Below are 109497 nucleotides of genomic sequence, written 5' to 3' on the forward strand. Positions count from 1 at the left end.
CCCGACCCAGCCACTCGCGGACGGACTGATGCCAGGCGATCGAAATATTCAGAGAGAAACCATTATCATACAGCGGTTTGAACGGTGAAGTAATGAACGGTCCCGAGGCGAGCCACCGAGTCACGGTCGCGGCGGGTGATGAGTAGATGGCTGGGAAACGGAAGGCCAACCGCAAAGGTCGCTCGAAGGACGACGCCGACGCCGAGCGGGAGCGGGCCGACGGTGCCACTCGCACCGTCCAGCGCAGCGAGTCGGCCACGCGGCAGGCGACCGGCCGGGATCCGCTGCTGGCCGACGCCACACTCTCGCCCGAGCAGGGCGATATCGTCCCGACCAAGACCCCCAGAGAGCAGGCCAACCAGCAACGCCAGAGCAACATCCAGCGGGCGATGCAAGGCACTGGCACCAGCCAGGACGAGGTCCCGGACCAAGTCCTGGATGTCGTGGGCTCGGGCGGGATGCCACTCGAACGCTCCGTCCAGGACTCACTCGAAGATCGCATGGACGCCGATTTCTCCGACGTTCGCATCCACACTGGCGCCAAGGCCGCCGAAGCCGCCGACGCCATCGACGCCAAAGCCTTCACCTGCGGCAATTCCATCGTCTTCAACTCCGGCGAGTACGATCCCTCCTCGCCGGAAGGCCAGTTTCTCTTAGCGCACGAACTCGCGCACGTCAAGCAGCAAAACGGCGGCGCGCCGCTGTCGATGATGCCCCAAGAGAATGCGGATCTCGAAATCGATCCGGATCCGCAACTCGAGCGGGATGCAGATCGGGCAGCCGAAGAGGCGCTGTCTGGTGAGGAGCCGCTGACCGTCAATCGACTGGGGACCGACGTGCACGTCCAGCGGGCACCCAAATTCACGGACTACGTGGCATCGACGGACGCTCAGGAGCGATTCCTCGACAATGGGGGAGAGATAGACGCGTTAGATACTGACCCGGAGAAAATCGAGGAATTACAGAGCAAGGTCGAAGAATTGGAAGACCTTGCCCAGCAAATCAGTGAGTTAGGTGACGAGATGGGCGTGTCGGTGACGTCGACGGGTGATGGAACGACGATAACTGAGCAAACACAGACACCTATCGACGACGGGATGTCTCTCACGGTCTCAGACGACGCAGACATAGACTCCCTCGATCTCTCGCAGCAACAAACAGAAGTCGTCCAGAAACACAGACAGCTCATCGAAGAGTTTGGCAACACAGTTGAAGAGCTTATTTCCGATCTTCAGGGCGACATCCCCGAAGAAAGTACGCTAAAGGAAATCCTCACAGATGGCGGGATTGACCTGGGTGTGGCCGGTCTCCTGTACAAAGCTGTCGAGTCCGGAACCGATTATCATACCCTCGCAGAGATGTTAGCCACTGAAACAGATACAATCGGAGCACAAGGCGGTGCACTGATCGAAAACATCGTTATTTACTTCGGGGCCCTCCTGACCGCTGTCGCCGTCAGACAGGGCTACGACAAACTCACCAGCGACGATACTGGCGAGGGCGACGACCCGTATCAGGGTGGTGATTCATAATGGAGGCAACTATTGACGGCGAAGACGGAGAATATTTGAAGATATATGTGACTGATAACAATAACAACGAACATAACATTACCATTGAGATCGCCAGTGGTGAAATAGCGTATCACGAACAGGACGGCTACCCGGACAAAGCAGCAGAACGGACTCCGGTCGAAGACGAACACGTGAACCAGGCACGACGGTACGCTAAGTATCACGTTGCCCAGAAAACCAAACATGACGTGCTGCCATTTGAGCACGACCAAGCAGCGATGGACCGGGTGAAACAAGCCATCGAGACCCTCTCTGCAGAGGACTTCCAAGACCACTTCGGCACGTACTTTAACCAGATCAACGGTCGGTTGCCGGGCGTGGAGCCACCAGTTCCAGAGCCAGATGCTATCGAGGACGACGACTTCCGCCTGTACTTGCTCGACGTCTATCTCGATGACCGAGACCAGATCGAGGCGGTATCGGGCATTCACTTCCTCTATCTTGCCGACGATCGCGAGCGTCAGTACCAGTTCGGTGACAAGCCCTTCAACCGTGACCCGGACGCTCAACTCCAACTCCCGCCGAACTATCTCCCGTCACTGGAGGCCGCACAAGACTTTTTCGCCTACCACCTCGACTGCCAGATCCGAGATTGTCACTTGCTTCGCGGCGAGGAGCCGCCCGAAGCGTATCGCGTCCTGGGTCCCGGCCTGTACGACGGAACGACTCGCTATCTCCGCGAGGAACGTCCATATCACTCATACCACGCCTTCCATGCGGACGTCCCCGACTACACACTCGACTACGACTACGGATTTGGCGAAAAAGGCAAAGAGATGGCCAAAATTGCAACTGCAGTGGCCGAACGAAAATAATACCCGTCTCCGCCGCGCATTCACTCTCCGACCACAGTGACTCTCTCGCTACTGTCGAACTGTCGACTGTTCTCGCCAACAATGCTAGATCGTCCTCAATCGCACCAGCGGTCTCTAAACACTCCCAGCGTCACACAGCATAATCAAAACATCCAGCGCGCGATGCAAGACACCGGCACCTCACAGGACGAGGTCCCAGACCAGGTCCTGGATGTCGTCGGCTCCGGCGGCATGCCACTCGAACGCTCCGTCCAGGACTCACTTGAGGACCGCATGGATGCCGACTTCTCCGACGTTCGCATCCACACCGGCGCCAAGGCCGCCGAGGCCGCCGACGCCATCGACGCCAAAGCCTTCACCTGCGGCAATTCGATCGTCTTCAACAGCGGCGAGTACGATCCCGAGAGTACTGAAGGCCAGTTCCTGCTCGCCCACGAGACTCGCGCACGTCAAACAGCAAAACGGCGGCGCGCCACTCTCCATGATGCCCCAGCAAGGGGCGGATTTGGAGATCGATCCAGACCGCAACTGGAGCGAACGCCGATCAGGCTGCCAAAGAAGCGTTGAGGGCGCGACGAGCCACTGACGGTCAGCCGAATGGGTACCGACGTGCACGTTCAGCGCCTGGCCGAAGACGAGGTGTTCGAGGCGATGGCGCTATTCGAGGCCGAACTGGGGCGTCGGCGGCTCGTTCCAGCAGTCACAGAACCAGAACCGCATCGACTTTATCGAAGACGAACTCGAGGGGCCATCGACAACATCGGCACCCACCAGGAGGCGCTGGCCCACCAGGAGGAGGCGATCCTGGACGCGCGTGCCGCCGGTGACCAAGAACGCGCCTCTGCACTCGAAGACGCCAAAGAGTCGATCGGCGACCGCATCGCCGAACTGTACGAGCATCTCCAGGAGGGCGCCCAACAGATCGCCCTCACCGACGAGCAACGCGAGAAACTCGACGACTTCGACGGCGGCGAGTTCCTCACCGAACTCGGCTGGACGGCCGCGAAAGGGCTGGTCTCGCTGATTCCAGGAATGGGTGCGCTCATCGCCACCTTCGAGATCGGTGAGACCGCACTCCGCCAGTTCTGGGAGCAGACCGACGGCCCACTACCGAACCGGCTCGCGCAAGTCAAAGAGCAGGTCCTCGCCGAATTTGGTACTGGCGAGGGCAACCGTCCTGAGCGAGTCAAAAGTCGGGAGGAATAATTCATGGATGCAATGATCACCGGAGAAGATGAAGGTGGTGTTGGCCCTCAGCATTATTGATAACAATGATGTTGAGAATTTGATCTCTGTTGATTTTGACGGCGAGATCACGTACCACGAACAAGACGGCTACCCAGACAATGTATCCAAGCGGACTGACGCCGGCAACGAGCACGTAAGCCAGGCCCGTCGGTTTGCCAAGTGGCACGTCTACCGCGAGCGAGGCTACGACACGCTCGACGCCGGCAACAACCCCGATCGAATCCTCGCCAGCCTCCTCGCTCTCGCCACGACTGTCAGAAGCAGAATTCGACGAGCACTTCGGCGACCTCCAGCGCCAGATCGAGAGTCACTACGACGGCTCGACCGTCGACCTGCCGTTCCCCGACGCCGATCCCGACGACGTCATCGTCTACCGGAAAGATGTCTACGTGCAGCCGGATCCGACCGGCTACGAGCCACCATTGCTCGAACAGTATCTGGGCCACTTCGACGGTGAGTCGGACTCCCCGGTGATGCCAGCGAAGGACACCCTCGACACCAGCGAATTCGACGACCTCGAAGCCGAGATCGAGGCAGTGTCGCCGATGCACTATCTCCACACCGACGGGCTGGGCACCGAACAGACACACCGTGGCGAGGATCCACTAGACAGAAAACCCGACGCTACGATCGAACTCGTGCCGTTCGATCCCGCCGAGATCGGCTCGTTCCACCACTACGTCGTCTCTCACCTTGCCTACCAGATCAGAGATTGCTTCCTGCGGATGGGCGTGAAACCGCCGGTGGCGTTTAGAAAAGCAGGCTGGGGGAAATATCGCTCGTTCCACGAACAGAAGTTCTGCCCGCAGTACGAGAACTACTGGGACGCGACCGCGACGATCGAGTCGTGGGAACCGAAAGTTCCGTGAACCATTGGCTGGTGTGTGAAAACAAGTGACCGTGCACGTTCGACCGACGGAGACCGAGTTCCCAGGGATGGAAATAAGCCCCATCGCCGCCGCCACAGCCGTCAGCCACCGCCAGCGCAACATCCAGCGGGCGATGCAAGAGACCGGCACCAGCCAGGACGAGGTCCCAGACCAGGTCCTGGACGTCGTGGGCTCCGGCGGGATGCCACTCGAACGCTCCGTCCAGGACTTACTTGAGGACCGCATGGACGCAGACTTCTCCGACGTTCGCATCCACACTGGCGCGAAAGCCGCCGAGGCCGCCGACGCCATCGACGCCAAAGCCTTCACCTGCGGCAATTCGATCGTCTTCAACTCCGGCGAGTACGATCCCGAGAGTACTGAAGGCCAGTTCCTGCTCGCCCACGAACTCGCCCACGTCGAGCAACAGAACGGCGGCGCGCCACTCTCCATGATGCCCCAGCAGGGGGCGGATTTGGAGATCGATCCAGATCCGCAACTCGAACGCGACGCCGATCAGGCTGCCAAAGAAGCGTTGAGTGGCGACGAGCCACTGACGGTCAGCCGAATGGGTACCGACGTGCACGTTCAGCGCCTGGCCGAAGACGAGGTGTTCGAGGCGATGGCGCTATTCGAGGCCGAACTGCAAGACGATACCGGCCTGAGCGAGCATCGAGAAAACCACAATCAGCTTCAGTTGAGCTATCTCACCGAAGTCGCCACCGACGTCATCGCCAAGCAAGACGCAGAGACGAGCTTAGACACCAAGCGGGAACTCCAGGACGGGAGCCGCGGGATGCAGGAACTCGCCAATCGATACCCCTCAGAGGCCGATCTCAAGGCCGAAATCGAGGAGCTGACCCAGAGCATCGATGCAGACTTGGAGGACGTGGCCCTCACCGACGACCAGCGCCAGGCACTCGACGGCAACGTCGATACCAACAAGTGGGACGACGTCGCCTGGAACACGGTCAAAGGACTGCTGTCAGTGACATCGCTGGGCGCCTTCATCGCCGCCTCTGAAACCGCCGCGGCCGCCAAGGACGTCGATACTGATGAGATTGGTACCCAGGCTGTCGCGCGCGTCCGCCAAGGAGAGATCTCTAGCTGGGAGGACATCAAGCAGATCTGGCAACAGACTACTGGCAGCCTCGCAGACCGTGCCGAGCAGACCGAGCGGGAAATCCGTCAAAGTACCTGGGAGGGTGGCGAGAAGACCGAGGAGGTCGATTACTGATGAAAGCGGAGATCGAGAAAGAAACCGATAACGGGTTTGGAGTAACTGTATACGATAATAACAGAACTAAACATAAGATCGGGGTCTTGTATGATGGCGAAATAAACGGACATCTTCAGGAGGATTATGCAGACAAACCATCTGGCCGAACACGCGAAGAGACGGAATACGGAAGTCAGGCTCGCCAGTACGCGAAGTGGCACGTCTACCGCGAACGTGGCTACGACACCCTCCCACGGGCCGAAAATCCGGACAGCATCCTCGCGGGATTGCTCGCACTCGCCCAGTTGTCCGAAGCGATGTTCGAGCAACACTTCAGAGACGTAGCGGCGCAACTCCGGTGCCACTACGACGGCTCGCCGATCAAGCTTCCGTTCCCGAACGCCGACCCGGACGACGCGATCATCTACCAGAAAGACCTCTACCTCCAGCCAGACCCGACGGAATTCGACCCGCCGGTGCTCGACCAGTTCCGCGCGCGCTTCGAGGGCCAGTCTGATTCGGCGGAAATCGCCGACCCAACGACGCTATCGGCCTCGGAAATGGACACCCTGAATTTCGACATCGAGGCAGTCTCTGGCATGCACGTCATCCACAACGACGGACTCGGAAACGAACAGGTGTCTCGTGGTGAGGACCCACTTGACCGCGACCCCGACGCGCGGGTCGAACTGATGGCGTTCGATCCCACCGAGATCGACTCTTTCCAGCACTACGTCGTCTCGAACATGGCCTACCAGATCCGCGATCGATTCCTGTTGATGGGCCTGACACCACCCGCTGCGTTCCAGGCGCAGGGCTGGGGCAGCTACGACGGCTTCCAGGCCCAGAAGTTCTGTGACCTCTACGACGATTACTGGTCCAGCGAGGCCACCATCCAGTCCTGGGAGCCCGCCTGATACGGAGGGTTGTAGGAATTTACCGATGAGTGTCTACCCCGTGACGACGCTCACCGGTACGCAGCTACAACTTTCCGTATGAGGCGTCACCCAACTGTGTGAGGAGAAAGACCGCCACCAGCCAGGACGAGGTGCCAGACCAGGTCCTGGATGTGGTCAGCAGCGGTGACCTGTCGCTGCATCCAGACGGACAGTCTTCCCGAGAAGCCGTCGTCGAAACGAGCACCTGACAAACGGCACTCGGGAGACATCTGTAATCGAATTGCTTATTGTCCAGGGATAATTTAATCGTAGTATCCGAGAGAGCATGAGCCGGAAAAACACAGACGTTCCGAGAGAGAGTCAAGGGCTCTCTCAATTTACCAAAAACCGGTTTTTCAAAGGGAAGCTGATGACTCCCCGGATCATGGAGAGTACGCGGGAGTATCAGAACGAACGCTTCCAGACACTGAACCAATACACCGAGGGAATGGGTATCGTTCACGGACTGGAGGTCGAATCCGTCGCAACGACGAGCGACGGACTGGAAGTGACGGTCGATTCGGGGCTGGCACTCGACGGGCGTGGCCGGCCAATCGTCGTCGAGAAGGCCACGACGCGGACACTACCTGCCGCCTCTGCTGACGAACTCTATCTGTTCATCCAGTACGACGAAGTGCCAATCGAGATGGTTCCAGTCCCGGACACGGATGGCGCGGTCGAGGAGGACGCAGTGCCGAACCGTCTCGCCGAAACGTTCGAGCTCACGCATCGTGAGACAGCCCCAGAGCGAAACAGGTCGGGAGGTGCCTTCGATTACTCGGAACTCGATCTGGACACGAACGACCCACAGGAGTTGATGGGGGAACTAGCAGACCAGTACCACAAAAAGCGTCGGACAGGAGCGACGGGAGAGCGAGACTCAGCAGTGTACCTCGGAGGGTACGAGCGGAGTCACGACGGGAGTTGGATCGAGGCATCTGACGCCCCCAGGCGCCAGTACGTCTACGACCACCAGATGCTGTACGACCTGGTCGTCCACCACCTCGCTGACACGGACAACCCCCACGAGACGCCGATCCACGAGCCAGTAGATCCCCAGCCAGACGACATCGAGACGTTGAACCAACGAATGGACGCTATCGAAGGGACCATCTCGGAACTGCGAGCCGAACGAGACACATTCGTCCAATACACGCTGCGCAAGACGGTCAAGGATCGAGCACGGTTCTTCGCAGAACTGAGTGATCGCGTCGAAAAATTCAGCGGGGACGCGAGCCGGATCGCACGTGAGACAGCGCAGATGTCGAGCGACGAAATCATCGAGGAATCGGACATGGAAGCAGCCTACCGGCGCCAACTCATCGAAATACTCGAGCACCTGATCAGAATCGGCGATCTCCTCGAGGGGTACGTCACCGACGAGTCACTGGAGCGATACCTGTTCGCGGTGTCCAAGCTCCAGTCGGCCGTCGAGTCAGACATCGAGCTACTTGACCTGATCGAAGCGGACAATCAAATGTGCGAAACCGCAGACTCGCTCGACCCACTGGTCGGTGTGACGCCCGACGCGTAACGATCGGGTGGCATCGTCTGACGAGCGGGAGTGAGAGGGATGCTCACTGATTGTAGCGTCCTTTATCAGTATACTTACCCACGTCAAATAATGTAGAATAGACCGGAATTTATTTTTATGTGTTGTGCAAAGATGCATACCGTAGCGGATCAGAAGGAGGAGATGAATGCCAGAGTATCAAGCACCAGGCGTCTATGTCGAAGAAGAAAGCACTGGAAGCAAGTCTGTAGAGGGGGTCGGAACCAGTACAGCCGGCTTCCTCGGAGAGACTGTTCGTGGTCCAGTTGAACCGCAACTGGTAACGAGCTACAACCAGTTCGAACGAACCTACGGGTCGAGTCCGAAAGGATCAGATTTGGATGTCGCTGTCAACGGCTTCTTCAAGAACGGCGGAAGCCGTTGTTTCGTCGCGCGAGTGACGGCAGCGGACCCGAACGATGTCGCCACCCGAACCCTCATCGACGAAGACAAAAACGAGGTTCTGGAAATCGAGGCGAACGGACCAGGTGAATGGGGATCGAACGTTGCGGTGCTCGTCAGCGACGGGCAACAGCCGGGCCAGTTCGATATCGTCGTTCGGTATTGGTCCTGTGACCGCAACGAGATTATGAAACCCGCTTCCGACCGGCCCGAGCCGAGCCCGGAAGTCGAAGAGGTGTTCGACGGTGTGACGGCCGACCCACAGTCGAGCCAGTTCTACGAGAAACAACTGGCAAGCTCGGTGCTGATCAACGTCGAATTCCTGGCAGAGGGACGACCGAAAGATGGGCTCGTTTGGCTCAGTAACGACGACGCCGAATTGATGACGGACGGTGGCGTCGTTGAAGCCGAAGAAGACGTCGTGCACATTCCAGAGGAACTCGATTCCCTGGACGAAGACGAGCTCGAAGCGCTCGCCGAGCCGATCAATATTGAGGCAGATCCCTCCTCCGAAGAGTTCGTAGAAGAACTGAAGGAGATCCGCGAGGGTGACAAAGATGTCGATGTTGAAATCGTTGCCGAGCTACCGTCTGAAACTGGTGAGGAAAGCGAATCCGACGAAGTCACCCTGAGCGATTACGAAGGCGTGGACAAGCCCGGCCTCCGTACCGGACTCGCAGCCTTCGAAGCCATCGACGAGATATCGATTGTCTGTGCACCGGACGAAAAGAATGTCCAGGGACTGACAGATTCACTCGTCGCGCACTGCGAGAACAAAGGAGATCGGTTCGCGATCCTCCAGTCCGAACAAACCCCTAGTCCGGTCCAGGATATGGAAACGCCGGTCGATTCCTCGTACGCGGCGTACTACTATCCGTGGATCAAGGTCCTCGACCCGGTGACAAATCGCGAGAAGCTCGCCCCTCCAGGTGGCCACATTGCTGGCATCTATTCCCGGAGTGACATCGAGCACGGTGTCCACAAAGCGCCGGCCAACGAGCCCATGCGCGGGATTGTCGGGCTCCAACACGACATCACGAAAGGCGAGCAGGACATTCTCAATCCCAAAGGAATCAACTGCATCCGAAGTTTCCAGGGACGTGGGATCCGCGTCTGGGGCGCACGAACGTGTTCGAGCGACCCAGAGTGGAAGTATCTCAACGTCCGGCGACTCTTCCTGTACATCGAGCAGTCTCTCGAGCAGGGAACCCAGTGGGCGGTCTTCGAACCGAACGACAAGGATCTGTGGGCACGGATCCGACAGTCCACAGAGAACTTCTTGAAGACTGTCTGGCGCGAGGGCGGCCTCCAGGGAGCCACACAGGACGAAGCCTTCTTCGTCCGCTGTGGCGAGGATACCATGACGCAGGAAGATATCGACAACGGTCGACTGATCGTCGAAGTCGGTATCGCGCCGGTCAAACCGGCGGAGTTCGTCGTCTTCCGGATTGCCCAAGACACTGGTGAAGCCTGATAGTATCGCACGCCAACTGAACACACGACAAACCACCACATACACATGCCAGAACACGGACCTCTCCCGAGCACTGAATTCAAAGTAGAACTCGACGGCGTCGACATCCCTGGCTTCCTTGAAGTCAAACTGCCGACCCAGGAAACCGATACGAAAGCGTACCGCGAAGGAGCGGACGACAAGCACGCGCGAAAGCTGTTCGGTGACACCCAGTACTCCCCACTCGTCCTCGCTCGCGGAGCGGACGAGGACAACGACAGAATCGACGACTGGATCCAGGCCGTCGAGGACGGAAAAGCAAACGACGCACGCAAGAACATCGCGGTCGTCCTGCAGAAGCAGGACGGTGAGTCGGTCCTCCGGTACGAATTCACGAACGCGTGGGTCAAAAAGTACGAGCCGCCCACGCTCAACGCGCAGGCCGGCAGTGGTGCAGAAGCAGTCGCCGTGGAGACGTTCACTGTCGAGTTCGAGGAGATGGAACGGAAAACGCTATGAGCAATACGGACCTGAGCCCATCGCTCGTCTACACCCTGGAACGGTCGCCGGACGGCGACCAATATCACCGCGACAGTGAAGGGTATCTGCACACTCACAGCGGATCAGGTCACGTCGATACGATCACGATCGAATATCGAGAGGCGGATCAGAAATGACAGACCAAGCACTCCAAACAGAGTTCGAGTTCACGCTCCCACAGGGTTACGTCGGTGACGACGGGACGCTCCACAAGGAGGGGCGGATGCGGTTGGCAACGGCAGCAGACGAGATCCAACCGCTGCAGGACCCGAAGGTGCAATCGAACCAGTCGTACCTGACGATCGCGTTGTTGTCACGCGTTGTGACGGAGCTGGGAACACTCGAGACGGTCGATAAGAGCGTCATCGAAGACCTCTTCGTCAACGATCTCGAGTACCTGCAGGCGATGTACGAGCGGGTCAACAATCACGGCACGAACACTGTCGAAAGTGGCTGTCCCGACTGTGGGAACGCCTTCGAGGTCGACGTCGAGTCGGGGATGACAGTGCCAGCCGACACGGAACAGCCCCCGACGGCGATCGCAGGACAGGACAACGAGGAATCAGAGACCATGGGTATCGAGCCAGATGATACGGATTCAGGTGAGATGCCGACGGGAAATCTGACCGAGTGATTCAGCTGTACGACCGCGATACTCTCTTCGAGGAGGTCGCGTTCGTCGCCTATCACTTCGGCTGGAGCCACAACGAAGTCCTCGAACTCCCACACTGGGAACGACACAAGTGGTGCGAGGAGATCAGCGCGATCAACGACCGAATGAACGACGGTGAAGCGCCGTCACGAAACGAGCCCAACCAGGGCAGTATCCTCGACGACAGCGAGGGGACGGTCCTCTCGAACTCGCTCGAGGACCTGTAGCCCTCGTTTCAGGAGCAGACAAGCATGACACAGTATACAGACGACAATACGCCCTACTCGCAGTACACCTTCGAAGTGCAAATCGATGGCGAAGCTGTCGCCGGCTTTTCGGAGGTGTCGGGGCTGAATATGCAACTCGATACGACACAGTATCAGGAGGGTGGCGTGAACGACCACGTTCACACGCTCCCAGGCACGATGGCACACGCGAATCTCGTATTACAGCGAGGGATGACCGAAGACACGACGCTGTGGAAGTGGGTACAAGACGTCATGAGCGGGAAGATATCTCGGCGTGACGTCGTCATCAAACTACAGGAGAGCTACCAAGGCGACAGTGTCTGGGGCTGGGAGTTCACCGACGCGTACCCGACGAAGTGGCAGGGCCCGGACCTCGTGGGCGGAAACAATCAGATAACGATCGAGTCGATCGAGTTGACATACCAGGGCTTCGAGACCATCTCCGGCTTACCGGAGTAACGTCGACCGCCAGGCGCCACCTTCTTCGGTCGAATGCAACATGCACGTGTGGGTAGTCTCCGAGAAGCAGACCGCTCTACAGGCGAGGACGGCTGTTAGCAGTATGCCCAGTGTAGACGGTCGAATCTGTTGGAAGCGACGCCGACCATTCCCAGTATACAGTCATTTGCTGCAATATCGGAAGATAAAAATATTTCAATTAGATAGTATATAATATGTCGATGTACGAGAGACATATCCCAAAAATGTACCCGAGAGCCACCGGCCGACGGGAGCACATGGAGAGATAGCAGTGGTCACATCGTCCGCGTCGATACGGTTGACGACGACGCTATTGCTCCGGTTGCTCAGAATCCGGCTCGCACAACCCGACGACGAGTCCAAACTGAACGACGACCAGATCCAGGCTATCCCGCCGACAGCTATCGACGAAGAATCCGATGTCCAGCTGATCGTCTACCTCTACAACGTCACGAGTTCAGGAGCACTCAATACAGACCGAACGCAGTACTCCGGGACAACGCGTGAGAAGGCTGACCTGTCGGTCGAGCTTCGATATCTGGTAATAGCGTTCCCCGACGCCAAGGCCGAAAACGAGACAGAAGGTATCATGTTCCAGCACGAGTTGCTGGGCAAGGCGATGCAAACCTTCTACGATGCCGAAACGATCAGTTCGGAAGAACTCCCCGGTGAATTCCAGGACGAAGGAATAACGATCACACTCGAAGAGCGTGATCCGTTAGAATTGACCGAGCTGTGGGGGTCGTTCTCCGATCCGCCGCTGCACCCCTGTGCATCGTACGTCGTGCGTCCGGTGAAAATACCGTCGACACAGGAAACGCTGTTGACGGAAGTCGAAGAGCGCGATCTCGGCGTCGAAAAAGGATCTGGTGGTAGCGACGGGGACGCAAGCGATGACCGCCTGGACATGGGCTAGCCGACTCGCGGACAGGCAGTCCGGTCAGCGATCTGTGTCGGTCTCGTCGTGACCGTCCCCAGGTGAGTCCGTCTCAATCTCGGCAGTCGTACTCGCATTCGCTCGTCTGAGTTCGGTTCGCCAGTCTCGATCCGTCGTGTCTGTCCCATACTGTCGGCGTTTGTCGCTGTAGGCTCCGAACTCGACCTGAAAGCCAGCGCCGCCGGCTTCCCGGGCGTACTGCAGTGCGCGGACGACGTGGTCGAAGGTGATCGTCACGTTCGAGAGCTCCGTTCGTTCTGCCTCGAGCGGGCGTCCGTCGTGTGCTTCCGTTGCCGCGATGTACGCAGCGTACTTCGCAACTTTCCGGATGAGTGCCGGCGTGGTCGTGATTTCGCTGAGGAACTCGTAGTCGAAGCCATCAGTCGCGACGTTCGCATCCGGGGGGAAAGCGTCCCGCCAGAGCGTTTGGCGCACACGTTCTTGCGGTTTCTCGAAGGCGATAGAGTGCTGGATCCGCCGTTTGAACGCCGAGTCGATGCCCGAGCGTTTGTTCGTCGTCAACAGGAGGATGCCGTCGAACGACTCCAGGCGTTGCAGCAAGAAGTTGATCTCCATATTAGCGTACCGATCAGTGGCGTCGTTGACGTCCGCTCGCTCTCCAAAGATGGCGTCTGCCTCGTCGAACAGCAAGATCGCGTTGGATCGTTCTGCTTCGTCCAGAATAGTCGCCAGCCGGCTCTCGGTCTCACCGACGTACTTGTTGATGATCTGTGAGAGGTCGACCCGGTAGAGGTCGAGTCCCGTCTCGTTGGCGATGACCTCCGCGGCCATCGTCTTCCCGGTGCCTGGCTGACCGTAGAACAGCGCGACGACGCCGTCACCGCGACTCCCGGGTTCGCCGAAGCCCCACTCGCTCGTGACCGCCCCGCGGTACTGGAGGTGGCCACAGAGTTGTCGTAAGTGAGACGCTTGCCGATCGGCGAGCGCGAGGTCCTCCCAGGCGTAGCCTGGGTCGATCGGTTCGGCCAGCGTCCCCAGAGTACTCGCCGAGTAGCGCTTGCAGGCCTCGTAGAGGTGCCCGCTGGTCAGTCCGCTCTCGATGGGGGCGAACGCGTCGGGTGCATCGGCCGACGTGTGCTTTGCTGTGGCCTCCTCGGGCGTATGCCCCTCTACCCCCCGTCGGGAGAAGTACCGTGCAAGTCGGGCGGCACGTCTGATGTCGCGCTGGGGGAGACGGAAGTTCGTCGCAACGTGGGAGACGAGCTGTTCGTCGACGAACTCGTCAGCGTACTCGTCCCAGACCCGTTCGCGAACCGCGTCGTCCGGGAACGGACACAGGCAGGTCTCGACGTGATGGGTTTCGAGGGCGACGTCCGGTGTCCACGCGGTGCTAGATCCGACGAAAACGTGTGACGGGGCGTCGTCGAGTCGCTGGACGATGTCGTCGACAGAACGGACGTCCGCAGACTCCGCCGCTTGCTCGTCGTCGGCTGTCGATGCGGTCGGCTCGTCGATGTCAGTGACGGCCTCGATACCGTCGATGTGGACCGGCACGTCGCGAAGCCTGGCTTCGCGGAGGAGGCGAGTCAGTAGCTCGTCCGAGCGAACGACCTCCGCCGCTGGGGCGGTGAGGAGCGGTCCGTCGGTGAGTGCACCTGGGAGTCGGTCTTTTCCGGTGCCGTCCTCGCCTGCGAGGAAGACGAGCGACGGGTCAGTTCGGTCCGTGAGTCGGTCGCGAATGGCCTCGAGCGTCGCCGTCGTCTGTTCGTCGAAGACCATATCCGAGAGTGTGCGGTCGTGACGTTCGAGCGTCACGAGATCACGGAGTGCGGAGCCGAGCGCGTCGCACCCCCGGAGAAAGTCGACGATCCGGTCGTCGACAGACAGCACGTCGTAGCTCGCTGGCTGGCTGGATTTCCGAGCTGCTCGTGTGAGGATGTCGTATTCGAACAGCGGACCGGTCGGTGCGAGCGCCCGGGACGATGCACTGTTCGTCTCCGTCGCTCCGTGCCCGGCGACAGCGAGGACAGTCTCGACGAGTTCGACCGACGGCAGCATCGCGGTGTCCGCGCCACAGATCTCACCGTACACCTTCGTTATCGAGCGATCGATCTCCGGTCCGAGAACGACCAGGAGCGCATCTCGCTCCGCGCGCGAAAGATCGAAGGCTCGAGATAACGTGTCGAACGACAACGAGACGTCTTCCTCATGGCTGGCCTCGACTGCTGTCGCGATCTCTTCGGCGCGGGCATCGATGTCGACCGACTCGTCGGCCTCGTCGATCGAGGTCGCTTCGCCGGCGAAGGCGTTCAATCGCGTCGGCGACACCACCTCCTCCTCGCTGGCACCCTCGATAGCGCGTGCACGCTCGAGCACGGCGCGGATCCGGTCGAACTCGGCACGGAGGTGCTCGCCACCGTGATCGTACATAGTTCCGATGGCCCTCGATTCGATAATAAATTGTCGTTTTCGCCACGGCCGAGTCATTACAAGAGGGCAAGCATTATAATTGAGTGAGAAGATGTGCAAATATGGACGGTAGTGACACCACAGTCGTCGACGACCGAACCAGCGAGGGCGACGCATGAGCGAGAAGAAACAGGCCAATCGGACGACCTACGTGACGGAGTCGGAGGAAAAAGCCGACGAGCGGCGGCAGTCACACGAAGCGGAGCAGGCGGAGGAGACGGAACACGAGGAGGAAGCGTCGGAGTCGGCGGACCAGACCGACGCACTGACCGGTGGCGCGGCGGCCGTGCCTGTGATGAACGAGGCCGAGGCCAGCGAGTCCGAGGAGACGAATGCACTCCTGGGTGACGCGGGACTGGAAGAAATCGACACCGACGAGACGGACACCGATCGGAGCAGTCCCAGCGAGTAGTCTCTGGTCGGACTGTCCCCGTCCGATCGAACGCGCAGTGACGGTCCGTTACGCTTGCGTCCGGTGTCGTGAGGACAGTGCGAGATCGGCGACTGTGGGGCCGATCAGTTTCGCGCCAGAAATGTCTGACAGAAACAAATAAGAACCTGCTAGCGGAAGGGTACAATACAAAGATGTTCACGGCACGTTCGCTCGACCGCGGAGTGGAGGGGCGGTAGATGGGACGGAAACGGCGTGAGGACCGCTCGAAGCAGTCCGACGAGACCGACGCCGAGCGGTCCCAGCGGACCGTCGCTGACGTCCAGCGGACCGCCAAGCAGTCCAACCCGCTGAACGCGGGCACCTTCTCCGAGCCGACCATCGACCACGTCCCCAGGGCCGAACAGAACAGGCGCCGACGCCAGCGCAACATCCAGCGCGCGATGCAAGACACCGGCACCACCCAGGACGAGGTCCCCGACCAGGTGCTCGACGTCATCGGCAGCGGCGGCATGCCACTCGAGTTGCCCATCCAGCGCTCACTCGAAGACCGCATGGACGCCGACTTCGGCAACGTCCGGATCCACACCGGCGGCAAGGCCGCCCAGGCCGCCGACGCCATCGACGACAAAGCCTTCACCTGCGGCAACTCGATCGTCTTCAACTCAGGCGAGTACGACCCCCAGTCGGCGGAGGGCCAGCACCTGCTCGCCCACGAACTCGCCCACGTCACACAACAGAACGGCGGCGCCCCACTCTCGATGAAGCCCAAGGCCAACGCCGACCTCAAAATCGATCCCGATCCCAAACTCGAGCAAGAGGCCGATGAAGCCGCCAAAGAGGCCATGCAAGACGGGCCAGTGACCATCAACCGCATGGGTACCGACGTCCACGTCCAGCGGCTGCCAGAGGCCGACAAACTCGATCAGGCCCGCCAGCAAGCCGCCGAGCGATTTGGCACCGACAGCGACGGCGGAGTTGCGGCCGACCCCGAAGCACTCGCTAAGGAGGTCGAACAGCTCAAGCAAAACCAGGAACACGTCATGGAGACGTTGACCGAAGCCAAACCCGGGGCACCAGCAGACGGAGACTGGACCGAAGCAGCAACAAAGGGGATCTATGGCTCGCTTGCCGGTGCCGGTGCTGGGGCCGCACTCGGCGCTCTCGGTGGCTCAGTCCTTCCTGGTGCAGGCACCGCCGTCGGTGCTGCGGTCGGCGCTGCAGTGTCAGGTGCTGCCAGTGACCTGACCAAAGAAGGCATCGGCGTCCTCGCCGACAACGCTCCCGACGGCACGCCGGCCAAGCTCCAACAGATGTACCAGGAGATGTCTCAGATGTACAAGGAAATGAAAGAGCGAAAGGACACCGGACAGAACTCATTGCGAGACTTATAGAAATGAATGTCGAAATATACGGTGAAGACGACGTTGTAACCGGAGTGACCGTTGTTGACAACAACGGTGTTGAACACGAAATACAGATTGAGAGGGACGGCGGTGTGTATGCCCATCATCAAGAAGGATATCCAGATAACGCATCGAAACGTACTGAAGACGAGAACGAATGCGTGAATCAGGCCCGACGGTTCGCCAAATTCCACGTGTATCGCAAGCACGGGTACGACACCGTCGAGCACATCGAGAACCCCGATTACGTCGATGCAGTCCGCCGCGCAATCCACACGCTGTCCGACGAGGAGTTCGAGGATCTCTTCGGACCACTCCACACCCAATTGCGCAGCCACCACGAGAACATCGATCGCCCCGTCGACCTTCCGGCAGGCGTCCAGAAACCCGACGCAGTCGTCTACAAACTCGATATCTGTCTCGGTGTCGATATCGACGACAGTGGCCTCACCGAACAGGCCCGATCACTCGCTCAGGCACACAGCCTGAACTACGACGACGGCTCGACCACGAAAACGGCTGCAGCGGTCGATGACGACCAACTCGACCAGTGGGCGGAATTCGGCGACCACCTGACGGACCTCGCCGACGAGGACGATCTCGAACTGGACATCAGTGCTGTCTCTGGGATTCACGTCGGTTTCCCGAACGCCCGTGGCGAACACGAAGTCGTGTGGGCCGAGCGGCCACTCGACAGAGAGCCTGACGCACGGCTGGAACTGATGCCAGCTGAACCGGGCTCGTTCGAAGCGTTCCGCCAGTATCTCGACCACCATCTGCGCTGTCAGGTGCGCGATTGCTTCGCTGGCATGGGCCTCATGCCCCCCGAACCGTACAAAGTCGTCGGCTTCGGGAAGTTCATCTACGCTCGTCGGTACGATCACTACGATCTGTATCCACAGTTCCACCTCCGAGATGGCGACCACGGCGCCGTTATCCAGTAACAGTACAGTATTTCGCGGCCATAGACACTGAAAGGGACGAAATGAGTTTTTCATCGACAGACTGAATGCCTGTGGAATTAAACCTAGTTCGCATGCAGTCCGAGTGTGTGACGAGCACCAGTATACCCTCGGATACAGCAGTGGGCCTCACTGACGACCCGCCCCAGCGCGCGATGCAAGACACCGGCACCACCCAGGACGAGGTCCCCGACCAGGTGCTCGACGTCATCGGCAGCGGCGGCATGCCACTCGAGTTGCCCATCCAGCGCTCACTCGAAGACCGCATGGACGCCGACTTCGGCAACGTCCGGATCCACACCGGCGGCAAGGCCGCCCAGGCCGCCGACGCCATCGACGCCAAAGCCTTCACCTGCGGCAACTCCATCGTCTTCAACAGCGGCGAGTACGACCCCCAGTCAGCGGAGGGCCAACACCTGCTGGCCCACGAACTCGCCCACGTCACACAACAGAACGGCGGCGCCCCACTCTCGATGAAACCCAAGCCGAATGCAGATTTGGAGATCGACCCAGATCCCAAACTGGAGCAAGAGGCCGACGAGGCCGCCAGAGAGGCCATGCAAGACGGGCCAGTGACCATCAACCGCATGGGCACCGACGTCCACGTCCAGCGGTTCGGTGGAATCATGCCGGTGATGCCAGGCGGTGGACTCTTCGGCAGCGAGGAAGACGGCGCCGAGTACAATGTACCCGCCGAGCCCGAGGCACTCGCCAAGGAGGTCGAACAGCTCAAGCAAAACCAGGAACACGTCATGGAGACGTTGACCGAAGCCCAGCCAGGAGCGCCCGGGACACCCGGCATGCGTGACTTGGCTACGACCGCAACCAAAGGCGCTGGCGGTGCCCTCGTCGGTGCAGCCGTCGGTACCGCCTTCGGTGGGCCGGCCGGGACGCTCGTCGGCGCCGGTATCGGTGCCCTCAGTGGCATGGCCACCGACCTCACCAAACAGGGCGTCGAATACGCCTCGGACCACCTTCCTGGCAGTCAGGCCCAGGACATGGCCAAAATGTACCGGGAAATGTCCCAGATGTACAAGGAACTCAAAGAGGGCAGGAATACTGGCCAGGGCAGTGCTGAGTACAAATGAGGTGAAAAATATGCAAGCATCTATAGAAGGAGAAGACGACGAAGGTTGTGGGTTAGAAGTAGTCGATAATAACAACATCGAACACTGGATCGAAATCAAATATAATAGTAAGGACATCTCGTACCACGAACAAGAGGGCTACTCGGACAAGGCGGCAAGACGGACGGAAGACGAAAACGAGCACGTCAACCAGGCCAGGCGATTCGCCAAATTCTATGTCTACCGCGAGCGGGGATATGATACGATCGACCACACAAAAAACCCCGACTACGTGAACGCGGTCCGGGAGGCTATTGCCGCCCTCTCCGATGACGAATTCCAGCAGTACTTCGGTGCGCTCTATCAGCAACTCCAGAGCCACCATAACTCCAGCACGGACCGCCTCGTCGACATTCCCGCCGGCGCTCGCGCAGACGACGCCATCGTCTACGAACTCGATGTGTATCTCGGCGTCGACGTCGAAGACGAGTCGATCGTCGATCAAGTCAAAGCACTCGCCGAGGCCCATGGCCTCGACTTCGAGGACGGCATGCAGACAGTCACCGACGCCACCGAAAGCGACCTCGCAGACTGGGATGCCGTCGGCGACCACCTCCTCGACATCACCGACGGCGACGTACCCCTGGCGATCAACTCCGTGTCGGGTATTCACGTTGGCTATCCCAGCGCCGCTGGCGAACACGAAGTCCAAGAGGCCGAGGACCCGCTCGACCGCGAGGCCGACGCCAGGATCGAACTGCTGCCGGCAGATCCTGGCTCTCTCGACGAATTCCGGGCGTGGCTCGATCACCATCTCCGGAGTCAGGTTCGAGATTGCTTCGCCGGAATGGGTCTCATGCCACCCGAACCCTTCCAGACGGTCGGCTTCGGGAAGTTCATCTACGCCCGCCGCTACGACCACTACGATCTGTATCCGCGGTTCCACATGGCCGACGACGACTCCAATCTGCTATTCGGGTGATCACGAATGGGTGGGTGTCGACATGGTACTGTTCGGACGACCACCCAGGCCGCCGACGCCATCAACCGCATGGGCACCGACGTCCACGTCCAGCGCCTCTCCGTCGGCGATGACGGCACGTATCTGGGCTACGACGTCGACCCACTCAACCTCGATGTCCTGGACAGCGACGAGCAGAACGAAGGCGTGCCAGCAGACCCCGAGGCACTCGCCCAAGAGATCGAGCAACTCAGCGAGCGCGTCGGGGCCCTCGAAGCAGCCACCGCCGAGCCGTCGATGGCCAACAAAGCCAGCAAAGCTGCCACCAAAGGGACCGTCGGTGCCGTCGGTGGCCTCCTCGGAGCCGCTGCCGGCACGGCCATCATGCCCGGCGTCGGTACCATCGGCGGTGCCGCCGTCGGCCAGGAAATCGCCAAAGGTGTCGCCGGTGACGTCACCAAGATGGCCACCGACCAAGCCTACGAGAAAGGCCCCGAAGCTATCAGCAGTATGGCCGGCAGCGCAAAGCAGGGTCTCGAACAATTCGTCGAAAACAACATCGAGGAGATGCTCGGTGGAGCAGACCACGGTGCAAGCAGCAAAACAGACTTCTAACCATGCAGGCAGAAATCAAGAAAGAAACCGACGATGGGTTCGGTGTCTTGGTCATCGATAATACTGAGGCTGAGCATAAAATTGGAGTGCGTTTCGATGGCGAAATAGATGGTCACGAGTGCGACGCCTACCACGACAAGGCAGCCAAACGCACGCCAGAGGAAAACGAGTACAGCGAGCAAGCCCGCAAGTTCGCCCGATACTACGTCTACCTGGAACGCGGCTACGATACCGTACCACCCGTCGATCACCCCGAACGCATCGATGCCGTTCGGCTAGCTCTTCAGGAGCTCTCCGACGACGAGTTCGAGGCGCTGTTCGGTGATCTTCACCAGCAGATGCAGAGTTACCACGACACCACCACCGACCGCGTGATCCCCGAGCCCGCAGCCGCCACCGAGGACATCCTCTACCGCCAGCGCGTCTATCTCGGTGTCAACCCACTCGACACCGACCTCGCACAGCAGGCGGAGGGGCTCGCTCACGCCCACGGACTCGACCTCTCCGAGGACTCGCTTCTCGAAACGATCGTCGACGAACTCACTGGCGACCAACGCGACGACTGGGAAGCCTTCGGCGAAGATCTCGCTGACCTCGCAGACGACGAGGATGTGAGTCTCGACGACAGCGTCTACATCGACGGAGCCTCCTCCCTGTACGCGACGTATCTCGACGAGAGCGGTGTCCAACACGACACCGAGCCCGACCAGGACCCACACGACCGCGAGCCAGACACCCTCATCGAACTGCCGCCGATCGATCCCCACTCGCTCGACCAGTTCCGCGCCTATCTGGATCATCACCTCAAATGCCAGATCCGAGATTGCTTCATCAGAATGGGCGTCCACCCACCTGAGGAGTTCCGCGTGCTCGGCAACGGTCGTCTGGAGTCCGTCGCCGCCTACAAACTCCTCGAAATGTATCCCGACTACCACGATCCCGACGCCGACGACATCCTCACCATCTGATCGATGCACACCACTGCCACTCCCACCACGTTCGCTTCATCCGCCGACTCACCATGTGAGTGCTCCAGCGTGGCTTGCTCGTCGAGATCTGAGCGCAGAATCGTTCGATGATCGAACGAACTGTAGCTCGATATCACCAGTCGGTTTATAAACAACCCACCGCTGTCTGTCGGATTCGAATCGTTCGAAAAGGGAACGAGCGCTGAGGGATTTGAACCCCCGGCAACGTGGTCCGAAGCCACGTACTCTGTCCAGGCTGAGCTAAGCGCCCTGTACTGATTGCTATGAGGGCGTCCCGGTTTAAACTCCCCGGTTCGCGGGCACCGGGTTACGTGTTCGCGTCCCACGATTGCTGCCGAATCCCGAAAAGCAATAACTGTTGAACGGGAAGCATGGGCTACCGTATCTGTGCACGCCTGGCTAGCGTCGCACACGGACGACTACCGATGTACGATCTGGGGGAACAACTGGACGGACAGATGGTTGCACCGGGGACGAACATCCTCGTGAAGGGGCCGCCGTTGACGGGAAAGCGCCGCCTGGCTCGACAGATTCTCGCCCACGGGCTCGACGCCGACCAGGGGGCGATCGTGATCACGACGCGTGACAGCGCCCGGCGGGTCGCCAGGCAGTTCGGGTTCGACGACGAGGACGAAGCGCGAGCGATCGGGATCGTCGACTGTGTCACCGAGCACGTCGGGCGGTCGACGACCGACACGCTGACGGTCAAGTACGCGACGTCGCCGGTCGACATGACGGGGATCGGGCTGGGGTTCTCGAACTTCATCGAGTACTTCTACGGCGACCTCGGCCGGGAGCGCAACCGCGTGATGGTCGATTCGCTGTCGACGCTGCTGATGTACGCGACGCTACAGACGGTCTTCGAGTTCATGCACGCGATCACGAGCCGTGTCGACGACGTCGACGCGGTCGGCGTCCACGTCATCGAGTCTACCGCTCACGACGAACAGACGCTACACACGATCGAGCAGCTGTTCGACGGGACGGTCGAACTCGACGAGAGCGGCATCGTCGCCGTCGATCTCCCGACCGAGGCCGAGTCGGCGAACCCGTAGGACGCCCACCGCTGGCAGAGGTGGGCCCAGACGACAGGATCGACAGCACGCTTTTGCCGACGCCGTCGGTAGATGTCAGTATGCCCGTCGACTCTGACGACACGCTCCGGGAGATCCTCGACCACGACACGATCGCCGTCGTCGGCTGTTCGACGACGAGCGGGAAACCGGCCCACGACGTGCCGGCGTATCTGCAATCACAGGGCTACCGTATCGTTCCGGTCAACCCCTTCGCCGACGAGATCCTCGGAGAACGCGCGTACGATTCGCTGTCCGACGTGGCGGCGACGGTCGACATCGTCGACGTGTTCCGGCCGAGCGAGGAGGTGGCCGGTATCGTCGACGAGACGCTCGACCGCGAGGACGTGCGCGTGCTGTGGACCCAGTTGGGAATCCGTGACGACGACGCCGCGAGGCGAGCCGAGGACGCGGGGCTACGGGTCGTCCAGGATCGGTGTCTCAAAGTCGAGCACGAGCGGCTGCGGTGATACGGATTATTGTAGCGATTTGCCGGTGATCGTCTACTCCGTGGCGACGATCACCGGTAAGCAACTACAATGAACCGTATGAGTCAGTGACACGACGGCCCAGCCGGGCGCTCGGTTAGTCGGCGTCTTCGGTGGTCTCCGACGGCGTTCCGGCAGTGTCCGGGTCGTCCGGCGCTGCCGCGTCGCCGCTCGGGTCCGCCCCTTCGGCGTCCTGAATGACGGCGTCGGTGACGGCACTGTCGACGTCGATATCGTGCTCCTCGGCGATCGCCTCCAGCAGCGTGCGGTGCTGTTCGAGCTCCCGTTCGATCTCCTCGACACGTGCCCCCGTCTCGTCGACCGTCCCCCGAAGGTCCTGAAGCTGCTCGACCATGTGGTTGATCCGCTTGTACATCTTCTCGGCCAGATCCGCGAGCTTCTGGACCTTCTTGGCCGTGCTTCCGAGTCCCATGGCCGGGCTATCGTGAGTCACCCTTGTGGCCCTTTCGGCTCCCGGACACCGCGTGTGGAAAGAAGCCACGCCCGCCGCGAACCGACAGTATAAGACCGGCGGAGATCCACCTCCGAGTATGGAGCAGTTGCGGCTCGCACCGACCGTCGGCATCGTCGCATCGCTGGCCGTCCTCGCGGTCCTCGCGGCACCGTACGCGGTCGTCGAGCAGAGCAGCGCCGTGGGCGCGTACTTCGCCGCCGGGGCGATCAGTCCGCTCGTCGTCGGCCTCTTCGCGAGCGTGGCGATCATCGTCTTCGCCGCGGGGCGACAGGGCCGGTCGCCACCCGATCTGGTCGCCGGGGCGACGCTGGTCCTGGGCCTGTTCATGACGGTCCTGGCCGCGGTCTGGGCCAGTACGGTCCCCCAGAGCATGGTGACACAGCTCACGACGGCAGACGTGCTGGGGTATCACCGCGGGGCGCTCGTGGTCACCGCGCTCTGTGTGCCCGCCGCCGCAGCGTGGTACGCACGCGCCCAGCGGCTCATCTAGCCGGCCGCGTGGCGACGACCACCACGCCGTCCCGTCTTTCCGAAAGGTCCTTAAGTTGTGGCGGCGGATCTTCGAGTGGACTAGGTCGAGGGGTTAGGCCCCCCTCCTCGCCCGCACTACGGTCTTGAGCGGGGACCGAACTCGGGGGCGTCCGGTCTGCCGGACGCAGGCCCCGTGAGCTAACGTCGAAGCCTCGTCCAACGGGGACAGCGGTCCACACGGCTGCGCCTGCAGGGGCGTTCGCCTGTGGTTAGACGAGGGCACTCCGCCAGGCACGGAAGTGAGCAGCGGACCCTCGTACACCTGTCGCTCGTCGGATCGCGGGGTGGAGGAGGCAAACGGGACTACCTGCGCCCGAACGCCGGGCAATCTCGCTGTCCATCCCATTCATACGCCGCCATCTCGTCCACAGCGGGTGCGCCGCGCGCACCACTTGCACGAAAGAGTCGTCGGTGACCTTACTCGTCGAACTCGAAGAGCCGGCGCAGTTCGTCCTCGATGCGGTCGGTGAACTCGTCGAGGACGGCATCGAAGGTATCTTCGTCGCCGGGTAGTGGTCGTGCCGTCTCTTTCGCGTCGTCGGGCAGAGTGACGCGGAACGTTCCGTCACCGTCGTATACCGGTTCGCTCTCACTGAGCACCTGTCGGTCGATCGTTCGGAGGACTGCGGAGTCGACCTGCCCGTGGAGTTGCTGGTACGCGTTCGAGTACGCCGTTTCGAGCTCCTCGAAGTAGTGCTCGTACTTCCGTTCGAACTTCTCTGGATCGAATGCTGTCACTGTGTGTTCGTCGGGAAGCTGACGGTAAAACGTTCGTCACTGCGACGACGAGAGATCGCGAAGACGAGCGGACGGAAACGGTGGTCAGGCGTCGTCGGCGGTCGGTTCCACGAGGCCGTCGACGTTGGCCAGTTCGAGACCACCGCCGATAGTGCGGTTCGGGTAGGGGATGTCGATGCCCGCCTCGTCGAAGCGTTGCTTGACGGCTTTGACGTACTCGCCGCGGATCTTGACGAAGTCGGCCCGCGATGGGTTCGCGATCCAGATGCGAGACTGGAGTCCCACGGAGGAGTCGCCCAGTTCGATCAGACGCACCGACGGTTCGGGGTCGGCGAGGATGCCCTCGTGCTCGTCGGCTTCGTCGAGGATGATCTCAGTTGCGCTGTCGATGTCGTCGTCGTAGCCGATGCCGAAGACGAACTTCAGGCGGAGTTGCTCCTTGGCGACGGGGTTCTTGATGACGCCGTCGGTCAGCTGAGAGTTGGGCACCGTCAGCAGCTCGTTGTCGAAGGTCCGGACACGGGTGACACGCAACGAGATGTCTTCGACAACGCCAGCGTGACCGTCCCACTCGATCCAGTCGCCGATGCGGAACGGTTTGTCGGTGAAAATGAAGATGCCGGCGACGAAGTTCGAGAGCACGTCCTGCATCGCGAAGCCGATCGCCAGCGTCGCGGCGGCGGCGATCGTCGCCAGTGACTGGAGGAAGCTGCCGAACTGTGCGGCCCCGAACGCCACCGAGATCCCGACGAAGACGACGGCGATACTGACGATCTTCTTCAGCGGCTTGCGGGCGTGCGCGTCGAGGTCCCGGGCTTTGAGCGCGCGGTTGACCACCGGGAGGATCACGGCGCGGCCGAACAGGTAGATCGCCAGGAAGACGGCGACGAACGTCAGTGCCTGACCGATCGAGTCGGCGTAGGGAACCCCGAAGTCGGCGAGAATCTGGGCCAGTGGCGTCGGGTCGTTGTCGACGGCCGGCGTCCCCTGCGTCATCGTTCGAACACGGCGGTGTGACCTCTCGTCTGGACAACAGTCCCACCGGCGAGGTCGGCGAGCGTCTCGGCTTCGTCTTCGGTCGTCGTCCCGCCCAGCGCAGACCGGAGGAACTTCACTTTCACGAGGTCGCGGTCGTCGAGCTGGTTCGAGAGTTCGTCGGCGACCGGATCGATACCCTGCTTGCCGACACGGAGCGTGGCGTCGAGTTCGTGAATCCGCTGTCGGCGGTCCTTGTCACTCATACTGTTTCGATTTTACTGTTGGGGACTTAAACACTTGGCCAACAGGCGGAACGGGAACGCAGGCAGTCGGTCGTCACTCGTAGGGATAGCGCGCCTGAGTCCCACAGTCGCAGGTGACGACGACGTGGCCGTCCCGAAGGCGGACCCGCGCGTTGACGCTCGGACGGAGGTAGGCGTCGCAGGCGTCACAGGTGAAACGCTTGAACCGCCGCGGGAGTCCGAGACGGTTGCGCTCGGCGACGCGGCGAGCGCGGCGGACGTACTCCCGAGCGCGCTCGTCGTTGCCGTCGCCGGCCGCCTCGCGAGCGAGGTCGTGGAGTCGTCGAATCCGCTCGCGAGCGATCTCGGACCCACCGGGCGTCATCGACCACAACTCCGCCGACACGACGGGAATACGTTTCGCATCGGACCGACAGTCTTTTGTCGGATACTGGAGGACAGATCCCTGTGCGCACGCTGAACTACCTGGAGGTCGCGGGCTGGCTGGACCGCAGCGGGATCGGTACGTCGGTCGAACACCAGCGAGCGGCGCTCGCCGACAGAGACGTCGAGGTCGTCACCTCGCCGTGGGAGGGCGGTCATCCGGTCGACGCCGTCCGGTCGAAGCTCACCGGCGGGCGCGCGTTCACCGACGTGGACCTCGTCCACTGCAACATGATCGGCCCGGGAACGGCCGCGACCATCAAGCACGCCCAGCGGACCGACACGCCGGTGATCTGCCACGCACACGTCACTCGCGAGGACTTCCGAGACAGTTTCCGCGGGGCCAACGTCGTCGCCCCGGCCCTGGGGAGGTACCTCAAGTGGTTCTACTCGCAGGCCGACCTCGTGCTGTGTCCCAGCGAGTACACGAGAGGGGTGTTGCAGTCGTATCCGATCGACGCGCCGATCCGGCCGATCACGAACGGGATCGACCTCGACCGGCTGACGGGGTACGAGGAGTTCCGCGAGGAGTTCCGCGAGCGCTACGGCATCGAGGGGATGGGGATCTTCGCCGTCGGCAACGTCTTCGAGCGCAAGGGGCTCTCTACCTTCTGTCGGGTCGCCCGGCGGACCGACTACGACTTCACCTGGTTTGGCACCTACGAGACCGGACCGAGCGCCTCGGCGACGGTCCGTGAGTGGACCGGTGATCCGCCGGACAACGTCACGTTCTCGGGGTGGGTCGACGACATCCGCGGGGCCTACGGGGCCGGCGACGTGTTCATGTTCCCCGCGAAGGTCGAGAACCAGGGCATCGTCGTGCTCGAAGCGATGGCCTGCGGGAAAGCCTGTGTGATTTCGGACATCCCCGCCTTCTCGGAGTACTACGAGGACGGCCACGACTGCCTGATCTGCTCGTCCGAGCGGGAGTTCGTCGACGCGCTCGAACAGCTGGAAGCGAATCCCGATCTCCGGGAACGGCTGGGCAAGAACGCGAAAGCGACCGCTCGCGAACACGGACTCGACCGGGTCGGCGAACAGCTGACGGACATCTACGAACGGGTCCTCGACGGGGACGTGCCAGAGGCTGTCGGCGAGAGATAGCAACGGTTTAAGGCGTGGTCGATCAAACGTCGCCGATGGCACTGCCGCGCGTGGCTGCGTTCACCGACACATACCTCCCGACGGTCAACGGCGTCACCTACACTGTCAAGACCTGGCGAGAGCAGTGGAGCCGCCGCGACAGCGAGATGGACGTGATCTATCCCCGGAGCGAACACCAGGCGACGGCCGGCGAACACCCGGTGTCGAGCCTCCCGTTCCCGTTCTACGAGGGCTTTCGCGTCGCGGCACCGCAGATCCCGACGGCCGTCGAGGCGGCCGACGTGGTCCACGCACACACCCCGTTCAGTCTCGGGCTGGCCGCAAAGCGGTTCGCCCGGAGCAACGACGCGCCGCTGGTGGCGTCTTACCACACGCCGACCGGCGAGTACGCCGAGTACGTCTCCCTCAACGGCACCATCGAGCGACTGATTCGCAACTGCGCGACCCGCTACGAGCGGTGGTTCCTGAACGGTGCCGACGTGGTCATCACGCCCAGCGAACGGACCGCTCGACACCTCCGGGAGACCGTCGGCGTCTCGACGCCGGTGAAAGTGCTCGCGAACGGCGTCGACACCGAGTTCTTCGCGCCGAGCGAGACGGCGGCCTTTCGCGAGCGCCACGACCTCCCAGACGGCCCGCTGGTGGGATACACCGGTCGGCACGGCTACGAGAAGTGCCTCGACGACATCGTCGCCGCCGCGGAGGGACTGGACGTGACGCTGGTCTTCGGCGGCGACGGACCCGCTCGCGAGAACCTCGAAGCGACGGCCGAGGCGGCGAGCGTCGACGCCCACTTCCTGGGGTTCCTCGACCGAGCGGAGCTTCCCGAGCTGTACGCCGCACTCGACGTGTTCGCGTTCCCCAGCCCGGTCGAGACCCAGGGACTGGTCGCACTGGAGGCAAACGCCTGTGGCACGCCGGTCGTCGGGGTCGACAGCGGCGCGCTGAGTGGCACGATCGACGACGGCGTCACCGGCTACAAGTACCCCGAGGGCGACACCGACGCCTTCCGCGACGGGATCGAGCGGGCGCTCGACGAGTCCGAACGACTCCGAAAGCGCTGCCTGGACCGCCGCGCGGAGACGAGCGTCGAACACTCCGTGGAACGACTGGCGGATATCTACGAACAGGTCAGCTGACAGGTTCTCTCGCCGGAAAATATCCAAAACGTTTCGTTCACTCCCGACGAGACACGGGTATGAGCGAGACACAGCACCTGCTCGTGATCGGTGCGCATCCGGACGACTGCTCGATCAAGGCCGGCGGTATCGCGGCAAAGTACGCGGCGGCGGGCCACGACGTGACCTTCCTCTCCGTCACCGACGGGAGTGCCGGCCACCACGAGATGAACCGCAAGAAGCTCGCCGCGCGACGCAAGCGCGAAACCGAGGCCGTCGCGGAGACGCTGGGCATCGACTACGACGTGTTCGACATCGCCGACGGCTTGCTCGAACCGACGCTCGCCAACCGCAAGAAGCTCATCCGCTACATCCGCCGAGTCGACCCCGATCTGGTGCTCGGACCGCGACCCAACGACTACCACCCCGACCACCGCTACACCGCACAGCTGGTGCGCGACGCCGCGTACTCCCTGATCGTTCCCAACATCGTCCCCGACACCCAGCCCATGGAGTCGAACCCCGTCATCGGCTACGTCGCCGACCACTTCCAGAAGCCCGAACCCTTCGAGCCCGACGTGGTCCTCGACGTGAGCGACGTCGAAGAGCGGAAAATCGACGCGATGGACTGCCACGTCTCCCAGATGTACGAGTGGCTCCCCTACACCTTCGGCGAGCTGGAGAACGTCCCCGAGGGCGCTGACGCCCGCCGCGAGTGGCTCACCGAGGAGGGCGTCGACCACCTCGCCGCCAACACCGAGATCAACGTCGCCGACCGCTTCCGTGCCGAGCTGAAAGACCGCTACGGCGAAGACGCCGGTGCCGCCGTCGACCACGCCGAGGCCGTCGAGATCTCCGAGTACGGTGCGCCGCTGACCGAGGACGCCGCCGAGCGCCTCTTTTTCTTCTAAACCACCGTTTTCCCGCTCGGGTCAGCGGACTGGGCGACCGAGTGGTCCGAAGGACCCGGACGGTCGCCCGGATGCTAACCGCATGGCAGTGGTCAGTACAGACGATCCCCCGCACGGTCCCGCTATCGGCGGCCCGTGCGCTCCCGCTCTCGGAGCGCGGCGACCCGTGATTCGATCGGCGGGTGCGAGGAGGGGAGCACGCGAGCGGCCACCGAGCGCCACCGCCGCCGCGTCCGGGCGATGGCGTCGTCGCCGTCGATTCCGTCCCCGTCGTCGATCGCGTCGGGCAACACGCACAGTTCGCGAACGCCGGTCTGGGCGGTCCGCAGGTCCTCGGACGGACGCAGATCTTCGAGCGTCTCCAGTGCGCCGACGAGGGCGGCCGGCGACCCTCTGATCGCGGCCGCCCCGGCGTCGGCGTGAAACTCGCGCACTCGGGAGAGCGATCGGTAACAGGCCGTGCTCGCGAGCCACAGCGCCGAGGAGAGCGCGAGGACGATCGGCGAGAGCGCGACCATCGCGACGTGGAGCTGGCCGAACGCGACGGTGTCACTGTCCTCGGGCTGCTCGACGCCGGGGAGGTACCCGAGTCCGGACCGGCGGAGGAACTCGATCGTCCCTCCGTTGACGCGGGCCGTGACCGTCGGTAGGAAGCCAGCGGCCGTCATCACGAACGCGTCGCCGTGCTTGAGGTGGGCGAGCTCGTGAGCCAGGACGGCGTCGAGTTCCTCGTCGTCGAGCGTGCGAAGCAGCCCCGTCGTGACGACGAGGATCTGCTCGCCGGGCCGGCCGGCGACGTAGCTGTTCGGCGTCTCGCTGTCGACGACCCGCACGTCCGGAATCGGTGTGTCCGAGAGCTGTGCCAGCCCGGTGAGTCGGACCGCGACGCGCTCGCGGTACTCGCCGTAGTCGAACGTCGGCACGACGCGTGGATCGCGTTCGTCCTCATCGTCCGCAGAGACCGCGTGCGAGCGGTCGGCCAGCAGGCCGCCGAAAGGCTGTCCGGGTTCGACCGGATCGGCGACCGGCGCGAAGAGGTCCCGGAACGTCTGTCGCTGGCCAGGGACGGTGTTGGCGCTCATCCGGTAGCCAAACACCGACTGTCCCGCCAGCGTCGCCGCGGTCCCGACGGCGACGACCAGCGGCGACGGGAGCGTCCGGAACTGCAACGCGTCGACCACCAGCCCGGCGGACTCGTAGGTGATGGCCCACGAGAACAGGCCGGCCGCCAGATGACCCAGCCAGTAGACGGCGACGACGAAGACCGCGTCGAAGGCGACCAGCAGCGCGACCAGCGCGGCCAGCCGGAACCGCGTACCGAGGGAGTTGGGGGAGGGCATCATTTACGGATTCGTCCCAGCACAGTGAAAAAGTATCGGTGAGCGTGGCAGACGGGGGAGCGCCGCTGTGAATGCGCGTCTCGGAGCGGCCGCCGTCCACTCAGGCCAGCGCGCTGCCGTCCACTCAGGCCAGCGCGCTACCGGCCCGAATCAGCTGTTTCTCGCCGAAGGCGGGACCCACCAGTTGCAGGCCGACCGGGAGTCCGTCGTCGGTCTCGCCGGCAGGCACGGAGATCGCCGGGAGATTCGCCAGGTTGACCGGCGTCGTGTTGGCGTCGGCCAGGTACATCGTCAGTGGATCGTCGAGGCTCTCGCCCATCTCCATCGGCGGGATCGGCATCGTCGGCGATGCCAGCACGTCGGCCTCGTCGAGTGCCGAATCGAAGTCCTGCTTGACCCACGCGCGGGCGTCCTGGGCCTTCTTGTAGTACTTGTCGTGGTAGCCCGCCGAGAGCGCGTACGTCCCGAGCAGGACCCGTCGCTTGACTTCCTCGCCGAAGCCGTCCTCGCGTGCGTTGGCGAAGCTCTCGTTCCAGTTGCCCTCGTAGCCGCCGCTCTGGCCGTAGCGGACGCCGTCGAAGCGCGCGAGGTTCGACGACGCCTCGGACATCGCGATGACGTAGTAGGCCTCGACTGCGTGTTCGACGCTCGGAAGGTCGACCTCGTGGTAGCTCGCACCCCGTGTTTCGAGTTCGTCGATCGCGTCCCAGAAGGTCTCGACGACCGCCTCGTCCGCTCCGTCGACGAGTTCCGTCGGCACGCCGATCGAGAGCCCGTCGACGTCGCCGTCGGCGGCGTCGGCGAGGCCCTCGGTCGCGCCCTCGTGATCTCGCGTCGTCGCGTCGTGCTCGTCGGGACCGGCGATCACTTCGAGCAGCTCCGCGGCCTCCTCGACGGTCGGCGCGATCGGGCCGATCTGTTCGAGGCTGTTGGCGTAGGCGACGAGCCCGTACCGGGAGACCAGCCCGTACGTGGGCTTGATGCCGACGACGCCACAGAACGCGGCGGGACAGCGGATCGAACCGCCGGTGTCGGTCCCCAGGGCCATGTCGGCGTCGCCCGCCGCGACGACGGCGGCGGAGCCACCCGAGGAGCCTCCGGGGACGTGGCCCGGAGCGGCGGGGTTCTCGACCGGCCCGTAGGCCGAGGTCTCGGTCGTCGTCCCCATCCCGAACTCGTCCATGTTGGTCTTGCCGGGGACGGTCGCGCCGGCCGCCGTGAGCCGTTCGACGACCGTCGCGTCGTAGGGCGGGACGTACCCCGCAAGCATCGACGAGCCACAGGTGGTCTGGACGCCTTTCGTCGAGATGTTGTCCTTGACTGCGACCGTCTGCCCGGCCAGTGGCCCCTCGTCCGCGCCCTCGATCGTCTCGTCGCTGATGTAGGCGTTGTACTCCGTCGCCATCTTACGACACCTTCGGCCCCTTGAAGTGGCCGGCCTCGCTGTCCGGCGCGTTTTCGAGCGCCTCGTCCTGGCTGAGCCCCTCGTGGGTCTCGTCCGGACGCATGACGTTGGTCAGTTCGGCCTCCCGCTCGACTTCGGGGACCTCGTCCAGCGTCTCGAAGTACGAGAGGATGTCCGCGAACTGTTCGGTGAACCGTTCGACCTCGTCGTCGTCGAGGTCGACACGGGCGAGATCCGCGACGTGACGGACCTCGTCTGGATCGACGACGGATTCGCTCATACATCCCCGGAGCGGTGGCCCGGCGGTAAGGGTTTCGATACCCTGGGAACGGCCGCTCGGAACGGAGTTCGACGGCCGCTCGGCGGGGGACCGATATCACACCAGCAAAGCTTGTTTTGTGGTTCAGGAAATCTGAATTCGCCGATAGCCAAAACTTTTAAGTCGACGCGACAACAACAGTGTAATCGCTAGAAGGTTTCTCGGGTCGCTGACCCGGCTGTCACTCCAACCAATGACCGACACCACCATCCGACGATTTACGGACGAGACCGAGCACACAGAGGAGACCGAGGACGAGTCAGAGCACGTCTGTCCAGAGTGTGGGGGCGATCTGGTCGCCGACAGCGAACGCGGCGAGACCGTCTGTGAAGAGTGTGGACTGGTCGTCGAGGAAGACGAGATCGACCCCGGTCCCGAGTGGCGCGCGTTCGACGCCAGCGAGAAAGACGAGAAGTCCCGCGTCGGCGCGCCGACGACCAACATGATGCACGACAAGGGGCTGTCGACCAACATCGGCTGGCAGGACAAGGACGCATACGGTAACTCCCTGTCCTCGCGCCAGCGCGAGAAGATGCAGCGCCTGCGTACCTGGAACGAGCGGTTCCGGACACGCGACTCCAAGGAGCGCAACCTCAAGCAGGCGCTTGGCGAGATCGACCGGATGGCCTCGGCGCTGGGCCTGCCCGAGAACGTCCGCGAGACCGCCAGCGTCATCTATCGCCGCGCGCTCGACGAGGACCTCCTGCCGGGCCGCTCCATCGAGGGCGTCGCCACCTCGTCGCTGTACGCCGCCGCACGTCAGGCCGGCACGCCGCGCTCGCTCGACGAGATCAGCGCCGTCTCTCGCGTCGAGAAAGACGAGATCGCCCGGACCTATCGCTACGTCGTCCGCGAGCTCGGCCTGGAGATCCAGCCGGCGGATCCCGAGAGCTACGTGCCGCGTTTCGCCTCCGATCTCGACCTCTCGGACGAGGTCGAGCGACGGGCTCGCCAGCTGCTCCAGAACGCCAAACAGCAGGGCGTCCACTCCGGCAAGTCCCCGGTCGGCCTCGCGGCGGCCGGCGTGTACGCCGCCTCGCTGCTGACAAACGAGAAGGTCACCCAGAGCGAGGTCAGCGAAGTCGCGAACATCTCCGAAGTGACGATCCGCAACCGCTACCACGAACTGCTGGAAGCCGAAGAGGAAGTCCAGCAGCTCTGAATCGTAATCTCTTGGTGCCATCGCGTCTCGACTGACGGTATGGAAACGACCCGGCATTTCGTTGCGACCGTCTACGTCGTCGAGAACGGAGCCGTCGCGCTACACGAACACGACAAGCTCGAGATGTGGCTCCCGCCGGGGGGCCACATCGACCGCGACGAACTCCCACACGAGGCGGCGCTACGTGAGATCCGCGAGGAGCTGGGCTTCGACGTGGACCTGCTCGCACCCGAGGGCGATCTGGAGAGCGAGACGGCCCGATCGATTCCCGAGCCACAGCACTTCCTGCTCGAAGACATCAACGTCAGTGCCGAAGGCGTCGGCCACCAGCACGTCGACTTCATCTTCTACGGCGAGGCCCCCCACCGCGATATCCAGCCCGGTCCGGGCGAACAGCCGGTCGAGGACTGGGAGTGGCTCACTGCGGCCGAGTTGCGAAACCGCGACGACCTCCCGACAGACGTGGCCGAGGTCGGCCAGCGAGCGATCGACGCCGTCGAGAGCGAACTAAAACAATACGCTCATCTCGATAGATCGTAACATCAATTCTGCTGGCGACTCAGTAGCAGCCAACGATGGACGAGCAGTCAGCTCAAGTGTTCCTTCCACCGCGTGAGCGATGCTTCGAGCGTCTCCGTCTCGCCCGGTTCGGCGAGACGGTGACGTGTGTTCACTGCGAGAGTGACGCGGTTGTCGACCGAGGAACGACCGGTAAGGACGCTCAGCAGTACTGGTGCAAATCCTGCGAAACCTACTTCAACGACCTCACAAAGACGATCTTCGGCCAGCATCGCTTCGNTCTCGAAGAGATGTTCTATATCGTCAAGGAGATGCGATCTGAGCCGACCGCTCAGATCGCTCGTGACCTTGATCGAGACTACGAGGCTGTTCTCAACTACGTTCACAAAGTGCAGGAAGTGAGTGATAATATCGACGAATTCGACCTCTACGACGTGTGCGAAGCTGACGAGGTCTACGTCACGGCTGGTGAGAAGGGACTCGAAGATGAGGATGGGAGTCCGCGCGAGCGCGGACTCTCAAAAAGGGGCGCGGAACCTTCGAATCAGACAAACCGCCAGTGTTGACACTCGTCCGTCGGAGCGACGGACGAGTGCGATTTCTCGTCTGTAAGGATCTGCAAGAGGCCGACGAGGACATCTCTGAGTACGGCGACGGAAGCGTCATCCTCTGTACCGACGGCTACACGATCTATGAGGATATCGAGGAGACGGAGGGGGTGGACGGCCATCTGGCCGTCACCCACTCCGACACCTACGTCATCGGTGACGCCCACACAAATACCTGCGAGAACCGCCACAGCTTCCTTCGCCAGTGGCTGGCGAAGTTCAGAGGCATCTCGAAGCATCATCTCCAAAAATACCTCGGATTTCTCGCACTGAAACTCAACTCACCGGACGACTGGTTCAAGAAACTGCTGTGTTACAATGTATCGGGATGAGCGTTGTTCTTTTTGTTGGTGACCAGCGAGGATCCGATCAAGAGCAGTACATTGAGTTGAGGAGCGTATTCGAAGTTCTTCGACTGCACGCCACCGGGAGATTCGCTCCGTCCTCACAGCGTTCGGCCGGACGCCGTGCGGTCGACCGGGCAAGCAGCGACAATATCCGTATGTGACGGAACGTCGTCGTTGCGGATCCGTGAGTGGTTGGAGGGCCACACGGGACGACAGCGGGGCGGTCGGTGCCGGCGGGACCGTGGTGGTGGGAGAGGGCGGAGAGGGTGGTGGGTCCGGACGGAGAGGGGCTGTGGACCCACGGACAGAGGGGGTGAGTCCGGCCGGGCCGACGGACGGTTGCGGGTGAGGGGCGGGGGCGACCGACGAGCGCGGTACGGTGGGTGGGTTTGGAGGGATGGGGATGTCAGCGGGGACCTCGTCGGTTGGGACGGGCGAGCGTGGGATCGGTCGGGAGCGAGTCTGTCGTCGTGCGGCACTCGAAGCAAAGCGCCACGTCATTGTATAAACCGGCCCACGACTTCAGACCCGGAATGATGGCCGAAGTATTTATATACCTGAATCGTGCGGAAAGCCGTAGACCGGACGTTCCGACAGCCCTCCGTATCATACGGATTATTGTAGCGATTTACCGGTGATCGTCTACTCCGTGGCAACGATCACCGGTAAGCAACTACAATAAATCGTATCAGTCCCGGTGTTCGTTCAGTCGCTCTTTGAGCCGGCGGGCCGCCTGCTCGGCAGCGCCGAAGTACGCGTCTTCGTCGGTGCCCACACCGCGGCCCGCGTCTTCGCCGGCGAAGATGATCCCGCGAGAGGAGTTGACGAGGCCGACGCCGTCGGCCAGGCCGTGCTCGACGGCCGCCTCGGCGTCGCCGCCCTGCGCGCCGACACCGGGGACGAGGAAGGGAAGGTCGGGGACCACTTCGCGAATCGCCGCGAGTTCGTCGGGGTTGGTCGCGCCGACGACGAGGCCGACGTTGCCCCGCTCGTTCCAGGCCTCGGCCAGCGTCGCCACCCGCTCGTACAGCGGCCCGCCCGACGCCAGCTCGAGGTCCTGTAGGTCCGCCCCGCCGGAGTTCGACGTTCGACAGAGGACGAAGACGCCGCCGTCCTCGCGCTGGAGGAACGGGGCCAGCGAGTCACCGCCCATGTAGGGGTTGACCGTGATCGCGTCGGCCAGATCGAGTGCCGTGGCGTACTGGCGGGCGGTGTTCCCGATGTCGCCTCGTTTGGCGTCCAGCAACACCGGCACGTCCTTGCCGTGGGCGTAGGCGATCGTCTCTTCGAGCGCGCGCCACCCGTCCACGTCCTCGTAGAAGGCGGCGTTGGGCTTGTAGCAGGCCGCGTGTTCGTGGGTCGCGTCGATGACGCGGCGGTTGAACGCCCAGCGGGGCAGCTCCGCGTCGGCGACACAGTCCGGCAGTCGGTCGGGGTCCGGGTCGAGACCCACCGAGACGACGCTGTCTGCGACCGCGATTCGCTGGCCGAGTCGATCGAAAAATCCCATGACCGATCTGGCGTCGGCGACCGACACAAGCGTTTCCTTCCGTGTCGGACCCCCGACCGTCGGCCCGGTTTTCATCGGTCGATCGCCGACGGGGTGGCGTGTTATGATTTTTGATACGGGGACCGGGGTCTATAAATCGCTGGCTTCCGTCGGCTCAGCTATGGACCGCTCGCTCGACATCGAGCACGTCGCCCGGGAGCTTCCGGACCTCGACGCCGTGCTCGATGACACCCGTCTCCGCCCGATCGGCCTCGTCGGCGGTTTCGCGCTCGTGTTGATCGGGGCCCTGCTCGGACTCCCGCTGGCAAACACCTTCTGGACCTCCGTCGTCTCCGGCGTGCTCGTGTTCGTCGGGATCCCGCTGTTCTCCGTCGGACTGGCGGCCCCAGAGCCGGACGACGGCTGGGAGATTTTCACCCTCGGTGTCGACCTCACCCGTGAACAGCGCCGCATCGTCGGCATCGGATCGCTGCTGGTGGTCTTCTCGCCGATCACCGTGGCCCTGCTGGGGCCGATACTGGGCTTTGCCACGGCCGTCTGGCTCGCGGCCGCGGCGCTCGCGGTGCTTGGCTCCGTGCTCATCCTCACCGGGTTCATCGCCTGGACTTCCAGAAAGCTCGTCGAATCGCCGGTCTCGCGGTAGCTCCGGGCCTACAGGGCAGTGATCGCGACGAGCGCGTCGACGGCACCTTTGACCGCACCACCGTGCTCGATCCGGACCACGACGCCCTCGTCTCCGCGCTCGACATCGATCCCGTCTGCCGACTCGAACGCCTCGGGCAGCGAGCCGTCGACGGACAGGGTCGCACCGTCGGGAAAGACCGTCACGGTCCCGATCCGGTCGCCGTCGATCGCGACGCCGTAGGCCGTAGTTCCGTCCGCCGTCGGCTCGACCTCCGGCGTGGCATCGACGACGTCGATCCGGTTCAGCGGCGGCGTTTCCAGTCCCGTCAGCTCCGACGCGAGCAGCTGTGCGACGCGTTTGCCGTCGGTGATTCGATCCTCGACCATCACAGATCACCTCGTGCGCGCTCGGCGAATTCGGCCACGTCGATCCCCCGTCGGCGGGCGTAGACGACGGCGGCAGCCTCCAGGGTGACGCCCAGCTCGTCCTGGAGTCGGTTGATCGCCGCGACCGCCGACTGTTTGTCCTCGCCGTGCTGGACGACGGCCGCGAGGACGCGCTCGAACGTCGACCGCTCGCGGAGGATCGACTCGTCGGGGGCGAACCCGTCCGGCAGCGAGACCTCGGAGGGATCGAAGGCGACGACGAGGTCGTCACCGTCGCGCTCGACGAGCCCCTCGCTGGCGGCCACGTCGACGAGACGCTTGGCCTGATCTGGCGAGAACCAGTCGCGATCCAGCGACAGCGCGACGACGAACTCGCTCTCTCCGAGTCGGTCGCTCCCGTCTCTGGCGAACGGTGCGGCGACGGCGCGGCGGAGACTCATCGCCGAGACGTGTGGCTGGGCGGCGTATCAGGGTGTCGGTCGCTGGCGGCTCGTCATCGAACGCTTCAAGTAGCCGCTGGGCTATCCCTACCGTATGAAAGATCAGGGACGCTCCACACGCAAGCGGACCGGCGGTCGCGTTCGTCCGTCGCGCAACAAGCGAAAGTACGAACTGGGCAACGAGTCCACCGAGACGACTGTCGGCGACCAGAAGCTCAAGACCGTCGACGCCCGCGGTAACACCGAGAAGTTCCGCGCCGTCACCACCGACGTCGCCAGCGTCGCAGACGGCGGCGAGGTCGTCGAGGCCACGATCGAGGATGTCGTCGAGAACGCCTCCGACCCGAACTACGCTCGCCGAAACATCGTCACCAAGGGTGCGATCGTCGAGACCAGCGAGGGCCGGGCCCGCGTCACCTCCCGTCCCGGTCAGGACGGTCAGGTCAACGCGGTCCTGATCGAGTAATACGGATTATTGTAGCGATTTACCGGTGATCGTCGCCACGGGGTAGACGATCACCGGCGCATTCCGACAACCGTTCATCAGGGACGCGGTGCGGCCTTCTGGAGTGCGCTCTCGGCGATGTTCCCGCCGTAGTCGGCGGTCCGGGACAGCGAGTCGACGACCAGCCCGAGCACCTGGGCGCTCTGGGGGTCGGCCTCTCGGACCTGCTCGTCGACCTCGCGGGCCATCGCGTCGACGTCCTCGATGGTGCCACGGGCCTGGTTGGCCTGCTCGACCGCCGCTTCGGAGTCGTCGGCCAGCAGCGCCTCCATCGCGGTCTCGGGCACGGTCGCGGCCTCCTCGCGGAGCGTCCGGAGCTTCTCGCCGGTCTCGCCGCTGATGGCGTCGATCTCGCGGGACAGCTCGGCGATCTTCGTCGCGTGGTCGGCGATGCGCTCCAGCTGGCGGGCGCTGGACTGGTAGTCGAAGACGGTCTCTCGGGGGAACCCGATCTCGGTCGCCGCCGTCGGGTTCCGCAGCACCGTCCGGAACACGCGCGAGACCATGTACCAGAGACGGTCCACGTCCTCGTCGCGGTGGATCACGTCGGCCGCGAGGTCGTCGTCGTCCTCGACGAGGGCGTCGATGGCGTCTGCAAGCATCGTCAGCGAGACCAGCTGCATCCGCGTGATGGCGTTGTGGACCGACAGCTCCGAGGAGTCCAGCAGGTCCTGCAGGACGACTCGATCGGAGGTCTCTTCGATCACTTCCAGCCCCACGAGCCCCTGGACGGCGTCGCGGACCACGCGGCGCTGTTTCGGCGAAATTCGGGGCGTCTCCAGAGTGATGACGTCGAAGCCGCTCACGTACATCGTCATCACCGCGCGGGTGAGCTCGTGGTCCTCGTCGAGACCGCTGATGTCGAGCGTCCCCTCGACGCGCCCGTTCTCGCGCCGGGGCGAGAGCAGGAGGAGGTCCTCTTCGGCGTGAAACTCCACGACGCTCCCGGCACTCACGTCGTTCTCTGTCGCCCATTCTTTGGGAAGCGAGACGGTGTACGTCGATCCACCCGTCACCTGCACCTTTCGCGTCTCCATAGGTGCCCTCACAGCCAGAGCAACATAAATCCACATGGAACTATATAGCGACAACAATACGAGATGTGTCGAGGGTAACAAACAATTTCTCGACCGAAAGCGATCGATTAGGAGCCCGCTCGGGAGTGATATCGGGCCCTCGACGAATCCCGAGAAGCCATCTGTGTGGCTGTCTCGGGATGGTTTCGGCCGATTCGGATATCACTGTTGATCTATACCAAACGTACTTCTATATAGACTACGTATAGTTTGGTACCCTTCATAGTAGAGTACTTATTCACCCCTGAGTACGCTTCAGACGATGACACGGGACCCCAACAGGGACGTTTCGCGTCGGAAATTTCTCGCCGGTGGGTTGGCCGGGGTGACGGCGCTGTCGGGTTGTGTCCAGAACACGCGTCGGGACGCGTGGGGCGGCGGTTCCGGCGACGACGGTGGTGGCGGCGACGGTCTCTCCGGGCAGGTCATCGTGAAAGGGAGCAGCACTGTCTTTCCGATCTCTGACACGATGGCCGAGGAGTTCATGGAGGACCACGGGAACGTCAACGTCACCGTCGACCCGACCGGGAGCGGTGGCGGCTTCGAAAACTGGTTCTGTGCCGGCGACTCCGACCTCAACGGCTCGTCACGGCCGATCACGGACGCCGAGGTCGACCAGTGTGCGACCAACGACGTGGAACCGATCGAGTTCCAGGTGGCGGGCGACGCGCTGACGGCGGCCGTCAACAACGACGCCGAGTGGGTCGAGTGCATGAGCTTCGAGGAGTTGCGACAGATCTGGAGCGACAACGACGTGACCCGCTGGTCGGACGTACGCGAGGACTGGCCCGACCGGAAACTCGAACTCTACGGTCCGGCGTCGACCTCCGGGACCTTCGACTGGTTCAACGAGCACGTCGTCGGCGAGGAGATTGAGCACACGACCGACTACCAGCCGACCGAAGAAGACGAGACGATCGTTCGGGGGATCCGGGACAACGAGGGCGGCATGGGATACTTCGGCTACGCGTACTACAGTTCGAACTCGGAGGCCGTCAAGGCGATCGACATCAAGGTCGAGGTAGACGAGGAGTGTACGCCGCCGACCCTCCCGAACGCCAAGGACGGCTCCTACCCGATGGCGCGGCCGCTCTTTCTCTACGTCGCCGAGTCGGCGCTCCAGCGCGAGGAAGTGTACGAGTACGTCCGGTACTACCTCGAACAGGCCGAAACCGACGTGGTTCAGGACATCGGCTACGTCCCGTCCAGCGCCGAGCAACGCGACGAGAACCTCGCCAAGCTCGAAGAGGTCGCCGGATAGAACAGTGCTGTATCAGGACACACACATGGAGTACACACGGGGGCGAACGCGATGAGCACCGAGACGCCCGAACCGGATATCACGTCCAGACCACGCGGGCGTGCGGCGCGCGAACGGATGTACCAGTACCTCCTGTTGCTGTGTGCGGCGCTGTCGATTCTCGTGACGATCAGCATCGTCGCGTTGCTCGCGCGGGACGCGATCACCTTCTTCACGCTCGTGAACCCGCTCGACTTCTTCGGCGGGACGGAGTTTCTCCTCAGTCGCGACGTCTACGGGCTGCTCCCGCTGTTGAGTGGCACCCTGCTGGTGACGGTAATCGCCGCGCTGATCGCACTGCCGACCGGCGTCGCGGCGGCGGTGTATCTCAGCGAGTACGCCAGCGACCGGATGCGCTCGGTGCTCAAGCCCGGTCTGGAAGTCCTCGCGGGGATTCCGACCGTCGTCTACGGGATCTTCGCGCTCGTCTACGTGACGCCGTTCCTGCGGACGATCGGCCTGCCGGTCAACACCTTCAACATCCTCAGCCCGTCGATCATGGTCGGGATCATGATCGTCCCGATGGTGTCCAGCCTGAGCGAAGACGCCATGAGCGCCGTCCCGGACTCGCTGCGGCGGGCCGGCTACGGAATGGGTGCGACGAAGTTCGAGGTGACTACCGGCGTGGTCTTGCCCGCGGCGGCGTCGGGGATCTTCTCCTCGTTCATCCTCGCGCTGTCGCGAGCCATCGGCGAGACGATGATCGTCGTGGTCGCGGCCGGCAGTCAGCCCCGGATGCTGAACCTCGCGGAGCCGCTCCAGAACCTCTGGCAGGGGTTCCAGCCGATGACGGCCGCAATGGTTCAGATCAACAGCGCCGACAGCGTCAGTCAGCTCGGTTTCAGCAGCATGTTCGCGATCGGGCTGACGCTGTTTGCGATCACGTTCCTGCTGAACCTCGTGAGCAACCGAATCGCGGCCCGATACCGGGAGGAGTACGAATGAACGACACAACGATGGGTGAGCACTGATGGCGACGACGGAACCGGACGCTGATTGGCACGGCGACGACAGCTCGATCAGCCAGCTCCGCGGGCGAGCGTTCGAGGCGACCTGCCTCGCGGCGACCGCGTTCGGGCTCGTCTCCGTGTTGCTCCTCTTGCTGTTCGTCGCCAACGACGCGTTCAGACCGCTCTCGGCCGACAGCGGGTGGCTCCTCACCTACGCTGTGACCGTGGTGGTCCCGCTGGCCGCACTCGCGGTGTACTACTACCGGCTCGACGAACCGGCCGGCGAGGTCGCGTACGTGACCAGCGGTCTCCCCGTGGTCGGCGTCTTGCTCACGGGCGGGTTCGCGGTCATGTTCATCGAGTTGCTCTCGATCCTCGAGTGGTTCGCGCTGGTGACCTCGCTGGTCGCGGCCGGCGGCCTGATCGTCGCCCACGGACGCCTGCGGCCCAACGCGGCCCTCGAACGCCTCGTCGTGCTGTTTGGCGCGCCGATCGTGACGGTCCTGGGGACTCCGCCGGCCCAGTTCAACTGGCTCGTCACCGACCTGGCGGCGGCGCTGGGCGTCGACTTCGGTCTGTACCACCGCGTGATCAGTCTGCGAGAAGTGCTGTTGCGCTTGCCGTACGTGCCCACGAACTGGCTGTTGCTCCTCGGGACGCTGGTCGCGCCACTCGCCGTGGCCGGCGGCGTGTTCGTCGCCCGGCGTTGCGACTCTCGACGGGCCGGCTTCGCGGTCGTCGGGGCGACACTCGTCGGCGCGCTGGTGGGACTCGTCACCGGCCCGGCGCTCGGGATCGGCTACGGCGGCTGGATGCTGCTGGTCGCGTTCGTCGCGCTGCCGGTCGGCGTCTACGTCGAGGGCGTCGTGCGCCGCCGCGAGGGCGTGCGCGGACTGGCCTTCCCGGTCACCGCCGTCCTCGGGGTGGCTGTCGGCAGCGTCGTCGTCGACGCCGCCGGTTTGGCCGGTCCCGACTCCTGGATCGACTGGGGGTTCCTGACCAGCGCGACCTCGCGGACCGCCGCCGACGCCGGGATCTACCCCGCGATGGTCGGCTCGATAATGATGATCATCGTGATCGTCCTGGCGACGTTCCCCGTCGGCGTCGGCGCGGCGATCTATCTGGAAGAGTACGCTCCCTCCGAGGGGCCGATGGGCAAGTTCGTCACGCTCGTCGAGATCAACATCGGGAACCTGGCCGGCGTCCCATCGGTCGTCTACGGCCTGCTGGGACTGGCACTGTTCATCCGGATCGTCCAGTGGCCCCAGGGCTCGATCGTCGTCGCCGGCCTCGCGGTCGGCCTGTTGATCCTGCCGATCGTCATCATCTCCGCACAGGAGGCGATCCGCTCGGTGCCAGACTCGTTCCGACAGGCCTCCTACGGAATGGGTGCGACCCGCTGGCAGACGATCCGGCAGGTCGTCCTGCCCGAAGCGCTGCCGGGGATCCTCACCGGGACGATCCTGGCGCTCGGGCGCGCGATCGGCGAGACGGCACCGCTGCTGATGATCGGGGCGGCGGCGTCGGTGCGACTCGCCCCGAACGGCTTCTTCGACGTGGCGGGTATGATGCCCCGACAGATCTACAGCTGGTCGAGCGAACTGGAGCCGGCGTTTCGCCACGGCGTCCTCGCCGCTGGCGTGATCACGCTACTCGCGGTGTTGCTGGTGATGAACGCGACTGCGATCGTCATCCGCAACCGGTATCAACGAGAGTGACAATCCATGACACAGAACGAGATGACGAGCGACGACAGTACCGATCCCGCGGCCGTTGGGACCACTGCCACCCCGGATCCGTCGGGTGAGCCACTGGTCGACCAGTCGATCGAGGTCGACGGCACCGACAGCAGTGCCCAGGCCGGTCGTGAGCAGGTCATCGAGGCCCGGGACCTGAACGTCTTCTACGGCGACGTACAGGCCCTGCAGGACATCACCATGTCGATCCCCGAGAATCAGGTGACGGCGATGATCGGTCCCTCGGGCTGTGGGAAGTCCACGTTCCTGCGCTCGATTAACCGGATGAACGACCTCATCGACACCGCCAGGGTCGACGGCGAACTCTACTTCGAGGGCAAGAACATCTACGACGACGACGTTGACCCGGTCGCACTGCGCCGCCGGATCGGGATGGTGTTCCAGCACCCCAACCCCTTCCCCAAGAGCATCTACGACAACGTCGCCTACGGCCTGCGGATCCAGGACGAGACCGAGAACTTAGACCAGAAGGTCGAGACGGCGCTCAAGCGAGCGGCGCTGTGGGACGAGGTCGAGGACCAACTCGACAAGTCAGCGCTCGACCTCTCGGGTGGGCAACAACAGCGCCTCTGTATCGCGCGGGCCATCGCGGTCGATCCCGACGTGATCCTCATGGACGAACCGGCGTCGGCGCTTGACCCGATCGCCACCTCGAAGATCGAAGACCTCATCGAGGAACTGGCCGAAGAGTTCACTGTCGTCATCGTCACGCACAACATGCAACAGGCCGCCCGGATCTCGGACAAGACCGCCGTCTTCCTCACCGGCGGCGAACTCGTCGAGTTCGGCGACACGCAGTCCATCTTCGAGAACCCGGAGCACCAGCGCGTCGAGGACTACATCACCGGCAAGTTCGGATAACACCGACGAATGGCACCAGCGTACGACGCGGTCGTCTTCGACAACGACGGAGTTCTCATCGAACCGACCGACAGAGGACGGTTAGCCCGGGCCGTCAGTGAGGCGTTCGCGGCGTTCGACGTAACGGTCGACGAGGCGTGCGCCCGCGAGATGGTCGCCGCCGACGCCGTACCCGACGGCGACTTCGAACGCGAGTACGGGATCGACCCCGCACGGTTCTGGGAGCGGCGCGAAGCCGTCGCCAGCGAGTACCAGCGCGAGGCGATCCGAAGCGGTGAGAAAGCACTGTACGACGACAGCGACGCAGTGACAGCCCTGCCCCACCGGACCGGCCTCGTCAGCAACAACCAGCACGCGACGATCGAGTTCATCCTCGACTATCACGACCTCGGGAGACACTTCGAGACCGCGTACGGACGCGTTCCCACAATCGAAGGGGCGAGACGCAAGAAGCCGGACCCGAGCTACATCGAGGCGGCCCTCGACGACCTCGGCACGCGATCGGCGCTGTACGTCGGCGACAGCGAGAAAGACGTGGTCGCTGCCCAGCGGGCCGGGATCGACGCGGCGTTCGTTCGGCGTGACCACCGTGCCGACCTCGATCTCTCGGCGACGCCGACCTACGAGGTCGCGGACCTCTACGAACTGGCCGACCGACTGGGCGTCCGGATCGAGTGAGCCACCGATCGAACGGAGACACATGACACGAGATCGCTACGAAACCGAGCTCGAAACGCTGAAAGAGGGCGTCACGTCGATGGCGACGCTGGTCGTCGAGCGCCTCCGCGAGGCGTCACGCGCCTACGAGGACGGCGACGAGGACGGCGGCCGGGAGATCGCCGAGCGCGACGACGAGATCAACGAGCTGTATCTCGAACTCGAAAGCGAGTGTATCGATCTGCTGGCGCTCCAACAGCCCGTGGCCGGCGATCTCAGATTCGTCGTCGCGACGTTCAAGATTCTCACCGATCTGGAGCGAATCGCCGACCTCGCCGCCAACATCGGCCGGTACGCCGGGACGCCCGGACGCGACCGACTCACCGTCGTCCCGATCGCCGACATCGCCGAGATGGCCAGCAGCCAGGTGGCCGACGCGATCGCGGCCTACGTCGAGGCGGACCCAGAGCAGTGCCGGACGGTCGTGACCGGCGATACGGACCTCGACCAGCGCTGTGAGGCCGCGGCCGACGACCTCGTGCGATACCTGGCGACGTACGACGCGGCCGGCGACGAGCACGAGAGGCTGCTAGCAGACACCAAGCAGTTTCTCCTGACCGTCCGCGATCTCGAACGCGTCGGCGACCACGCCGTCAACATCGCTGCCCGGACCTTCTACATGATCGAGAGCGACGACGAACTGATCTACTGACCGAATCTGTCTGCATCCCCGCGAGCGAAGCGAGCGGGGTTCACTGGTCCGAGCGAAGTGAGGACCAGCTTTTTCACCACCGGGAGAGCTCGCTCTCCCGAGCCTCACTTCGCTTCGCTCAGTGAGACCACGTTTTTGCGCGAGTGGTCAGCTCGGCTGACCCGACGCGGAAAAAGGTGGTCGAGAGCGACGACGAACTGATCTATTGGCCGCCCCGGCGCGGCGTCGCCAGCCAGAGTTCGTCGAAGGGAAAGCCTGATACGGATGTCCGGCGCAAGACCGTGCATGCCACGCGAATCGTATCAAGAACGCCTCGAAGAGCTCCGAGAAGACGTACTCTACATGTCCGAAGTCGTCCTGGAGCGGTTCCGCGTCGGACTCGACGCGCTCGAACAGAAAGACGAGGAACTGGCCTGGGAAGTCATCGAGGGCGACGACGAGATCAACCAGATGTACCTCGAACTCGAACGGGACTGTGTCGACCTGCTGGCGCTCCAACAGCCCGTCGCCGGTGACCTGCGCTTTATCGCCGCCTCGTTCAAGATCATCACCGACCTCGAACGCGTCGCCGATCTGGCGACCAACCTCGGCGAGTACACGCTCACCGCCGACCGGGACATGTTCCCCGAGGTCGACATCCAGGGCATCGCCGACCACACCCTGGAGATGATCGAGGACGCGATGGCGGGGTACCGCGACGAGGACACCGACGCCTGCTACCAGATCGCCGAACGCGACGACGAGATCGACGAACGCTGTGAAGACGCCTCCGAGGCGGTCGTCCGCGACCTCATCGAGCGCGAGGTCGGCGACGGGGCCGACGAAACGGAGATCGAACGGCTGATGAACGACGTGTCGCGTCTCCTGTTGACGATTCGAGACCTCGAACGGGTCGGCGACCACGCCGTCAACATCGCCGCCCGGACGCTGTACATGGTCGAGAACGACGACGAACTGATCTACTAGTCGAGCGAACGGTCCTGTCCGCCGGCCAGACCGGCCTCGGTGATCCGGAACTGGACGGTGTCGCCCGCGGCCTTGGCGCGGTGTTTCTCCAGTGTCGCTCTCCGATTCCCGCCCCGGAACCGATCGAGTCGGAGGATCGCGCCGGACCAGTGGTTCAGCGTGTGGCCGCCCAGGGCACGGGTGCCGTCGCTGTCCGGATCCGCGAAGACCTGGTTCGTGACGGCGACGGCCAGATCGTGCTTGCGCGCCAGCGAGAGCAGGTGCGTGATCTGGCGGGCCACGTCCCGCAGGGCCTCGCCGCCGTCGCCGTCGTCCCGTTCGAGCCGGTAGAAGCCGGTCGCGCTGTCGAGGACGATCAGCTCGACCTGCGAGGCCAGCTCAGCGGCGTCCTGGACGGCGACCTCCTGGTCCTCGAAGTCGAGCGCCTCGGAGACGACGATCCGTTCGGCCAGGGCCGCGAGCGTCTCGTCGGTCTCGCTGGCGCGCGCGCCAGCGATCTGCTCCATCCGGTCGGCCGACAGCCCCTCCGTGTCGATGTACAGCGCCGAGTCACCGGCGGCCGCCACCTCGACCGCGCCACTGAGCGCGAGGTTCGTCTTGCCCGCTGCCGGTGGGCCGTAGATCTGGGTGACCGCGCCGCGCTCGAACCCGCCACCGAGCAGGTCGTCGATCTCCGCGCAGCCGGTCGAAACGTACTCGCTCACGTCCTCGGCTACGGCGAGGTGCGGTTAAACGCTGACGACCGACGCGTGACCCGCGTTCGCCGATCGGCACCTGCGACGGTAGATACTTGGAGGCGAGCGACAAGTGACGACTAGTGATCGTCGTCGCAACGGCGGACTTCGAGGTGTACCACGGCGTCGTCGGCGAGCTGCGGGACCGCGGCGTCGACTTCACGACGATCGAGCCGGGCGAGGAGCTGCCCGACGAGACCAGCGTCGTCGTCACCGCGGCCGACGAGAGCCACGCGCCGGCGGGCGTCGAGGTCGTGCGAGCGGATCCGGCGACACCGCGTGGGGCCGTCGACGAGGTGGTCTCGCTGCTGCGGGGCAACGGCGGCAAGCTGGTCGTCGGCATCGATCCCGGGGACCGGCCGGGGATCGCCGTCCTCTCGGGCGAGATGGTCGTGGCCGCGTTCCAGGTGCCGGCCGATCAGGTCGCCGAGGCCGTCCACGAGGAGCTGGCCGAAGCGGTCGACCCCCTCGTCCGGATCGGCGACGGCGCGCGACTGCTGGGAGCGCGGATCATCGACGACCTCGGCGACGTGACTGTCGAACTGGTCGACGAGACCGGGACGACGCCACACCTCGGAACGGGAACCCGCGGCATGGACGACGTGCTCGCGGCGGTCAACATCGCCCGTATCGAGGGCGAGGAGATCGAGTCCCGCGAGATCGATCCTACGGCGGGCGAGCTCAAGCGCATCAAGGAGCGTTCCCGAGAGGCCAGCGCGACGAACCGGGCCATCGGCGAGGCGCTGGCCCGCCGTGTCGCAGACGGGCAGTTGACGATCGAGGAGGCGCTGGCCGAGCACCGCGACGACGGTGACACCAACGACGCGTGACCGGTCGTCGACGACCCGAAATCCATTTTGCACGCCCGCAAGCCCATCGAACCATGCGCCCTCCACTCGGTGCGACGCTCGCGTACGCGGCCAAACGGAAACTGCTCGTCCTCTACGGCGTCGTCTTCGTGGGACTGGCCCTCCGGAACTGGAACGTCCTCGAACCGCTGTCAATCGTCGTCGCCCTGCTGCCACGCTTCCTCCAGCGCCCGTTGCTGAGCGTCTCGGGCTTCCTGACCGAGATCGCCGGCTTCCTGCTCGTGGCCGTCGGGGCGGTCGCGATCACGAAGACGGTCCTGGACGACTCGCTGGCGACCGACCGTCAGCGCGCAGATCCCTGACCAGCTACCGGAGGGCGTCTTCGGCCCGGCGAAGCACCTCGCGGACGGGCAGTCCGGTCTCGTCGGCGACCCCCGCGGCGTCGTCGTACTCGCCGCTCACGTCGAAGACGGTGCCCTCGCTGTCGGTGGCGACCTTCACGTCGATCTCGTAGGCGTCGCCGTCGATCTCGACGGTGGCGGTGACGATCTCGCGGTCGGCGATCCAGCGGTGCCCGGCACCGTGGGCCCGAACGCCCAGCGTTCCCGTCTCCTCGGCGAGTCGGCGCGCGACGCGTTGGCTGTCTGCCGGCTTGCAGACCACCTTGACGAGGTGGCCCGGCCGCGACTTCTTCATCGTGGCCGGGAGGATCGACACGTCTCGCGCCCCCGCGTCCTGCAGTCGTTCCTGCAAGCTACCCAGTACCTCCGGCGTCGTATCGTCGAGGTTCGTCTCCAGGACGGTGATCTCGTCGCGGCGGAGCCCGCCGCCACCGTCGCCGACGATCGACCGCAGGACGTTCGGTCGATTCTCGAAGTCGTACCCCCCAGCGCCGTAGCCAGACGCCTCGACGGCGAGTTCCGGCAGCGCGTCGACGCCGTCGGCGACGTGTGCGAGGATGCTCGCACCGGTCGGCGTCAGCAACTCGGCGTCGACGGGTCCGCCAGCGAGCGACCAGTCGGCCCGCTCGGCGATCTCGACGACGGCGGGGCCGGGAACGGGGTAGGTCCCGTGGCTCATCTCGACGGTGCCACCGCCCGCGGACAGCGGCGTCGTGACGACGCGTTCGACGCCGAGGTCGTCCAGTAGGAGACAGACGCCGACCACGTCGGCGATGGCGTCGTCGGCCCCGACCTCGTGGAAGTGCATCTCGTCGAGGGTCGTGTCGTGGACCGCGGCTTCGGCCTCGCCGAGGATCTCGAAGATCGCCAGCGCGTCGCGCTCGACGCCGTCGGGGAGGGTCATCTCCCCGACGATCTCGCGGACCTCGCCCAGCGAGCGAGACGGACCGTGTCCCTCGGCGGCAGTACCGCCGTGAGTGTGATCGTGACTGTCGTCCGCGTGGTCGTGGCTGTGGTCGTGTCCCGGTACCTTCGAGGGTATCTGGGTGTCCGCGTCGGTTCCGTCCGTTTCAGTCTCGTCTGCGTCGGTCAACACGACGGCGACGCTCGTCGCACCGATCCCGCGTTCGACCGTCTCGGAGACGTCGTACCGGATCGGGAGGGCGTCCTCGACGGGGGCGAGGGCGTCTCGATCGGCACCGACGGCCAGGAGGGCAGCGAGCAGCATGTCGCCGCTGGCACCCATCCGGCCGTCGAAAGCGAGTGTTCGCATACTCGTGGCGTCGGTGCGCCAAAAAAAAAAAGTACCGCGAAGCGTCTCAGCCGCGGACGACGTGTACGTCGTACTCCTCGTCGGTGCCTTCACCGACCGGCACGACCACGTCCTCGTCGTCGCTCCCGACGAACAGGACGGTCGCGTCCACGTCGCTGGCGGTCTGGCGGACTTCCTCGGAGAAGCCGCCCGCGGGCGAGTGTGCGCTCACGTCGGTGTAGCGCAGTTCGGTGTCGTCGGTCGCCTCCTCGATCTTGCGTTCGAGGTCCTGCGTGACCGTCTCGAAGGGGAACTCGTCCTCGGGGTCGACCCACTGACGACGCTCGGCGTAGCTGTTGCCGGTCGGGATGTAGCTGACGGCGACGACATCGCGATCCAGTGGCGTACCGTACTCGACTGCGCGTTCGAGTGCTGCACGGGCCGGCGACGATCCGTCGTACGGGACGAGAAACACCATAGTCGCGGCTTTCTCGGCCAGCCCTATGAAAGCTACCACCACGGCAAAGTATGACATGCGGAGGTTCAACCGACGGACTGTGGCGGCGTCGGTAGCGCGGCCGTGACAGTGTGACACATGATAGCATAAGTACCTACCGGACGGACAGGGGACCGCCGGTAGCATAAAGCATATCTCCGGTCACGACTGAAATCAGGTATCCCCGCAGACTAACTATGAACGAGGTTCAACTGGAGGTCGCGAAAGCGTACCCGAACGACTCGGGGCGCGGTATCGCTCGCCTGGATCCGGACACGCTCTTGCATCTCAAGCTCTCGCCCGGCGACATCATCGAGATCGAGGGAAGTGAGACCACCGCCGCGAAAGTGTGGCGTGCGGATCGACAGGACTGGAACACCGACACGGTGCGCATCGACGGCTTCACGCGACAGAACGCCGACGTGGGCATCGGCGAACGCGTGACGATCCGCAAGGCCGACGCCGAGAAGGCCGACAAGCTCGTGCTGGCTCCGCCGGAGGAAGCCAGCGTCCAGTTCGGCTCGGACGCGGCCGGCATGGTCAAGCGCCAGATCCTCAAGCGCCCGGTCGTCGAGCGCGACATCGTCCCCGTGATGTCCAGTACGAACCACCCGTTCATGCGCTCGCCGGGCCAGGCGATCCCGCTGATCGCCGTCGAGACCGAGCCGGAGGGCGTCTGTCTCATCACCGAGGACACGGATGTGGAGTTGCGCGAAGAGCCCATCAGCGGCTTCGAGAAGACCGGCGGGGGTATCACCTACGAGGACATCGGCGGCCTCTCCAGCGAGATTCAGCGGGTCCGCGAGATGGTCGAGTTGCCGATGAAACACCCCCAGATCTTCAAGAAGCTCGGCATCGAGCCGCCACAGGGGGTGTTGCTCCACGGTCCACCGGGTACCGGCAAGACCCTGCTCGCGAAGGCCGTCGCCAACGAGACCTCCGCCAGTTTCTTCTCTATTGCCGGTCCGGAGATCATCTCGAAGTACTACGGCGAGTCCGAACAGCAACTCAGGGAGATCTTCGAGGACGCCAGCGAGGAGGCCCCCTCGATCATCTTCATCGACGAGCTGGACTCGATCGCGCCCAAGCGCGAGGACGTGACCGGCGAGGTCGAGCGCCGCGTCGTCGCTCAGCTGCTGACGATGATGGACGGCCTCGAATCCCGCGGTCAGGTCATCGTCATCGCCGCGACCAACCGCGTCGACAGCGTCGACCCGGCACTGCGCCGGCCGGGCCGGTTCGACCGCGAGATCGAGATCGGCGTCCCCGACGAAGTCGGCCGCGAGGAGATCCTCCAGATCCACACCCGCGGGATGCCTCTCTCGGACGACGTGGCCCTCTCGAACCTGGCGACCGAGACCCACGGCTTCGTCGGTGCCGACATCGAGAGCCTGACCAAAGAGGCCGCGATGAAGGCGCTGCGTCGGTACCTCCCCGAGATCGACTTAGACGAGGAGGACATCCCGCCGAGCCTGATCGACCGCATGATCATCAAACGCGAGGACTTCCGCGGGGCCCTCAACGAGGTGAGCCCGAGCGCCATGCGGGAGGTGCTGGTCGAGCTCCCGAAGATCTCCTGGGACGACGTGGGCGGCCTCGACGACGCCAAAGAGCAGGTCCAGGAGTCCGTCGAGTGGCCCATGAACCAGCCCGAAAAGTTCGAGCGCATGGGCGTCTCACCGCCCTCTGGCGTCCTGCTGTACGGGCCGCCGGGGACTGGAAAGACCCTGATGGCCAAAGCCGTCGCCAACGAGACCGACGCCAACTTCATCTCGGTGCGGGGACCACAGCTCCTCTCGAAGTGGGTCGGCGAGTCGGAGAAGGCGATCCGTCAGACCTTCCGGAAGGCCCGGCAGGTCGCACCGACGGTGATCTTCTTCGACGAACTCGACTCCCTCGCACCGGGGCGTGGCGGCGAGACCGGGAGCAACGTCTCCGAACGCGTCGTCAACCAACTGCTGACCGAGCTCGACGGACTCGAAGAGATGGAAGAGGTGATGGTGATCGGCGCGACCAACCGGCCGGACATGATCGATCCGGCACTGATCCGCTCGGGTCGGTTCGACCGCCTCGTGATGGTGGGCGAACCCGGTATCGAGGGCCGCGAGCAGATCTTCAAGATCCACACCGACGACACGCCGCTGTCGCCGGACGTGAGCCTGCGCGAACTCGCGGAGATGACCGACGGCTACGTCGGCTCCGACCTGGAGTCGATCGGCCGCGAGGCCGCCATCGAGGCGCTGCGCGAGGACGACGACGCCGAGATGGTCGAGATGAAGCACTTCCGGCAGGCCATGGAGAACGTGCGCCCAACGATCTCCGACGACATCCGCGACTACTACGAGCAGATGCAAGACGAGTTCAAGGGCGGCGGCGAACCCCAGCAGACTCGCGGTGGCGGCCGCATCGGCTTCCAGTAGACCACCTTTTTCGGCTGCGGGTTCGCGCGGTGCGCGAACCACTTGCGCAAAAACGTGGTCTCACTGAGCGAAGCGAAGTGAGGCTCGGGAGAGCGAGCTCTCCCGGTGGTGAAAAAGGTCGGACTCGCTTCGCTCGTCCGGTGAATTGCGCGACCTGCCGGGTCCTTCGGACCACTCGGTCGCGCGAATGCCGCCCAACACAACAGGTAGTCCGCCCATTGGTCATCTCCAGTGGGCGTCCTGGTCAATTCATCCCCGCCTCACGACGGATGGAGACATGGTCACTGTACGTTGGGCTATACCTCCGATACATCAGTACAGGTACAAACTTGGGACGCGGGAACGATCCTGGCTAGGAAAAGCTACGAGATGAGTTCTCAGATACGCTCACAGAGACATCAGACCACCCAGATTACGGCCACCTGCAGTTTATCATAGCTGTTAGTATCAGCTAGTCTATTGCGCACTATTATCCGGAAATCGTAGAATTCTAATGTAGTCGAAGCGGGTTGTAAATATGTTTGGTGTAAACATCCCTTCTATCATCTATGCACTATGCATCCTTGGACTCCTGTTCGGCGCCGGATATTCGGGATACAACCGACGTTACAAACACGCAGTTCTAGCGATACTACTTCTTCTAGGCCTTGTTTAGACGCAGTACAAATCGGCTCTTGCGGCGTATGCTCCGCGAACAGATCGACACGATGAGGCACTCAGGACAGATTTTAGATCAACCGCAACGGCCCGTGACTCGCCGGTTGAGGAGCGTCTAAACACGGCCCTTCTTCTACTGTTCCTGTTTCCAACATTGTCAGGTTATACGAATTCCGGGATTTGAGCGACTCTTGTAATTTTAATAATCATTCAGCGCTTGGGTAGTGCCTTCTCAAATCTCATATCCGAACACGACCGGATGGGGGGTAGTGTTCAGATAAGCCGCTCCATTTTCTGAGTTGGAGACACCGAAAGCCCTCGTACAGTTGCGGTCCCGCGACTCGCTGTGCGCGCTTCGCGTGCTTGTTCCGAGAGAGCAAGCTCTCTCGACGTTCGCCTCTCTTCGTTCGGGTCACCTTCGTCGGGGTTCCCGCAACTGTACTCGCCCTTTCATCCGCCAGGGTTCAGACTGTGAGGCAGCCGAATCCTGGCGGATGAAAGGGCGAGGCCCGCTCCGGGGTTCTGCGGCGGCACTATCCGAACGGAGTGAGGATATCCGCCACAGAACCCCGGAGCGGGCCGAGGGCTTTCGGTGCTTCAGACTGCCTGCACTGATCTCTTATCTGAACACGACCGGATGGGGAGAGCCAAACGATTTATTCTGTCAACGCCAACGTCGACACGAGCGATGGCAACCGCCGACGAACAGATCCGGGTCAGTGAACGGATCAAAGAACGCCTCGAACACCGGCGACGCGAGGGCGAGTCGTACAACGACGTCCTCGAACGATTGATCGCCGACACCACGGAGAGTGACTTCGACGACGGGTTCGGGGTGCTGTCCGAGGAACAAGGTGAGTGGATCCGGACGAAACGAGCCAAGGCCAGAGACGAGCGTGCGGACCGCGCGGAGCGGCTGGGAGATCGATGAGAGTCTTGGACGCGAATTTTCTCATCGATTACCTGATACGGTTTATTGTAGTTGCTTACCGGTGATCGTCGCCACGGAGTAGACGATCACCGGTAAATCGCTACAATAATCCGTATGAGTGGGCTCTCGGCGACGAGAGAGTACTACGAGGCCAACGGTGGTGACGACCAAACCTGGATCGCACCCGCACCAGCGTACACCGAAGCGATCGTCGGCGTCGGCAACCACCCAGACGGCGACGTAGAGGAAGCGATCGAGGCGCTGGGCTGGGTAGAGGTCGTCGAAGTCGATGCGAAACTGTCCGAGACCGCTGCCCGGATCGCAGACGAGATTCCGGCCGGCGGACCGTATCTCGACGGCGTCGACGGGCTCGTGGCTGCGGTCGGCCGTGAGTGGGGCGCACCGATTGTCTCCGCCGACAGCGATCTCACACACGAGGAGACGAGACGCGCCGTCGACATCGACGAGTATCGATCGTAATCGAGCGGTTCGCGTCTTCAATTTCACTCGCACACTCCATAAAAATACTGTCGGGACGAACTTCGACACGGAGATTTCGGCCGTATCTGATTGGCTGTTCTCCGACTGCCAGCGCGGCTATTTCAGTCATTTGACTAGGGAACCGGACAGAAAGACTACAACCACCAGCGGGCAGTGTACGAGATAGCGATGCACTCACGGAGACAAGTCTGGATCGGTCTGTGTTTTCTCCTCGTCGGGGCGTATCTACCGTGGGTCAGGGCTAACCCGACGTACGAGGCGGTCCTGACAGTCGGACTATCGGGGATGCATTCCGGGACAGAAACGTACGGTCTCGTCACGCTCATACTCGGGCTCGTCACTGCTCTGGGACTGCTCGGTGACCTCAAATGGGTCAGCGAGAGTTCGTTTCGAGTGTCAGTCGATCACATCGGGTTAGAGGAAGTGTCTGCTTGGATGCGGTGTGAAGCCTACCCAAGCAGACAGCGAGATAGAGGAAGAGCACCTGCTTAATTTTGTCGTCAACAGCCTCGACGAGGAGCTTGCGTTAGATCTCGGNGANNACNTNGAGGTCACGACGGAGACGTTGTACGAGGTCCTCGCCGGCGCCAGCGCCGGCGGGACCTCGATCAACCACGTCTGCGAAACGACTGACGACTCGCCGCACGCCAATACCGTCCGTGGATATCTCACCGATCAGTTCGACCTTGACTCTGTTGAGGCGGTCGGAGACACGCTCCTGCAACGGGATGCTCTTGAAACACTGCCGATCGATCGGTGGAGGTCGTCGCCGACCTCCACCTCGATCCCCTACTACGGCGACGAAGATGAGACAGAGGCGTTGTACTCGTCTCAAGCGAAACGCGGAACAACGACGTTTCACGCCTATGCAACGCTCTATGCGCGGGGTACGCAACAAACGGTACACGCTGGCGGTTCGCCAGCTGGTCGCTGGCGACACCACCAGCGATGTCCTCGCCGAGTTTCTCGAACTCCTCGACGGCCTTGACCTCGGCGTCAAGGCCGTCTACCTGGATCGCGGATTCTACAATAGCACCTGTCTCAGCCTGCTGTACGCGCACAACTACGCTTTCGCCATGCCGATTGTCAAGTGGGGTGAGACGATTCAGAACGAACTTAGCAGCGGCTGGAGCCGCGAGATCGGACACGATCTCGCCGGCAAGGTGACGTTCCCTGTGTTCATCGACTGCGTCTACCAGCAAGGACGATACGACGAACACGGGGTGGCGCGTCACGGCTACGCCGCTGACGCGCCGTTTATCGACACACCACGAGATGCACGAGAGCACTACAGCAAGCGCTTCGGCATCGAATCGAGCTACCGATTAGCCAAGCAGAGCCTCGCGTTCACCAGTTCTGAGGATGCTGGTCTGCGACTGGTGATGTTTGTGGTGAGCCTGCTGCTCCAGAACAGCTGGCGGTATCTCCACTGGAGGTACGTGGCGGCGCCCCGCCGCGGGGGGCGCCGCCTCTGGCAGTGGTCATTCACGGAATTCTGTGAGATAGTGCTGCGAGCAGCCTGGACAGCGCTCGGTGTGCGCAGGACAGTTCCAGCAAACCAACCACTCGACGACCGGTTCTTCCGGTAGCTGTCCGCCGATCAGGACAGTGGTCGTGAGTGGCAACACCGTCGCGTCGGCGGCGATTTGCCGCCGACAGCGACTCCGAATTACCGAGACTCTCCGTCTGTGTCATTTTGAGAACTAATTACGCATCGAAAACGCAGATTCACGCTCTAATGGAGCGATTAGAGAGTTCTTGATGTGATCGACTGAGTGTCGGTCGGAGTCGTCGCAGTAGTGACATCAGTCAGTTTCTGTGTCGGTGAATACGGAGTCACTGGCATGTTTATCGCCGACGTCGGAGTCTACGTGACGTTCCTCGGTGGCGTCGTTCTGTTGCTGGCAGAGCGACGCTCGAACGACGGCCGAACCGCGCCGTGACGGTGCCGTGATACTCCATCGTGCCAGAGCGAAGATGCCCGATCAAAACGTGTGGAAACGGACCGTCAGACTCTACAGTTCGCCGAGCTTCCGGAGCAGCTGGCCGCGGTACTCCTCCACCTTTTTCCGCGTCGGGTTTCCTCGCTCGCTTCGCTCACTGCGGGAACCCTCGCGTAAAAACGTGGGTGAAAAAACGCTCGATCTCACTCCGTTCACGGGTCAGTTCGTTCCCCCGTTCACATCGAGGCCCGCCTTCGGCGCGCCTCGCACCGTTCGATCGAGTGAACCGCCTCGCGGGGGCTCGGCGGATACAGAGGAAGGAGGGCGCTACAGCTCGCCGAGCTTCCGGAGCAGCTGGCCGCGGTACTCCTCGTCGGCGCGGACGCCTTTCATCTCCAGGACGTTACGCTGGAGCTTGTCGAGAGCGACGTTGAACGCCGTGTCGGAGCCGTAGCCCTCGCCGGAGCCGGCGGCCTGGCCCTTGTTGGTCCGCAGACGGATCTGGCACTGGATCAGGGGCGTGCCACGGAGTTTCTCCTTGTGCTCGTGGAAGCGGACGTGGGCGTGCTGGACCTGCATGTCCTGGTACTTGCTGGCCACGTCGCCGATCTCCTCGCGGATGTCGTCCCGAGAGATCGTGTTGTCCAGGAGGTTAATGTTGGTGATCTGTACGTCCATATGCTCCTCCTCGGTGAACGTCAGCGCGCGGAGCACGTCCGTCTTGGTGACGATCCCGGCGACCAGCGAGTCGTCGTGGTCTGGGGTGACGACGAGGCCGGCGAAGTCGTTTTCGAGCATCCGCTCGACGGCATCTCGAACCGAACCGTCGCGAGAGGTCGTCGCGACGGGGCTGTTCATGATGTCGTAGACCGGCAGATCGAGGACGCGGTCGTTCTCGCCGGAGCGGTCGCCACGCGTCGCCTTGTTCATGTCTCGAACGACGACGTCGACGATGTCGTGGGTCGTGACCATGCCAGAGAGGTCTCCGTCGTCGTCGAGTACGGGGATACGAGAGATGCTGTGCTTGCGCAGGAGGTTGATCGCTTGCCCGACGTGGGTCTCCTCGGTGATGGTGACGACGTCTTTGGTGTAGATCTGTTCGACGGTGAGGGCATCGAGATTCTCCAGGACGGCTTCGAGAATGTCGTCGCCAGTGACGACCCCCCACAGCGAGCCCCCCTCGAAGACCGGTGCGATCTTCGCACCGCCCTCGACGAGGACGCGAGCGACTTCGCGGACGTCGTCGTGGCGTTCGACTTTCGGGGCCGACCGCATCATCGCACCTGCCTTGGCGTTGTCCTCGACGTGGGACTGGACCAGCTGCTTCTGGGTAATCACACCGGCGTACGCCCCGTCCTCGGTGATGACGATTCCCTTGGGGTTCTCGCGCTCGAAGATCGAGCGCACTTTGCCGAGGCGGACATCGGCGTCGAGTTCAACAAAATCACTGGTGGCAATATCAGCTATATTCATCGTACTTCCCACTACAGGGGTTCGACGCCAGAGGTAATCAAAGTTGGTTCCGGTTCCAGCAGCTGAGAACGCTCGTCGGACTCGCTCACCCCCGGAGTTCATTGTGCCAGCGGCCGAATACCCGGCGTGCTCCCGGATATCACCGTCCTCGGTCCGTACACGTACCTCGCGACAGAGATCGTGTGGGGTCTCGTCGCGGCCGGCCTGCTCTGGTACGCCGACGCGGCCCGGACCGCTGTCCGAACGATCGCCGTCCTCTATCCGTTCGCGTACGTCTGGGACTGGTACACGCTGGCAGTCGGCGTGTTCGCGATCCCGATGCGAACCGGCGTCGAACTGCTCGGAATTCCGATCGAGGAACACGTCTTCATGATCGTCGTCCCCGCGATGGTCGTCGGCGCTCACGAGACACTCGCCCGACTCGACGACGACTGACGCTGCCGGCTGTTTGTCTCCGGGCTGTCGCTACCGAGGGAGTGCTATCGTAACGCGCTTTCACAGACGGTGTGAGGCGCAACCGGCGACGACGGCGACGGCTCGCCGACCACAGCAACGAGACACCGCAGAGCGACTAATATAGTGTTTCTTAAATATCTAGTTATCGTTGGAAAGTGTTCGCCCCTGTCAGTTGAACGATTACAGAGCTAGCCGGTGTCAAAGCCAGTGCAAAACCGCTCTACCCACTATTTTGTATGTGAACGGTACCCACGACAACGGGTCCACGCAAAGTATTAGTGTGGTGCGGGAGTGTTGACACGTAGATCAGTTGAACCATGTCCGATACCCCCACTCCCCACATCGAACTCTACGTCCGGTCGCTCGTTCCGGACGGTGCCCACGAGCGACAGGCGACCGTCATCGAGCGACTCGAAACGCTGGACCAGAACGACGCGATCGAAGACTTCTCCGTCATCGTCTGGGGCAAGCAGGTGTCCCGGGAGTCGGCGGCCGCCCACACCGAGGAGGGGCGGTACATCCTCAATCGCGTCGCCGAGTTCAAGCAGTGGGCGCTGTCGAACAACGTCTCGCTGGAGTCGTTCTACCAGACGACCGAGATCTCTTCGGAGATCACCGACGACTACTCGGCGATGATCCTGCCCGTGATGGGACTGGCCGAGTACGCGGGCGGGGAACTCCAGCACGTGGCTCCCTGTACGAGTGGTGACGTGGTCCACACGATCATGGACCGACTCGAACGCCTGGAAGCCGGCGAACCACCGGCGATCGAGCAGGAAGCGAGCAACGCCTCGATCGTCTAGAGACTGTCGTCAGCGAACTGTTCGACGGCCTTGCCCTCCGCTCGCTGTAACCGATACTGTACCGTCGATCGCGGTACGTCCAGTCGCTCGCCCAGTTCGCCGACGGTCGTCTCCCGTGGCGTCCGGTAGTATCCCGCGTCGACGGCCGCCTGCAGCGTTCGGCGCTCCTCGACGGTGAGGTCGGCGTCGAAGGCATCGTCGCCGCGCCAGCCGTCGATCCCGCCGACGTGGCCCAGCTCGAGCGTCAGTCCGTCTCTGAGGTTTCGCTCGATCGCGTCGTACAGCTCGCCGACCGGCGTCGCTTCCGGCATCAGGACCCGCCAGACGTACTCGTCGCCCGATCGTTCCGCGTCGAACAGCACCCCGTCGCCCACGTAGTCGACGGCGAGATACGGGATGGAGTGACAGCGGTCGATCTCCTGGCGGCGCGTGTAGACCAGGCGATGCTCCGGGCCGGCGTCCAGAAGCTGGTACTCGCGGGTGGACGAACACCGCTCCATGTCCAGACACTCGTTACAGATCGACTCGTCGAGATAGAGATCGTCGAGCCGGTCGAGCACGTCCGACGGCCCGACGATGCGGTCGATTCGCCACATCGCGTCCGCGTTGGCGAAACAGGCCTGCGAGCGAGCGGAGAGCGACGGAGTCTCGACGAAGAGGTCCATCAGGTCGTCTGCGCCCGGCTCGTACTGGACCGTGAACTCGAACTCGCGCATACGCGGAGGTCGATTGGCTATCTCCAAGTGGATTTCGTTCCGAGACGCCAAACGACAGCCCAGCAGCGGAGAGACGCGGCTCAGACCGTGGTCTGCAGGCGTTCGGCGTAGGGACCGACCGTGTCGTCGTCCAGGAGTGTCTCCACGATCGTCTTCACGCCGGCTTCGGCGTCGTAGGCGGGCCGCCCTTTCCCCGTCGCCGACGTGGTCCGCTCGGTCGACAGCAGGTCGTCCGCCGCGAGCGATCCCAGGGCAGACACGACCTCCTGTCGTTCGACGCCGCCGAACGAATCACGAGCGACCGTATCGAGCTGGTCCTTGATCGTCTCCGTCACCACGTGGGACTGGACGGGCATCTCCCCATCGACGGTCAGTTCGGCGACCGCCAGCAGCACGAACTGTTCGAACGGCCGAAGTGAGCTGATCGTCTCGTCCATGTGGACACACTCTCGCGGGCGGCGTATGAAGCTATTGGGACCGTCGATATCGTGCGTGAAAAATTGTGACACAGGGGGCGCACCGCCGTCCAGTGGTGGTTTCTCGAAGCGGTGCCGTCTATCGACGCGGGTAGATTCCAGACCGGCGAAAGAACCGTCACGCTCGTCGTTGCGAGAAATCAGAGAATGGGTTAGGGCGGCATCAGACCACACCTCGCCGGTTCCCTTCGGTCGCGAATTCGGGCGGTATACAGCTTCTTACGGGACTCTGTGAGAAACCATGACGACCAACGAAAATGATCTCGAACCGATAGAACCGACAACTGCGCGCGACATCTACCTCGACCACAAGCAGACCGAATGTGCGGCTCTATTGAATCGCCATAGGGCAGTCGATTCTATCGGGATAGACGATCAATAGTCGGATTTTGACCGGGAGAGCAGTTGACCAGCTGGGGAGTATATCAACGTCACCTGCGATCTGATCGTGTCGATGTCGATTTCCGTGAACGAAATCAATCGGATCAGGCCATCGAACACCGGAAAATCGACACTACCCCGACGCTGTCTAGTGATTCAATGGAGCCGAAACCACCGAAGCGTTGCCGCTCGTCGCCATGACATTGCTACTTCAACCGCCCAAGGGTCCGTCTGAAACACCGGGAGATACTGGCGGGTGGATGACTTGTCCGTGCTTCAACCGCCCAAGGGTCCGTCTGAAACCCGACGAGACGGCCGACGACCGGGGCGAGTGGGGCGCTTCAACCGCCCAAGGGTCCGTCTGAAACGTACGGTTGTCTGCATCTGTTCCAGTCGCCCCTCGCTTCAACCGCCCAAGGGTCCGTCTGAAACCGGGGGAGGACATGGCTGTCTGGCATGTCGGATGCGCTTCAACCGCCCAAGGGTCCGTCTGAAACGAGGTTTCGCCAGCGACCGAGGGCACACTCTCGTCAGCTTCAACCGCCCAAGGGTCCGTCTGAAACGGTCGATTCTCGGTTTAGAGAGTATCGAGACGACGGCGCTTCAACCGCCCAAGGGTCCGTCTGAAACTGAACGAATCGCAACGGCACATCCCGGCGATGTTGAGGCTTCAACCGCCCAAGGGTCCGTCTGAAACCCAGCCTCTCGGTCTGTGCCGAGTCGGGCCACGACCGGCTTCAACCGCCCAAGGGTCCGTCTGAAACGAAGATCGGGAAAAGGACAAGTCCGTTCTTGGACTTGCTTCAACCGCCCAAGGGTCCGTCTGAAACGTGCATCTACGCGATGAGGTGGCGGATCAGGATCTTGCTTCAACCGCCCAAGGGTCCGTCTGAAACTCCAGTCGTTGCTCAGGTCTCGCCAGCACTCGGTGTGCTTCAACCGCCCAAGGGTCCGTCTGAAACGGACGAAGCCGAACACGGCCCGTACGCGAAGCGCGGCTTCAACCGCCCAAGGGTCCGTCTGAAACGATGGCAACCTCCTCGTGCATCGGGATCTCGTCGAGCTTCAACCGCCCAAGGGTCCGTCTGAAACGTTGAGTGTACCCAATGCTAGGACCAGACGACCACGCTTCAACCGCCCAAGGGTCCGTCTGAAACTCGACGGATCGGAAGTCGCGACAAAGACGGCGAGCGCGCTTCAACCGCCCAAGGGTCCGTCTGAAACCGGCCAGCAGGACCAACGCTCCGACATCTCCGGTCTGCTTCAACCGCCCAAGGGTCCGTCTGAAACGTCCGAGCTGATCGCGCTCGTCCGGCACGCTGACATGGCTTCAACCGCCCAAGGGTCCGTCTGAAACGAGCTTGACCGCAAACCCGACGGCGTCGGCTGTCGCTTCAACCGCCCAAGGGTCCGTCTGAAACCCGTTCGTCACGCATTAGCGGGATTACCGGTGTAGCTTCAACCGCCCAAGGGTCCGTCTGAAACAGCGGCTCAGAGACGACATCTCAGGCAGAGGGTATTGCTTCAACCGCCCAAGGGTCCGTCTGAAACTCCTCGGATTCGTTTCGTCCACCGTTATTGGTACCGGCTTCAACCGCCCAAGGGTCCGTCTGAAACAAGCCGAGTGCCGACCCTTCGACGGGAATACCAGTTGCTTCAACCGCCCAAGGGTCCGTCTGAAACACGCGCAGCGGCGGACTCGACAGCGCGAACTTAGAGCGCTTCAACCGCCCAAGGGTCCGTCTGAAACATAGTCAAAGCAACAGCTAGGACGACGTAGCGCGTCGCTTCAACCGCCCAAGGGTCCGTCTGAAACGCCGGACACCCTTGGGTAACGGAGGGAGTCACGATGCCTGCTTCAACCGCCCAAGGGTCCGTCTGAAACCGTCCTCGAAGGAGTCCTTACCGCCCTCGGTTTCGAGCTTCAACCGCCCAAGGGTCCGTCTGAAACCTTGAGGGCCGACTCATCCACCGACTTGCCGCCGTGCTTCAACCGCCCAAGGGTCCGTCTGAAACGAGAACTTAGTCGGAGTGTGTGAGCGGTGCCATAAGCTTCAACCGCCCAAGGGTCCGTCTGAAACCCGGCCATCGCCCGCTGGAAGTACTCCCGGTTGCCAGCTTCAACCGCCCAAGGGTCCGTCTGAAACGAGTCGATGGTCGTCCACTGGCTCCGATATCTGTCGCTTCAACCGCCCAAGGGTCCGTCTGAAACTTGGTCGACCCACCCCTCTGACAGATCGCAATGGTGGCTTCAACCGCCCAAGGGTCCGTCTGAAACGCGATTACGACGCAAGCGGACAGGACGCCGAGGAACTGCTTCAACCGCCCAAGGGTCCGTCTGAAACTCGTGGTCCAGATCGAACAGGATCGACGGGCCGGGGCTTCAACCGCCCAAGGGTCCGTCTGAAACGTAGGCGATCGCCCGAAACTCGGCCCGCGTCAGTTCGCTTCAACCGCCCAAGGGTCCGTCTGAAACCACCGACGGCGACGCGGAGACGTACTCGATCCAACAGCTTCAACCGCCCAAGGGTCCGTCTGAAACTCGTCCTCGCCGCCGGAGCCATACGAGCCGTCCTGCTTCAACCGCCCAAGGGTCCGTCTGAAACCATGGCCGATTTGGAGGCCATAGCGGCTATCCTGCCGGAACTCACTTTACTATTTCCGTCGACCCGCAATAACCCCTGAACCCCTGGGGGGTCGATGGAACGAGGCCGGCGACGTGGCCGAATCGCTTGCGACGGCGTCGGCGAGCGGCCCGTCGACGAGAGAATCGATCTTCCAGTCACGCTCTCCGTGGGTACATTCGCACCACTTACCGAGCCTCATAAACCACGTCTTGACCGGATCGACTACCCTGTGAGTGACGTAGAGACTCTGCAACACGGTGGAACAGTGCGTGACCTCCGGAAAGTGCAAACCCGTATCGAATTGTTCGGTAGCAACAATCTACAATGATCCGTCTCAGAACTCGTAGGTGTCGACGCCGTCGGGCAGGTCGTCCGATGTCGGCTGTCGATCTGGCCGACTCCCGGCGTCGCCCAGACAGGCGGTACAGATGCCGTCGCTCTCGGCGTAGTGGTTCTCACAGACCTGTCTCCCGCACAGGTCACAGGCGTCCTCGCTGGTCGCGCCCTCACAGATCTCACAGAGTCCGGTGACGCTCATGTTACTCGATAGCACACCCAGCGGCGAGAGGCTTACGGTCGTGGGTCCCGAACCCCGACTGTGCAGTACGACCGTCTCACTACGGGGCTGGCAGTCGTGCTCGGTGGACTGACCGTCGTCCTGACGGTGGTGGGCCTGGTCGAGAGCCCCGCCGTCCTCGTTCTCGCGTCGACGTTCGGCGTGGCGACGTACTTCGTCTACTACCACGCCAGCGGGCGGATGGCCGATCGGATCTACCGGCGGGTCGAACGGCAGGCCAGGGTCGACGGCGGTCGCCGGCGACGGACCGGCGCTGGTCCACGCGAGGAGTGGGAACCGCCGCGCGACAGTGCGAGCACGCGCCAGGCAAACAGGGGCGCGCGTGCCCGACAGACCGGCAGTTCGCGGAGACAGCGGGGGCAGCGCCAGCGACGCGAACGACGAGCCCGCGCGCCGTCGGCGAGCGACGAGATCAGCGCGACAGAGGCCTACAGCCGGCTCGGCCTCGATCCGGGTGCCGATCAGTCTTCGGTCAAGGCCGCGTACCGACAGAAGGTCAAAGAGGTCCATCCCGACACCGACAGCGGCGACGAGCAGTCGTTCAAACGGGTCAAAGAGGCCTACGAGCGGCTGAACGACTGACCGTAGCGGAGAGCGTCGGTGCCAGGCCGCCCCCTCAGTCGTCGAGCAACACGGCGTCGACGTACTCGGCTGCCGTCTGGCGTGCGGTCGCCAGGCTGTCCTCTCCGTCGAGGACAACCGCTCGGGTGCGAGCGCCGTCGACGATCGTCATGAGCGCGCGCGCGACGTGTTCGGAGTCGACCGGCGAGAAGACCCCTTCCCTGACGCCGTGGTCGATCACCGTCCGGAGCATGTAGCGGACGTACTCGTCGTTTTGCTGGAACCGCTCGCCGAACGTCTCGTTGTAGGGTGCCTGGCTGCGCATCTCCAGCATCGCGATCAGCAGATCCTGGTGGTCCTCCGCGTCGGCGATCAACTTATCGATCAGTAAGTCGAGCCGCTGTTCGGGGTCCGTCGTCTCCACGTCGTGGACCGCCGCCGCGAACTGATCGAGGATGTAGTCCAGAAACGCCGCGAGGAGATCCTCTTTCGTCTCGTAGTGGTAGTGGACGGCGGCAGTCGTCTTGCCGTACTCCTCCGCGATGCGCTTGATCGTCAGGTCGGCGTAGCCGTGGTCTCGGAGCGCACGGTAGGTCGCGCGCATGATCGCTTCGTCCGACTCCGAGAGTGATCGGTCCGGCGGTTCGGCCATTGCTATAACGTATAGCCAGTCCCGCATAACGCTTTTGACCGCCGAACAGTCATCGGTCAGTCTTCGGCCAACCGTCGTCGTCGTGTCGCCGTGACCGTGGTCATCGTCCGCTTCCAAAGGCTTTTGACTAAACAGTCAGTAAGTGAACTATCGACCGACATGGAGGACGAACCAGCTACCGAGATTCTACACGCGACGTATCGTGCGCTCTGCGAGTACGGCTACGCGAATCTCACCGTGCAGGACATCGCCGCCGAGGCCGACAGGAGCACCGCCTCTATTCACTACCACTACGACGACAAAGACCAGCTGTTCGTCGCCTTCCTCGATTATCTGTACGACCGATACACCGAGCGGCTGGCCGAGGCGAGCGGGGACTCGCCGCGGGACCGGCTCGACGCCCTATTCGACGTGTCGTTCGACGACGGTCCCGACGGCCCACAGCAGGCGTTTCGCACGGCGATGCTGGAAGTGACGGCACAGGCACCGTACGATGATGCAATTCGTGACCGTCTCGCGGAGTTCGACGAACTGCTGTTCGAACAGCTCCGGGAGACCATCGCGGACGGCATCGAGACGGGCGCGTTCGACGACCGCGTCGATCCGGCCGTCACGGCGGAGTTTCTGACAGCGACGATCACGGGCGCACACACGCGAGAAGTCGCCGCCGGTGCTCCGTCGGACCGTCTGTACGCCACGCTCACCGAGTACACGGAGCGACATCTGCTGGCAGCGGGTTCGACGGGGGTCGCAGACTGATGAGGCTCCTCGACCGGATCCGGGCGCTGTTCAAGGGACCCGAGGAGTTCGACCTCACCTCGGGGAGCATCGGCAAACCCCTCTTTTTCCTGTCGATGCCGATCGTGATCACGAACCTCTTCCAGACGGCCTACAACCTCGCAGACACCTTCTGGCTCGGCCAGTACAGCACGGACGCGCTGGCCGCGATTAGCTTCGCGTTCCCGATGGTGTTCCTGCTCATCTCGCTGGGCATGGGCATCTCCGTCGCCGGGAGCGTGCTCGTCGCTCAGTACACGGGTGCCGACGAGGAGCGAGAGGCGGAGTACGCGGCCTCACAGACGGTGACCTTCGCGGCTATCGCGTCGGTCGTGCTCGGCGTCGTGGGCTTCTTCGCCGTCGAGGCGTTCCTCGGCGTGATGGGGGCGTCCGCGGACGTGTTGCCCCTGGCGACGAGCTACATGGAAGTGATCTCGCTCGGACTGCTCTTCATGTTCGGCTTCGCCGTGTTCATCGCGCTCATGCGGGGCTACGGCGACACCATCACCCCGATGGTGGTGATGTTCGGGTCGGTGGTGCTCAACATCGTCATCGACCCGTTCCTGATCTTCGGCTTCGAGAGCAATCCGCTGTTCTCGATGCTCGGCCTCGGCGAGCTCGAAGCGACGCTGCTGGCGGCGACGGGCTACACGGGCTCGGGCATCACCGGCGCGGCCATCGCGACGATCTTCTCGCGGGCGGTCGCACTCGTCGTCGGCCTCGCGATCATGTTCCGTGGCACGCGGGGCGTCCAGATCCACCTCGGCGACATGGTGCCCGATCTCGACTACCTCCCGCGGCTCGTCCGGATCGGCCTGCCGGCGTCGGTCGAGGGGATGGGGCGAGCGCTGTCGATGAACCTCCTGCTGTTCATCGTCGCGTTCTTCCCCGACGCCGTCGTCGCCGCCTACGGCATCGGGACGCGCGTGTTCTCGGTGATCTTCCTGCCGGCGATCGCCGTCGCCCGCGGCGTCGAGACGATGACCGGCCAGAACATGGGCGCGGACAAACCCGACCGGGCACAGCGAGCGACCGGGCTCGCCGCGACGGTCCTCTTCGGCGTGCTCTCGGCCGCGGGGATCCTCGTCTTCTTCGTCGCCGCACCCATCGCCGACGTGTTCACGACCGATCCCGAAGTCGTCGCCGTCGCGACGCAGTTCCTGCGCTACGTCGCGCTGACCTTCGGCTTCATCGGGATCATGCGAGCGTACACGGGGAGTTTCCGCGGGGCCGGCAAGACGCTCACCGCCGCCGCGATCTCCGTGCTGATGCTCGGGGTCGTCCGGTTCCCCATCGCGTGGTTCGCGGCCGGCGAGATCGGCGAGACCGGGATTTGGCTCTCCTTCGCGATCTCGAACGTCGCCGGTGCGGTGATCGCCTACGGCTGGTATCGTCGCGGGACGTGGCGCGACAACGACCTCACCGAGGACGGAATCGACCTCGACGACGCGGGGATGGAGCCCGCGACGACGGACGACTGACCATGGTCGACGGACGTGTCCCAACCGACCACGGGGCGGAGATCGAGCGTCGCCTGGCCGCCCTCGTAGACGCGCGCGACGATCACCTCCCGTCGCGAGTGTCTCCGGTCCTCGATGACCGGTGGTACGGCGAACTGCTGGTGCGGTCGTACGCGTCGATCGCCGACGAGCCGACGGCCGAGACGGCGCTCTCGGGGGCAGTGGCCGTCGAGTTGCTGCGAGAGTACTGTCACCGCCGGGGCGATCTCCTCGGCCATATCTCGGACGACGACCTCGGGGCGGGGGATCGGACGGCGTCGTTACTGGCGGGCGATTTCCTCTACTCGGTGGCGTACTCGGAGCTGCTGGCCGTCGACGCCGACCGCTGTCGCGACTGCGTCGAGACGATGCTCGACGCATCACAGCGCATCGTCGAGACGGTCGCCGACGACGCGACTGCCCAGTCCGCGCGCTCGGTGATCGAGGGCACGGCCGGGGCACTCGGTGGCGGTGCCGCCGCCGTCGGCGCGGCGATCGGTGGGCTCGACGACCGGTCTCGGGACCGTCTCGAAGCGTTCGGCCGGACCCTCGCGGCCGGACGAGCAGCCAGGTGGACGCTCGCCCTCGACGCCGACTGCGGGCTCGCGTACCACGTCGACTGCCACGGGCTCGCCCGGTACGCGGAGGAGCAGCTGGCGCTGGCCGACAGGCAGTGTCGAGCGCTCGCGCCCCTCGCCGAGACGGCGCGCCTGCGCCCGTCGTTCGAGGCGATCGAGGACGGACCCACGCCCACCCGTCCGTAACGGACATACCGATCGCCGACCGAGCGATCGTATGCAGGAGACACCGCCGCTGGTCGTCGACGTCGACGGAACGCTGACCGGACCGGACCAGGCAGTCGCGCCCCGTGCGATGACGGTCCTCGCAGAGTGGCCGGCTCCGGTCGTCGTGGCCACGGGCAAGGCGTTCCCGTTCCCGGTCGCGCTCTGTCAGTTCGTCGGCATCGAGCCGTGCGTGATCGCGGAGAACGGCGGCGTCGTCTTCGTCGGCGAGAGCGACGAACTGGTGTTCGGCGGTGATCCGGAGGCCGTCGACGCCTTCGTCGCGGCGTATCGCGAGCGGGGACACTCGCTCGGCTGGGGGAGCGTGGACCTGGCGAACCGCTGGCGCGAGACGGAGATCGCCGTCTCGCTGGACCAGCCCCGGGAACCGTTAGACGAACTGGCCCAGACCCACGGGCTAACCGTCATCGACACGGGCTACGCCTACCACGTCAAGTCTCCGGGCGTCGACAAGGGGACGGGGCTGCGGGCGGTCGCCGAGGAACTCGGGCACGTACCGGAGGACTTTCTCGCGGTCGGCGACTCGATCAACGACGTCGCGACGTTCGAACTGGCCGGCGAGAGCGTCGCCGTCGCCAACGCGGACGAACACGCGGCCGCGGCGGCCGACCGCCGGACCGACGCCCGGTACGCCGCGGGGTTCCTCGAAGCGGTCGAGCCGTATCGGTGAACGCGATCGATCCGGCGGTTCAATCGTCGTCCGTCGCTGCGGAACGGTCGAGCTGTCCGGTCGTGGCACGGCCCCAGTCGAACCGTCGCTGGAAGTACAGCGCGACGTTGACCAGCGCGAGCAGGACCGGCACCTCGATGAGCGGGCCGACGACGGTCGCGAACGCGACGCCCGAGCCGACGCCGAAGACCGCGACGGCGACCGCGATCGCCAGTTCGAAGTTGTTCGAGGCGGCGGTGAAGCCGATCGCCGTCGTCGTCGAGTAGTCCGCCCCGATGCCCCGTCCCATGCCGAAGCTCACGAGGAACATCACGACGAAGTAGATCGTCAGCGGCACCGCGATCAGCAACACGTCGCCCGGCGACGCGACGATGGCACCGCCCTGCGTGGCGAACATCACGACGACCGTAAAGAGCAGCGCGACCAGTGTCAGCGGATCGATCCTCGGGACGAACTCCGCCTCGTACCACGCTTCGCTCTTGACGCGGGTCCCCACGTAGCGGCTCAGGAACCCGGCCGCAAAGGGAATCCCGAGGAAGACGACGATCGCCTCGAACACCTGCATCGGCGTGATGTCGAAGGTCGTGATGCCGGCGACCAGCGACTCCATGCCCAGCACCGGCGGGAGGAAGAGCGCGAAAAACCAGACGTAGACGCCGTAGGTGACGATCTGGAAGAGGCTGTTGAACGCGACCAGTCCCGTCACGTACTCGGTCGACCCCTCCGCGAGTTCGTTCCAGACCAGTACCATCGCGATACAGCGGGCCATCCCGATGAACACGAGCCCGAGGAAGTACTCGGGGCGGGCGGGCAGTCCCGGAACGAGACCGCTGAAAAAGATCACGGCGAGTCCGAACATCAGCGTCGGACCGATCAGCCAGTTCTGGACGAGGCTCAGCCCGAGTACGCGCCAGTTGCTGAAGACGGTCCGGAGCTGCGAGTAGTCGGCCTTGGCCAGCGGCGGGTACATCATCAGGATCAGGCCGATCTCGACGAGGTGGAGGTTCTGGATCGGCTGGGTCACCGAGGGCGCGACGTACCCGAGGCCGACGCCGATCGCCATCGCGCCGAAGATCCAGACGGTGAGGTACTTGTCGAGCACGTCCATCGACCGTGGGTCGCCACAGCTCTCACACTCGCAGTCCGGCCCGTGGTCGTGTTCGGCGGTGCTCATCGATCGAGCGTCTCCTCGATTTCGTCGAACAGGGCAACGACCCGATCTTCGATCTCGTCGCGGATCGCACGCACCGCGTCGAGGTCCTGTCCGTCCGGATCGTCCAGCGCCCAGTCGCGCACGTCGACCGTGGCGTCGAGATCGAGCGTCGAACAGCCCATCGTCGCGACGTGATCGCAGGCGTCCAGTTCGGCGGTCGAGATCTCGCGCGGTGTCCGGTCCGAGATGTCGATGCCGATCTCGTCCATCACGTCGATCACCTCCTCGTGGACGTGGTCGGCCGGATGAGTCCCCCCGGTACGGATCTCGACGACGTCACCGAGGTTCCGACGGTCGCGCTCGCGCTCGGCGAACGCCGTCGACATCTGCGAGCGGCCGGCGTTCTGGACACAGACGAACGCGAGCCGAACGTCGGCCATCAGGCCTCACCTCGCGTCTCGTCCAGCGCCGACAGGAGTGCCGCCGTCCGCGCTGTCGCCTCGTAGTAGCGCCAGGTCCCGTCCTTGCGTCGGCTGACGAGCCCCGCCTCTCGGAGGTCCGACAGCGCGTGACTGATCGCGCTCTCGCTGACGTCGACGACCGGACTGATCTCACAGACGCAGAGTTCGTCCTCGGCGGCCGACAGCAGCCGTGCGATCCTGTAGCGGGTGTCGTTGCTTAGCGTTGCCAGTGCCGCCAGATCGGCCTCGGGATCCGACGGGATCGTCGCTGCGTGCGATTCGATCGATTCGACGCGGTCCTCGATGTCGCCGTCACAGCACTCGCCGAGTTCCCGCGTGAGGAGTCGCTCCAGTCGCTCAGATTGTTCGGCCATCGCTATTTGCTTGATTGCACAACCATTCATATAATGGTGGCGGATCCGCGCGCCGGCCGGGCCGTGTGGGTGTCGATACGTGGGCAGGGCCTGTTCACCGCTCCGTCCAGGTGTCGGTGCGTGGGCTGGACCTGTTCGCCGGACCGTGTGGGTGTCGGTGAGACTGTTTGCTGGACTGTATCGGTTCGCCGGGCTGTGCGGGTATCGATGCGTGGGCTATGCCGGTTCGCTGGTGTGTGTCGGTCAGCCGGTGGGTCCCGGCTGGTGGCCACTTTCGTTCCACCGTCGGCGAGTACCAGACTGTCGCCTCCGGACCGCTATTGACCGCTCAGGTGGGATACGTCCCCGTACCCGGGGAAGGTTTTTATTCTGTGGTCCGTTACCCCGTCGCATGAGCCCCGACCAAGCCGTGCTCCGCCGTGCGATCGAGCGCGGTGAACAGGAGGGCGGCAGCGTCGAGTTCAAAGAGCGGCTCACCGAAGACCTCCACCTCGCCGAGGGTCGGCTGGAGAGCCTCGCCGCACAGTTGCGCCACCGCGTCCTCTCCGGTGACGGGGAGGCAACCTACGTCGTCGGCGTCACGGACGACGGCGGGCTCGCCGGGATCTCCCCGGAGGCGTTCTCCGAGTCGATGGACGTGCTTTCGCTGCTGGCCGACGAGGCCGGCGCACACATCGATGCCGTCCAGACCTGGGGGATCGACAGCGCGTCGCAGACGACCGACGCGGACGGTGCCTCGGTGACGACAGACACGGAATCGGAGGGAGCTTCGGCGACGGCAGACACGGACACAGACACCGCGCCAGAGGGTATCGTCGGCGTCGCGACGATCCGTGAGGGTGCCGTGCTGGAGGACGACGACCACATCGTCGTCGGCACCGCGGGCCACGTCGACCACGGGAAGTCGACGCTGGTGGGCACGCTCGTCACCGGGAGCGCCGACGACGGTGAGGGAAGCACTCGCTCGTATCTGGACGTGCAGCCCCACGAGGTCGAACGCGGCCTGTCGGCCGACCTCTCCTACGGCGTCTACGGCTTCGAGGACGACGAGCCGGTCCGCATGGACAACCCCGACCGCAAGGACGATCGGGCACGCGTCGTCGAGGAGTCCGACCGCCTCGTCAGCTTCGTCGACACCGTCGGTCACGAGCCGTGGCTTCGGACCACCATTCGGGGTCTCGTCGGGCAGAAGCTCGACTACGGTCTGCTGACCGTGGCAGCCGACGACGGACCGACCAAGACGACCAGAGAGCACCTGGGCATCCTGCTCGCGACGGAACTGCCGACGATCGTCGCCATCACGAAGGCCGACCTCGTCGACGACGAGCGCGTCGCCGAGGTCGAACGGGAGGTCGAACGAGCGCTGCGAGACGTGGACAAGACCCCGTTGCGCGTCGAGCGCCACGGCGTCGACGCCGCGATCGAAGAGATCTCCGAGACCGTCGTTCCCGTCGTGACGACGAGCGCTGTCACGATGGACGGGATGGACCAGCTCGACGCGATGTTCGAGCGCCTCCCCAAGACCGCCGGCGAGAGCGGCGCGTTCCGGATGTACGTCGATCGCAGCTACAACGTTCAGGGCGTCGGCGCGGTCGCCTCCGGGACGATCAAGTCGGGCGTGGTCGAGGCCGGCGACGAGTTGCTGCTGGGACCGATGCCCGACGGCACCTTCCGCGAGGTCGAAGTCCGATCGATCGAGATGCACTACCACCGCGTCGACGAGGCCAAAGCCGGCCGCATCGTCGGCATCGCACTCAAGGGCGTCACCGAGCCCGCGCTCGAACGGGGGATGGTTCTGCTCCCCCGCGATGCCGACCCGGACCCGGTCAGGGAGTTCGAGGCGGAGGTGATGGTGCTCAACCACCCGACGCGAATCGGCGACGGCTACGAGCCGGTCGTCCACGTCGAGACGATCAGCGAGGCCGCCCAGTTCTTCCCGACCGACGGCCAGCTGTTGCCCGGCGACAGCGGCGAGGCGACGGTCCGGTTCAAGTTCCGCTCGTACCTCGTCGAGGAAGGCCAGCGGTTCGTCTTCCGCGAAGGCCGATCGAAAGGTGTCGGGACGATCACCAGCGTCGAGACGGACGACTGACGGCGGCGTCGGACTGCGGCGTCGGACTGCGGCGTCGGACTGCGGCGTGAGGTGAGAACGGAGAGTGAGAGGAAGTTTCGAGTGCTTTTGCGAGTGGTGGGGTGGTGGGGTGGAGTAGAGTGATGGGGTGGGAGTAACGGGGTGGAATAGAATGATGGGGTGGGAGTAACGAGGTGGAATAGAGTGATGGAGTGAAGTGGTAGAGAGAGAGGAGGTTTCGAGTGCTTTTCGCTGTGTAGATGGGGGTGGGTGCGGAGTCGATACTGACTCATGCTGCCGGCTGTAACTGTTTCGAGACATTCCGACCACGGGGTCGCGAAATGCTGTACAGACGTACAGCCGGCAGTCTCAGGACTCTCCGGCCACGTCTTCGATGTCCTCGCGGGTGTCGAAGACCAGTTCCGGATCGAGATCGTCGAGTTCGAACTCGTAGTACTGGCCGCCGCTGAGACCCTCGTTGCGTTCGTAGCGCTTGAGGAACCCGAGCATCCGCAGGTCCGAGAGATGGCTGTGGACGCTCCGGACGGTCGTCAGCGGTTCGTTCGCCCACGATTCGGCGACGTTCTGGTAGAGCTCGTAAATTTCCTTTGCACGGGCGGGCGTCTCGCCGTCGTCTTCGAGATGAGCCAGCGTCTCCAGCACCAGCTGTGCGTGGGTCGTCTGATCGCGGATCTTGTCGCTGAGACGCCCGCGCTGGACGCGCTCTCGGGCGCGTTCGATGTGTTCGTCAGTCACCCGAAACTCGCCCTGGTTCTCGGCGACCTCCGCTCCGACGCGTAGCAGGTCGATCGCCTGCCGGGCGTTCCCCATGTCGCGAGCGGCCAGCGCGGCGGCCATCGCGATCGCCGACGAGTCGTAACCGTCGTCTTTCAGTGCGTTCTCCGCACGCTCTTCGAGAATTGCGCGGAGTTCGTCGGCCGAGTACGGCGAGAAGGAGATCTCCGTCTCCATCAGCGTGTCTTTGACCTTCGCCGAGAGCTGCTGGCGGAAGGTGTAGTTGTTCGAGATGCCGATGACGCCCACGCGCGAGTCAGTGATGTGGCCGATCGAACGCGCTCGCGGGAGCTCGTACAACAGCGTGTCCACGTCGTCGAGGTGGTCGATCTCGTCGAAGACGACCAGGTGGGTCCCGCCGGTCGTGTCCAGTTCCTCGTACAGCGCTCCGAAGGCGTCGCCGGTTCCGAGCCCGCGCTTGGGGAACGTCTCCCCGTCCGGCCCGCGGAGGTCGTTGACGAGCGCTCGCACGACCATGAACACCGTCTTGCCGTTGCAGTTCTGCTCGTGGACGTGGAGCGCGTCGGCCTCCGGACGCTGCTGGATCTCCTCGGTCAGCGCGTCCATCATGTAGTTCGTCACCGCCGTCTTCCCGAGCCCGGCTTTCCCGTAGAGGAAGATGTTCTGGGGACTCCGGCCGAACAGCACGTCCTTAAGCGCGTTGCGGTACTCCTCGATCTCTTCGTCGCGTTCGAGGATCTCGTCGGGCTGGTAGTCCTCGGTCAGGACACTTTTGTCTGCGAAGATAGTGTCCGTAATCGCATCGAAGGGACCACCCATCGTTAGTTTGGTCAAACCGTGGCCATCACATAAACCTTACTTCATGTGTTTCTCTCGTTTCTCGTGCTTCAGAAGGTTGCCAGCGTGGCGACGACCACCGTTTCCGATTTCGTCTTTCTCAGTGCGAACTTCCCACACGCCCGTCTCTCGCTTTTTCCTCGCACCGCACTCACGTGAAAGCACTCGAAAGCTACTCTCTCTTTCTTTCTCTCAGTGGTCGACTGGCCCCCGACACGACGAACACCGTTCTATGGACGCCGACGATCACGACGAAGCGTCAATGACTACGAGCCGTCGTCGATTCCGAACCGTCAATGACCACGCCCGGTCGACGATCACGACCTGTCGACACTGTCTACACACTCCCTCGCCCGCTGCTCCGTATCTCCCCACCCCTCATTCGCAACCGAAAGCACTCGAAATCCCCTCTCACTCTCTACTGACTCGCCCGTTCGCCGTCTCGGTCGCTCTCCAGAGTGGGTTTCGAGTGCTTTCCACGCGACTGCGCCGGCCTGTCGGGTGTGGGAGAGTACGTTTCGTGTGCTTCCCGACAACGACTCACACGACGCGAGCGGGACCGTCCAGACGGGCCGTCACTGCCAGCCAGCTCGCCGATCAGTCCGTCGCCCGGTACTGCCCGTCGGCCTCAGACACCAGCCCGAACGTCTGGGCCCACCCGAGCAACCGCCCTCCCCGTTCGTGCCACTCGGCCTCCCAGTCTTCGTAGCGGTTCCGTTCCCACCGGGGAATCTCCTCTCGGATGGCAGTAAAGACCGCTTCGGGCGTCCGTGGCTCCGTCGCCACACACTCCAGCACCTCTCGGGCACCGAAGACCCGCTCTCGGAAGGCTTCGGCCAGTTCCTCGTCGCTCGGCGCGTCACGCACCCGGTGGAATCCGCGGTCGGTCTCGGCGACGAGGCCCAGCGCCTGCATGAACGTCAGGTACTCCCGCGCTTCGTCTCGCGACGTGACCGCAGTTCCGTCCCGCACCCGCGTACAGCAGTCCTCGACGCTGCCGGGGACCAGCGGGAGCGTCTCGGCGGCCGCTCGGAGGAAGCGCACCGAGCGGACCTGCGGGACGATCTTGTACCGGAGGTCCGACATCCGCTCAGAGTCCGAAGCTCTCGGCCAGTACGTCCTCGTGGGTGTCGCCGAAGACGTGGGTCTCGCCGCCGACCACGTCGACGGTCACCTGGGCCGGCGCAAACACTTCGACGGGGAGCTCGCTGAAGTCCCAGTCGGCGTCATCGAAGGTCTCGGCCAGCGGCGTCCCGTACTCTTCGCCCGCGATCGAGGTGACCTCCTCAAAGCGGTCGAACTCCTCTTCGACGGTGAGGTGGACCCGTCCGCCGTAGGCCAACGCGTCGGTCGTCCGGGCGATGGCGGCCGCCTCGCTGTCGGCGACGGATGCGACCGGCGCGGAGCCGGTCGCCGAGAGGATCGAGATGGGATCGTAACCAAGCTCTGACAGCCGGAAGGCGGCCAGCTCGGCCGCCCGTGCCGCCGCGACGACGCTGCCCGTGACGCTGGCCGTCGCGTAGACCGGGAGGAAGACGGCCGTCTCGGGGACGCCGGTCCGCTCGGCGACGTGGCCGGCCACGTCCTGCTCCGGTAGCTCGTCGGCCTCGATCGTCAACACGGCGAAGTCCGCGGCGTCGTGATAGCCCACGCGGCTGTAGATCTCCTCTTCGGCCACCAGCGCGCGGGCGGGGCCGCTGCCCAGCCCCTCGAAGCCGCCGACGCTGAGCTCCCAGCCGCCTTTCTGGGAGCACAGCAGCCCCAGTGCGGGATGGTCGGTCGACAGTTCGACGTGGGTCAGCGGCGCGTCCGCGACGCTCGACAGCTTCGTCTGGACGGTCGCCAGCCCGGCCGTCTGTATCTCGGCCGCGAGCAGCCCCGCCTCGACGGCACCGGGAACGTCGACACCGAAATCGAGCACCGCGGCGTCGCCCTCCAGCGCGTGGACGGCGATCGTCAGTTCGTCGGCGAAGTCGATCGCCTCGTCGACGAGCTCCGTCGCCATCCGATTGAGACTCTCCATACCCACCGCTTGGCTCTCCCTGCCCTAAGACTGTTCGTGTTCGACTGGGGATCTGTAATCACGTCACGACGAGATACACGCCCGCCGCGGCCAGGACGAGTCCGGCGACGCGTCCCAGCGTCTCGTTGATCTGGACCTCGTCGCCGCCGGCACCCAGATAGAGGTACCGCTGCTGGAGTTTCCCCATCGCCACCGGCTTGATCGCCCAGACGACGCCGAGTACCACGCAAAACGCCCCGAACGCGACGGTCAGCCACGATTGCATGCCCACACCTGTGTCGGCCGTCGTGAAATCAGTCGCGGTCGCTCCGGGCCGCCCGACCGAGGTGCTCCTCGACGGCGGTCACCTTGTCGGCGGCCTCCTGGTCGATGGTCCGCTTGTCGTCTATCTTCAGGAAGGTCTCGACGCGATCGGCCTCGACTGCCTCGTGGGCGGCGTGTGCCGCGTCGAACAGCTCCTTGCTGTCCTGGGCTTCGATGATCGTGCCCATCGGCGTCGTCTCGTAGGACACGTCGAACGGTTCCAGCGCGGCGACGGCGTCGGCGACGTACGACGCCATGCTCTCTTCGACGACCGGTGCGACCGAGAGGAACGCGATACAGGTCATGCTGGTAGCTGACGGTTCGACGCACCGCCCCTTAGATCACGCGGTGGCAACACTCCACGCGACCGAGACTACCACGTGACCGGGACCACCTCGCCACTGGGACGACTACGCGACCGAGACTACCACGCGACCGCAGGAGGTGGCGGTACCGTTCGGAATACGGAGCACTCCCTCTAACACCGTCGCCGACTCCGCCCATCTCCGCCTCACCGTTGCCGACTCCATGTTTTTCTCGACCGTGTACGACCTCAGTCAGTGACGAGTGGGCGCTGTATCGACGCCCCGTACCGTTCCAATAAGTATAGGTTATTGGGCACGAAAGTCGCCCCCGTGAGGGGTGTCTCAGACGACGTTTCGGTGCTCGTCCTCGAAGACGAGACCGAACTACTGGACGCGTACGTCAACGGGCTCGAAGACGAGTACGACGTGTACGCAGCCGAGACCGCGGCGACCGCGACGGACCACGTGGACGGTCTCGGCGACGATCTCGACGTGGCCCTCCTCGATCGCCGGCTCCCCGAACGGTCCGGCGACGACGTTCTGAAGTACATCCAGTCGGCACCCATCGACTGTCGAACGGCTATGGTGACCGCCGTCGACCCGTCGCTCGACATCATCGACATGGGGTTCGACGACTACGTGGTCAAACCGGTCACGCCGTCCGACCTTCGGACGGTGATCGACGGACTGTTGAAACTAGAAGCGTACGACGACGTCTACCAGACGTTGAGCGAGAAACGCGTCAAGCGGGGCGTCCTCTCGGCCGAACTGTCTCGGACGGAGCTCGAACGCAGCGAGGAGTTCGCCGCGCTACAGTCCGAGATTGCCGATCTCGAAGCCCAACTCGAATCGATCGAGTCGGAGATCGACGACGAGGCCCTCCCGCACTGATCGCGCCGATCAGGTCGGCGGGCTGGAGATCTCGTCGTTCATGTCGAGTCGGCGGTTGTGGACTGCTTCGCCCGACCGTCCGTCGAAGAGGTGGATCGTCTCTTCGGGAATCGAGACGGTGACACGATCACCGACGGCAGCCTGCTGGAGGCCGTCGATCGTCGCGATGAACGTCTCGCCCTCCGGTGCGCTCTCGAACCGGAGATACACCGTGTTCTCGTCGCCCATCGGCTCGACGACCTCGACGACCGCCGAGTAGGTGTGACTGCCCGACTCGTCGGTGCCAACTTCGACGTCCTCGGGGCGGACGCCGAGCGTGACGTTTCGGGTCTCGCCCACGTCGTCGAGCGTCGACTGAGAGAGGGGATACTCGAACCGCGAACCGACGAGTGTGTCGCCGTCCCGTTCCATGTCGAAGAAGTTCATCGACGGATCGCCGATGAAGCCGGCGACGAACTGGTTGGCCGGCTCGTGGTAACACTCCAGCGGCGTCGCCACCTGCTGGAGCTTCCCGTCGTTGAGGATGGCGATGCGGTCGCCCATCGTCATGGCCTCGGTCTGGTCGTGGGTGACGTACATCGTCGTCACGTCCAGTTCGGCCTGCAAGCGCTGGAGCTCCGTCCGCATCTGGGAGCGCAGCTTGGCGTCGAGGTTGCTGAGCGGCTCGTCCATCAGGAACACCTCCGGATCTCGGACGATCGCTCGGCCGAGCGCGACGCGCTGTTGCTGGCCACCAGAGAGCTCCGAGGGTTTGCGATCCAGCAGCTCCGCGATACCCATCGTCTCTGCGGCGTCGTGGACCCGCTCTTCGATCTCGTCGTCCGGGAGCGTCGTCGACTCCTCCAGGCCGAACGCCATGTTCTCCGCCACGGTCATGTGGGGGTACAGCGCGTACGACTGGAACACCATCGCGATGTCGCGATTCTGGGGTTTCTCGTCGTTGACGACCCGTCCGTCAAGGCGGATATTGCCGCTGGTCACCGTCTCCAGCCCGGCGACCATCCGCAGGGTCGTCGACTTGCCACAGCCGGAGGGGCCGACGACGACGATGAACTCGCCGTCGTCCATCTGGATGTCGACGTTGTCGACTGCGACGATCTCGCCTTCTTCGCCGTCCTGGAACACCTTCGTCAGTCGGTCGAGTTCGAGCGTTCCCATCCTATCGCCCCCCGGAAGCGACGGTACAGTTCTCGTGCGATACGTTTCGTCGACTGTGTGACTGATGTCGAATCATGAGTTCCTGCTGGCTGGTGCGTCTGGTCATGTCGCCACCCCTTCGGCGAACTCTTCGCCGAACATGATGTACACCGCGAGCGTCGGCAAGGCGGCGATGAACGCACCCGCCATCCGAAGCGCGAAGTCCTGTCCTTCGAGTGACTGTCCCAGGCCCGCGAGGATCAACACGATCGGTGCGGCCGTACTGGACTCGGTCTGGACCAACACGAGCGTGAACAGCAGGTCGTTCCAGATCTGGGTGAACTGATAGATCAGAACGACGGCGAACATCGGTCCCGATAGCGGGAGGACGATCCGGCGATAGACGCGCCGGATCGACGCGCCGTCGAGCCGTGCCGCTTCGATCATCTCCTCGCTCATGTTCTTGTAGTACGATCGGAACAGCACCGTACAGATCGGGAGCCCGTAGGCGACGTGTGTGACGATGAGCTCGACGACGCCGGTGTAGTCCGAGCTGATCCCGAGTGCCCACACGAAGCCGAGTGCCTCCTGCAGTGGCACCATCGACCAGAACTGCGAGAGCGGCACGAGCACGGCCTGATAGGGGATGAAGATCCCCGCGACGAACAGCGCGAGGATCGGTGCCTTGTACTTGGGCTTCCAGTTCGACTGCGTGATTCCGTAGGCTGCGAAGCTGCCCAGCAACGCGGAGATGACCGTCGCCGGCACCGCGTACAGCGCGCTGTTGACGAGCCCGCGCGCGAGCGCGTCGAACGCGGTCTGCCACTTCGCGAGCGTGAACACCTCCGGCGTCGGCGGTGCGAACGGGAGCGTTCCGCTGACGCCGGTGCTGGTCTTGAACGAGGTGACCAGTCCCGACTCGATCGGGATCAGGAAGAACGCAAGGATCGCGAGCAGCCCGAGGTACAGCGCGACGCGATAGGCGTCGATCTCTGCGAGCAGTCCCGCTGGCTGGTCCGATCCCGCCGCCGATACAGCGCCACCGTCCGTCCGTGTCTCGTCGCTCATAGGTGTCCCTCCTTGTACTGGTAGTAGAGGTACGGGCCGACGATGCTCAGTGCCATCAGGAACAGCATGATCGCGATCGCCGACGAGTACGCCCAGTTGAGGTTCGCGTACGCCTCACGGACCATCTTGGTCGCGAGGATGTCGGCCCCGTTCGGTGGTCGGTAACCGCCGACCAGCGAGTACAGGAAGTCGAAGGCCTTCAGCGCGAACACCATCAGGACGACCGAGGCGCTGATCGTCGATCCCTTCAGCTGTGGGATGATGACGCGCCAGTACATCCGCAGCGTCGACGCGCCGTCGACCTTGGCCGCCTCGTAGTGCTCGTCCGGAATCGCGCGCAACCCGGCGAGGTAGACGACCATCGCATAGCCCGCGAACTGCCACATCAGCGCGAACACGACCGCCCAGAGAACGATATTTGGGCTACCGATCCAGTCGACTCGGTCGAGGCCGACCGACGTGAGCACGATGTTGATGACGCCGTTGTTGAAGTTGTACATCCACGCCCAGAACTGGGCGGTCACCACGAACGAGAGGCTCATCGGGAGCAGGTAGATCGTCCGGAAGGTGTTCTCGAATCGGATGTTCCGATCGATCAGGATTGCGAGCCCGAGCCCGATCGCCAGCGTCACGAGCGTGAACCCGATCAGGAGCACGAACGTGTTGACCGCGGCGTCGACGAAGCCGCTGTCGCTCAGCGCTCGGGCGTACATCTCCAGGTCCAGATCGCTGTAGTCCGGCGTTCCGAACCCCTGGAAGTCCGTCAGCGAGATCATGACGTTCCAGATGATCGCGCCGTAGACGAACAGCCCCACCAGCAGGAACGGCGGGAGCCAGAACTGCGAGGACTCGACGAAGTCGCTGCCGAACCGCTCGTTCAGCTTGGTGATCGGCCCGAATCCGGTCTGTTGTTGTTCTTCGACGACCCCGCCGTCGGTGACTGCGTCGCCACTCTCCTCGGTGTCGTCGTTATGCGATGCCATGTCTCTCACCACCTGTCGAAACCGCCGAAATCCGGTCGCTCATTGGACCGGAATCAGTTGGAGACCGCGTCGATGAAGCCGCTGGTCGCCGCCTCGACGTTGTACGGTCCCGAGAACTCGCTGGAGATCACGTCGTTCAGCGTCGACATCGTCTCTGAGTCGACACCCAGACCGTGCTGGAGGTTCGGGGGCCGCTCCTCGGCGTTGGCGAAGTCCTCCTGGGTCTCCTGGAGGTACGGACCGAACGCGCTCATGTCCACGTCCGTCCGGGTCGGGATCGATCCCTTGTACTGGTTGAACGCGACCTGTGCGGCCTCGCTCCCGGCGAAGGCCATGAACGTGTCCGTCTTCTCCGGGGTCGGGTTGTTCGACGGGTAGAGGAACGAGTCGAAGTGGAGCATGTACATCCCCTCGGAGCCGGGGTACGTCTTGAAGCCCCAGTCCTCGTCGTACTCGAAGTCCTCGGCGTTGCGGAAGGCACCGGCCGCCCAGTTGCCCTGGTGGATGAAGGCGGCGTTGCCCTCGATGATGTTCTGGTTGGACTCCGTCAGACCGATCGAGGACGCGTCGTCGTTGATGTAGTTCTCGAGGATCTCGGCGACCGACTCGAAGGCCGACTGAACGGCGGCCTCGTCGGGACTGCCCTCGATGAAGTTCATGTACGGGTCGTATCCTTCCTTCCCGAGCATGGTCGACGCCCACAGCTGGGTCGTCGTCCAGGTCCCACTCATACCGTGGGTCATCGGCACCGCGTCGGTCTCGGTCGCGACCGTCTCCAGTGCGTCGATCAGGGCCGAGACGCTGGTCAGCGAATCGGGATCGACGCCCGCCTCCTCGACGACCGAGGTGTTGTAGAACAGGCAGTTCAGTCGGTGGGAACCCAGTGGCACGGCTCGGAACGCACCGTTGTACTGGTGGAGATCGACCGCTTCCTGGACCATCACGTCCTCGAAGCCCTCTTCTTCCCACACGCTGTCGGCCTCGCCCAGCACGCCCTCGTAGCGCTGGAGGTTCTTGCCGGGCCAGTTGGCGAAGGAACTCGGCGGGTTGTTGTTCTGCAGCCGATTGGCGACGACTGCGTCGAGGTTCTGGTTCCCGCCCCCACCGATGGGGTTGAACTCGTGTTCCATATCGGGGTACTCCTCTTCGAACGCCTCGACGAGTGCTTCGGCCGCCGCTGCACCGTCGCCGCCGGTCCAGCCGTGAAGCACTTCGAGTGGGTCCCCGCTGCTGTCGCCGCCGTCACTGCCGTCACTGCCGTCGGTGTTCTCACTGCCGCCGTCGCCGCCGTCGCCGCCGTCACCACCGCCGTCCCCGCTACAGCCAGCGAGGCCGATCAGTGTTGCCGCTCCTGTCGCTTCAACGAACCGCCGCCGCGAAAGTCGGTCACTATCGTCAGTCATGGTACTCCATGATAGGGAATGATCGATTGCCATATATATTTGTCCCTCTGAGCGAAACCATTCTTACCGAAATTTCCTCACTTAGTTCTGTTTACTATTGCGAACAAACTGTGTGTCGACAGCCGACCAGAACGATCGAAGACCGATGGGCATACGGCGGTCCACGCGGTGATCGTACCCATGCGCCCCTCGACGACCGCCGCAACGTACCCCATCGCTGGCGACGCGCGTGAGCGGCCGCTGCTCGCCGTGTGGCTGTCGCTCGCTCTCTCGTTCGTCGTCCCAGCCGTCCCACTGCTCCCGGTCGTCGGCTACGTCGTCCGTGTCCTGACGGCCAGCGAACGGGGTGACTCTCTTCCCCCGTTTCTCGCGGACGGTCGAACCCTCCTCCGGCAGTCCGTCGGCGGGTCGATCCTCTGTCTGTTCTTCCTCGGGCTACCCCTCGCCGCCCTGCTCGTGACGGTGTACGGCGTCGTCACGCTGGACGCCAGCGCGGGCGACCTTCCGACCGGTCGCATTCTCGCCGGTTCGACGGCGACGCTGTGTATCGGCCTGCTGGGGCTCTACTTGCTCCCGATCGCGCTGACGGTGTACGGCCAGACGGGGTCGCTCCGGCAGGCGTTCTCCATCGCCTCGTTTCGATCGATCGGCGGCCACGGCGCGTACTTCTTCGGCTGGACGCTCGGCTTCGTCGCGCTTACTGTCACGCTCGGCATCGGAGGATCGCTCCTCACGTTCTCCCGCGCCGGGCCCCTCCTCGGGGCGTTCGTCTTCGCCTACGGATTCCTCGTCGCCGCGTACCTGTGGGGGCGTGCGATCGCCCGCGCACGCCGACGCTGACCGCTGACACACGACGACAGGGTATTTCTATATAGTGAACGGCACTCCGGGCCGACAGTGTCACGGCCCCGCTCTCGGGGTCGCCCGAGGACGAGTCTGTGAACGGCGACCGCCTGTGGTCGCCTCACTCCGCGCCCTCGGTATCCGCCGGCTGGTGCAATCCGACGACGACGCGGGTCCCGCCGAACCGACTCTCTTCGACGCGGAGGTCCCCACCGGAGCTACGGACGATCCAGCGGGTCAGCCACAGTCCCATCCCGCTACTGTGTGATACGGACGGTTGTAGGAATTTACCGGTGAGCGTCTCCCCCGTGGCGACGCTCACCGGTAAGCAACTACAACTTTCCGTATGAGAGCGCGCTCTCGGTGTCCTGTGTCAGTACGTCTCGTTCGACGGCGGGGAGTCCGGGGCCGTCGTCCGCGATCGCCAGCGACACGTCGTGGGCTGGGTCCCGTGGATTCCGGGACACCTCGACGTGGACGCTGGGATCGTCGCCGTCGTTGTGCTCGACCGCGTTTTCGAGCAGGTTCTCGACCGCGTACGGGAGCAGCTCGTGACCCCTGACGACGGTCGCGGTCGGCCCCGTCGTCGTGACCGTTGCCGCCGGCCAGTCGAGTTCCAGTCGCTCTCTGTTGTCGTCCAGTATCGACGACAGCTCGAACGTGGTCCTGTCCTCCTCATCGCCACAGTCACGCAGCCGCTCGATGTGGCGTGCCGTCTCGCTGAGCTCGGTGACGTTGTCGATCCGGCGCTCGATCGCGTCGACGTGATCGCTTGCTTCGGGCACCGCCTCGGCGAGCGCTTCGAGGTGCCCCCGCATCACGGTCACGTCGTTTCGGATGTTGTGTCGCAACACTCGATTGAGCACACTGAGCCGTTGCTCGCGCGTCTTCTGCTCGGTGATGTCGGTCGTGACGAACGTCGCGCCGGTGAACTGGCCGTCGCTGGTGTACAGCGGTCCCGCCCACACTCGAACGTCCAGTATCGCGCCGTCGCTGTCGCGGTGCCGCGTTTCGACGCCGGTGAACTGTTCGCCCGCTTCGAGCCGGCGACACCACGACTCGACGGTTTCCGGCGTGTCGGCCACGGTCTGGGAGTAAGGCCGACCCACGACTTCGGACTCCGCCCAGCCGAACATCGACTCGGCACCCGCGTTCCAGAGCTGTATCGCGCCCTCGCTGTCGACGACCACGATCGCGACCGGTGCGACCTCGACGACGGAGACGAACCGACTCACCAGATATTCGATCGTCGTGGTGAGGACCTCCATCTCCTCCTCGGTGGTCAGGTGTTCCCGGAGAACAGTGACGAGGTCGACGACGAGCTGATCGACCAGCTCGTCGCGATCCGTCGAGGCGTTGGACTGGTACGTGCTCAACAAGAGCTGCTGGACCTCAGTGTAGCCCTCGGTTCCGAGGACGTTGAACAGCGCGCCGACGAGTTGCTCTGCGCTCCGACCCATTTAGGCAAGCCTAAAAAACAGTGGTGTAAAGAGGTTCCGGACAACAGTTCCCGCCGGACGGTGACAGTAGCGCTCGCGTCCGCGGGCCGCGTGCGGTGGGCACTCGCCGGCTACGCCCGTGCGACATACGAAGAGCTACTCACACTCGAAGGACGAGCTGCGATGTCTCTCTTTCGAGAGACGAGCACACGCTACGCGGTGCTCGTCGGTTTGTGTTCGCGCCAGAACAATGCGGTGGGGGGGATTTGAACCCCCGTTAGGACCGTGGCAGGGTCCTGTGATACCACTACACTACCACCGCGGGTGAGTGCATTTTGATGTGGCGGGGGTGAAGAATAAAAGGCTTCCGAATTGGAGCCATAACCGTGGGAGGGCGACCCGAACGATACCCTCACACACCGGGGTCCCGTCTCGCGTTACGGGCTCCCGCCGACGACGAGCCACTGGTAGGTGAGACTGCCGATGCCGAGCATCACTATTCCCATGATGACGGTGCCGATAGCTATCCCCAGATTGAGGACACGGTACGGCAGGGCGTGGTCGCGCTCGAAGTCCTCTCGCTCGTAGATTTTCCTGAGCCCGGCGACGCAGACGAAGACCACGACCAGCGCATTGATGACGAGAAAGTTGTCCCACATTCCCGCGATCACGAGGTTGGCGAGAATCGTGAGGCTCCCCAGCAGTGCCAACCCACCGCCGAGGAGGTAGAGTTGTCGCGTCAGCACGTGTCACAGTACCGATGGTGCCCGGATATATCCACCGTCGGAGCGTCCGTGGCGACAGCTGTCTGATCCCGCTCCAGTCCTTCCCAGTCGCATGGAACGTAGTCACGTGGAATCGCCAGGTAACGACCATCTAGGGCCGTGTGAACGCTTCTCATCGCGCGCGTGAAGCGGACTCTTTTTAAGGATGGCTGGGGGATGTATCGGCACAGTCTAGTGGCGCGACGTGGAAGCGTTCCGGTATGACGACTAGCGTACTCGTGCCGTCTTCCCTCGTCCGGGAAGCCGAGGACAGACGCGAGGCGACTCGCAAGCTGGGATACGTGGCCCGCGCGGCCGTCGTGTTCCAGGTCGATCGGCTGACGATCTTCCCCGATCCAGCGGGAGCGGGGAAGTGGGAAGACGGGTTCGTCGAAACCGTCTTGCGGTACGCCGCGACGCCGCCGTACCTCCGAAAAGAGGTCTGGGGCAAGCGGAACGAACTGGAGTACGTCGGCGTCTTACCGCCGCTCCGCGTCCGTTCACAGACCGGCTCCGGATCTGAGGGTTCGGGGTCGTTAAGACAGGGAATCGTGACCGAGGTCGGAGCTGATGGGCGCGTTCGGGTCAATTGCGGACTGCAACACCCGATCTCTCTCCCGGTACCTTCCGCGATGGAAGTGCCCGGCGAGGGGGAGCGCGTCACCGTCAGGGTCTCTTCGCGACGGCCAGTCCGCGCAAAGCTCGTCGACGAGCCCCTCACCGGGTACGTCGTCGACACCGCGGACGTGGATACGGCACTCGAACGGTCCGACGCCGGGTTCGCCATCGCCGCATCGCGGTATGGTGAGGAACTCGGCGTCGACCGGCTCGGCCAACTGGTCGAGCGCCGGGACGACGCGGGCCACATGACAGTGGCCTTCGGCGCTCCGGAGCGCGGGTTGCCAGCGATATTCGGATTGGACCCGGACGACGCCGTCCCAGACGGCACAGGTGACGACGACGCCGGGTTCGACCTTTGGCTGAATACGGTTCCAAACCAGGGAAGCGAGGTCGTGCGAACCGAAGAAGCGATGTTCGCCACCCTCGCTTCGCTGACCCTCACGGAGTAGACCATGCCACAACCAAGCAGACCACGCAAAGGCTCGCTGGGCTACGGCCCGCGTACGCGAGCGGCGAACGAAACGCCGCGCTTCAACAGCTGGCCGTCCGACGACGGCCAGGCTGGTCTCCAGGGGTTCGCCGGCTACAAGGCGGGAATGACACACGTCACTCTCGTCAACGACGAACCCAACTCCCCACGCGAGGGGATGGAAGAGACCGTCCCGGTGACGGTCGTGGAGACGCCGCCAGTGCGCGCCGTGGCAGTCCGAGCCTACGAAGACACGCCGTACGGCAAGCGTCCGCTCACGGAAGTCTGGACCGACGAGTTCCACTCGGAACTCGATCGCGCTCTGGACCTTCCCGAGGGCCACGACGCCGATGCCGCAGAGGAACAGGTACGCGACGCACTCGACGCCGGTGACATCGCGGACGTGCGCGTCGTCACGCACACGGTCCCCGACGAACTGGCCAACGTGCCGAAAAAGAAGCCCGACGTGATGGAGACGCGAGTCGGCGGTGGCTCGCTGAGCGACCGATTCGAGCACGCGCTCGAACTGGTCGACGACGGCGGCGAACACGCCATGAACGACGTGTTCCGCGCCGGTGAGTACACCGACATCGCGGCCGTCACCAAGGGGAAAGGCACCCAGGGCCCCGTCAAGCGATGGGGCGTCCAGAAGCGGAAGGGCAAGCACGCCCGCCAGGGCTGGCGACGACGGATCGGCAACCTCGGTCCGTGGAACCCCTCCCGGGTCCGCTCGACGGTGCCCCAGCAGGGCCAGACCGGCTACCACCAGCGAACCGAGCTCAACAAGCGCCTCATCGACATCGGCGACGGCGACGACGCCAGCGTCGACGGCGGCTTCGTCAACTACGGCGAGGTCGACGGGCCGTACACGCTCGTCAAGGGCTCGGTCCCCGGTCCGGACCAGCGCCTCGTGCGCTTCCGACCGGCAGTGCGTCCGAACGACCAGCCGCGCCTCGACCCAGAGGTGCGCTTCGTCTCGACGCAGTCGAATCAGGGATAACACATGCAGGCAACAATCTACGACCTGGACGGTAACGCAGGCGACGAGGTCGATCTGCCCGCGGTCTTCGAGACCACGGTCCGACCCGATCTCATCGCCAGTGCAGTGCGTGCCCAACAGGCAAACCGGAAGCAGGACTACGGGTCCGACGAGTACGCGGGACTGCGAACGCCTGCCGAGTCGTTCGGTAGCGGTCGCGGGATGGCCCACGTTCCCCGAGAGGGGGGCCAGGCACGGCGCGTCCCCCAGGCAGTCGGGGGCCGACCGGCCCACCCGCCGAAGGCCGAGAAGGACCGATCGCTGACGATCAACGACAAGGAGCGCAAGCTCGCGACGCGCTCGGCCATCGCTGCGACGGCCGACAGCGAACTCGTCGCCGAGCGCGGTCACGAGTTCGACGACGATCTCGAACTCCCGCTCGTCGTCGACGACTCCTTCGAGGACCTCCAGAAGACCCAGGCCGTCGTCGACACGCTCGAATCGCTCGGCGTTCACGCCGACATCGAGCGCGCCGACGACACGAAGATCAAGGCCGGCAAGGGCTCCGCCCGCGGGCGGAAGTACCGTCGTCCCTCCTCGATTCTATTCGTCACCAGCGAGGAGCCGTCGAAGGCGGCTCGCAACCTCGCCGGTGCCGACGTGACCAGCGCGCGCGAGGTCAACGCAGAGGACCTCGCACCGGGCACCGCGCCCGGTCGGCTCACGATCTGGACAGAGAGCGCACTCGCGGAGGTGTCCGAGCGATGACGTGGGACGTGATCAAGTATCCGCACGTGACCGAGAAGGCCATGAACGACATGGACTTCCAGAACAAGCTGCAGTTCGCCGTCGACTCCGCGGCCTCGAAGCCCGAGGTCGCCGACGCGGTCGAACAGCAGTACGACGTCACCGTCGAAGCGGTCACGACGCAGAACGCGATGGACGGCGAAAAGAAGGCCGTCGTTCGCCTCTCCGAGGACGACGACGCCCAGGAAGTCGCCTCCAGGATTGGGGTGTTCTAACGATGGGACGACGAATTCAGGGACAACGACGCGGTCGCGGGACGTCCACGTTCCGGGCTCCCTCGCACCGCTACAAGGCAGACCTGCAGCACCGTAACGTCGAAGACGGCGATGTCGTCTCCGGCACGGTCGTCGACATCGAGCACGATCCCGCCCGCTCGGCACCCGTCGCGGCCGTCGAGTTCGAGGACAGCGAGGGACAGAGTCCCTCGGGCAGCCGGACGCAGTCCGGCGACGGCGACCGACGCCTCGTGCTCGCGCCCGAGGGCGTGGGCGTCGGTGATCGGATGCAGGTGGGTGTCTCCGCGGCCATCGAGCCCGGCAACACCCTCCCGCTCGCCGAGATCCCGGAAGGGGTCCCGGTGTGCAACGTCGAGGCCAACCAGGGCGACGGCGGTCGATTCGCCCGGGCCTCCGGCGTCAGCGCACAGCTGATGACCCACGACCGCAACGTCGCGGTCGTGAAGCTCCCCTCGGGAGCTGTCAAGCGGCTCGACCCGCAGTGTCGTGCCACCATCGGCGTCGTCGCCGGTGGCGGCCGCACCGAGAAGCCGATGGTCAAAGCCGGCAACAAGCACCACAAGATGAAAGCGCGAGGGACCAAGTGGCCCAACGTCCGCGGTGTCGCGATGAACGCCGTCGATCACCCGTTCGGTGGCGGCGGCCGACAGCACCCCGGCAAGCCCAAGTCCATCTCGCGTAACGCCCCGCCGGGTCGAAAGGTCGGCGACATTTCCTCGAAGCGAACCGGTCGAGGTGGCAACGAATGAGTTCAGGATATCAGACTGGCCAGGAGGGTGACTTCACCTATCGTGGCCACACGCTCGACGAGCTGCAGGAGCTGTCGCTCGACGAGGTTGCGGAACTGCTCCCCGCTCGCCAGCGGCGAAGTATCACACGCGGTCTGACCGACGAGCAACAGAAGCTGCTCGAGGAGGCCCGCGACGCAGCGCCCGAGGAGACGGCGAACAACCCGATCCGAACCCACCTGCGGGATATGCCGATCCTGCCGGAGTTCGTCGATCTGACCTTCGCCGTCCACAACGGGCAGAGCTTCGAGCGCGTGCAGGTCGAGCCCGAGATGATCGGTCACTATCTCGGCGAGTTCCAGCTCACTCGGAAGTCGGTCGAACACGGTCAGGCCGGCATCGGGGCGACCCGCTCCTCGAAGTTCGTACCGCTCAAGTAAATCATGGGAATCAGCTACTCAGTCGACGCCGACCCGGACACGACGGCGAAAGCGATGCTCCGGGAGCGGCAGATGAGCCACAAGCACAGCAAGGCTATCGCTCGGGAGATAAAGGGCATGACGGCCGACGACGCGGTCTCGTACCTCGAAGACGTGATCGCGGAGAAGCAGTCGGTCCCGTTCAAGTCCCACAACTCGGGCGTCGGCCACCGCAACGACATCGACGGCTGGGACGCCGGTCGCTACCCCGAGAAGGCCAGCGAAGCGTTCCTCGACCTGCTGGAAAACGCAGTCGGGAACGCGGACCACCAGGGCTTCGACGGCGGGTCCATGGAGATCATGCACGTCGCCGCCCACAAGGTCGGCGAACAGCAGGGTCGCCAGCCCCGCGCGATGGGCCGGGCATCTGCCTGGAACAGTCCGCAGGTCGACGTCGAACTGATCTTAGAGGAGGTCGACGAATAATGGCAGACGAACAGCAGTTCATCGAAGACGGACTTCAGAGGACCCAGATCGACGAGTTCTTCGCAGACGAACTCGGTCGTGCCGGCTACGGCGGCATGGACGTCGCCAAGACGCCGATGGGGACCCAGATCGTGCTCGAAGCCGAGAAACCCGGTATGGTGATCGGCAAGGGTGGGAAGAACATCCGGAAGATCACTACCACACTCGAAGAGGAGTTCGGCCTCGAAGATCCGCAGGTCGACGTCCAGGAAGTCGAGGAGCCAGACCTCAACGCCCGCATCGTCGCGGACCGTCTGGGCAACGCCCTCGAACGCGGCTGGTACTTCCGCAAGGCCGGTCACACCACGATCGACCGGATCATGGAAGCAGGCGCGAAGGGCGCAGAGATCGTCCTCTCCGGAAAGGTCACGGGTGCACGCTCGCGCGTGGAGAAGTTCAACCGCGGCTACATCAAGCACAACGGTGAGCCCGCGGAGAACATCGTCGACAGCGGCGTCGGCGTCGCCGTGATGAAACTCGGTACCATCGGTGTCCGAGTGAAGATCATCCCGCCGGAAGCGGAACTCCCCGACGACTTCGAGATCTACGAAGACGTCGAGGTCGAGGACTACGTCGCCGACACCGACGGCGAGTCCGTCGAGGAACTCCTCGAAGGCGAGCCCGAAGGCGAGGACGCTGCCGCCGAGCACGGCGCGCAGGCCCCCGCCGACGAGGACGCGGACGAGGACGAACTCGTCGAAGACGTCGACGAGGAGGTCGTCGAGGAAACGACAGACGACTTCGACGAGGTCGAGACACCCTCCGACGAGGACGCCGACGTCGACATCGACGACGTCGAGGAGTCCATCGAGGAGGACCTCGACGAGGACACCGCCGAAGAGGCCGAAGAGCTGATGGACGAGATGGACGGTGCGGACTCGTCCGCAGACGGCGAGGAGGGTGACGACGAATGACCGTCATCCACGTCGAGGAGGTCCGCGACATGACGGCCGCCGAGCGCGAGTCGGAACTCGAAGACCTCAAGACGGAACTGCTCAACGCCCGCGCCGTCCAGGCGGCGGGTGGGGCACCCGAGAATCCGGGTCGCATCGGCGAGCTGCGGAAGGCCATCGCCCGGATCAAGACGATCCAGACCGAAGAAGGGGACCTCGAATGAGGTCCGACGGGTCGAAGAGCGCGGATCGACGTTCCGCGGACGGTCGCGCGGCTTCGCCGCGAGACAGCTGTCTGACCCGTGAGACGTGCGGCGTTGCGGACGAAGAGGACTCCGAATGATGCCACTGACACCCGAAACCCTCCCACGACACGAACTCGCCGGCCTCGACGTCGAGGTCGTCGCAGCGGCGAATCCCGACGCGATCGGTATCGCCGGGACCGTCGTCACCGAGACGACGAAGACGCTGGGTGTCGAGGGGACCGATCGGGTGTGGCACGTGCCGAAGGACGCGGCGACGTTCCGGTTCGACCTCCCGGCCGAGGGCGACTCCGAGTCGCAGTCGGTCCGGGTTCGCGGTTCGAACCTGGTCGCCCGCCCCGCTCGACGCACGGAAGCGACAGGTGATTCCAAATGGCGCTAGGACTGAACGTACAGGAACCGGACGAGGCCTGTGCCGACGATAACTGCCCGTTCCACGGCACACTGAGTGTCCGCGGGCAGACGATCGAAGGCGAGGTCGCGTCCACTGACATGGAGAAGACCGTCGTCGTCGAACGCGAGTACGACGTGAAGGTGCCCAAGTACGACCGGCTGATGAAGCGACGCAGCCGCGTACCGGCTCACGCACCCGACTGTCTCGACCTCGCGGTCGGCGACACGGTCACGATCGCAGAGTGTCGACCGCTCTCGAAGACGAAAAGCCACGTTGTCGTTGCAATCGAGGAGGGTGACGACTGATGGAGGCCCTGAAAGCAGACGTGACGCAGGGTCTCGAGAAGGGCTCGCTGATCACGTGTGCCGACAACACGGGCGCACGCGAGCTGCGAGTCATCAGCGTCTCGGGCTACTCCGGGACGAAGAACCGTCATCCGAAGGCCGGGATCGGTGACAAGATCACCGTCTCGGTCACGAAGGGGACGCCGGAGATGCGTCGGCAGGTGCTGGAGGCCGTCGTGGTCCGCCAGCGCAAGCCGATCCGCCGTCCGGACGGCACCCGCGTCAAGTTCGAAGACAACGCGGCCGTCATCATCAACGAGAACGAAGAACCCCAGGGCTCGGAGATCAAGGGCCCGATCGCTCGCGAGGTCGCCGAACGGTTCGGCTCCATCGCGAGCACGGCGACGATGATCGTATAGCATGACACGACAACCATCCAAACAGCGCAAGAACGCACGGCGTGCCCCGCTTCACGAGAAGCAAAAGCAGGTGCGAGCGACGCTGGCCGACGACCTCCGCGAGGAGTACGACCAGCGATCCGTTCGCGTCAACGCGGGCGACACCGTCGAAGTGCTGCGCGGCGACTACGCAGGCGAAGAGGGCGAAGTCGTCGAGGTCGACCTCGACGACGCCGCCATCTACGTCGAGGATGTGACCGTCGCGGCAGCCGACGGCGAGGACGTTCCACGCCCGCTCGACGCGAGCAACGTTCGCGTCACGGAGCTGGATCTCGACGACGACCGCCGCGAGGCGCGCCTCGAATCCGAGGAGGACAGCGCATGAGCAACCATCAGAAACGACTATCGGTCCCGAAGAGTTGGCCGGTCGAGCGCAAGACCGAGACGTTCACCGTAAAGGCAGACGCTGGTCCCCACGGCGAAGCAGGAGTCCCCCTCCTGATCGTCCTGCGGGACGTGCTGGGCTACGCGGACTCCCGCAAGGAAGCCCGCTACGCCCTCAACAACGACAGCGTCCTGATCAACGGAAAGGCCGTCTCCGACGAGGAACGCCCGGTCGGGATGTTCGACATCCTGGCGTTCGTCGAGCGAGACGAGTACTACCGCGTGTTCCCCGGCGAGGGCGGTCGGCTGGCGCTGACCCCCATCGACGAGGACAGCGCACAGTCCAAGCTGGGCAAGATCGTCGGCAAGCGAGCGGTCAGCGGCGATCAGATCCAGCTGACGCTGCACGACGGCCAGACGCTCCTGGTCGAGGAAGACACCGACTACGACGGTGGCGACTCCATCGTCGTCGCCAACGAGGACAGCGAGTCTCAGGGCGACTCGGACAGTTCGAGCGGCGACGAGCCCCGAGAAGGCGAGATCGTCGCTCACTTCGAGTACGAAGCGGGCGCGCTGGTCACCGCCGTCGACGGCGCACACGCCGGTGAGATCGGCGAGATCGACGAGATTCAGGTCACGCCGGGGAGCTCCTCGAACAACGTGCTCGTCGAGCAGACCGACGGCGACGGCTTCGAGACCGTCGAAGAGTACGTCGTCGTCATCGACGAGAACTTCGTCGACGAGGACGCCGAGGACGCGGCCGCACAGGACGACGGAGGTGACGACGAATGAGCTCCGAGACCGACGCCGGCTTCCACGAGATGCGCGAGCCCCGCGTCGAGAAGGTCGTCGTCCACATGGGCGTCGGCCAGGGTGGTCGCGAACTCCAGGAAGGCGAGGAGATTCTCGCCGAGATCGCGGGCCAGCAGCCGGTCCGGACGGTCGCACAGAACACCGTCGGCGAGTTCGAGATCCGCCAGGGCGACCCCATCGGTGCGAAGGTGACCCTGCGGGCCGACGACGCCCAGAAGTTCCTCGAAACTGCGCTCCCGCTGACGGAGCTGTCAGTTTCGCAGTTCGACGACACCGGCAACTTCAGCTTCGGTGTCGCGGAACACACCGACTTCCCGAGTCAGGAGTACGACCCGCAGATCGGGATCTACGGGCTGGACGTGACGGTCAACCTCGTCCGCCCCGGCTACCGCGTGGCCAAGCGCGACAAGGCTTCGCGATCGATCCCGTCCAGCCATCGACTCGACGCCGACGACGCCGCTGCCTACGTCGAGTCGACCTTCGACGTGGAGGTGAGCGAATGAGCGAAAGCGAATCAGAAACAGAGGCCGAGGAATCGGTCCCGACCGGACAGCTCGAGGCGTGCCAGCGATGCGGTCGCGAGCAGGGTCTCGTCGGCAAGTACGACATCTGGCTGTGTCGCCAGTGCTTCCGAGAGATCTCTCGGGGCATGGGATTCAAGAAGTACAGCTAACTATGACAGGAAACGACCCACTCGCCAACGCGCTGTCGGCGCTCGACAACGCCGAGAGCGTCGGCCACCTCGAACAGACAGTACAGCCCGCTTCGAACGAGATCGGCAGCGTACTCGAGGTCTTCTACGACCGCGGGTACATCGACGGCTTCCAGTTCGTCGACGACGGCAAAGCCGGCTCCTTCGAGATCGAACTGAAAGGTGCCATCAACGAATGTGGCCCGGTCAAGCCCCGCTACACCGCGGGCGCAGACGAGTTCGAAAAGTGGGAGAAACGATTCCTCCCCGCCCGTGACTACGGGACGCTCGTCGTGACCACCAGCCACGGCATCATGAGCCACTACGAGGCCCGCGAAGAGGGCATCGGTGGCCAGGTCATCGCATACGTCTACTAACAATGCCAGAAGTAACACTCGCAATTCCAGACGAGGCAAGCGCGGAGCAGGACCACCTCGACCTCACGGTCGAGGGGCCCAACGGCTCCGTCACACGGCGACTCTGGTATCCGGACATCGACGTCTCCGTTCAGGACGGTAGCGTCGTCATCGCCTCCGAGGAATCGGACGCGAAGACGCGCTCGACGATCGGGACGTTCGAGAGCCACGTCGAGAACATGTTCCACGGCGTCACCGAAGGGTGGGAGTACGAGATGGAAGTCTTCTACTCTCACTTCCCGATGCAGGTCGAAGTCGAAGACGGTGACGTCGTCATCGAGAACTTCCTCGGCGAGCGAGCGCCCCGACGCGCTCCCATCCACGGCGACACCGACGTGTCCGTCGACGGAGAGGAACTCACCCTCTCCGGCCCGGACATCGAGGCCGTGGGCCAGACAGCCGCAGACATCGAACAGCTCACACGCGTCAACGACAAGGACGTCCGCGTGTTCCAGGACGGCGTGTACATCACGAACAAGCCGAACCGAGGTGACGCCTGATGGTAGACGACGAAGACGCAACCGAGCAGGGCGACGACGAACTCACCGAACTGACCGACATCAGCGGCGTCGGCGACTCGAAAGCAGAGGCCCTCCGAGAGGCCGGCTTCGAGACCGTCGACGACGTTCGCGGTGCCGACCAGTCCCAGCTCGCAAACGTCTCGGGCGTCGGCAACGCGCTCGCCGCTCGGATCAAGGCCGACGTCGGCAGCCTCGAAGTCGCCGACGACACTGAGGCCGAGGTCGAGGAAGAGGAGACCGACGAGTCCGACGAGGACGTCGAGACGGAACTCCGCCCTCGCGGCCTGGTCGACAAGACGCCGACCCTCGACGACGAGGAAGAACGGCTCCTCACCCAGCGCGACCGGGTCGGCAAGCCTCAGTTCAACGCACAGGACCACCACAAGAAAAAGCGGATCCCGACCTCTTGGCGCGCGCCGCGTGGCAAGCTCTCGAAGCAGCGCCGCGGCATCAAGGGCAAGGGCGACAAAGTCGAAGCCGGCTTCCGCTCGCCCACGGCGGTGCGAGGCAAGCACCCGTCGGGCTTCGAGGAAGTGTACGTCCACAACGTGGACGACCTCGAGGGCGTCGACGGTGACCGCGAAGCCGTCCGAATCGCCTCGAAGGTCGGCGCTCGCAAGCGCGAGCGCATCGAAGAGGTCGCCGAGGACGAGGGTATCCGCGTACTCAACCCCACCTACGAGGAGGTACAAGTCGAATGACGGACCTGACAGCACAGAAGCGACTCGCAGCAGACATCCTCGACGTCGGCGAGAACAAGGTCTGGTTCGATCCCGAACGCCAGTCCGACCTCGCAGACGCCATCACGCGTGACGACGTCCGCGAGATGATCGACGAGGGTGCCATTCAGGCGAAAGACGCCCAGGGCAACTCGCGCGGTCAGGCGCGAGCACGCCAGGAGAAGCGAGCGTACGGCCACCAGAAGGGAGCGGGTTCCCGGAAGGGGAAAGCCGGCGCACGACAGAACGAGAAAAAGGACTGGTCGTCGCGCATCCGAGCCCAGCGAAACTGGCTCAAAGAGCAGCGCGACGACGGCCAACTCGACAGTTCGCAGTACCGCGACCTGTACGATCAGGCGGCCGGCGGCGAGTTCGACAGCGTCGCCGACCTGCAACGATACGTCGAAGCAAACTACGGTGACGAATAATGGCAACAGGACCACGATACAAGGTGCCGATGCGGCGCCGCCGTGAGGCACGAACGGACTACCATCAGCGGTTGCGCCTGTTGAAATCTGGCAAGCCCCGTCTCGTTGCTCGAAAGAGCAACAAGCACGTCAGGGCGCAGCTGGTGACGCTCGGCCCCGACGGAGACGAGACCCTCGCTGCAGCACAGTCGCAGGACCTACAGGAGTTCGGCTGGGAGGCACCGACGGGCAACCTGCCCGCCGCGTACCTCACCGGTCTGCTCGCGGGTCTGCGAGCGATCGAGAACGGCGTCGAGGAGGCGGTCCTCGACATCGGGCTCAACAGCCCGACGCCGGGCAGCAAGGTCTTTGCGGTACAGGAAGGTGCAATCGACGCTGGGCTCGAAATCCCCCACAACGACAGTGTGCTCGCCGACTGGCAGCGAACCCGCGGCTCTCACATCGCGGAGTACGCCGAGTCGCTCGACGAGGACCTCTACGGTCGGGACTTCGACGCCACCGAGCTGCCGGAGCACTTCGACGAGCTCCGGGAGACACTGCTGGAGGCAGATGAACTATGAGTAACGGATGGAACCCACGAACGCGGCTGGGCAAACAGGTCGCCAACGGCGAGATCGACTCGATGCAGGAGGCGCTGAACTCTGGCCTGCCGCTCAAGGAACCGGAAATTGTCGACCAGCTCGTCCCCGATCTGGAGGACGAGGTCCTGGACATCAACATGGTCCAGCGGATGACCGACTCCGGACGCCGGGTCAAGTTCCGCTGTGTCGTCGTCGTGGGCAACCGCGACGGGCTCGTCGGCTACGCCGAGGGACGTGACGACCAGGTCGGCGGTGCGATCCAGAAGGCGATCGAGGTCGGCAAGCTCAACCTCATCGACATCTCCCGTGGCTGCGGTTCCTGGGAGTGTGGCTGTGGCCGTCCCCACACGGTCGCGCTGCGCACGACCGGCAAAGCCGGGAGCGTCGAGGTCGAGCTCCAGCCCGCACCGCGTGGGCTGGGCCTGGCGGGCGGAGAGACCGTCCGCAAGGTGCTCGAACTCGCCGGTATCGAAGACATCTGGACCCGCTCGTCGGGCAACACGCGAACGACCGTGAACTTCGCGAAGGCTACCTTCAACGCCCTGCAGAACACGGCCGAGGCTCGCGTGCCCGAACGTACCTTCGAGAAGCGTGAGGTGATCGAATGAAGGCACTTGTTCAGCTCCGCGGTGAGGTCGACATGAGCGAGGAGGTATCGGACACGCTGGAGATGCTCAACATCCACGGCGTGAACCACTGCGTGCTGGTCCCCGAGACGGACACCTACCGTGGCATGGTGACGAAGGTCAACGACTTCGTCGCCCACGGTCAGCCGAGCGTCGACGTCGTCGAGACGCTGCTCGCAAAGCGAGCCGAACCCCTCGAAGGGTCGGCCGACGTCGACGACGAGTGGATCGCCGAGCACACCGACTACGACGACCTCGGTGCGCTCGCGCAGGCCCTCGTCGACGAGGAGACGACGCTCCGCGACGAGGGGCTCTCCCCGACGCTCCGTCTGCACCCGCCCCGTGGCGGCCACGACGGGCTCAAACACGCCGCTACCGAGAGCGGCCAGCTCGGGAAGCACGACTCCGAGCAGATCGATCAGCTACTGGAGGCGATGCGATAATGACGAGTAAGAAACGACGACAACGAGGTTCGCGCACCCACGGCGGCGGCTCCCACAAGAACCGCCGCGGTGCCGGTCACCGCGGTGGCCGCGGTCGTGCCGGGCGCGACAAACACGAGTTCCACAACTACGAACCGATCGGCAAGAGCGGCTTCAAGCGACCCCAGAAGGTCAAAGAGGAGATCGCCGAGGTCGAGGTCCGCGAGCTCGACGAGGACGCTGCACTGCTGGCGGCCGAGGGCGTCGCGGAAGCGACCGACGGCGGCTACCGCATCGACGCCCGCGAGGTCGTCGACGAGGACGCCGACGCGGTGAAGGTCCTCGGTGCCGGCCAGGTCCGAAACGAGCTCGAACTGGTCGCCGACGCCTTCTCCGACGGCGCTCGCGAGAAGGTCGAGGCCGCCGGTGGGAGCGTCGAGCTGACCGAGCTCGGCGAGGAGCGCGCACAAGCCAAGGCTGAAGACGACGAAGACGAAGCAACCGACGAGGAGTAACATGAGCTGGAAGGACACCGCCGAACCGGTCCTCGTTCGCATGCCCGCCGTCCGCCGGCCGGAGGGGCACGTCCCCTTCAAGCGGAAGCTGGCCTGGACAGCCGGGGTGCTCGTGCTGTATTTCTTCCTGACCAACGTGATGCTGTTCGGGCTCGACATCGGCTCGGACTCGGCCCCACTGGGTCGATTCTCGTCGATCCTGGCGTCTGGTCAGGGTTCGATCATGCAGCTCGGTATCGGGCCGATCGTCACGGCCAGCATCGTGTTGCAGCTGCTCGGCGGTGCCGACCTGCTCGGACTCGACACGCAGAACAACCCTCGTGACCAGATCCTCTACCAGGGGCTCCAGAAGCTGCTGGTACTCGTGATGATCTTCCTCACGGGGCTACCGATGGTCTTTGCCGGCGGCTTCCTACCGCCGACATCGGTGAATCTGTTCGGGATGTCTCTGAGCGCCGGGGCCACTTCGTGGCTCATCTTCGCTCAGATCGCCGTCGGTGGCGTCCTCATCCTCTACATGGACGAGATCATCTCCAAGTGGGGGGTCGGGAGCGGGATCGGCCTGTTCATCATTGCCGGCGTCAGCCAGCAGCTGATCGGTGGTCTGTTCGCGCACCCGATCTTCGGGAGCCCCCAGGGCGAACTCGGGTTCTTCCCGACCTGGTTCCAGATCATCACCGGCAACATCCCGATCGGACCCGTCCTGCAGGCCGACGGACTCCAGGAGCTGCTGATCGGTGAGGGCCAGATTATCGCGCTCCTGACGACGATCCTCATCTTCGTCGTGGTCGTCTACGCGGAGTCGGTCCGCGTCGAGATCCCGCTGTCGAACGCGCGGGTCAAGGGCGCTCGCGGTCGCTTCCCGGTGAAGCTCATCTACGCCAGCGTCCTGCCGATGATCCTCGTCCGCGCGCTGCAGGCCAACATCCAGTTCCTCGGCCGGATTCTGGTGTCCCAGACCGGCCAGAACGGCGTCATCTCGCTGTTCGGCATGGAACTGCCGTGGCTCGGCGTCTACTCGATCTCGCAGGGGAGTCCCGCCAATCCGACCGGCGGGCTCTTCTACTACCTGTCGCCGATCTACGCGCCACAGGACTGGATGTGGTGGGCCTACTCGACGCAGGACGCGCTCAACGTGCTCCTGCGGGTCGGCGTCGACCTGACGTTCATGGTGATCGGCGGCGCGATCTTCGCCATCTTCTGGGTGGAGACCACCGACATGGGGCCGGAAGCGACGGCCCAGCAGATCCACAACTCCGGGATGCAGATCCCCGGCTTCCGACAGAACGTCGGCGTCGTCGAGAAGGTGCTCGAACGCTACATTCCGCAGGTCACCGTCATCGGCGGTGCCCTCGTCGGGCTGCTCGCCGTGATGGCGAACATGCTGGGTACCGTCGGAGGCGTCTCCGGTACCGGGCTGCTGCTGACGGTCTCGATCACGTACAAGCTGTACGAGGAGATCGCAGAGGAGCAGCTCATGGAGATGCACCCGATGATGCGCCAGATGTTCGGGTAACTCTCACACGCTTCTGTCGACGCCCCGGCTCTGGGGCGATCTTTCTCGCCGAACACGAATAGCTCCGCCAATATCTCGGAGAGGTGTCGCCACGGGACGTGGCGACTGATACGGACGGTTGTAGGCGTTTACCCAGTCGACCGCACGATGGCGTGCGGTCGATCTGGTAAAGACCTACAACTTTCCGTATGAACCGTTCTCCGCGGCAGCGGAGCGTTCGCGGTTCGTCTACCAGTACCTATTTGTCGAACGTTGGCAACGAGATGCTATGGGACAGGCAGACGTTACGTGTACGAAGTGTGGGACTGCGTTCCAGGTCGACACTCGCTACTTTCAGATATACGGCGAGGAGCCGTTCTGTCAGGACTGCCTGATCCACACGGAGTGCCAGTCCTGTGGCCGTGGGCTGCGTCTCCAGCCGTCGCGGTATCAGGAACTCGGTGGCGATCCGGTCGTCTGTACTGACTGTGATGGAGGGCAGCCCGCAGTATCCACTTCGCAGACTTCGACGAGTGGAGCGCCTTCGACACGATCCTCGGCAAGTGGGACGTCTTCGACGCAGACTTCCACCAGTGGGACGTTCTGGTCTGGCCTGAGCATCGGCGAGAAGATCGTCTTCCCGATCCTGCTGGCTGGATTCGTCGGGATGGTCGCTCTCGCACTTCTGGCGAACGCGAACGGCGGCGAGTTCGCGTCGCCGGCCATCGGCGGCGTCGGATTCTTGCTGTTCTGGTTGTACCGCCGGGGCAAGAAGAACCGTTGAGGGTGTATCTATGGGTTGGTGTGGGGGTCTCGTAGGTATTTGCCCCGGATTGGTCGGGAACGTGGATGCGGCCACACCTTTTTCGCGGTTCGGGACTGTACGCCTCGACATGGAGGCGTTCGTCGCCGAGAACCTCGACTACTACGCGGAGACGCAGGGTGTGTTGCCCGAACGGCTCGACGCCTTCGGCGAGACGTACCGCGAGCAGGGGTACCTGACCCGCGACCAGCTCTACGAGATCGCCTACGAGTCCTCGACGCGCAGCGCCTACCACGTCGAGTCGAACCCGGACGAGCGCTGCCGGGAGGTGACCCGCAACGTCCGGGCTGTCGACGGTGACTTCTCGAAGATCCAGTTGCTCACTGGGCTCAGCGGCTTCAAAGCCCCGACTGCGTCGTGCGTGCTCGCCGCGCTCGACGGCGACCGCCACGCCGTCGTCGACACGCGCGTCTGGGCGTCCCTGGAGCGGACGGGGTACCTGGAGGGGCGCACGGAGTCGTTCGACGCGGCCGACTACGTGACGATGATCGAGCCGATCAGAGCCATCGCCGGGGAGACGGGGTATCGACCGGTCGAGGTCGGCTACGCGCTGTTCGCCCACGACGACCGCGTCCGCGAGGGGACGCTCCACTGACCGGCGATCACGACTCGGAGCGGTCTGCCGGGAGATCGAGGGCGGACAGCTCGAGTTCGCGGACCAGCGCCGCGGCGTCGTCGAACGGCGTCTGGACCGACCGCTCGCTGCTGGGCCTGGTCCGGTCGGCGTGTGCGTACACCGCGTCGACGAACGCCGACCGAATCTGCTCGTTCTCGAAGAGGCCGTGGAGATAGGTGCCGAGCACGTCCTGGGTCGCGGCGCTGTCGGGTCCGAGTGGCCGGTGGGCCGACGCTGCGACGCTCGTCTCCCCCATGTGGATCTCGTAGCCCGACGCGGTCCCGCTCGCGCCGTCGATGGGGCCGACGCCGTCGACCGCGACGCTGACCTGCTCGACGCGTTTGGTCTCGCTGAATCGGGTTTCGACCGGGAGGCGGCCGACGCCCGCGACGGTCTCCGCGTCGCCGGTGCCTTCGACGCTGGCGTTCGTGATCCGCTCGCCCAGCAGCTGGTAGCCGCCACAGAGTCCGACGATCGGGCCGGAAAACGTCCGGATGGCCTCGTCGAGGCCGGCCTCACACAGCGCCAGCAGGTCGTCGACGGTGTTTTTCGTGCCGGGGAGGACGAGTCCCTCGATCCGGTCCAGCGTCCCATCGAGTGGGAGGTAGGCGACCCGGACGCCGGGCACGGCGGCCAGCGGTTCGAGGTCGGTGAAATTCGAGATGTGGGGCAGTCGGGGGACGCCGACCGTGACGGTCGCCGCTTCCGGGACGCCGTCGTCGGCACCGACGACGGCCCGCTGGTCTCGGTCGGGCAGCGAGAGGCTGTCTTCCGCCGGCAGGCCGGGATCGTCGTAGGGGAGCACGCCGAGGACCGGGACGCCGGTCCGGGCTTCGAGTTCGTCGATGCCGTCTTCGAGGAGCGTCGGGTCGCCCCGGAACTTCGTGATCGCGACTCCGGCGACCCGCTCTCGGATGGCCTCCGGCGCGAGTTCGAGCGTCCCGTAGAGGCTGGCGAAGACGCCCCCTCGCTCGATATCCCCGAGCAAGAGGACGCTGGCGTCTGTAACGCGGGCGGTTTCGACGTTGGCGAGGTCCCGGTCCTGAAGGTTGATCTCGGCGGCGCTGCCGGCTCCCTCGGCGACGATCACGCTGTACTCGTCTCTCAGTCGCTCGTAGGCGTCTCTGGCCGCGCTGCGAGCGCGCTCCCAGTGGTCGTCGTAGTAGGTCCGGGCCTCGTAGTGACCGACCGCCTCGCCGTCGATCACGAGCTGGCTCTCCCCGTCACCACGGGGCTTCAGCAGGACCGGATTCGCGTCCGTCGTCGGCGTGATCCCGGCGGCGCGGGCCTGGACGTACTGCGAGACGCCGATCTCGCCCCAGTCGCCGTCGGGCGTCGGCACCGCGCGGGCGTTGTTGCTCATGTTCTGGGCTTTGAACGGCGCGACGGAGACGCCCCGGTCCGCCAGCAGTCGGCACAGTCCCGCGACGACGGTGCTCTTGCCGACGTGACTCGCGGTTCCGGCGACGAGGATCGTCGTCATATGGCGTCGAGGAAGCGATCGAAGGCACCGCTCTCGGGGTGGCAGTGGCAGTACGTGCCCAGCGTTCGATACTCCGTGAGGCCGTCGCTCCCGTCCGCGATCCCGTCGCCCCGCGCTACGTCGAACGCGAAGGTGGCGTCTCGACCGACGGTCGCACTGGAGTAGTGAAACTCGTGGCCGCGTCGGCGCTGTCCCGCGCCGGCCGTGAGCGTGTCTCTCTCGGCGGCCAGCTCGACGTGGTCGAGCGCCTGATAGCGGTCGTGCATCGTGACCGTCGCGGGGAGGACGCCGGCCATCGAGTGAGTGTCGCCGTCGGTCGTCGTCAGCGTCTCGGCCAGCGCCATCAGCCCACCGCACTCGCCGTAGACGGGGAGCCCGTCGGCCGCTCGGCGGGCGAGCGTATCGAGCGCGGGGCTGTCTGCCAGCGCGTCGCCGCGGCGTTCCGGATAGCCGCCGGGGAGGTAGACGCCGTCGCAGTCGGGCAGCGGGTCGTCCGCCGTCGGAGCGAACGTCGTCACGTCGGCCCGCTGGCGGAGGCGCTCGACGGTGGCCGGGTAGTAGAACTGGAACGCCGCGTCACGGGCGACGGCGACGCGCTTCTCCGTCGCTGGGCCCGCCGGCTCGGGGTCCGGTCGGGGCGGCGCAGTGGCGATCTCAGCGAGGCGCTCCGTGCGCAGGTGCGCTCCGGCCTCGGCGAGCGCCGCCGCTTCGAGCGGTGCCTCCGCGCCCATGTGGAGCCCGAGGTGGCGATCCGGGATCTCCAGGTCCTCTCGGGGCGGGATGCGACCGAAGTACTCGATGCCCTCGGGCAACGCCTCGCGGATGCCGTCGGCGTGACGACCGCCGTGGGCGCGCTGGGCGATCACGCCCGCGACGTCGATCTCGCGGCCGATCGACGCGGCGTACCGCTGGAACCCCAGCGCCGTCGCGGCGACGCTCTCCATCCCGGCCTTCGCGTCGACGACGAGGACGACCGGCAGCGCCAGCGTCTCTGCGACCATCGCCGTACTCGAACAATCGCCGTCGTACAGCCCCATGACGCCCTCGACGACGCAGATGTCGCCCTCGCCCCGATAGTAGTTGCGCCGGAGCCCGGTCTCGCCTTCGAGCCACCGGTCGAGCGTGCGCGATGGACGACCGGCAACGTGCTCGTGATGGCTGGGATCGATGAAGTCGGGGCCGGCCTTCGCCGGCTGGACCGCGTAGCCGGCGTCGTCGAGCGCCCGAATCGTGGCCAGCGTCGCGACGGTCTTGCCGACGCCCGAACTCGTTCCGCCCAGGACGAACCCGTTCATCTGTCTGGTAGCACCAATACACTGTAGTTAGCACAAACTGACTTTAATCAGTCGATGTCGGCTCCTGGTGTCTGATCGGCGCGGACCTCGTTCGGGGCGACCCGAACGGCGATCGCCGCTCCCCACTGATACGGAAAGTTGTAGTTACTTACCGGTGAGCGTCGCCACGGGGTAGACGCTCACCGGTAAATTCCTACAACCGTCCGTATGAGACGAGCGCGTCCCCAGCGATCAGCACACTTTAATTTGGCCCGGTGTGTCCTTTCGGCCAGGCTGCCAGCCGCCCGCTCACGTGACTCTCGACGGGCGTCGGGACACGCGTCCGCTACCACAGTTCGATCGATCGGGCGGCTTTGTCACGCACTGGCGGCGCTGTCGAGTGGCCGTGTACCAGCGCGATCGCGCTGACCACAACTTATTTGATCCTTCCATCCATCGACAATAGCAAGCACAATTGGTGTAGTACAACTACACTTGTACTACCCTCTCCTCAACAGATGACTTCCGACGCACTCCTCCTCATCGGCCGGCGCACGACACACGCTCAGGCGACGTTCGAGACCCACGCGGCTCGCCTCGAAGACCGCGGCTTCGTCGACGAGGTTCACGTGTGTACTTTCGAGAGCGAGCCGATCCGCGAACTCCGCGATCAGTTCGAAGCGGTCTCGGCCGATCGGGTGTTCGCGGTGCCGATGTGTGTCGCCCACTCCTACGCGACGCTGGACGACCTCCCGGCCGCGCTCACGCACGTCTCCGGAGACGTGCGCTACTGTGAACCCCTCGGTGAGAGCCCGGTGGTGACGGAGGTGCTGCGAAGCCGTGCCACCGACGCGATGCCCGCCACGGAGCCCACTTCGCTGGCGCTCGTCGGTTTCGGCAGCAGCTCGAAGCCCCACCACAGACAGACGGCGGAGTACCACGCCGCCCGCATCGCCGAGCAGTCGGCCTACGACGAGGTCGAGACCTGCTATCTCCTCCAGAACCCGACCGTCGAATGCGTCCGCTACAACCTCCGCAACGAACGCGCCGTCGCCGTGCCGCTCTTTTTCACGCGGAGCGAGGCCACGGAGCGACGGATTCCCGAGGCCCTCGAACTGGACCGCGGCGGAATCGAGTACGCCGAACCGCTGGGCGAGCACCCGCGGATCACCGACGCCATCCGCGCGGCGGTCGAGCAACAGCGCGTCCTGGCCGACGGCGACGCCGCGACGCCGACGGCCTCGACGGCCCAGCCCAGGCCGGTCGCCACCGACGGCGACGGGCGCTCCACGCCGCCGGACAACTGATACGGACGGTTGTAGGCGTCTACCCAGTCGACCGCACGACGGCGTGCGGTCGATCTGGTAAAGACCTACAACTCTCCGTATGACACCGCCGCTTACGGCGCGACGGCTCCGACCCTGGTGACGCTCGCGCAGAAATAGCGGAGACGGCGGTGACGACCCGCCTACTCCGTTCGCACGGCCAGCACGGAGAGATCGGAGAACGGCGTCGCGTCCGGACCGCTGCCCCCGGCGTGGTTCGCCAGTTCGCCGAGCGTCGTCGTCGTCTGCGCCTCCTCGTCGTGGGTCAGGTGCTCGAAGACGAGCGCCGCCAGCGACGGGTCCGCGCCCGCGTCGAGCAGTTCGGCGGCGATATCGCCGGGCATCCAGTCGTAGGGCCGGGGCAACACCAGCAGGTGCCGCCGGCCGGCGTCGGCGCGCAACCGATCGAGGTCGGGCGTCACGTCGCCGCTCCTGTGCAGCGTGACGAACGTCGTCGCCTCCATCGGCGTGCGCGCACGGCTGGCGGCGACCTGGAGCGAGGAGACGCCGGGAACGATGGTGACCGGGCGGTCGACCGCCCGCTGGACCTTCCCGACGAACTGGTAGCCCGAGTGGTTGGGATCGCCCATCAACAGCGCCGTCCCGGACTCGCCGTCGGCCACGCGCTCCGCGAAGCGATCGAGCGTCTCGCTCTCGTCCCGGTAGCCACAGGTCAGCGCGTCGCCCTCGATCACCTCGCCGACGAACTCGACGACGGTCTCGAAGCCGACGACCACGTCGGCCTCGCGGATCGCGCGCTCACCCCGCGGCGTGAGGTAGTCGGGGTTGCCCGGACCGATGCCGACCGCGGAGACGGGATCGGCGGGCGACTCGACTTCCGGCGTCGCCGCGGCGAACGCGGCCGGGTCCGGCCCCGAATCGAGGTCGTAGTCGTCGCTCATTCGTCGCCGCTCTCCCCGCTCGATCGTTCGGCGGATTCGCTCGCCCCGCCTCGCGGGTCACTTCGTTCCCCGCTCGGTCGGCCTGCGGGTGAGCTCTCGATCGAGAGCTCACCCGCACGCACGTCGCTTGCGACGTGGACCAGTTCGTTCGCCAGCCCCGCCGCCAGGCCGCTGCCACCGCGTCGGCCGACGTTGGTGATCGTCGGGACGCCGTGCTCGGCGGCCACCTCCCGCAGGCGCGTGCGGCTCTCCGCGGCCTTGACGAAGCCCACGGGCGTCGCGACGACGACGGCGGGTCGAGTGCCGTCCTCGATGCAGTCGGCCAGCGCCAGCGCGGCGGTCGGGGCGTTGCCGACGACGGCGATCGCGTCCTCGTAGACGCCCTCGCTGTCGAGTTCGAGCACCGAGGCGGCGGTTCTGGTCATACCGGTCTCGGCCGCCAGTTCGGCCCCGTTGCCGATCGCCTTCCGGACCGGGCAGTCGTGCCCGCGCCCGGTGATCCCCTCCTTGACCATCGTGATGTCGGTGACGATCGGTCGCTCGTCGAGGACCGCTCGCGCGCCCGCACGGACGGGTTCGGAGTCGTCGGTGCTAGTGAACCGCATCAGGTGCTGAAACTCGGGGTCGCCGGTGGCGTGGACCGACTTCTGTCGGATCCGATCCGCGAGCGTCTCGTCCGGCACGATCTCGCGCACGCGGTCCATGCTCGTCTCGGCGATCTCCATCGCGTTCGCGGTGGTCGCGCCGAGGTCGGCGTACTCCTCGAAGGCGTCGCGCTCCTCGTCGGCGGCTGGGTCGCCCTCGTCTCGCGACTCCTCCGGCGTCGCGCCGTCAGTCGTCATCGCCGGGCACCTCCTGGCCGGCTTCGCCGCCGGCACGCGCCTCGATGTCGCCGTCGACCCGCAGATTCAGATCGCGGAGTCGATCGGCCGTCTCGTCGTCGGCGTCCCAGAGGCCGCGGTCGATCGCCTCCAGTAGCGTGTCGGTGATACTCTCCAGTGCCCACGGGTTCACGTCCCGGAGCCACTCCTGTCGCTCCTCGTCGAAGGCGTACTGCTCGGCCACGTCGTCCCAGAGGCGGTCGCTGACGACGCCCGTCGTCGCGTCCCAGCCCAGCACCACGTCGACCGTCGTCGAGAGGTCGCCGGCTCCCTTGTAGTCGTGCTCTTCCATGCTGTCGAGCCACTCGGGGTTGAGCACGCGGGCTCGCATGGCCTTGCGGACCTTCTCCTCGTTGGTGTAGACGGAGACGTTGTCCGGATCGCTGGAGTCGCCGACGTACGACGCGGGCTCCTCGCCCGCGATCTCGGAGACGGCGGTGATGAAGCCGCCGTGGAAGGCGTACCAGTCGGAGCTGTCGAACTCGTCTTGCTCGGCCGTGTCTTCGATCTTCACCGTGGCGTCGACGCTTCCCAGACGCCGCTCGAAGGAGGCGTGGGCTTCCGTCGTCGTCCCGCGACTGCCCAGCGCGTAGCCGCCCCACTGGACGTACACGTCCGCGAGGTCCGAGCGGTCCTCCCAGTTGCCCTCGTCGACGGCCTTGTTCGTCCCCGCGCCGTAGCCGCCGGGGCGGGTCGTGAACACGCGGTGTTTCGCCTGCTTTTCCGGGTTCTCGACGCCCTGCTCGTCGAGTTCCTCGGTGGCTTCCTCGACGTGTTTCTTGACGTAGTTCGACTCGTGTGGCTCGTCCAGCTCGACCACGGCGTCGACGGCGTCGTGGATCACG

Annotated in this window: 123 protein-coding genes, 2 tRNA genes, 1 other RNA gene, 2 pseudogenes and 1 CRISPR repeat array (1 of these 129 only partly in view); of the genes and pseudogenes, 85 read left to right on the plus strand and 43 right to left on the minus strand. The window is 64.1% G+C overall.

Annotated elements, in window-relative coordinates; genetic code table 11:
- The first annotated feature begins 146 nt into the window (after positions 1–146).
- The 15 genes and pseudogenes from HALKA_RS22045 (at position 147) to HALKA_RS0116435 (ending at position 12906) form a co-directional block, all read left to right on the plus strand.
- Positions 147–1532, plus strand: a complete 1386-nt coding sequence (locus HALKA_RS22045) for an eCIS core domain-containing protein (RefSeq protein WP_018259015.1) — start codon at positions 147–149, stop codon at positions 1530–1532.
- Positions 1532–2389: a DUF7958 family protein gene (locus HALKA_RS0116375; protein WP_018259016.1), complete on the plus strand. Its 858-nt coding sequence runs from the start codon at positions 1532–1534 to the stop codon at positions 2387–2389. Before HALKA_RS22045 ends, HALKA_RS0116375 begins: the two co-directional genes overlap by 1 nt.
- Positions 2390–2470: 81 nt before the next feature.
- A pseudogene (locus tag HALKA_RS20540) lies at positions 2471–3020 on the plus strand (eCIS core domain-containing protein); the annotation flags it as partial.
- 769 nt (positions 3021–3789) lie between these two features.
- The gene (locus HALKA_RS19785; RefSeq protein ID WP_245545433.1) at positions 3790–4506 is read left to right on the plus strand and encodes a DUF7958 family protein; all 717 of its coding nucleotides are present in this window, start codon (positions 3790–3792) and stop codon (positions 4504–4506) included.
- A gap of 25 nt (positions 4507–4531) precedes the next feature.
- A complete protein-coding gene (locus tag HALKA_RS0116390; RefSeq protein ID WP_245545434.1) occupies positions 4532–5743 on the plus strand; it encodes an eCIS core domain-containing protein in 1212 nt (403 codons plus the stop codon).
- Positions 5743–6642, plus strand: coding sequence for a DUF7958 family protein (locus HALKA_RS0116395; RefSeq protein ID WP_026190379.1), 900 nt, complete (start codon positions 5743–5745; stop codon positions 6640–6642). The genes HALKA_RS0116390 and HALKA_RS0116395 overlap by 1 nt, the downstream gene beginning before the upstream one ends.
- Before the next feature lie 98 nt (positions 6643–6740).
- Positions 6741–6872, plus strand: coding sequence for a hypothetical protein (locus tag HALKA_RS22200; RefSeq protein ID WP_281170704.1), 132 nt, complete (start codon positions 6741–6743; stop codon positions 6870–6872).
- A gap of 176 nt (positions 6873–7048) precedes the next feature.
- Positions 7049–8197: a CIS13 family contractile injection system protein gene (locus HALKA_RS0116400; protein WP_018259023.1), complete on the plus strand. Its 1149-nt coding sequence runs from the start codon at positions 7049–7051 to the stop codon at positions 8195–8197.
- 166 nt (positions 8198–8363) lie between these two features.
- Positions 8364–10091 (plus strand): phage tail sheath family protein, encoded by a 1728-nt coding sequence (locus HALKA_RS0116405; RefSeq protein WP_026190381.1) that lies wholly within the window; start codon positions 8364–8366, stop codon positions 10089–10091.
- Between the two features lie 45 nt (positions 10092–10136).
- Complete coding sequence (locus HALKA_RS0116410) at positions 10137–10589, plus strand: CIS1 family contractile injection system inner tube protein (RefSeq protein ID WP_018259025.1); 453 nt, start codon at positions 10137–10139, stop codon at positions 10587–10589.
- Positions 10586–10747 (plus strand): hypothetical protein, encoded by a 162-nt coding sequence (locus HALKA_RS21135; protein ID WP_018259026.1) that lies wholly within the window; start codon positions 10586–10588, stop codon positions 10745–10747. Before HALKA_RS0116410 ends, HALKA_RS21135 begins: the two co-directional genes overlap by 4 nt.
- A complete protein-coding gene (locus HALKA_RS0116420) occupies positions 10744–11244 on the plus strand; it encodes a hypothetical protein (RefSeq protein ID WP_018259027.1) in 501 nt (166 codons plus the stop codon). Before HALKA_RS21135 ends, HALKA_RS0116420 begins: the two co-directional genes overlap by 4 nt.
- Positions 11241–11489 (plus strand): DUF6760 family protein, encoded by a 249-nt coding sequence (locus tag HALKA_RS0116425; protein ID WP_018259028.1) that lies wholly within the window; start codon positions 11241–11243, stop codon positions 11487–11489. The genes HALKA_RS0116420 and HALKA_RS0116425 overlap by 4 nt, the downstream gene beginning before the upstream one ends.
- A gap of 24 nt (positions 11490–11513) precedes the next feature.
- Positions 11514–11969, plus strand: a complete 456-nt coding sequence (locus HALKA_RS0116430) for a CIS5 family contractile injection system inner tube adaptor (protein WP_018259029.1) — start codon at positions 11514–11516, stop codon at positions 11967–11969.
- Positions 11970–12303: 334 nt separating this feature from the next.
- Positions 12304–12906 (plus strand): Pvc16 family protein, encoded by a 603-nt coding sequence (locus HALKA_RS0116435; RefSeq protein WP_169333111.1) that lies wholly within the window; start codon positions 12304–12306, stop codon positions 12904–12906.
- A 24-nt stretch (positions 12907–12930) separates the two neighbouring features.
- On the opposite strand, the gene HALKA_RS0116440 is transcribed toward HALKA_RS0116435, so the two are convergent.
- Positions 12931–15318, minus strand: coding sequence for an ATP-binding protein (locus HALKA_RS0116440; protein WP_018259031.1), 2388 nt, complete (start codon positions 15316–15318; stop codon positions 12931–12933).
- A 154-nt stretch (positions 15319–15472) separates the two neighbouring features.
- Here HALKA_RS0116440 and HALKA_RS0116445 point away from each other — a divergent pair, with 154 nt between their 5' ends.
- The 7 genes from HALKA_RS0116445 to HALKA_RS0116475 all read left to right on the plus strand — a co-directional run bounded on the left by HALKA_RS0116445 (position 15473) and on the right by HALKA_RS0116475 (position 21727).
- Positions 15473–15769, plus strand: coding sequence for a hypothetical protein (locus tag HALKA_RS0116445; RefSeq protein ID WP_018259032.1), 297 nt, complete (start codon positions 15473–15475; stop codon positions 15767–15769).
- 218 nt (positions 15770–15987) lie between these two features.
- Entirely contained in the window at positions 15988–17142 is a 1155-nt protein-coding gene (locus HALKA_RS0116450) for an eCIS core domain-containing protein (protein ID WP_018259033.1), read from the plus strand.
- Positions 17143–17315: 173 nt separating this feature from the next.
- Positions 17316–18098, plus strand: a complete 783-nt coding sequence (locus tag HALKA_RS0116455; protein ID WP_018259034.1) for a DUF7958 family protein — start codon at positions 17316–17318, stop codon at positions 18096–18098.
- A 173-nt stretch (positions 18099–18271) separates the two neighbouring features.
- A complete protein-coding gene (locus HALKA_RS0116460; protein ID WP_044956832.1) occupies positions 18272–19204 on the plus strand; it encodes an eCIS core domain-containing protein in 933 nt (310 codons plus the stop codon).
- A gap of 10 nt (positions 19205–19214) precedes the next feature.
- Positions 19215–20165, plus strand: coding sequence for a DUF7958 family protein (locus tag HALKA_RS0116465; protein WP_026190385.1), 951 nt, complete (start codon positions 19215–19217; stop codon positions 20163–20165).
- A 6-nt stretch (positions 20166–20171) separates the two neighbouring features.
- Positions 20172–20759 carry a hypothetical protein gene (locus tag HALKA_RS0116470; protein WP_018259038.1) on the plus strand — a complete coding sequence of 196 codons (588 nt, stop codon included), beginning with the start codon at positions 20172–20174 and terminating at the stop codon, positions 20757–20759.
- 86 nt (positions 20760–20845) lie between these two features.
- A complete protein-coding gene (locus tag HALKA_RS0116475) occupies positions 20846–21727 on the plus strand; it encodes a DUF7958 family protein (protein WP_018259039.1) in 882 nt (293 codons plus the stop codon).
- Between the two features lie 196 nt (positions 21728–21923).
- Here the strand turns inward: HALKA_RS0116475 and HALKA_RS0116480 are convergent.
- Positions 21924–21998, minus strand: a tRNA-Arg gene (locus HALKA_RS0116480).
- A 175-nt stretch (positions 21999–22173) separates the two neighbouring features.
- Between HALKA_RS0116480 and HALKA_RS0116485 the strand changes: the two genes are divergently transcribed.
- Both HALKA_RS0116485 and HALKA_RS0116490 read left to right on the plus strand, forming a co-directional pair.
- Positions 22174–22803: an RAD55 family ATPase gene (locus tag HALKA_RS0116485; protein WP_026190387.1), complete on the plus strand. Its 630-nt coding sequence runs from the start codon at positions 22174–22176 to the stop codon at positions 22801–22803.
- Between the two features lie 80 nt (positions 22804–22883).
- Complete coding sequence (locus HALKA_RS0116490; protein ID WP_018259041.1) at positions 22884–23291, plus strand: CoA-binding protein; 408 nt, start codon at positions 22884–22886, stop codon at positions 23289–23291.
- A gap of 115 nt (positions 23292–23406) precedes the next feature.
- On the opposite strand, the gene HALKA_RS0116495 is transcribed toward HALKA_RS0116490, so the two are convergent.
- The gene (locus HALKA_RS0116495; RefSeq protein ID WP_018259042.1) at positions 23407–23742 is read right to left on the minus strand and encodes a DUF5798 family protein; all 336 of its coding nucleotides are present in this window, start codon (positions 23740–23742) and stop codon (positions 23407–23409) included.
- Positions 23743–23860: 118 nt separating this feature from the next.
- Between HALKA_RS0116495 and HALKA_RS0116500 the strand changes: the two genes are divergently transcribed.
- Together HALKA_RS0116500 and ffs are read left to right on the plus strand one after the other, a co-directional pair.
- Positions 23861–24274 (plus strand): DUF7548 family protein, encoded by a 414-nt coding sequence (locus HALKA_RS0116500; RefSeq protein WP_018259043.1) that lies wholly within the window; start codon positions 23861–23863, stop codon positions 24272–24274.
- Between the two features lie 73 nt (positions 24275–24347).
- Positions 24348–24658: signal recognition particle sRNA (gene ffs, locus HALKA_RS20545), an RNA gene on the plus strand.
- 74 nt (positions 24659–24732) lie between these two features.
- Here the strand turns inward: ffs and HALKA_RS0116505 are convergent.
- The 4 genes from HALKA_RS0116505 to HALKA_RS0116520 form a co-directional block, all read right to left on the minus strand.
- Positions 24733–25053 (minus strand): DUF5783 family protein, encoded by a 321-nt coding sequence (locus tag HALKA_RS0116505; protein WP_018259044.1) that lies wholly within the window; start codon positions 25051–25053, stop codon positions 24733–24735.
- A gap of 84 nt (positions 25054–25137) precedes the next feature.
- Complete coding sequence (locus HALKA_RS0116510; RefSeq protein ID WP_018259045.1) at positions 25138–26049, minus strand: mechanosensitive ion channel family protein; 912 nt, start codon at positions 26047–26049, stop codon at positions 25138–25140.
- On the minus strand, positions 26046–26294 hold the full coding sequence (locus HALKA_RS0116515) for a YhbY family RNA-binding protein (RefSeq protein WP_018259046.1): 249 nt from the start codon (positions 26292–26294) through the stop codon (positions 26046–26048). Before HALKA_RS0116515 ends, HALKA_RS0116510 begins: the two co-directional genes overlap by 4 nt.
- A gap of 73 nt (positions 26295–26367) precedes the next feature.
- Positions 26368–26658: a ribonuclease P protein component 4 gene (locus HALKA_RS0116520; protein ID WP_018259047.1), complete on the minus strand. Its 291-nt coding sequence runs from the start codon at positions 26656–26658 to the stop codon at positions 26368–26370.
- Positions 26659–26741: 83 nt separating this feature from the next.
- Between HALKA_RS0116520 and HALKA_RS0116525 the strand changes: the two genes are divergently transcribed.
- The 3 genes from HALKA_RS0116525 to HALKA_RS0116535 are packed head-to-tail and all read left to right on the plus strand — an operon-like array spanning position 26742 to position 29850.
- Entirely contained in the window at positions 26742–27821 is a 1080-nt protein-coding gene (locus tag HALKA_RS0116525; RefSeq protein WP_018259048.1) for a glycosyltransferase family 4 protein, read from the plus strand.
- A gap of 35 nt (positions 27822–27856) precedes the next feature.
- On the plus strand, positions 27857–28960 hold the full coding sequence (locus HALKA_RS0116530) for a glycosyltransferase (RefSeq protein ID WP_018259049.1): 1104 nt from the start codon (positions 27857–27859) through the stop codon (positions 28958–28960).
- A gap of 59 nt (positions 28961–29019) precedes the next feature.
- Positions 29020–29850 carry a PIG-L deacetylase family protein gene (locus tag HALKA_RS0116535; RefSeq protein ID WP_018259050.1) on the plus strand — a complete coding sequence of 277 codons (831 nt, stop codon included), beginning with the start codon at positions 29020–29022 and terminating at the stop codon, positions 29848–29850.
- Positions 29851–29972: 122 nt separating this feature from the next.
- On the opposite strand, the gene HALKA_RS0116540 is transcribed toward HALKA_RS0116535, so the two are convergent.
- The 3 genes from HALKA_RS0116540 to gatC all read right to left on the minus strand — a co-directional run bounded on the left by HALKA_RS0116540 (position 29973) and on the right by gatC (position 32875).
- The gene (locus HALKA_RS0116540) at positions 29973–31193 is read right to left on the minus strand and encodes a M48 family metalloprotease (RefSeq protein ID WP_018259051.1); all 1221 of its coding nucleotides are present in this window, start codon (positions 31191–31193) and stop codon (positions 29973–29975) included.
- A 121-nt stretch (positions 31194–31314) separates the two neighbouring features.
- Positions 31315–32595: an Asp-tRNA(Asn)/Glu-tRNA(Gln) amidotransferase subunit GatA gene (gatA, locus tag HALKA_RS0116545; RefSeq protein WP_018259052.1), complete on the minus strand. Its 1281-nt coding sequence runs from the start codon at positions 32593–32595 to the stop codon at positions 31315–31317.
- 1 nt (position 32596) lies between these two features.
- Entirely contained in the window at positions 32597–32875 is a 279-nt protein-coding gene (gene gatC / locus HALKA_RS0116550; RefSeq protein WP_015762947.1) for an Asp-tRNA(Asn)/Glu-tRNA(Gln) amidotransferase subunit GatC, read from the minus strand.
- 232 nt (positions 32876–33107) lie between these two features.
- Between gatC and HALKA_RS0116555 the strand changes: the two genes are divergently transcribed.
- From HALKA_RS0116555 to HALKA_RS20550, 3 genes are all read left to right on the plus strand, one after another.
- Complete coding sequence (locus HALKA_RS0116555; RefSeq protein WP_018259053.1) at positions 33108–34076, plus strand: transcription initiation factor IIB; 969 nt, start codon at positions 33108–33110, stop codon at positions 34074–34076.
- A gap of 39 nt (positions 34077–34115) precedes the next feature.
- On the plus strand, positions 34116–34616 hold the full coding sequence (locus HALKA_RS0116560) for an NUDIX hydrolase (protein ID WP_018259054.1): 501 nt from the start codon (positions 34116–34118) through the stop codon (positions 34614–34616).
- A gap of 35 nt (positions 34617–34651) precedes the next feature.
- A protein-coding gene (locus HALKA_RS20550) for an IS1595 family transposase (RefSeq protein ID WP_155119447.1) occupies positions 34652–35535 on the plus strand; the annotation gives its coding sequence in 2 pieces (ribosomal slippage) (positions 34652–35114 and positions 35114–35535; 885 coding nt in all).
- Positions 35536–36238: 703 nt separating this feature from the next.
- On the opposite strand, the gene pyrF is transcribed toward HALKA_RS20550, so the two are convergent.
- The gene (pyrF, locus tag HALKA_RS0116575) at positions 36239–37060 is read right to left on the minus strand and encodes an orotidine-5'-phosphate decarboxylase (RefSeq protein WP_026190389.1); all 822 of its coding nucleotides are present in this window, start codon (positions 37058–37060) and stop codon (positions 36239–36241) included.
- A 160-nt stretch (positions 37061–37220) separates the two neighbouring features.
- Here pyrF and HALKA_RS0116580 point away from each other — a divergent pair, with 160 nt between their 5' ends.
- A complete protein-coding gene (locus HALKA_RS0116580; RefSeq protein WP_018259057.1) occupies positions 37221–37703 on the plus strand; it encodes a hypothetical protein in 483 nt (160 codons plus the stop codon).
- Between the two features lie 8 nt (positions 37704–37711).
- On the opposite strand, the gene HALKA_RS0116585 is transcribed toward HALKA_RS0116580, so the two are convergent.
- Together HALKA_RS0116585 and HALKA_RS0116590 are read right to left on the minus strand one after the other, a co-directional pair.
- Positions 37712–38071, minus strand: a complete 360-nt coding sequence (locus HALKA_RS0116585) for a DUF7993 family protein (protein ID WP_018259058.1) — start codon at positions 38069–38071, stop codon at positions 37712–37714.
- Positions 38071–38511: a DUF2240 family protein gene (locus HALKA_RS0116590; RefSeq protein WP_015762754.1), complete on the minus strand. Its 441-nt coding sequence runs from the start codon at positions 38509–38511 to the stop codon at positions 38071–38073. Before HALKA_RS0116590 ends, HALKA_RS0116585 begins: the two co-directional genes overlap by 1 nt.
- A gap of 94 nt (positions 38512–38605) precedes the next feature.
- On the opposite strand from HALKA_RS0116590, the gene HALKA_RS0116595 reads away from it, so the two are divergent.
- On the plus strand, positions 38606–38977 hold the full coding sequence (locus HALKA_RS0116595) for a 30S ribosomal protein S8e (protein ID WP_018259059.1): 372 nt from the start codon (positions 38606–38608) through the stop codon (positions 38975–38977).
- A 77-nt stretch (positions 38978–39054) separates the two neighbouring features.
- Here the strand turns inward: HALKA_RS0116595 and HALKA_RS0116600 are convergent, their stop codons facing one another.
- The gene (locus HALKA_RS0116600) at positions 39055–40053 is read right to left on the minus strand and encodes a phosphate uptake regulator PhoU (protein WP_018259060.1); all 999 of its coding nucleotides are present in this window, start codon (positions 40051–40053) and stop codon (positions 39055–39057) included.
- Between the two features lie 301 nt (positions 40054–40354).
- On the opposite strand from HALKA_RS0116600, the gene HALKA_RS0116605 reads away from it, so the two are divergent.
- From HALKA_RS0116605 to phoU (HALKA_RS0116635), 7 genes are all read left to right on the plus strand, one after another.
- Positions 40355–41353: a PstS family phosphate ABC transporter substrate-binding protein gene (locus tag HALKA_RS0116605; RefSeq protein WP_026190390.1), complete on the plus strand. Its 999-nt coding sequence runs from the start codon at positions 40355–40357 to the stop codon at positions 41351–41353.
- 51 nt (positions 41354–41404) lie between these two features.
- On the plus strand, positions 41405–42337 hold the full coding sequence (gene pstC / locus HALKA_RS0116610; RefSeq protein ID WP_018259062.1) for a phosphate ABC transporter permease subunit PstC: 933 nt from the start codon (positions 41405–41407) through the stop codon (positions 42335–42337).
- Positions 42338–42362: 25 nt separating this feature from the next.
- Entirely contained in the window at positions 42363–44060 is a 1698-nt protein-coding gene (gene pstA, locus HALKA_RS0116615; protein WP_018259063.1) for a phosphate ABC transporter permease PstA, read from the plus strand.
- A 6-nt stretch (positions 44061–44066) separates the two neighbouring features.
- Positions 44067–44960 carry a phosphate ABC transporter ATP-binding protein PstB gene (gene pstB, locus HALKA_RS0116620; protein ID WP_018259064.1) on the plus strand — a complete coding sequence of 298 codons (894 nt, stop codon included), beginning with the start codon at positions 44067–44069 and terminating at the stop codon, positions 44958–44960.
- Positions 44961–44969: 9 nt separating this feature from the next.
- Positions 44970–45638: an HAD family hydrolase gene (locus HALKA_RS0116625; RefSeq protein ID WP_018259065.1), complete on the plus strand. Its 669-nt coding sequence runs from the start codon at positions 44970–44972 to the stop codon at positions 45636–45638.
- Between the two features lie 22 nt (positions 45639–45660).
- Positions 45661–46329 carry a phosphate signaling complex protein PhoU gene (phoU, locus tag HALKA_RS0116630; protein ID WP_018259066.1) on the plus strand — a complete coding sequence of 223 codons (669 nt, stop codon included), beginning with the start codon at positions 45661–45663 and terminating at the stop codon, positions 46327–46329.
- A gap of 285 nt (positions 46330–46614) precedes the next feature.
- Positions 46615–47295, plus strand: a complete 681-nt coding sequence (phoU, locus tag HALKA_RS0116635; protein ID WP_018259067.1) for a phosphate signaling complex protein PhoU — start codon at positions 46615–46617, stop codon at positions 47293–47295.
- On the opposite strand, the gene radB is transcribed toward phoU (HALKA_RS0116635), so the two are convergent.
- On the minus strand, positions 47292–47999 hold the full coding sequence (gene radB / locus HALKA_RS0116640; protein ID WP_018259068.1) for a DNA repair and recombination protein RadB: 708 nt from the start codon (positions 47997–47999) through the stop codon (positions 47292–47294). The two genes, phoU (HALKA_RS0116635) and radB, sit on opposite strands and share 4 nt — an antisense overlap.
- A gap of 113 nt (positions 48000–48112) precedes the next feature.
- Here radB and HALKA_RS0116645 point away from each other — a divergent pair, with 113 nt between their 5' ends.
- Both HALKA_RS0116645 and HALKA_RS0116650 read left to right on the plus strand, forming a co-directional pair.
- Positions 48113–48859, plus strand: a complete 747-nt coding sequence (locus HALKA_RS0116645; protein ID WP_018259069.1) for a hypothetical protein — start codon at positions 48113–48115, stop codon at positions 48857–48859.
- 53 nt (positions 48860–48912) lie between these two features.
- Positions 48913–49200 carry a hypothetical protein gene (locus HALKA_RS0116650; RefSeq protein WP_015762739.1) on the plus strand — a complete coding sequence of 96 codons (288 nt, stop codon included), beginning with the start codon at positions 48913–48915 and terminating at the stop codon, positions 49198–49200.
- Positions 49201–49204: 4 nt separating this feature from the next.
- On the opposite strand, the gene larC is transcribed toward HALKA_RS0116650, so the two are convergent.
- Positions 49205–50512: a nickel pincer cofactor biosynthesis protein LarC gene (gene larC / locus HALKA_RS0116655; RefSeq protein ID WP_018259070.1), complete on the minus strand. Its 1308-nt coding sequence runs from the start codon at positions 50510–50512 to the stop codon at positions 49205–49207.
- A 46-nt stretch (positions 50513–50558) separates the two neighbouring features.
- Positions 50559–50969, minus strand: a complete 411-nt coding sequence (locus HALKA_RS0116660; RefSeq protein WP_018259071.1) for a universal stress protein — start codon at positions 50967–50969, stop codon at positions 50559–50561.
- Between the two features lie 215 nt (positions 50970–51184).
- Between HALKA_RS0116660 and HALKA_RS0116665 the strand changes: the two genes are divergently transcribed.
- The 4 genes and pseudogenes from HALKA_RS0116665 (at position 51185) to HALKA_RS19790 (ending at position 57085) form a co-directional block, all read left to right on the plus strand.
- The gene (locus tag HALKA_RS0116665) at positions 51185–53407 is read left to right on the plus strand and encodes a CDC48 family AAA ATPase (protein ID WP_018259072.1); all 2223 of its coding nucleotides are present in this window, start codon (positions 51185–51187) and stop codon (positions 53405–53407) included.
- A 1345-nt stretch (positions 53408–54752) separates the two neighbouring features.
- The gene (locus HALKA_RS0116670) at positions 54753–54995 is read left to right on the plus strand and encodes a DUF7557 family protein (protein WP_015762735.1); all 243 of its coding nucleotides are present in this window, start codon (positions 54753–54755) and stop codon (positions 54993–54995) included.
- A gap of 114 nt (positions 54996–55109) precedes the next feature.
- A complete protein-coding gene (locus HALKA_RS0116675; protein WP_018259073.1) occupies positions 55110–55475 on the plus strand; it encodes a PIN domain-containing protein in 366 nt (121 codons plus the stop codon).
- A gap of 463 nt (positions 55476–55938) precedes the next feature.
- Positions 55939–57085 (plus strand): annotated as a pseudogene (locus tag HALKA_RS19790) (ISH3 family transposase).
- A 681-nt stretch (positions 57086–57766) separates the two neighbouring features.
- Here HALKA_RS19790 and HALKA_RS0116690 read toward each other — a convergent pair.
- Positions 57767–58912 carry a CBS domain-containing protein gene (locus HALKA_RS0116690; protein WP_026190392.1) on the minus strand — a complete coding sequence of 382 codons (1146 nt, stop codon included), beginning with the start codon at positions 58910–58912 and terminating at the stop codon, positions 57767–57769.
- A gap of 126 nt (positions 58913–59038) precedes the next feature.
- On the opposite strand from HALKA_RS0116690, the gene HALKA_RS0116695 reads away from it, so the two are divergent.
- Positions 59039–59347 carry a lycopene cyclase domain-containing protein gene (locus HALKA_RS0116695; protein ID WP_018259077.1) on the plus strand — a complete coding sequence of 103 codons (309 nt, stop codon included), beginning with the start codon at positions 59039–59041 and terminating at the stop codon, positions 59345–59347.
- Between the two features lie 338 nt (positions 59348–59685).
- The gene (locus HALKA_RS0116700; protein WP_018259078.1) at positions 59686–60171 is read left to right on the plus strand and encodes an HTH domain-containing protein; all 486 of its coding nucleotides are present in this window, start codon (positions 59686–59688) and stop codon (positions 60169–60171) included.
- Here HALKA_RS0116700 and HALKA_RS0116705 read toward each other — a convergent pair.
- The 3 genes from HALKA_RS0116705 to HALKA_RS0116720 all read right to left on the minus strand — a co-directional run bounded on the left by HALKA_RS0116705 (position 60168) and on the right by HALKA_RS0116720 (position 64909).
- Entirely contained in the window at positions 60168–60887 is a 720-nt protein-coding gene (locus HALKA_RS0116705) for a helix-turn-helix domain-containing protein (protein WP_018259079.1), read from the minus strand. The two genes, HALKA_RS0116700 and HALKA_RS0116705, sit on opposite strands and share 4 nt — an antisense overlap.
- A gap of 80 nt (positions 60888–60967) precedes the next feature.
- A complete protein-coding gene (locus HALKA_RS0116710; RefSeq protein ID WP_018259080.1) occupies positions 60968–61324 on the minus strand; it encodes a hypothetical protein in 357 nt (118 codons plus the stop codon).
- A 628-nt stretch (positions 61325–61952) separates the two neighbouring features.
- Positions 61953–64350: direct repeats of the CRISPR family, unit length 30 nt; unit sequence GCTTCAACCGCCCAAGGGTCCGTCTGAAAC.
- A gap of 355 nt (positions 64351–64705) precedes the next feature.
- On the minus strand, positions 64706–64909 hold the full coding sequence (locus HALKA_RS0116720; RefSeq protein ID WP_018259081.1) for a hypothetical protein: 204 nt from the start codon (positions 64907–64909) through the stop codon (positions 64706–64708).
- 60 nt (positions 64910–64969) lie between these two features.
- Here HALKA_RS0116720 and HALKA_RS0116725 point away from each other — a divergent pair, with 60 nt between their 5' ends.
- Positions 64970–65530: a J domain-containing protein gene (locus tag HALKA_RS0116725; RefSeq protein ID WP_018259082.1), complete on the plus strand. Its 561-nt coding sequence runs from the start codon at positions 64970–64972 to the stop codon at positions 65528–65530.
- Positions 65531–65564: 34 nt separating this feature from the next.
- Here the strand turns inward: HALKA_RS0116725 and HALKA_RS0116730 are convergent, their stop codons facing one another.
- Positions 65565–66161, minus strand: coding sequence for a TetR/AcrR family transcriptional regulator (locus HALKA_RS0116730; RefSeq protein WP_018259083.1), 597 nt, complete (start codon positions 66159–66161; stop codon positions 65565–65567).
- Positions 66162–66320: 159 nt separating this feature from the next.
- Here HALKA_RS0116730 and HALKA_RS0116735 point away from each other — a divergent pair, with 159 nt between their 5' ends.
- From HALKA_RS0116735 to HALKA_RS0116750, 4 genes are read left to right on the plus strand one after another with little or no spacing between them, the layout of a single operon-like run.
- Positions 66321–66920 carry a TetR/AcrR family transcriptional regulator gene (locus tag HALKA_RS0116735; protein ID WP_018259084.1) on the plus strand — a complete coding sequence of 200 codons (600 nt, stop codon included), beginning with the start codon at positions 66321–66323 and terminating at the stop codon, positions 66918–66920.
- On the plus strand, positions 66920–68419 hold the full coding sequence (locus HALKA_RS0116740) for an MATE family efflux transporter (RefSeq protein WP_018259085.1): 1500 nt from the start codon (positions 66920–66922) through the stop codon (positions 68417–68419). The genes HALKA_RS0116735 and HALKA_RS0116740 overlap by 1 nt, the downstream gene beginning before the upstream one ends.
- A gap of 2 nt (positions 68420–68421) precedes the next feature.
- Positions 68422–69201, plus strand: a complete 780-nt coding sequence (locus HALKA_RS0116745; RefSeq protein WP_018259086.1) for a hypothetical protein — start codon at positions 68422–68424, stop codon at positions 69199–69201.
- Between the two features lie 31 nt (positions 69202–69232).
- Positions 69233–69910, plus strand: a complete 678-nt coding sequence (locus HALKA_RS0116750) for an HAD-IIB family hydrolase (protein ID WP_018259087.1) — start codon at positions 69233–69235, stop codon at positions 69908–69910.
- A 19-nt stretch (positions 69911–69929) separates the two neighbouring features.
- On the opposite strand, the gene arsB is transcribed toward HALKA_RS0116750, so the two are convergent.
- Genes arsB through HALKA_RS0116765 form a run of 3 tightly spaced genes read right to left on the minus strand, consistent with a single transcriptional unit; the run spans position 69930 to position 71898 of the window.
- Positions 69930–71084: an ACR3 family arsenite efflux transporter gene (arsB, locus tag HALKA_RS0116755; RefSeq protein ID WP_018259088.1), complete on the minus strand. Its 1155-nt coding sequence runs from the start codon at positions 71082–71084 to the stop codon at positions 69930–69932.
- A complete protein-coding gene (locus tag HALKA_RS0116760; protein WP_018259089.1) occupies positions 71081–71503 on the minus strand; it encodes a low molecular weight phosphatase family protein in 423 nt (140 codons plus the stop codon). Before HALKA_RS0116760 ends, arsB begins: the two co-directional genes overlap by 4 nt.
- Complete coding sequence (locus tag HALKA_RS0116765) at positions 71503–71898, minus strand: ArsR/SmtB family transcription factor (RefSeq protein WP_018259090.1); 396 nt, start codon at positions 71896–71898, stop codon at positions 71503–71505. The genes HALKA_RS0116760 and HALKA_RS0116765 overlap by 1 nt, the downstream gene beginning before the upstream one ends.
- A gap of 391 nt (positions 71899–72289) precedes the next feature.
- Here HALKA_RS0116765 and HALKA_RS0116770 point away from each other — a divergent pair, with 391 nt between their 5' ends.
- Positions 72290–73990, plus strand: a complete 1701-nt coding sequence (locus HALKA_RS0116770) for a GTPBP1 family GTP-binding protein (protein WP_018259091.1) — start codon at positions 72290–72292, stop codon at positions 73988–73990.
- Positions 73991–74338: 348 nt separating this feature from the next.
- Here the strand turns inward: HALKA_RS0116770 and HALKA_RS0116775 are convergent, their stop codons facing one another.
- The 5 genes from HALKA_RS0116775 to HALKA_RS0116795 form a co-directional block, all read right to left on the minus strand.
- Positions 74339–75544 carry an orc1/cdc6 family replication initiation protein gene (locus tag HALKA_RS0116775; RefSeq protein WP_018259092.1) on the minus strand — a complete coding sequence of 402 codons (1206 nt, stop codon included), beginning with the start codon at positions 75542–75544 and terminating at the stop codon, positions 74339–74341.
- A 615-nt stretch (positions 75545–76159) separates the two neighbouring features.
- Positions 76160–76648 (minus strand): double winged helix-containing putative transcriptional regulator, encoded by a 489-nt coding sequence (locus tag HALKA_RS0116780; RefSeq protein ID WP_018259093.1) that lies wholly within the window; start codon positions 76646–76648, stop codon positions 76160–76162.
- 4 nt (positions 76649–76652) lie between these two features.
- A complete protein-coding gene (gene mch / locus HALKA_RS0116785) occupies positions 76653–77585 on the minus strand; it encodes a methenyltetrahydromethanopterin cyclohydrolase (RefSeq protein WP_018259094.1) in 933 nt (310 codons plus the stop codon).
- A 58-nt stretch (positions 77586–77643) separates the two neighbouring features.
- Entirely contained in the window at positions 77644–77850 is a 207-nt protein-coding gene (locus HALKA_RS0116790; RefSeq protein ID WP_018259095.1) for a hypothetical protein, read from the minus strand.
- Positions 77851–77878: 28 nt separating this feature from the next.
- A complete protein-coding gene (locus HALKA_RS0116795; protein WP_018259096.1) occupies positions 77879–78193 on the minus strand; it encodes an MTH1187 family thiamine-binding protein in 315 nt (104 codons plus the stop codon).
- Between the two features lie 330 nt (positions 78194–78523).
- Here HALKA_RS0116795 and HALKA_RS0116800 point away from each other — a divergent pair, with 330 nt between their 5' ends.
- Complete coding sequence (locus tag HALKA_RS0116800; protein ID WP_245545435.1) at positions 78524–79084, plus strand: response regulator transcription factor; 561 nt, start codon at positions 78524–78526, stop codon at positions 79082–79084.
- Positions 79085–79093: 9 nt separating this feature from the next.
- Here HALKA_RS0116800 and HALKA_RS0116805 read toward each other — a convergent pair whose 3' ends face one another.
- The 4 genes from HALKA_RS0116805 to HALKA_RS0116820 form a co-directional block, all read right to left on the minus strand.
- Entirely contained in the window at positions 79094–80242 is a 1149-nt protein-coding gene (locus HALKA_RS0116805) for an ABC transporter ATP-binding protein (protein WP_018259098.1), read from the minus strand.
- A gap of 102 nt (positions 80243–80344) precedes the next feature.
- On the minus strand, positions 80345–81289 hold the full coding sequence (locus tag HALKA_RS0116810) for a carbohydrate ABC transporter permease (RefSeq protein WP_018259099.1): 945 nt from the start codon (positions 81287–81289) through the stop codon (positions 80345–80347).
- Entirely contained in the window at positions 81286–82272 is a 987-nt protein-coding gene (locus HALKA_RS0116815) for a carbohydrate ABC transporter permease (RefSeq protein WP_018259100.1), read from the minus strand. Before HALKA_RS0116815 ends, HALKA_RS0116810 begins: the two co-directional genes overlap by 4 nt.
- A gap of 53 nt (positions 82273–82325) precedes the next feature.
- Positions 82326–83675 (minus strand): ABC transporter substrate-binding protein, encoded by a 1350-nt coding sequence (locus HALKA_RS0116820; RefSeq protein WP_018259101.1) that lies wholly within the window; start codon positions 83673–83675, stop codon positions 82326–82328.
- Between the two features lie 180 nt (positions 83676–83855).
- Between HALKA_RS0116820 and HALKA_RS0116825 the strand changes: the two genes are divergently transcribed.
- Positions 83856–84515 (plus strand): DUF4013 domain-containing protein, encoded by a 660-nt coding sequence (locus HALKA_RS0116825; RefSeq protein ID WP_018259102.1) that lies wholly within the window; start codon positions 83856–83858, stop codon positions 84513–84515.
- A 124-nt stretch (positions 84516–84639) separates the two neighbouring features.
- On the opposite strand, the gene HALKA_RS22205 is transcribed toward HALKA_RS0116825, so the two are convergent.
- From HALKA_RS22205 to HALKA_RS0116840, 4 genes are all read right to left on the minus strand, one after another.
- Complete coding sequence (locus tag HALKA_RS22205) at positions 84640–84771, minus strand: hypothetical protein (protein ID WP_018259103.1); 132 nt, start codon at positions 84769–84771, stop codon at positions 84640–84642.
- A gap of 79 nt (positions 84772–84850) precedes the next feature.
- Positions 84851–85978, minus strand: a complete 1128-nt coding sequence (locus HALKA_RS19795) for a PAS domain S-box protein (RefSeq protein ID WP_018259104.1) — start codon at positions 85976–85978, stop codon at positions 84851–84853.
- A 230-nt stretch (positions 85979–86208) separates the two neighbouring features.
- Positions 86209–86279 (minus strand) — tRNA-Gly (locus HALKA_RS0116835).
- A 115-nt stretch (positions 86280–86394) separates the two neighbouring features.
- Positions 86395–86703 (minus strand): hypothetical protein, encoded by a 309-nt coding sequence (locus tag HALKA_RS0116840; RefSeq protein WP_018259105.1) that lies wholly within the window; start codon positions 86701–86703, stop codon positions 86395–86397.
- Positions 86704–86942: 239 nt separating this feature from the next.
- On the opposite strand from HALKA_RS0116840, the gene HALKA_RS0116845 reads away from it, so the two are divergent.
- The 27 genes from HALKA_RS0116845 (at position 86943) to HALKA_RS0116975 (ending at position 102766) form a co-directional block, all read left to right on the plus strand.
- The gene (locus HALKA_RS0116845; RefSeq protein WP_018259106.1) at positions 86943–87791 is read left to right on the plus strand and encodes a putative RNA uridine N3 methyltransferase; all 849 of its coding nucleotides are present in this window, start codon (positions 86943–86945) and stop codon (positions 87789–87791) included.
- A 3-nt stretch (positions 87792–87794) separates the two neighbouring features.
- Positions 87795–88811, plus strand: a complete 1017-nt coding sequence (locus HALKA_RS0116850; protein ID WP_018259107.1) for a 50S ribosomal protein L3 — start codon at positions 87795–87797, stop codon at positions 88809–88811.
- A 3-nt stretch (positions 88812–88814) separates the two neighbouring features.
- On the plus strand, positions 88815–89558 hold the full coding sequence (gene rpl4p / locus HALKA_RS0116855; protein ID WP_018259108.1) for a 50S ribosomal protein L4: 744 nt from the start codon (positions 88815–88817) through the stop codon (positions 89556–89558).
- Positions 89555–89812, plus strand: a complete 258-nt coding sequence (locus HALKA_RS0116860) for a 50S ribosomal protein L23 (protein ID WP_018259109.1) — start codon at positions 89555–89557, stop codon at positions 89810–89812. The genes rpl4p and HALKA_RS0116860 overlap by 4 nt, the downstream gene beginning before the upstream one ends.
- A 2-nt stretch (positions 89813–89814) precedes the next feature.
- A complete protein-coding gene (locus HALKA_RS0116865) occupies positions 89815–90582 on the plus strand; it encodes a 50S ribosomal protein L2 (RefSeq protein ID WP_018259110.1) in 768 nt (255 codons plus the stop codon).
- Positions 90579–91001: a 30S ribosomal protein S19 gene (locus HALKA_RS0116870; protein ID WP_018259111.1), complete on the plus strand. Its 423-nt coding sequence runs from the start codon at positions 90579–90581 to the stop codon at positions 90999–91001. The genes HALKA_RS0116865 and HALKA_RS0116870 overlap by 4 nt, the downstream gene beginning before the upstream one ends.
- Before the next feature lie 3 nt (positions 91002–91004).
- Entirely contained in the window at positions 91005–91466 is a 462-nt protein-coding gene (locus HALKA_RS0116875) for a 50S ribosomal protein L22 (protein ID WP_018259112.1), read from the plus strand.
- On the plus strand, positions 91466–92419 hold the full coding sequence (locus HALKA_RS0116880) for a 30S ribosomal protein S3 (RefSeq protein ID WP_018259113.1): 954 nt from the start codon (positions 91466–91468) through the stop codon (positions 92417–92419). Before HALKA_RS0116875 ends, HALKA_RS0116880 begins: the two co-directional genes overlap by 1 nt.
- Positions 92416–92622 carry a 50S ribosomal protein L29 gene (gene rpmC / locus HALKA_RS0116885; protein WP_015762791.1) on the plus strand — a complete coding sequence of 69 codons (207 nt, stop codon included), beginning with the start codon at positions 92416–92418 and terminating at the stop codon, positions 92620–92622. The genes HALKA_RS0116880 and rpmC overlap by 4 nt, the downstream gene beginning before the upstream one ends.
- 118 nt (positions 92623–92740) lie before the next feature.
- Positions 92741–93043, plus strand: coding sequence for a ribonuclease P protein component 1 (locus tag HALKA_RS0116890; protein ID WP_026190395.1), 303 nt, complete (start codon positions 92741–92743; stop codon positions 93041–93043).
- Positions 93034–93360 (plus strand): 30S ribosomal protein S17, encoded by a 327-nt coding sequence (locus tag HALKA_RS0116895; RefSeq protein ID WP_015762793.1) that lies wholly within the window; start codon positions 93034–93036, stop codon positions 93358–93360. Before HALKA_RS0116890 ends, HALKA_RS0116895 begins: the two co-directional genes overlap by 10 nt.
- Positions 93360–93758 (plus strand): 50S ribosomal protein L14, encoded by a 399-nt coding sequence (locus tag HALKA_RS0116900; protein WP_018259115.1) that lies wholly within the window; start codon positions 93360–93362, stop codon positions 93756–93758. Before HALKA_RS0116895 ends, HALKA_RS0116900 begins: the two co-directional genes overlap by 1 nt.
- 1 nt (position 93759) lies before the next feature.
- Positions 93760–94122: a 50S ribosomal protein L24 gene (gene rplX, locus HALKA_RS0116905; RefSeq protein ID WP_015762795.1), complete on the plus strand. Its 363-nt coding sequence runs from the start codon at positions 93760–93762 to the stop codon at positions 94120–94122.
- Positions 94119–94913 carry a 30S ribosomal protein S4e gene (locus HALKA_RS0116910; protein ID WP_018259117.1) on the plus strand — a complete coding sequence of 265 codons (795 nt, stop codon included), beginning with the start codon at positions 94119–94121 and terminating at the stop codon, positions 94911–94913. The genes rplX and HALKA_RS0116910 overlap by 4 nt, the downstream gene beginning before the upstream one ends.
- On the plus strand, positions 94910–95437 hold the full coding sequence (locus tag HALKA_RS0116915) for a 50S ribosomal protein L5 (protein ID WP_018259118.1): 528 nt from the start codon (positions 94910–94912) through the stop codon (positions 95435–95437). Before HALKA_RS0116910 ends, HALKA_RS0116915 begins: the two co-directional genes overlap by 4 nt.
- Positions 95434–95607, plus strand: a complete 174-nt coding sequence (locus tag HALKA_RS0116920; protein ID WP_015762798.1) for a 30S ribosomal protein S14 — start codon at positions 95434–95436, stop codon at positions 95605–95607. Before HALKA_RS0116915 ends, HALKA_RS0116920 begins: the two co-directional genes overlap by 4 nt.
- Before the next feature lie 2 nt (positions 95608–95609).
- Positions 95610–96002, plus strand: a complete 393-nt coding sequence (locus tag HALKA_RS0116925) for a 30S ribosomal protein S8 (RefSeq protein ID WP_015762799.1) — start codon at positions 95610–95612, stop codon at positions 96000–96002.
- Positions 96003–96004: 2 nt separating this feature from the next.
- Positions 96005–96541 (plus strand): 50S ribosomal protein L6, encoded by a 537-nt coding sequence (locus HALKA_RS0116930; RefSeq protein ID WP_015762800.1) that lies wholly within the window; start codon positions 96005–96007, stop codon positions 96539–96541.
- Positions 96541–97263, plus strand: a complete 723-nt coding sequence (locus HALKA_RS0116935) for a 50S ribosomal protein L32e (protein WP_018259119.1) — start codon at positions 96541–96543, stop codon at positions 97261–97263. Before HALKA_RS0116930 ends, HALKA_RS0116935 begins: the two co-directional genes overlap by 1 nt.
- Positions 97260–97709, plus strand: coding sequence for a 50S ribosomal protein L19e (locus HALKA_RS0116940; protein WP_015762802.1), 450 nt, complete (start codon positions 97260–97262; stop codon positions 97707–97709). The genes HALKA_RS0116935 and HALKA_RS0116940 overlap by 4 nt, the downstream gene beginning before the upstream one ends.
- Positions 97709–98269 (plus strand): 50S ribosomal protein L18, encoded by a 561-nt coding sequence (locus HALKA_RS0116945; protein WP_015762803.1) that lies wholly within the window; start codon positions 97709–97711, stop codon positions 98267–98269. Before HALKA_RS0116940 ends, HALKA_RS0116945 begins: the two co-directional genes overlap by 1 nt.
- Positions 98266–98898, plus strand: a complete 633-nt coding sequence (locus tag HALKA_RS0116950) for a 30S ribosomal protein S5 (protein WP_018259120.1) — start codon at positions 98266–98268, stop codon at positions 98896–98898. The genes HALKA_RS0116945 and HALKA_RS0116950 overlap by 4 nt, the downstream gene beginning before the upstream one ends.
- Positions 98895–99359 (plus strand): 50S ribosomal protein L30, encoded by a 465-nt coding sequence (rpmD, locus tag HALKA_RS0116955; RefSeq protein ID WP_018259121.1) that lies wholly within the window; start codon positions 98895–98897, stop codon positions 99357–99359. The genes HALKA_RS0116950 and rpmD overlap by 4 nt, the downstream gene beginning before the upstream one ends.
- Positions 99359–99853, plus strand: a complete 495-nt coding sequence (locus HALKA_RS0116960; RefSeq protein WP_018259122.1) for an uL15m family ribosomal protein — start codon at positions 99359–99361, stop codon at positions 99851–99853. The genes rpmD and HALKA_RS0116960 overlap by 1 nt, the downstream gene beginning before the upstream one ends.
- A gap of 1 nt (position 99854) precedes the next feature.
- Positions 99855–101369: a preprotein translocase subunit SecY gene (gene secY, locus HALKA_RS0116965; RefSeq protein WP_018259123.1), complete on the plus strand. Its 1515-nt coding sequence runs from the start codon at positions 99855–99857 to the stop codon at positions 101367–101369.
- Between the two features lie 268 nt (positions 101370–101637).
- Entirely contained in the window at positions 101638–102132 is a 495-nt protein-coding gene (locus HALKA_RS0116970) for a hypothetical protein (protein ID WP_018259124.1), read from the plus strand.
- 109 nt (positions 102133–102241) lie between these two features.
- Positions 102242–102766 (plus strand): hypothetical protein, encoded by a 525-nt coding sequence (locus tag HALKA_RS0116975; protein ID WP_018259125.1) that lies wholly within the window; start codon positions 102242–102244, stop codon positions 102764–102766.
- A 7-nt stretch (positions 102767–102773) separates the two neighbouring features.
- On the opposite strand, the gene HALKA_RS0116980 is transcribed toward HALKA_RS0116975, so the two are convergent.
- On the minus strand, positions 102774–104270 hold the full coding sequence (locus HALKA_RS0116980) for a cobyric acid synthase (protein ID WP_018259126.1): 1497 nt from the start codon (positions 104268–104270) through the stop codon (positions 102774–102776).
- Positions 104267–105565, minus strand: coding sequence for a cobyrinic acid a,c-diamide synthase (locus tag HALKA_RS0116985; protein WP_018259127.1), 1299 nt, complete (start codon positions 105563–105565; stop codon positions 104267–104269). Before HALKA_RS0116985 ends, HALKA_RS0116980 begins: the two co-directional genes overlap by 4 nt.
- A gap of 497 nt (positions 105566–106062) precedes the next feature.
- On the opposite strand from HALKA_RS0116985, the gene HALKA_RS0116995 reads away from it, so the two are divergent.
- Positions 106063–106851 carry a CbiX/SirB N-terminal domain-containing protein gene (locus tag HALKA_RS0116995; RefSeq protein WP_018259128.1) on the plus strand — a complete coding sequence of 263 codons (789 nt, stop codon included), beginning with the start codon at positions 106063–106065 and terminating at the stop codon, positions 106849–106851.
- Positions 106852–107012: 161 nt separating this feature from the next.
- Here the strand turns inward: HALKA_RS0116995 and HALKA_RS0117000 are convergent, their stop codons facing one another.
- The 3 genes from HALKA_RS0117000 to cobN form a co-directional block, all read right to left on the minus strand.
- On the minus strand, positions 107013–107771 hold the full coding sequence (locus HALKA_RS0117000) for a cobalt-precorrin-7 (C(5))-methyltransferase (RefSeq protein WP_018259129.1): 759 nt from the start codon (positions 107769–107771) through the stop codon (positions 107013–107015).
- Positions 107768–108496: a precorrin-8X methylmutase gene (locus HALKA_RS0117005; RefSeq protein ID WP_245545442.1), complete on the minus strand. Its 729-nt coding sequence runs from the start codon at positions 108494–108496 to the stop codon at positions 107768–107770. Before HALKA_RS0117005 ends, HALKA_RS0117000 begins: the two co-directional genes overlap by 4 nt.
- 106 nt (positions 108497–108602) lie before the next feature.
- On the minus strand, positions 108603–109497 hold the final stretch of the coding sequence (gene cobN, locus HALKA_RS0117010) for a cobaltochelatase subunit CobN (RefSeq protein ID WP_018259131.1). The gene runs 3014 nt beyond the window's last position; 895 of the gene's 3909 nt are visible here — the last part of the coding sequence; its start codon lies off the right edge, out of view; it ends in the stop codon at positions 108603–108605.

It is taken from the genome of Halomicrobium katesii DSM 19301 (assembly GCF_000379085.1).
GTDB lineage: Archaea > Halobacteriota > Halobacteria > Halobacteriales > Haloarculaceae > Halomicrobium > Halomicrobium katesii.

What these genes read in the sequence shown, in the direction of transcription:
- HALKA_RS21135 (WP_018259026.1), top strand. Translation starts at nt 10,586, where the DNA reads ATGAGCAATACGGACCTGAGCCCATCGCTCGTCTACACCCTGGAACGG.
- HALKA_RS22045 (WP_018259015.1), top strand. Translation starts at nt 147, where the DNA reads ATGGCTGGGAAACGGAAGGCCAACCGCAAAGGTCGCTCGAAGGACGAC.
- HALKA_RS0116975 (WP_018259125.1), top strand. Translation starts at nt 102,242, where the DNA reads ATGGAGGCGTTCGTCGCCGAGAACCTCGACTACTACGCGGAGACGCAG.
- HALKA_RS0116775 (WP_018259092.1), bottom strand. Translation starts at nt 75,544, where the DNA reads ATGGGTGGTCCCTTCGATGCGATTACGGACACTATCTTCGCAGACAAA.
- HALKA_RS0116915 (WP_018259118.1), top strand. Translation starts at nt 94,910, where the DNA reads ATGAGCTCCGAGACCGACGCCGGCTTCCACGAGATGCGCGAGCCCCGC.
- HALKA_RS0116770 (WP_018259091.1), top strand. Translation starts at nt 72,290, where the DNA reads ATGAGCCCCGACCAAGCCGTGCTCCGCCGTGCGATCGAGCGCGGTGAA.
- HALKA_RS0116670 (WP_015762735.1), top strand. Translation starts at nt 54,753, where the DNA reads ATGGCAACCGCCGACGAACAGATCCGGGTCAGTGAACGGATCAAAGAA.
- HALKA_RS0116470 (WP_018259038.1), top strand. Translation starts at nt 20,172, where the DNA reads ATGGGTGGGTGTCGACATGGTACTGTTCGGACGACCACCCAGGCCGCC.
- HALKA_RS0116500 (WP_018259043.1), top strand. Translation starts at nt 23,861, where the DNA reads ATGGAGCAGTTGCGGCTCGCACCGACCGTCGGCATCGTCGCATCGCTG.
- HALKA_RS0116805 (WP_018259098.1), bottom strand. Translation starts at nt 80,242, where the DNA reads ATGGGAACGCTCGAACTCGACCGACTGACGAAGGTGTTCCAGGACGGC.
- HALKA_RS0116790 (WP_018259095.1), bottom strand. Translation starts at nt 77,850, where the DNA reads ATGCAATCGTGGCTGACCGTCGCGTTCGGGGCGTTTTGCGTGGTACTC.
- HALKA_RS0116445 (WP_018259032.1), top strand. Translation starts at nt 15,473, where the DNA reads ATGAGCGAGAAGAAACAGGCCAATCGGACGACCTACGTGACGGAGTCG.
- HALKA_RS0116820 (WP_018259101.1), bottom strand. Translation starts at nt 83,675, where the DNA reads ATGACTGACGATAGTGACCGACTTTCGCGGCGGCGGTTCGTTGAAGCG.
- HALKA_RS0116555 (WP_018259053.1), top strand. Translation starts at nt 33,108, where the DNA reads ATGACCGACACCACCATCCGACGATTTACGGACGAGACCGAGCACACA.
- HALKA_RS0116400 (WP_018259023.1), top strand. Translation starts at nt 7,049, where the DNA reads ATGGAGAGTACGCGGGAGTATCAGAACGAACGCTTCCAGACACTGAAC.
- HALKA_RS0116560 (WP_018259054.1), top strand. Translation starts at nt 34,116, where the DNA reads ATGGAAACGACCCGGCATTTCGTTGCGACCGTCTACGTCGTCGAGAAC.
- pstB (WP_018259064.1), top strand. Translation starts at nt 44,067, where the DNA reads ATGACACAGAACGAGATGACGAGCGACGACAGTACCGATCCCGCGGCC.
- HALKA_RS0116600 (WP_018259060.1), bottom strand. Translation starts at nt 40,053, where the DNA reads ATGGAGACGCGAAAGGTGCAGGTGACGGGTGGATCGACGTACACCGTC.
- HALKA_RS0116920 (WP_015762798.1), top strand. Translation starts at nt 95,434, where the DNA reads ATGAGCGAAAGCGAATCAGAAACAGAGGCCGAGGAATCGGTCCCGACC.
- HALKA_RS0116930 (WP_015762800.1), top strand. Translation starts at nt 96,005, where the DNA reads ATGCCAGAAGTAACACTCGCAATTCCAGACGAGGCAAGCGCGGAGCAG.
- HALKA_RS0116395 (WP_026190379.1), top strand. Translation starts at nt 5,743, where the DNA reads ATGAAAGCGGAGATCGAGAAAGAAACCGATAACGGGTTTGGAGTAACT.
- HALKA_RS0116485 (WP_026190387.1), top strand. Translation starts at nt 22,174, where the DNA reads ATGTACGATCTGGGGGAACAACTGGACGGACAGATGGTTGCACCGGGG.
- HALKA_RS0116880 (WP_018259113.1), top strand. Translation starts at nt 91,466, where the DNA reads ATGGCAGACGAACAGCAGTTCATCGAAGACGGACTTCAGAGGACCCAG.
- HALKA_RS0116650 (WP_015762739.1), top strand. Translation starts at nt 48,913, where the DNA reads ATGCGCCCTCCACTCGGTGCGACGCTCGCGTACGCGGCCAAACGGAAA.
- pyrF (WP_026190389.1), bottom strand. Translation starts at nt 37,060, where the DNA reads ATGGGATTTTTCGATCGACTCGGCCAGCGAATCGCGGTCGCAGACAGC.
- HALKA_RS0116540 (WP_018259051.1), bottom strand. Translation starts at nt 31,193, where the DNA reads ATGATGCCCTCCCCCAACTCCCTCGGTACGCGGTTCCGGCTGGCCGCG.
- HALKA_RS0116960 (WP_018259122.1), top strand. Translation starts at nt 99,359, where the DNA reads ATGACGAGTAAGAAACGACGACAACGAGGTTCGCGCACCCACGGCGGC.
- HALKA_RS0116420 (WP_018259027.1), top strand. Translation starts at nt 10,744, where the DNA reads ATGACAGACCAAGCACTCCAAACAGAGTTCGAGTTCACGCTCCCACAG.
- HALKA_RS0116405 (WP_026190381.1), top strand. Translation starts at nt 8,364, where the DNA reads ATGCCAGAGTATCAAGCACCAGGCGTCTATGTCGAAGAAGAAAGCACT.
- HALKA_RS0116950 (WP_018259120.1), top strand. Translation starts at nt 98,266, where the DNA reads ATGAGTAACGGATGGAACCCACGAACGCGGCTGGGCAAACAGGTCGCC.
- gatA (WP_018259052.1), bottom strand. Translation starts at nt 32,595, where the DNA reads ATGGCGACGGAGTACAACGCCTACATCAGCGACGAGACGATCGAGGGC.
- HALKA_RS22205 (WP_018259103.1), bottom strand. Translation starts at nt 84,771, where the DNA reads ATGGGACTGTGGCTGACCCGCTGGATCGTCCGTAGCTCCGGTGGGGAC.
- phoU (WP_018259067.1), top strand. Translation starts at nt 46,615, where the DNA reads ATGCCACGCGAATCGTATCAAGAACGCCTCGAAGAGCTCCGAGAAGAC.
- HALKA_RS0116705 (WP_018259079.1), bottom strand. Translation starts at nt 60,887, where the DNA reads ATGCGCGAGTTCGAGTTCACGGTCCAGTACGAGCCGGGCGCAGACGAC.
- rplX (WP_015762795.1), top strand. Translation starts at nt 93,760, where the DNA reads ATGACACGACAACCATCCAAACAGCGCAAGAACGCACGGCGTGCCCCG.
- HALKA_RS0116710 (WP_018259080.1), bottom strand. Translation starts at nt 61,324, where the DNA reads ATGGACGAGACGATCAGCTCACTTCGGCCGTTCGAACAGTTCGTGCTG.
- HALKA_RS0116465 (WP_026190385.1), top strand. Translation starts at nt 19,215, where the DNA reads ATGCAAGCATCTATAGAAGGAGAAGACGACGAAGGTTGTGGGTTAGAA.
- HALKA_RS0116530 (WP_018259049.1), top strand. Translation starts at nt 27,857, where the DNA reads ATGGCACTGCCGCGCGTGGCTGCGTTCACCGACACATACCTCCCGACG.
- HALKA_RS0116850 (WP_018259107.1), top strand. Translation starts at nt 87,795, where the DNA reads ATGCCACAACCAAGCAGACCACGCAAAGGCTCGCTGGGCTACGGCCCG.
- HALKA_RS0116970 (WP_018259124.1), top strand. Translation starts at nt 101,638, where the DNA reads ATGGGACAGGCAGACGTTACGTGTACGAAGTGTGGGACTGCGTTCCAG.
- HALKA_RS0116995 (WP_018259128.1), top strand. Translation starts at nt 106,063, where the DNA reads ATGACTTCCGACGCACTCCTCCTCATCGGCCGGCGCACGACACACGCT.
- HALKA_RS0116410 (WP_018259025.1), top strand. Translation starts at nt 10,137, where the DNA reads ATGCCAGAACACGGACCTCTCCCGAGCACTGAATTCAAAGTAGAACTC.
- HALKA_RS0116375 (WP_018259016.1), top strand. Translation starts at nt 1,532, where the DNA reads ATGGAGGCAACTATTGACGGCGAAGACGGAGAATATTTGAAGATATAT.
- phoU (WP_018259066.1), top strand. Translation starts at nt 45,661, where the DNA reads ATGACACGAGATCGCTACGAAACCGAGCTCGAAACGCTGAAAGAGGGC.
- HALKA_RS0116440 (WP_018259031.1), bottom strand. Translation starts at nt 15,318, where the DNA reads ATGTACGATCACGGTGGCGAGCACCTCCGTGCCGAGTTCGACCGGATC.
- HALKA_RS0116875 (WP_018259112.1), top strand. Translation starts at nt 91,005, where the DNA reads ATGGGAATCAGCTACTCAGTCGACGCCGACCCGGACACGACGGCGAAA.
- HALKA_RS0116580 (WP_018259057.1), top strand. Translation starts at nt 37,221, where the DNA reads ATGGACCGCTCGCTCGACATCGAGCACGTCGCCCGGGAGCTTCCGGAC.
- HALKA_RS0116595 (WP_018259059.1), top strand. Translation starts at nt 38,606, where the DNA reads ATGAAAGATCAGGGACGCTCCACACGCAAGCGGACCGGCGGTCGCGTT.
- HALKA_RS0116810 (WP_018259099.1), bottom strand. Translation starts at nt 81,289, where the DNA reads ATGAGCGACGAGACACGGACGGACGGTGGCGCTGTATCGGCGGCGGGA.
- HALKA_RS0116860 (WP_018259109.1), top strand. Translation starts at nt 89,555, where the DNA reads ATGACGTGGGACGTGATCAAGTATCCGCACGTGACCGAGAAGGCCATG.
- HALKA_RS0116720 (WP_018259081.1), bottom strand. Translation starts at nt 64,909, where the DNA reads ATGAGCGTCACCGGACTCTGTGAGATCTGTGAGGGCGCGACCAGCGAG.
- HALKA_RS0116940 (WP_015762802.1), top strand. Translation starts at nt 97,260, where the DNA reads ATGACGGACCTGACAGCACAGAAGCGACTCGCAGCAGACATCCTCGAC.
- HALKA_RS0116740 (WP_018259085.1), top strand. Translation starts at nt 66,920, where the DNA reads ATGAGGCTCCTCGACCGGATCCGGGCGCTGTTCAAGGGACCCGAGGAG.
- HALKA_RS0116780 (WP_018259093.1), bottom strand. Translation starts at nt 76,648, where the DNA reads ATGTCGGACCTCCGGTACAAGATCGTCCCGCAGGTCCGCTCGGTGCGC.
- HALKA_RS0116985 (WP_018259127.1), bottom strand. Translation starts at nt 105,565, where the DNA reads ATGAACGGGTTCGTCCTGGGCGGAACGAGTTCGGGCGTCGGCAAGACC.
- HALKA_RS0116675 (WP_018259073.1), top strand. Translation starts at nt 55,110, where the DNA reads ATGAGTGGGCTCTCGGCGACGAGAGAGTACTACGAGGCCAACGGTGGT.
- rpl4p (WP_018259108.1), top strand. Translation starts at nt 88,815, where the DNA reads ATGCAGGCAACAATCTACGACCTGGACGGTAACGCAGGCGACGAGGTC.
- HALKA_RS0116520 (WP_018259047.1), bottom strand. Translation starts at nt 26,658, where the DNA reads ATGACGCCCGGTGGGTCCGAGATCGCTCGCGAGCGGATTCGACGACTC.
- secY (WP_018259123.1), top strand. Translation starts at nt 99,855, where the DNA reads ATGAGCTGGAAGGACACCGCCGAACCGGTCCTCGTTCGCATGCCCGCC.
- HALKA_RS0116865 (WP_018259110.1), top strand. Translation starts at nt 89,815, where the DNA reads ATGGGACGACGAATTCAGGGACAACGACGCGGTCGCGGGACGTCCACG.
- HALKA_RS0116495 (WP_018259042.1), bottom strand. Translation starts at nt 23,742, where the DNA reads ATGGGACTCGGAAGCACGGCCAAGAAGGTCCAGAAGCTCGCGGATCTG.
- HALKA_RS0116515 (WP_018259046.1), bottom strand. Translation starts at nt 26,294, where the DNA reads ATGAGTGACAAGGACCGCCGACAGCGGATTCACGAACTCGACGCCACG.
- rpmC (WP_015762791.1), top strand. Translation starts at nt 92,416, where the DNA reads ATGACCGTCATCCACGTCGAGGAGGTCCGCGACATGACGGCCGCCGAG.
- HALKA_RS0116590 (WP_015762754.1), bottom strand. Translation starts at nt 38,511, where the DNA reads ATGAGTCTCCGCCGCGCCGTCGCCGCACCGTTCGCCAGAGACGGGAGC.
- HALKA_RS0116700 (WP_018259078.1), top strand. Translation starts at nt 59,686, where the DNA reads ATGTCCGATACCCCCACTCCCCACATCGAACTCTACGTCCGGTCGCTC.
- HALKA_RS0116980 (WP_018259126.1), bottom strand. Translation starts at nt 104,270, where the DNA reads ATGACGACGATCCTCGTCGCCGGAACCGCGAGTCACGTCGGCAAGAGC.
- HALKA_RS0116910 (WP_018259117.1), top strand. Translation starts at nt 94,119, where the DNA reads ATGAGCAACCATCAGAAACGACTATCGGTCCCGAAGAGTTGGCCGGTC.
- pstC (WP_018259062.1), top strand. Translation starts at nt 41,405, where the DNA reads ATGAGCACCGAGACGCCCGAACCGGATATCACGTCCAGACCACGCGGG.
- HALKA_RS0116490 (WP_018259041.1), top strand. Translation starts at nt 22,884, where the DNA reads ATGCCCGTCGACTCTGACGACACGCTCCGGGAGATCCTCGACCACGAC.
- HALKA_RS0116430 (WP_018259029.1), top strand. Translation starts at nt 11,514, where the DNA reads ATGACACAGTATACAGACGACAATACGCCCTACTCGCAGTACACCTTC.
- HALKA_RS0116730 (WP_018259083.1), bottom strand. Translation starts at nt 66,161, where the DNA reads ATGGCCGAACCGCCGGACCGATCACTCTCGGAGTCGGACGAAGCGATC.
- HALKA_RS0116760 (WP_018259089.1), bottom strand. Translation starts at nt 71,503, where the DNA reads ATGGCCGACGTTCGGCTCGCGTTCGTCTGTGTCCAGAACGCCGGCCGC.
- larC (WP_018259070.1), bottom strand. Translation starts at nt 50,512, where the DNA reads ATGCGAACACTCGCTTTCGACGGCCGGATGGGTGCCAGCGGCGACATG.
- rpmD (WP_018259121.1), top strand. Translation starts at nt 98,895, where the DNA reads ATGAAGGCACTTGTTCAGCTCCGCGGTGAGGTCGACATGAGCGAGGAG.
- HALKA_RS0116745 (WP_018259086.1), top strand. Translation starts at nt 68,422, where the DNA reads ATGGTCGACGGACGTGTCCCAACCGACCACGGGGCGGAGATCGAGCGT.
- HALKA_RS0116815 (WP_018259100.1), bottom strand. Translation starts at nt 82,272, where the DNA reads ATGGCATCGCATAACGACGACACCGAGGAGAGTGGCGACGCAGTCACC.
- HALKA_RS0116535 (WP_018259050.1), top strand. Translation starts at nt 29,020, where the DNA reads ATGAGCGAGACACAGCACCTGCTCGTGATCGGTGCGCATCCGGACGAC.
- HALKA_RS0116510 (WP_018259045.1), bottom strand. Translation starts at nt 26,049, where the DNA reads ATGACGCAGGGGACGCCGGCCGTCGACAACGACCCGACGCCACTGGCC.
- HALKA_RS0116735 (WP_018259084.1), top strand. Translation starts at nt 66,321, where the DNA reads ATGGAGGACGAACCAGCTACCGAGATTCTACACGCGACGTATCGTGCG.
- HALKA_RS0116900 (WP_018259115.1), top strand. Translation starts at nt 93,360, where the DNA reads ATGGAGGCCCTGAAAGCAGACGTGACGCAGGGTCTCGAGAAGGGCTCG.
- HALKA_RS0116925 (WP_015762799.1), top strand. Translation starts at nt 95,610, where the DNA reads ATGACAGGAAACGACCCACTCGCCAACGCGCTGTCGGCGCTCGACAAC.
- arsB (WP_018259088.1), bottom strand. Translation starts at nt 71,084, where the DNA reads ATGAGCACCGCCGAACACGACCACGGGCCGGACTGCGAGTGTGAGAGC.
- HALKA_RS0116585 (WP_018259058.1), bottom strand. Translation starts at nt 38,071, where the DNA reads ATGGTCGAGGATCGAATCACCGACGGCAAACGCGTCGCACAGCTGCTC.
- HALKA_RS0116460 (WP_044956832.1), top strand. Translation starts at nt 18,272, where the DNA reads ATGCAAGACACCGGCACCACCCAGGACGAGGTCCCCGACCAGGTGCTC.
- HALKA_RS0116625 (WP_018259065.1), top strand. Translation starts at nt 44,970, where the DNA reads ATGGCACCAGCGTACGACGCGGTCGTCTTCGACAACGACGGAGTTCTC.
- HALKA_RS0116935 (WP_018259119.1), top strand. Translation starts at nt 96,541, where the DNA reads ATGGTAGACGACGAAGACGCAACCGAGCAGGGCGACGACGAACTCACC.
- HALKA_RS0116665 (WP_018259072.1), top strand. Translation starts at nt 51,185, where the DNA reads ATGAACGAGGTTCAACTGGAGGTCGCGAAAGCGTACCCGAACGACTCG.
- HALKA_RS0116660 (WP_018259071.1), bottom strand. Translation starts at nt 50,969, where the DNA reads ATGGTGTTTCTCGTCCCGTACGACGGATCGTCGCCGGCCCGTGCAGCA.
- HALKA_RS0116605 (WP_026190390.1), top strand. Translation starts at nt 40,355, where the DNA reads ATGACACGGGACCCCAACAGGGACGTTTCGCGTCGGAAATTTCTCGCC.
- HALKA_RS0116750 (WP_018259087.1), top strand. Translation starts at nt 69,233, where the DNA reads ATGCAGGAGACACCGCCGCTGGTCGTCGACGTCGACGGAACGCTGACC.
- HALKA_RS0116945 (WP_015762803.1), top strand. Translation starts at nt 97,709, where the DNA reads ATGGCAACAGGACCACGATACAAGGTGCCGATGCGGCGCCGCCGTGAG.
- pstA (WP_018259063.1), top strand. Translation starts at nt 42,363, where the DNA reads ATGGCGACGACGGAACCGGACGCTGATTGGCACGGCGACGACAGCTCG.
- HALKA_RS0116890 (WP_026190395.1), top strand. Translation starts at nt 92,741, where the DNA reads ATGCCACTGACACCCGAAACCCTCCCACGACACGAACTCGCCGGCCTC.
- HALKA_RS0116795 (WP_018259096.1), bottom strand. Translation starts at nt 78,193, where the DNA reads ATGACCTGTATCGCGTTCCTCTCGGTCGCACCGGTCGTCGAAGAGAGC.
- HALKA_RS0116450 (WP_018259033.1), top strand. Translation starts at nt 15,988, where the DNA reads ATGGGACGGAAACGGCGTGAGGACCGCTCGAAGCAGTCCGACGAGACC.
- HALKA_RS0116690 (WP_026190392.1), bottom strand. Translation starts at nt 58,912, where the DNA reads ATGAATATAGCTGATATTGCCACCAGTGATTTTGTTGAACTCGACGCC.
- HALKA_RS0116765 (WP_018259090.1), bottom strand. Translation starts at nt 71,898, where the DNA reads ATGGCCGAACAATCTGAGCGACTGGAGCGACTCCTCACGCGGGAACTC.
- HALKA_RS0116895 (WP_015762793.1), top strand. Translation starts at nt 93,034, where the DNA reads ATGGCGCTAGGACTGAACGTACAGGAACCGGACGAGGCCTGTGCCGAC.
- mch (WP_018259094.1), bottom strand. Translation starts at nt 77,585, where the DNA reads ATGGAGAGTCTCAATCGGATGGCGACGGAGCTCGTCGACGAGGCGATC.
- HALKA_RS0116825 (WP_018259102.1), top strand. Translation starts at nt 83,856, where the DNA reads ATGCGCCCCTCGACGACCGCCGCAACGTACCCCATCGCTGGCGACGCG.
- HALKA_RS0116845 (WP_018259106.1), top strand. Translation starts at nt 86,943, where the DNA reads ATGACGACTAGCGTACTCGTGCCGTCTTCCCTCGTCCGGGAAGCCGAG.
- gatC (WP_015762947.1), bottom strand. Translation starts at nt 32,875, where the DNA reads ATGAGCGAATCCGTCGTCGATCCAGACGAGGTCCGTCACGTCGCGGAT.
- HALKA_RS0116870 (WP_018259111.1), top strand. Translation starts at nt 90,579, where the DNA reads ATGAGTTCAGGATATCAGACTGGCCAGGAGGGTGACTTCACCTATCGT.
- HALKA_RS0117005 (WP_245545442.1), bottom strand. Translation starts at nt 108,496, where the DNA reads ATGGAGATCGCCGAGACGAGCATGGACCGCGTGCGCGAGATCGTGCCG.
- HALKA_RS19795 (WP_018259104.1), bottom strand. Translation starts at nt 85,978, where the DNA reads ATGGGTCGGAGCGCAGAGCAACTCGTCGGCGCGCTGTTCAACGTCCTC.
- HALKA_RS0117000 (WP_018259129.1), bottom strand. Translation starts at nt 107,771, where the DNA reads ATGAGCGACGACTACGACCTCGATTCGGGGCCGGACCCGGCCGCGTTC.